This is a genomic window from Neglectibacter timonensis, assembly GCF_900048895.1.
Classification (GTDB): domain Bacteria; phylum Bacillota; class Clostridia; order Oscillospirales; family Acutalibacteraceae; genus Acutalibacter; species Acutalibacter timonensis.
This window is the reverse complement of record NZ_LT160639.1, coordinates 639,386-754,728: the sequence shown is the minus strand read 5'-3', so window position 1 is coordinate 754,728 and position 115,343 is coordinate 639,386. Positions and strand designations below refer to the sequence as shown.

Below are 115,343 nucleotides of genomic sequence, written 5' to 3'. Positions count from 1 at the left end.
TGCGCGTCCGAGCCGATCCCGGAGATAATGCCATACAGTTCCTGTTCCGGCTTGAGATCATCGTAGGGAAAATTCGGGTTCCAGTTCAGCCCCTTGTCCGGGGATTTCTCGTCAAACCAGATCATACTGAACATCCAGCGGCAGGTGAACGCGTCCACCGGATCAATGTAGACCGGGTGCTCAGTCATCAGCTTGTAAAAATTCTTGCTCCACCCGTCATACCCGTACCAGGAACCGTTCTCGTGGTTCGGAATGCAATGGAACTGGTACGTCTCCGGAGCCGGGATGCTTCCATAGTCATCCCCGTCCTGATACACCTTCATGGTGGACTTCACCCTGGTTTCCTCAAGCTTTCTTTCCTTTAAAATTTTGATCCTGTCATCGTAGCTCATGGGAGCATCCGGCTGGAATATATTGATTCTGTTGACCATACAACCTCTCCCTTTCTTCGTCAGCCTACCCTCACGGAAAGTCCGGGCGTTTGAGCGGCCACCCATTTCAGGCGTGCTGCGCCTTCCTCTCCAGTGGGGCGGGTCCCGGCAAATGTATTGTCCATCTGCAGGGCGTCATACTTGCTCTCTCCCAGGGGATTGAACAGCAGAAGCTCATAATATTGAGCGCCTCCCAGGGTTCCCACGTAGTTGGCAATGCTGCCGATCTCCTCCTCCGTGTCGTTCACTCCGGGGATCACCGGGGTACGCACCAGATAAGGCTTGCCGGAAGCCGCCACCTTCTTTGCGTTCTCCAGGATTTGACGATTGCTCACGCCGGTCCAGCGTCTGTGCGCTTCCTCATCGAAAATCTTGATGTCGAACATCACCAGATCGAGGAAGGGCAGCATTCTTTCGTAGACGCTCCATGGCGCATGCAGGTTCGTCTCGATCGCCGTGGAAATTCCCTCCTTTTTCAGGGCCTGCAGCAATTCCAGGGCAAATTCTGGCTGCGTGGAAACCTCGCCGCCGGAGAGTGTTACGCCGCCGCCGGAATTCCGGTAGTAAGCCCTGTCCTGCAGGATCTCCTCCATCACTTCCTCAACGGTCATCTCCTTTCCGGACATGACGAGAGCACCGGAGAAGCAGTTCGCGGCGCAGGCTCCGCAGTGCTTGCAGGCGGTGCGATCGTACTGCAGGGCACCGTTTTTGCCGAGGGTTCTGGCTCCCGCCCTGCAGGCCTCCACACAGGCGCCGCAGCCAATGCATTTGTCCGGATAAATCATCAGCTGTGGCCGAACCGACAGCGTTTCCGGGTTATGGCACCATTTGCACGCCATGTTGCACCCCTTGAAAAACACTGTGGTGCGGATCCCCGGTCCGTCTTTCAGCGCAAACCTCTCAATCTCCGTTATGATTCCTTTCATGGATTCCTCCCCTTCCGTTGTCGTCTCGCACACCAGAACAGGGGGCTCTCCCGCCCGGGCAGAGTCCCCCTGTTGCGTTTCGTCCCAAGGCGAAACGGCAAGTTCTTCCGTCACGCCGTGCTCTGTGCAAATATCCCTTGCAGCTTCCGCTTACCGGTCCAGTTCCTGAGCAGTGACTTCCCTGCCCAGCTGTGCAGATTTGTAAAACGCTTCGATGATCGCAACCACATTCATAACCTCGTCCTTCTGGATGGGGTATTCCTCCATGGTCATTTCCCCGTTGAGGACCTTCAGGATGTAGTTCATCTCGTGGATGTGGCCGGTGAAATCTGAGAGTTCCGTATATGGGTCGGGGAAAACCCTCGGCAAAACGTCGGCCTGGTAATTGCCCTGCGTCGTGAGCAGCTTGAGTCCATCGTCCCCAATGGTCAGACCGCCCTTGTCTCCGCAGATGCTGACAGTGTTGCTGTTGGGCAGATTCAGCGCCCAGGAGATCTTGAAAGTGACTGTCATGCCATTTTCCAGACGAATGTAGCCGTTGGCAAATTCCTCAACATCAAACTCTTTCATGTCGAACTTTCTGGGAGTGAACAGACCGGTGGGAGCTCCGCTCTCCGCATTGGAGAACTCAATATTCTTCTCCTTGTTGACGATCCTGGTCACAGCACTTCCACTGACGGAAACCATCTTCGGGTTACCGGAAATTGACATCAGGTAGTCGCACATATGAACGCCCAGGTCGCAGAAGGCGCCGCCCACATTTTCTTTCGCCATGTGGAACATGCCCCATCTCGGAACGCCGCGGCGCCGGACCAGGTTCAGATCCGCGTAGTAAATGTCTCCCAGGCAACCGCTTTTTGCCAGTCCGGCAGCCGCTTTGAAGTTACCCGTGAAACGCAGAGACTGGATGACAAACAGATGTTTCCCCGCCTTCTCCGCCGCGTTGAACATCTCCTCCGCATCCGCGCAGGTTACAGCCACAGGCTTTTCGCAGACTACATGGCAGCCCGCACGGAAACCGGCAAGGGTATACTCCTTGTGGTATGCGTTCGGTGTGCACACGGAGATGATGTCGGGTTTCTCCTCCTCCAGCATTTTATACGGATCCACATAGTACTTGGGGATCCCGTGACGCTCGGCGGTTTCTTTGGCGGCTTCCTCGCGGATATCCGCCACTGCGACAATCTTCACCTTGTCACCCATGGCTTTGTAGGCGGGAATATGTGCCGCGTTGCAAATCATACCGTTGCCGATGATGGCAACCTTATACTGCTTCATTACTCCTACTCCTCTTCCAAAAAAACATGATTTTTATCCGGCGCCGCGCCCGGATCGAGGGGGATACCCCCTGTGTGCCTCCAGACGGCAGCTCAGTATTCACCCGCAAGGCAGAGCTTGAGATGATCCATCGCCTGCTTGTTGTAGCGGCGGGGGTTGTCTGTGAACTCCAGCTCGACGGAAAGGTTTCCGTCATACCCGACATTCTTCAGCGCCTGAATCACAGCGGGATAGTCGGTGATGCCGCAGCCGGCGGGGATGTTGTTTCTGGAGACGGCATCGCTGTCTTTGCAGTGAACATTGAAAATACGTTTGCCTCCCAGCATGTAGATCGTCCATTCCGGATCGATGTGCTGCATGATCAGGTGGTTCGTGTCCAGCTGAATGCCGAAATCCGGGTCATCGACGTCCTTGAGCAGCTGCAGCATGGCGTGCGGTGTGGAGATCATGGAATAGGGGAAGCACTCCACGGACATGCGCAGCCCGTACCGCTTTGCAATGGCCAGACACTTGCGGTAACTGTCCATCAGGGTATCCCAGTCCTTCTGGTAGCAGTAGTCGGCGGGCATATGGTATCCCTGCTTGATCGCCGGTGCGGCGGGGTTGAACTTCCAGGGGGTTGCGCCGCAGGGCATCGGCACCAGCGTGGAGACAATCCGGCATCCGATCCACTTTGCGGCCTGTGCGGCCTTCTCGAAGTGCCTGACGCTGTCCTCCCTTTTTTCGCTGCAGGCGTCGTTCCACGAAGCGTCCTGGAAGACGAACACGTTGGGTTCAAGGCCGATGGAGCGGGAGTGATCCCCCAGCGCCCGGCAGGCTTCCTCCGTGAAGAATTCATCCAGTGCTTCCGGGGTTCCCAGATAGTCCACGCCCTCGAAGCCGAGTTCACGGATCTGATCCGCGATTCGGATCAGAGAGTCCCCATGCGGCATATCCTCCGGGATCGGCGTCCAACCCCAGGAAACGTTTGCAAGTTTCATGTAGCATCCTCCTCTTATATTACCCAATCGTCCAACAAGCGGTTTTTACTTCTTCCATTTTCAACGACCGGCTGGAGCGAATTCCCGCATCCAACATAGCGGCAGACCAAAGATTGTTATTGAGATCCATGGTGTAGTGTACCGGTTCTCCGGTCTCCAGGTGATGGAAGACCTCCTGAGCCAGGTTGGATCTTCCCTCAGGCAGCGGGTAGTCGTCGGAGCAATACACCTTGCTGGGCGTTGTGGAATAACGATCGAGGTAAACACAAACGTTGGCGTGGATGCCATGGTCGCCGTTTTCCACAATCAGGGCGCCCTTTTCGCCCCAGACAATGGGCCCGGAGGGATAGCCGCTGCTTATGGTGTTCCAGGTTCCCTCCAGAATGGAAACCGCCTCGGGGTACCGAACCATCAGGGAGGCGTAGTCCTCCGCGTCGCCAAACCGGTGGTTAAAGTTCGCCTTCAAGCCATACACGCCCTGAGGCTTTTCGCCCAGGTACCAGTTCGAAAGGATGGTGCCGTAGCAGCAGTAGTCCAGCAAGCTGCCGCCTCCCGCCGCTTCCTGATGCCACCATTCCTTGCCCAGCTGCCGATCCGTCATGACCTGGCCGTAAGAGAACGGACCCATGGAATCCGGGTTGCGGAACTGGAAACGGTACACCTTTCCCACAACACCTTCGCTGACAAGCTTCTGGCCCAGGCGGACGCTGGCCTGCCATGTGGTCGGCCAATTGATCATGCAGTCCGCCTTACCGATCCGGGAAGCGCGGGCAATAGCCATGGCGTGTTCAGTGGAATAGGCCAACGGCTTTTCCACCACCACGTGGATCCCGCGCATGAGGATCTCGGGGATAACGATTCCGTGAAACGCGTTCTCGCAGTTCACAAGGACAAGGTCGGGTTTGAGATCGAGAAGATCACGGTAATCCTCAAACACGCGGGTGAACCCACACTGCTCCTGACAGAGCTTCAGGTTCATGGAGCGGCTGGAGCTTTCAAAATATTCAGACTCTACCATCGGCTTGATATCCGAGGCACCGATCCATTCCACGCGCTCCGGCATGGACAGAAACGGCTTGATCTGACCCAAAACGTGCATGTGAGCGAAGCCCACCAGACCAATGCGATATTTCTTCATAACATTCACCTCATCTGTGATCAGTTCCCCTCTGCTCAGAAAGTGGTGTGCAGCGGGACAATGCTCTTTGTCTTGATCGCTTCCGGAATAGTGCACATGATGTCCACCACGTGTCTGGCGTGCTCCGGGGGCAAACCGACGGGACGGTCCTCCTCAATGGCATGGATCAGATCCTGAACCACCTTGCATTGGAAAAAGTTCATCTCAGAAGCCGGAACATCCCACTCCATAGGCTTCAGCCAGCCGCGAATACCGCGCTCCGGCGCATCAAGGTAAACTTCCAGCGAATCGAGCGGGTTCATGTTACCGTTGTTGACGAAAGTGATCGTTCCCTTTGTACCGAAAATCTCCATCTGAGGTGCGCGGCTGTCCTTCTGGCAGAAGCCGGACTCCACCACCGCCATGGTTCTCTCGCCGTAATCGAGCGTAATGATGTAGTTATCGTACAGCTGGTCGGCCTGGATCTGCATGCCGTCAAAGGTACCGGTTCTTACCGTGCGGACAGGCTCGGAGATTTTGGCCATGCAGCCCACAGCCTTCGCGGGACCAAGGATGCCCGTGGTCATGGTAAGGCCGTGGACGCCCATGTCGTACAGGGCGCCGCTGCCGGGCCGGTGGAACCAGGTGGGGTCCGCCGTGCGGTACTGGAAATATTCCGGGCCGCCGTGGCAAACGTTGGTGTGCACCTTCATAATCTCCCCGATGCAGCCGTCGGCAATCAGCTTTTTGGCAAAGCGGATGTCGTCACGCAGCATGTGGATCGGTGAAGCAGTGTATTTCACACCGGCTGCCTTGGCAGCCTCGATCTGCTCGGTCACCTCCTCCACCGTCAGGCCGACGGGCTTCTGTGAGTAAAGATGCTTTCCGGCCCGCAGCGCCTTCATGTTGATCTCGTGGTGCGCTGGGATCGATGTCGTGTTCATCAGGATCTCGAAGTCACACTTCTCCAGCAGTTCATCGATGCTGGTGTACCAGGCCGGCACATGAAATTTTTCTGCATAGTTCTTTGCTCTCTCCGGGATGATATCGCAGACTGCAACCAGATCCGCCTCCGGAATCTCGCCGATCCGGGGAAGATACGTATTGTCCGCGATCGATCCGCAGCCAATTAAGGCAACCTTCCATTTTTTCATTTCTGCATTCCTCCATTGTGTCAGTATTGTAATGCCGGGAAACCTGTTCCCGGGCCTGGGTTCAGCTCTTGATGCCGGATGTGGCGATTCCCTGCACGAAGAACTTCTGGGTAAACATGAAGAAGATGATGACAGGGAAGGACAAGAGGAACACGCCGGCCAGAGTGAGATTTTCCTGCTGGAAATGCTCGTTGTTCACCGTTTGCAGCCCCACCACCAGCACGAACTTCTCCAGGGTGGAGATGAAGGTGGAGGGAACCAGGTAAGAGTTCCAGGTGCCGGTAAAATTGAAAATCGCTATGGTGGCGATGAGCACGCCAGAAATGGGCAGCACAATGCGCACATAGGTGCCGAACCGGCCCAGGCCGTCGATGCGCGCCGCCTCCTCCAGCTCCTCAGGGATTCCGTAGAAGAACTGCCTGGCCATAAAGATAAACATGGACTGGGACAGGTAGGGGATGATAATGGCGGCAAGCGTGTCAACCAGCCCCATCTGGGCCATCATAATATACTGGGGTAATAGCACCAGCTGGCCCGGGATCATCATGGAGAGCATGAGGCAGACAAAAATTACCTTTTTGCCCGGGAACCTGAGCCTGGCCAGGCCGTAGCCCGCCATGGGCGTGAAGACAATGTTGCCCAGCACCACCGCCAGGGTGGAAATGGCCGTATTCTTATACCACCCCATGATGGGGAAATCCGCAAAGAGCTCCTTGTAGTTGTCCAGGCTCCAGACGGAGGGCGGCACAAAGGAGCCGATGTACCGCTTTGGCAGCAGCGAATTGTACATGACGTAAAACACAGGAACCAAAAAGATCAAAGCCAAAAGGGCCAGGAAGAAATAGGTGAGCACCTTTCCGACTACGCTTCCCCGCGTTCTCATTTATTCCGACCTCCTTCCTAAAATTTCCCGCACGGTGGACAAGGAAAAGATGATGAGGAAAAGGATCACCGCGGCGGCGCTGCCGTAGCCCATGTCCATGTAGCTGAAGGACTGCTGGTACAAAAAGGTGACCAGCGTGCTGGTGGCGCCCGAAGGGGAACCCAGCGGGGACTGCTTGGACATGGCCGCTATCTGGTCAAAAACCTGGAACGCGTTGATCATGCCAAAGGTCAAAACCAGGTAGGTGGTGTTTTTCAAAAGCGGCACCGTAATGCGGATGAGCCGCTGCCAGGGGCCGGCCCCGTCTACCTTGGCCGCCTCGTACAGCTCTGCCGGGATCTCCTGCAGGCCGCCGATGAAGATCACCACGTAAAAGCCCACCTACTGCCACACGTAAAGGATGATGAGGAAGGGGAGCGCGTACTTCACGTTGGCAAACCAGCTTACATTTTCAAAGCCAAAAAGGGTAAAGAATTTGGTCGCGGGCCCATCCTTGATGAAGAAGTACATGAAAAAGATGGTAACCGCCATTGACGAAATCACGTAGGGTATGTAGCAGCTGGAGCGGAAGAACCCTTTAAACCGGATTTTCCCATTGAGCAGGACCGCAATGGAAAAGGCAAAAAGGGACTGCAGCGGCACAATGACAAGCACCATGAGGAAGCTGTGCTGCATGGCCTCAAAAAATTTGGGATCCTGAAACAGGCGGATGTAGTTTTCCATCCCGATAAAGGCGTTAGTCTCCGGCGTGGCGTAGTTGTACCGGAAGAAGCTGATAGAGATAGCCTTTACCGCCGGGTACAAAAACCAAACAAGCCAGAAGATTACCGCGGGCAGCACAAAAAGCCAGCCTGCCACTGCCTCTTGCCTGCGCAGCTTACTGTGCTTTTTTCCTCCGCCGCCTGTATTCTCAGTCGTCATCCCCATAATCCCTCCTTTGATTATGCCCCCTGACAGCCGTTGGCCGCCAGGGGGCACCGACAATCTCATTCTTTCGTTTTTATTCCTCTTTGGTGCCCTTTACTCGCCATACTCCGCCTGGAGTTCTTCCACAATCTGAGCGCCGGTTACGGTGGAGTCAGGGTTGAAAAGGGCTTCCTCCATTTTGGAGATCAGCGCGTCGGCAAACATTTTGCCGGAGGGGGGGTAGCCGAAGCCGTTGGAAAGAGGGAGAGCTTCTATCTGGTCGGCCAGCGCCGGCTGCTTCTCCCGGAACTCGTCGAAGAATTTCTCATCCACTGGGATATAGCCCAGGTCAATGATGGCCTCGTAACGAGCGTCATTCATCAAATAATTGATGGCCATGGCGGTCTCTTTCTCGTGGGCGCCGCCCTTCAGGATGGCGTAGGCGGGGGCGTGGAAGGTGCCGGAAGCGTCCTCGTGGCCTTCCGCGTGGGGGATCTTGATGTAGCGGACCTCCACATCCGGCGCGTTCTTGGCAAAGTCGTTGATATACCAGGTGCCGCCGGTGGACATGGCCGCGTCGTTTGTCATGAGCACGGAGCCGTCATAGCTCACGCCCAGCTCCTTCGGGGTAACCACATAGCCCTGGTGGTAGGCGTCGATAAGGAACTGCAGGGCCGCGGCGTTCTCGGGGGTGTTGATGGTCTTGCCCAGGCCCCAGCCGCCGCCGAAGGAGAGGGCGTACTGGGTAAAGTGGAACTCCTGGGTGTTCAGGCACAGGCCGGTCATCCCCAGCTGGTCCTTGAACACCTGGCAGATCGCCAGCACATCGTCCCAGGTCTCCGGGAAGTCGTCCTCTGTCAGGCCAGCCTCGTTCCACAGGTTCATATTGATGGCGAACACCGCGGGGGACTGGTGGGTGGGGATGCCGTAAATCTCGCCGTCGATCTCCCAGATATCCTTCAGGTTCTGTGCGATGGAGTCCCAGCAGCTGATGGTGCCGTCCTCCACATAGGAGGTAAGGGGAACCACCAGGCCGTCGTTAATGTACGGAAGGTACAGCTCGTTGGTCAGGGAAATAAAGTCGGGGGCCGTCTTGGCCGCGATCTGGGCGGGGAGGTTGTTCCAGAAGTCCGCGTCGGTGGGGTATTTCTGGAATTCTATCTTAACGCCGATGGCCTCCTCCATGCCCACGGTGCCGGGCGCGTGCTCATCCTCGAAGTTGCCCCAGCCGCCCATGCGGATGGTTACCACTTCTCCGCTGGGGGCGGCGTCCCCTGCCGGGGCGCTGCCGCCTTCCGCTGGGGCGCTGCTGCCCTCTGTGCCCTGGGAGCACCCTGCCGCGGACGCTGTCAAAAGCGCCGCCAAACACAACGCAAGTAATTTCTTGTACATTCGGTTATCTTCCTTCAATTTTTTTTGAAAACCGGTTTCTCTCTTCCCTCCATTTTGTCTGTTTTCCCGAATTAGGTTACTTATATTATAGAGAATCTGTTCACTATTTTCCATAAACGCTGTTGAAGAAAATATCAGGATATTGAACAATTTTAGTACACAAAGCTTAAACCCGCGGAGGATCTTGAACTTTATTTATTCATATTGACCTTTCCCTCACTGCTTCAGGCCGTTCCTGTACTCTGCCGGAGTGCACCGCATAATCTTTTTAAAGACGATATTAAAATGGGTGGAGCTGTTGAAGCCGGTAAGCTCTGCCACCTCGTAGATTTTCAGCCGGAAGTCGTTCAGGTACTCCTTCGCCTGTTCAATCCGGGTGTGGTAGATGTACTGCTGCACGGAAATCCCCAGGTTTTTTTGGAACAGGCGGCAGAGATAAGACTTACTGATCATCAGGTGGTCGGCGATCTCATCGAGCGAGATGTCGCCGCGGCTCAAATTCTGCCGGATATAATCCGCCGCCTCGCGAATCAGGTAGTTTTTCTGGTCAAGAGCCGGCTCTCCTGTCTTCAACCCCTTTTGGAAGTCCTCAAGGAAACGCTGCGCTTCCTCCACGGTTTCGCAGGCCTGAAGCTTTTCCACCGTTTCTTCCGGCGCCTTTCCCTCCTGCAGGAGAAGGAAGCGCACCATATTGGAGAAAAAGTTCTGCACCCCCATAACGTCCAGGTTCTCCCTGTGGTGCTGCTGCAGCCACTGGATGAAAGCATAAAATCGGGAAAAGATTTGCGTGTATTGCTTCTGCAACACACAGATATTGATATCGCCAAGGCATTCCTTGACTTCCGGGCGGCTCATCGTCCGATCCGGCTTGCGCATCTCCTTGATAAGGAACCTGTCCGGCTGAAAATAGTGAAGATGCAGAGAGTAGCGCGCGTGCTCGAACGCCTCCGGCAATGCAGAGAATTTCGAGACGGCGCTGCTGACACCGTAGCAGGTGTCAGCATTCAGATAATTCTGGAACACGGTGTGGAGTTCGTGGACCAGGCTGCAGGCTTTCTCCTCCCACTGGGTGCTGCTGACACTGTTCTGACTGCTCAGCAGGATAACATACCGGTTTTCCTGCAGAAGAAAAACTTCCAGTTCCTGCGTCCACTGGTGCAGCACTTCCACTGTGAGGTTGATAACGCTTTGTTCCAGTGGGAAGGGGCGTCCCTCTCCGTAACGGGCCTGTACTTTCTGGTAATTCTGCACTGCAAACACAATGCAGCAGAGGTTTCCTTCCCGGATGTGCAATTGACTGACAGGCAACTGCCGTTCAGCAGGTTCGCTGCTGCCGGTGATCAGACGGTGCAGGCAGACATGACGCGCGTAACTGTCCCAGCCTCCCTGCCCCTCGTCCTGCTTTTTGCACAGTGAGTGCCGTACCTCCTCCAGAACCGTCAGGATGTTCGCGCTGTTGGTCTCATTTTTTCTCAGGTAATCGAACGCACCGTTCTTCATTGCCTCTTTTACAAAACAGAAATCATCGTGGCAGCTCAAGATAATAACCTTGCACTGAATCTTCAGCTTTTGCAGGGATTTCAGAACTTCGATCCCGTTCATCACCGGCATACAGACGTCGAGCAGGACGATATCCGGGTGTTTTTCCCTGATCATCTCCAGGCCGGTCTGCCCGTTGTCCGCTTCTCCTACAATCTCATAGCCATACTCTTCCCACGCCACAGAAGATTTGATTCCGAGCCGGACCAGGCTCTCGTCATCAATGATCGCGATCCCGATGTTACGCATTTGCCATCTCCTCCTTATAGATACGGGCTGGAATTTCCACAATCACCCTCGTGTACTTGCCGGGTTCGCTGTCGATTTGAATACCGTACTCCTCTCCAAAAATATACTGGATTCTCTTATTCACATTATAAAGACCGATCTTGTTAAACGAATGGGAGTTGAGGGGGTGATCTTCCTCCAGAGCCTGTCGGATCTTCTCCTTGCTCATCCCTTTGCCATTGTCGATCACCTCATACAGAATACGGTCTTCTTTTCGGGTAATGTTGATCTGCACCGTGCATTGCCGGATCATACTGCTGAAACCGTGGTAGATGGAATTCTCTACGATCGGTTGCAGAAGGAATTTCAGCGTTTCGTAGTTTTCCAAGCCCGGCTCCACATGGACATCAACAAAGATCCTGTCGAAATATTTGAGGTTGATCAGGTTGATGTAGTCCCGGATCAGATCGATCTCGTCCTGAATCCGGATGACCTCCCGGCTGTTTTTGGAGGAAAACTGCATGAGCTTGATCAGGGAATCCAACGCCGTTACCATACGCTTGGATCCTTGCATATCCGCCATCCACTTGATGGAATTGAGCGTGTTGTAGATAAAATGGGGATTGATCTGGGATTGGAGCGCCATGAGTTCTGCCCTGCGCAATTGGATCTGCGTCTCGTAGTTTTTGATGGTGAGGGCGTTGATCTCGTTGATCATGTGCTGGTAGCTGCGGGAAAGGCCTTTGATCTCCACCTGATTTTCAGGGAGCGGAATCCCGCTTTTTTCCGCTTCAAAGCTCTGGAGCTTCACATAAAGCTCCTGAAGCGGACGTGTAGAGATTTTGGAAATAAAGATTGAAACCAGAACTGCCAGAACCGTAAGGATCAGCATGAGGAGGAGCGTCATATAAGGAACAACGGCGATCTCTTGATCCAACTGGCTGCGTGGAATCATTTTGACGCTTTTCCATCCCAGGCTTTTGGAGCCCGAGACGATCGTATCGTACAATTCCCCGTCGATTCGGCAGGAAGAAATGCCGTCTTCCAGGCCGTCCTGAAAGAATTTACTGCCAATCTCCTCCGTCAGATTGCTGAACACAACGTTGTTTTCGTCATCCAGCAGGTAAAACCGCTCCTGCGAATCTTCCTTGAAAGCCGGCCAGCAGGTCTGGAGATCGTGTACGTTAATGTTGATTAGCATAGTGCCAAGCAGTTGGGAATCATATGGGGAGTAAATCGATCTTCCGACAGTTACGCAATAGGGTCTGGCTGCGTCGGAGAATGCGTACACCAGACGGTTTTGGTGCACTCCCACCAATACTTTCGCCCCCTCTTTACTGGCAATCTTTTCGTACCACTCTTCCGCATGGATATCATAGGACGGATTGACGTCTTCCTTTGTGCAGTAGTAAAACATGCTGTTGTTCCCCGGAAATATGGCGATAGTCTCTATTCTGCCATCCAGGTAATAGCCGTCCTTGTAAAGCAGCTTGTCCACCTGTGCCTTGTCGCGGTATCCTTCGAGAGGTGAACTCTGTTCCTCATAGCTTTTCTGCAGAATGTCCATGAGCTCTTCATTCATTAGCAGGGAATCGGAAATCTTGAAGATTGAATTGAAAAAGTTATCAACGCTGTAAATAATCTGGCTGTTATTCTGCAGCTCCCGCTGCTGCACGTTGCTCAAAAGGACCCCGCTGAAATACTGATAATAAAAGCCTCCCAGTACCATCACGGGGATCACCGCAATCATGAGCATAGACAATGTCAGCTTTTTTCTCAACGACATATCGTTTTCCTTTCTCGAAAGACTATCGTCCTATGGCAGCACCGCACAATTGCTGAGGCAAGCGCTGTCGAATCACCCATCAGGCAGGAAACCATAGGCTTCCCGGCGCATTTCTTCGCGAGAGCGCACAACTTCAAGCCGCCAGGCAGGGCCTGTCAGCCAGAAGCAGATTCGCCAATGCGAACATGATATTGAATTTGGCTCGCTGCTTTTCGAGCCCTCGGTATCGCGTTTTTCGAAATTGCAGCTGTTTCTTGACGACACCGAATACGTGCTCTACTTTTGCCCGAACAGAAGACTTTGCGTGTTCTGCTTTCTTTGCGGCATACTGGCCGCTCTTGCTCAGCTTTTTTAATTGAGATGGACGTCGGTTAATTTTGTATTTGATCTTGCGTCCGGATTTGTTCCGAACGATCGCGTCCTCACGGTTCCCGGCTCCAAGATAGCCACTGTCGCCGTAAACGACATCTTCCTCACCGGTCAGCAGGGATGAAGTCTGCGTCACATCATGGACATTAGCTGGTGTCGCCTCCACTGTGTGTACCAGTCCGCTGTCCTTATCCACCCCAACATGGGCTTTATAGCCAAAGTGCCATGTGTTGCCCTTCTTGACCTGATGTGCATCCGGATCCCGCTTTTTCTCCTTGTTCTTGGTGGAAGACGGCGCGGAAATAATGGTGGAATCTACGATCGTTCCCTTTTTCAGGATAAGGCCCTGTTCAGTGAGCGCGGTAACAACTTGTGCAAACAGTTTCTCCTGCAGTCCATTCTTCACCGGCAGGTTCCGAAAGCGGCCAATGGTATCTCCGTTCGGCACCTGATTGCTGGAATCAACGCCGCAGAAATCTGAAAATGCCCGGCTGTCGATTGCCTCCGCCGCTGTTGCTTCATCACTCAGGTCATACAGATTTTGCAGCAGATACAACCGCAGCATGGTCTCCAGTGGATAGGGTTTATTGCCGCGCTCTCCTTTGTAATAGCACGGCTGGATCAGCGTAAGCCATTCCTTCCACGGGACGATCCGCTCGATCTGGGCTGGAAATTCTTTCTTCTTTGTCCGTACCTGCGCCAACTCATCACTAAGCGCAGACATTGTCATCTGTTTATCCATGGTCTTATTATATCACTTCTGGCAGTATCGCGCCTACTTTTCTGTGCGGTATTGCCCTATATTTTCCTCGTTTTTTCATTCTTACAGCATAGACGAAAAGCCGCCTGATGATAATTTCATTAGGCGGCTCTCATTTGAGTTTACAAATTTAATTTTTGAGAGAAACAAGTTCTCCTGTTTCCGCGGAGCGGAATGCAGCTTCGATAGTTTTCAGCACTTTCCGCACCTGCCAGGGCTGTACGATCAACTCTGCTTTTCCGTCGATCGCATCCCGCACATTTTTGTAGTATTCCGACCAATCGGCTTCCACGTCCGGAAGCTCACTCTCAAGCTTCACGTTATCCGGCCTGGGCGCAAACGTCCTGGTTGGACCGGCCGAGGTCATAATAATCTCAGACTTTGTCTCCACTGTGCTGTCCAGCCGGATGATCCCGCCGCTTCTGGAAAAATCGTTCACATAGGCAGTTGCCTCATCGCCAAGCAGAAGCCATCTTGGAAGCTCTTTGAGTACAAATGTCCCTATCTCCACTTGAACGTGACTGCCATCCTCCAAATCAAACACGAGGAAGAAATAGTCCTCCACCTCCGTAGTTTTTACATTGCTGGTCTTGCAGAATACGCTCCTGAAATTGTCATATCCCAGCATCCACATCAACTGATCGATAAAGTGAACGCCCCAGTCGTACAACATGCCGCCGCCGTGCTTCTTTTCACCGCGCCAACCGAACATTACTCCACCGGATCCATGCAGTCTGGACTGGATGGAATACACCTTTCCCAGTTCCCCGGAATCAAGGATATCCTTAACGATCCGGAAGTCCTTGTCCCAACGGCGGTTCTGATGTACGGTGAAGAGTTTCCCGTTGCGACCAGCCGCGGCAATCATCTGATCCAGCTCGTCCACGTTCAAAGCGGCAGGCTTCTCGCAGATGACATGCTTGCCGGCATTCGACGCGGCAATGCAGATCTCCATGTGACAGTCGTTCGGCACGGCAACCAGAACAGTGTTGATGTCCTCACACGCAAGCAAATCCTCCAGGGACGAAAATCCCCTGAGCCCGCTTTCCTCCGCCACCTGTACCCGCACGGGGTCAATGTCGTAAGCGCCTACCACCTGAACCCCTTCAATTTTGGAAGCGTTTCGGTGATGAAATCCGCCCATTCCTCCGTAGCCAACAATTCCCAATTGAATCCCCATGTTCATTTTCCTCCATTCTTTGCTGCATTTTTGCGCTGCGTTTGATTTCCTGAAAACAACTTTCATCCGATCGGATGGGACAAATTCACAATCATGCCCGGCCTTTTAAAAACATTATATCTTTCGAAACACATACTTACAATTAACATGATTATTCATCCTCATATACTGTTGAACAACTGCAGCATTTTAAAAAGATGTTCCGAGAATATTTTCCTTGGAACTTGAAAATATGGTATCCGCTCAAGTCTCCTCAATCCATATCTCTTTGCCAGTCGCACAGTTCAGTGGAATATCCGGTTGGTTCTGGAAAATCAGACAGCTTGATTCCGTCACTCCGTAATTTGCTTCAAAATACTGTTCCGCATAACATTTCATAAATCATTAATTCATAAAACTTGTAGGCCTTGCAGATTTGGAAATCACTCACTTTAGAATAAAACAGATTTTCCCTCGTGTCTTGCTGAAATCAATTTTGGCCAATATCTGACAGCTTTTTAACATTTTCTGTCTGCGTCAGAACGTATATTTGCCGCCTGTGATAATCGGTTGCAAACACACCAGGACAAATCACAGCGAATCACATATTCCTCCTCATAAAAAGAAAGTGGCTCCGATAAAAATCAGATCCACAAATCTTATTTTCATTCTTTGAGCAGATTGCCGACAAGCTTCATCGGTTTTCACAAAGGGAATGCGAATCGTTTTGGTGTATCCGCTTGGATGCGAACGGCTCGGTTTCACCCAAAATGGCGTTGTTGGCTCTCAAAAAGCGTTTCTCTGAAAAACTCCTGTTTCCTCCTGAATTCTCACTTTTTCTCCGTGCCAGATGGATGCGAATGATCTGCGGGGCGAAGGCAACAGTTCTGCATTTTTCAGGAAGAAACTGGAAACGCCCAAAAACACAAAAAAGCCGTGAAATCAGCGATTTCACGGCTTTTTTGATGGTGGACCTGGAGGGATTCGAACCCTTGACCTCTCGGATGCGAACCGAACGCTCTCCCAGCTGAGCTACAGGCCCTTATGCCAATTTTGGGGTAGGGATTTGGGCCCGCGTTATGTTGCTCTCGCACTCCCAGCTGAGCTACAGGCCCAAATGTGCTGTCCGCTCTGAGACAGCACGCTTATTCTAGCACAACGGCGGCTTGTTGTAAAGTGCTTTTTACGACTTTTTCGTTTGAAACAGGTCAATGTTCAGCCAGCGGCCCCGGTATAGCCGGACCATGAAGATGAGACCGCGGACACAGAGTTCTGCCGCCATAGCCAGCCAGACACCATTAAGCCCCAGGCTGCCTGCCAGCAGGAAGGAAAGGGTGATACGCACGCCCCACATGGTTGCGAGGCTGATGAAGAAAGGCCCTTTGGAATCCCCGGCGCCTCGCAGGGCGCCGGAGGCGACGATGGATGCGCCGAACAGCGGTTCCGCAAAGGCCACGATGCGCAGGACCTGGGTGCCCAGGGCAACGACCTCGGATTCGGAGGTGAAAATCCGGATCAGCTGAGGAGCCAGGCAGAACAGCAGCAGGCCGCCAAAGGTCATTACCAGAATGCCGATCCAGGTGACCAGGCGGGCAAAGCGTTTGGCCAGATCCTTCCTTCCCGCTCCCACTGCTTGGCCCACAAGAGTGGTGGCCGCTACCGCCACGCCGTAGGCAGGCAAATAGCTGATGGATTCGGCTGTCACAGCCAGATGGTTGGCCGCTACAGCCGTTGTGCCGATCCCAGTGATCACCGCTGTGATGATGATCTGTGCCACACTGACGGTGGCGCGCTCCAACGCTACAGGCAGACCAAGCCGCCAGACTGCGGAAAGGCAGGTTCTTTCAAAGGAAAAACGTTCCTTCAGGCTGATGCGGATGGGAGAACGTTTGCGGAACAGCACCAGCACAAACAACAGGAAAACAACGGCAGTGGAAAGGCCCGAGGCAAAGGCTGCGCCTCCCACGCCCCAGCCCGCTCCCCAGACGGAACACTCGTGTCCAAACAGCGTAAGCTTTCTGGAGGGATAGATAAACAGAAAATTCAGACAAATATTGAGAAGGTTGATGAGGATGTTGAGGATCATAGGGGTACGGGTATCGCCTGCGCAGCGGATGGCGGCGCTGAGCATATTGGCGCCCAGGGTAAAGGGCATGGCGCACGCGATAATGCGGAAATAAAGAGAGGCATCCCCGCGGATGGATTCTTCCGCTCCCAGCAGGGTTGGCAGGGGAAAGGAGAGCGCAAGGGCGAGAAGCCCTATGGCGGCGCCGAAAATCCCGACGAAGCGAAGCGCCTGCCAGGTGACTTTTTTCGCTTCGGTTTCGCGGCCTGCGCCCAGATGCTGGGCCACCTGCACAGAAAAGCCCACGGAGGCAGCGTTCAGGAAGCCGTTGAAAAGCCAGGTTGTGCTGGCCGTGAGGCCGACGGCAGCGGTGGCGGCAGAGCCCAAAGAGCCTACCATGGCCGTGTCCACATACTGTACCAGTGTAATCATGATCTGTTCCACCACAGCCGGCCAGGCCAGGAACAGCACCGCCCCCAGCGTAGTATGCAGGCGGGGGATCCCCTGCTGAGAGAGCAGTTTTGCGATGCGGTTTTCTTCCATTCTCATACCCCTTCTCTAAGCCATTCACCGCCCATTATACCGAGGATATGGAAAAAAGTAAAGAATACTTCCGCAGTGCAGAAGCTGCAACGCTTTGCCCTCCGGCTGCGGCGGAGGAACGCGGTTCCGGAATGCTTAGAGCTTTTGTGGACAACTTTCGATTTTTTTCATACTATGGTTTGGAGAGACCTGTATTTATACGACGTTCCGGGTTTTTCCAAGTTCTGACAAGAAGGGAGGTTTTTTGAATCAATGGCGAGCTTACCGACAAGAGGAATCGATATCTCTGAGTTCAACGGCGACGTGAATATTGACGCGCTCAAGGGACAGATCGATTTTGTAATCATCCGCTGCGGCTACGGCAGCAATTATACCAATCAGGATGATACGCAATACGAAAACAATGTCCGCAAATGTCTGGCAGCGGGGATTCCCTATGGGGTCTATCTCTATTCCTATGCCAAAAATACGGATATGGCGAAAAGCGAAGCCGCCCATACGCTGCGGCTGCTTCAGGGAAAAACGCCTTTGTACGGCGTGTGGTATGATGTGGAGGACAGCTCCCTGCCATCGGGAGAGACAATTATCGACAACTGTATCACTTACTGCAGGGAAATCGAAAAGGCGGGCTATTACTGCGGCATTTATTCCTTCCTGAACTGGATGGAAACCCGGCTGAACAGCCCCAGGCTTGATCCATTCGATAAATGGGTCGCCCAGTGGAACGACGTGCTGGAGTATGACAAGCCCTATGGAATGTGGCAATATACGAACAACGGTATTTTAAACGGGCGGCAGTTTGACATGGACTACGCTTATAAGGATTATCCCGAGATTATCAAGGGGATGGGAGGCGATGATATGACTAAGGAAGAGGTTCTGAAGCTGGCACAGCAGGTTTACGATGAAAACGAGAAAAGGTATCCCACTATCGATTCCGTTCCCAATTGGGCGCGGGAGGGGGTAAAGCAGGTCTACGAGGAGCTGAATCTGGGAGGCAACGGCACAGACCCCGGGAAAATTGAGCTGGACGCAAGCTACAGCTATGTGCGGGCAGTCTACGTGATCTCCAAGGTGCTGGAGCGTTTCGACACGCTGCTGCGACAGGCAGATGCAGAGATTTCCGCGTTTTCCCAAGAAATGCCCGTAGATTCCGATGCTGAAAAGAAAGAAGAAGTGGAAGGACAAGAGGAAGGCCGGGCAGAATAAGAGCTGAAGAAACAAAGTGGATTTCCGGGATAGGCAGTCCGGAAATCTGAGGCGGGCCGAAACCGGAAAAGGTTTCGGCCCGCTGCCGTTTGAAAGGAAGTTTTTTCTCACCTTTGATTTACTGCGTCCGCTTGTTTCTATGCCGTATTTGGTGTAAAATTAAGCTTTGATACAGAAAGGATGATGAAACATGGGCACAGTCGACCTCAGTTTGGAAATCAGCAGGCTGCTTTGCTACGGTCTGCAGAAGGGCCTGCTTGCGCCGGAGGATGCGGCCTATTCCGCCAACAGAATCCTTGCGCTGCTGGGCATTTCGGAATTTGAATGGAAGCCGGTGGAGGAGAAGCTCCGTTTCCCTGCGGAACCTTTGGAACGCATCTGCGATTGGGCCGCGGAACAGAGTCTTATCGATCCGGACACTTTGGACGGGAGAGACTTGTTCGATACGGAAGTGATGAACTGCCTGATGCCCCGTCCTTCCGAGGTGGTTTCAAGGTTTTACGGACTGTATGAAGGGAACAAAAAGGCTGCCACCGATTACTATTATGAGCTGAGCCGTTCTTCCAACTACATCCGGGTTGACCGCGTGGAGAAGGACCGGATGTGGACCGTGCCCACGAAGTACGGCGAACTGGTTGTTACCATCAATCTCTCCAAGCCGGAGAAGGATCCTAAGGCCATTGCCGCCGCCCGGAACGCGCCCCAGTCGGGTTATCCTAAATGCGCCCTCTGCAGGGAGAACGAGGGGTACCGGGGCACGGCCAATCAGGCTGCCCGGGGCAATCACCGGCTGATTCCCCTGTCTCTCTGCGGGGAACGCTGGTTTCTGCAGTATTCCCCCTATGTCTACTATAACGAGCACTGCATTGTGTTGAGCGAAGAGCACCGGCCCATGAAGGTCAGCCGCGCTTCTTTTGAGCGCCTGTTGGATTTTGTCACAGTGCTGTCTCACTATTTTGTGGGCTCCAACGCCGATCTTCCCATTGTGGGAGGGTCCATCCTTTCCCACGACCATTTCCAGGGGGGCAATTATGAGTTCCCCATGGCAAAAGCGCCCCTTCGGGAGCAGGTTCGCTTCTCCGGCTTTGAAACCGTGAGCGCAGGTATTGTGGACTGGCCCATGTCGGTGCTGCGTCTGCGGTCTGCAGACCGGGAGTCTTTGATTGAACTGGCGGATAGGATTCTGGCGAAATGGCGCGGATATTCCGATGAGAGCGCAGAGGTGCTGGCTTTTACCGGTGAGACGCCCCACAACACCATCACCCCTATTGCCCGGCGCAGAGGGGAGGAGTACGAGCTGGACCTGGTGCTGCGCAACAACCGCACCACGGAGGAGCATCCTCTGGGATTGTTCCATCCCCATGGGGAATATCACCACATTAAGAAGGAAAACATCGGTCTGATCGAGGTGATGGGCCTGGCGATTCTGCCGCCCCGCCTGCTGCAGGAGGCGGAGTTGATGGAGCAGGCTCTTTCCTGCCCGGAAGGCGCGGAGGAGATTTTCAAGAGACCGGAGATGGAAAAGCATCTGGATTGGTATGCCGATTTGAAAGCGGCGGGAGTTACGGCGGAGAATGCCGGCCGGGCTGTGAGGGAGAGTATCGGAAAAATTTTTGAGAAGATTTTGGGAAACGCCGGCGTTTTTAAGGATACGGAAGCGGGAGAAGCGGCTTTCCTCCGCTTTTGTAAAGTCATATGAGCCGGGAGGGAAAATTTGCGCTGGGTGACAGGCTGCTTGCCCTGCTGTTTCCGGAGAGATGTCTCTTCTGCAGGAAGCCGGTGGATGCTGGACAATGCTTTTGCAGCGCCTGTGAGAAAAAGGTGCCCATAGCGCCTCTGGCGCGCAGGCTGGAAGCAGCGGTCCCGGGAGGCGCGGGGTTTTCCTGCCGGTCTCCCCTCTCCTACCGTGGCGAAGTGGTGGAAGCGATGCGCCGATTCAAATTTCAAGGGAAGAAAGGCCTGGCAAAACCCTTTGCCCGGCTGATGGCGCGGGCAGCGGATTTCCCGGAGCAGCCGGAACTGGTCACCTTTGTGCCTCTGTCGAAAAATCACAGGCGGGAGCGGGGCTATAATCAGAGCGAGGCCCTGGCGGAGGAACTGGGGAGACTGCTGAATCTCCCTGTGAAACCAGTATTGGAAAAGGTGAAAGAAAATAAAACGCAGCATCTTCTCTCTGCAAAAGAGCGCAGGCAGAATGTCAGGAATGCCTACCGGGCTTCCTCCGAAGTTCACGGGAAAAAGGTTCTGCTGGTAGACGATATTGTGACTACAGGCGCAACTCTTCGGGAATGTGCCGGACAGCTGTACCGTGCGGGGGCGGAAAAGGTATTTGCCCTGTGCGCAGCCGATGCGGAGCTTGGAGGCGGCACAGGCAGACGGGAAGAGAGACAGGAGGAAAAATAGAATGGCAGACCGTTTTGCCAGAGAGGCGCTCCTCATTGGGCAAGAGGGCGTGGAAAAGCTGAGAAGGGCCCGGGTAGCGGTGTTCGGCGCGGGCGGCGTGGGCGGTTATGCTATTGAAGCCCTGGCGCGCAGTGGCATCGGCGCTTTGGACCTGATTGACGGAGACGTGGTGAGCTTCACCAACCTCAACCGGCAGATTATCGCGCTGACGGACACCGTGGGGAAGCCCAAGGTGGAGGCGGAAAAGGAAAGAATCGCCGGGATCAACCCTGAATGCCGGGTTGAGGCGCTGCAGCTGTTCTTTACAAAAGAGACAGCTTTGGATTTTACCCAATACGACTATGTAGTGGACGCCATCGATACAGTATCCTCCAAGCTGGAGCTGATCTGCAGGGCTAAGGAGGCCGGCGTGCCGGTGATTTCCTGTATGGGAGCGGGAAATAAATTCGATCCCACGGCTTTCCGGGTGACAGATCTTTCCGAAACCAGCGTCTGCCCTCTGGCCAGAGTGATGCGCCGGGAGCTGAAAAAGCGGGGGATTGAGGGCGTGAAGGCCGTGTGGTCGGCAGAAGAGGCGAGAACGCCCTTGCCTGCGGAGGAAGAAGATAAAAAGGGCACGGCGGGCCGTCCCACCCCAGGCAGCATGGCCTTCGTCCCCGGAGCGGCCGGTTTGGCGCTGGCCGCCGAGGTGGTAAAGGATTTGCTGGGCGGCTGGCCGGAGTAGATAAAAAAACGGGGGAAAGGACGTCGGCATGGAATATCGAGAAGGAAACCGCGGGCTGCGCATGAAGTTTGACGAGGACGAAATAAACTATGACCGCTGGCGTCCCGGATATCCGGACGAGCTGTTTCAGGCCGTGGCGGAGTATGCCGGCCTGGAACGGGGAATGCGGGCTTTGGAGGTGGGGATCGGCACTGGGCAGGCCACTCGACCCTTTTTGGAGGCAGGCTGCCGGGTGACCGCCGTGGAGCTGGGCGAAAAGCTGGCAGCCTATTCCCAGGTGAAATTCCAAAATTTTTTCAATTTAGAGATCCTTCAGGGAGATTTTATGAAGTGTCCCCTGCAGGGCGATTCCTTTGACCTCCTTTATTCGGCTACGGCCTTTCACTGGATACCGGAAGAGCAGGGATATCCCAAGGCACTGCGTCTGCTGAAAAGCGGGGGAACGCTGGCAGTCTGGTGGAATCACCCCTGCCCGGCGCCGGAACAGCCGGAGCTGTTCCAGGAAATTCAGAAAGTGTATGGGAGGTTCGGCCGCGCTGTCAGGAAATCTCCAGTGGAGTTTACGGAAGAAAACTGTGCGCCGCTCGCCCAGCAGCTGAAAGAAATGGGATTTTCGGGAGTGGAATCCCGGCTTTTTCACAGCAGCCGTTCCTTGGGGCCGGAGGAATATTGCGGACTGCTGAATACCTATTCGGATCATCGGGCGATGGAGGAGAACGCCAGAGCCGGTTTGATGGAGGGGATTTCCTCGGCAATCATGCGCTTTGGCGGCAGGCTGGAGCTCCGTGATACCATGGATTTATATTTGGCCAGAAAGCCCTGAGGCGGCCGGGCCGGAAGAAAGGATGAGAGCGATATGGATATGGAGAAAATAGAACGGGCCGTGCGGGACATCCTGGAGGCGGTGGGCGAGGACCCGGACCGGGAAGGGCTGCAGGAGACTCCGGCACGGGTTGCCAGAATGTACGGAGAAATTTTTTCCGGGCTGGGCGCTGATCCCAAACAGCATTTAAAAATTTTCACAGAGGGGGGGAAGCATGACGAGCTGGTGCTGGTTAAGGATATCCCCCTCTATTCGGTGTGTGAGCACCATCTGCTGCCCTTTATCGGCAGGGCGCATATTGCCTATATCCCAAAAAACGGGAGAATTATCGGGCTTTCCAAATTTGCCCGGATTGTGGACTGTTTTGCCCGGCGTCCCCAGGTACAGGAGCGTTTGACAGGACAGATTGCCGATTTCCTCTATGAGAATATGGAGCCGCTGGGCGTGGCGGTGTTTATCGAGGCGGAGCATCTCTGCATGACCATGCGCGGGGCCAGAGCCGCCGGCGCGAAAACGCAGACCTCGGCCCTGCGAGGCTGTATGAGGTCTGATGCGAAGACCAGAGCCGAGGTGATGGCCCTTCTGGGGGGCAGGTAGGGAAAGGAGGGGCTTTTATGGAGACAGCTGCTTTTGAAGCGCGGGAAAAGCGTTTTCCCCTCACCCGCACCTACGTGATGGGTATTTTGAATGTGACGCCCGATTCGTTTTCCGACGGAGGGAAGTTTCTGAATCCGGAGCGGGCGGTAAACCGTGCGCTGGAGATGGAGCGGGACGGAGCGGATATCATCGACATCGGGGGACAGTCCACCCGTCCCGGTTATACTGCCGTCTCTCCGGAGGAGGAGTGGGCGCGGATTCAGGCGGTAGTGCCGGCGGTGGTGCGGGAAACCGGTCTGGCGGTGTCCGTAGACACCTTTTATCCCTGGGTGGCGGAAAAAGCCCTGGAGGCGGGCGTCCAGATCATCAACGACGTGTCCGGCTTTGGGGATGAAATGCTGCAGGCCGTGGCCGTCTCGGGCTGCGGCTGCATTGTGATGCATCCCCGGGGGGCGCAGCATGGGGATATCCTTCGTGAAGTGAAGAGCTTTTTTGAGGAACGGCTTCGGGCGGCGGAATGCTTTGGCGTGGGGAAAAGCAGGCTGTGCTTTGACCCTGGGGTGGGCTTCGGCAAGACCTATGAGGACAATCTGAAGCTGATCGCCCATGTGGAAAAAACCAGACTGCCGGAAACGGCTTTTCTGATGGCGGCCTCCCGGAAGCGGGTGACAGGCCAGCCCTGCGGGAATCCCCCCTTTGAAGAGCGTCTGCCCGCCACACTGGCGGCCCATACCGCCGCTATTCTGGGCGGTGCGGATTTGGTGCGCGTCCATGATGTGAAGGAGGCGGTGCAGGCGGCGCGCATGGCGGACGCACTTTGCCACCTTTCTTCAGAAGGGTGACGCCTGAGCCTTTGTTTCCGATTTCGGCTCCTCCGGCCTTTCGGCCCGCTCCACGATGCCCATACGGTATCCCAGGGCTTCGGAGCGCTTGAGGGCAGGCTGTTTCAAGCGGGAGGCTGCACGCTGAATTTAGCAGGGAGACAGGATAGAAAGGAAAAGAAAACGATGGATACAATCTATATCAAGGGGCTGGAGATTTTTGCCTATCATGGGGTAAATCCGGAGGAAAAACGGGATGGGCAGGTATTTCTGCTGGACATCGCCATGGTGGCTGACCTCACAAAGGCCCGGGAGAGCGACAGCCTGGACGACACGGTCAATTACGCTGCAGTGCGCAAGACCGTACAGAAGGCCTTTACGGAGACAAAGTACAATTTGATTGAACGGGCGGCTCAGGCCGTGTGCGAGGCGGTCCTGGCAGAGCATGAGAAGGTGGAGAAAATTACCTTGCTGCTGAAAAAGCCGGAGGCCCCCATGAACGCTATATTTGAGTATGTAGCAGTAGAAGTCACTGCCTCCAGAAAGGCTGGGGAAAAGGAGAAAACAGGAAATTGAGAGAGATGACAACCAGGCGGCTGGTGCTGCGCAGGTTTCTGAAAAGTGATGGAGAAGGGCTTTATGATTACCTCTCCGACCCGGAAGTGGTAAAATATGAACCCTATGAACCCTATACACGGGAGATGGCCGAACAGGAGGCGGCCCGTCGGGCGGAGGATCAAAACTTCTGGGCGGTCTGTCTACTGGATGGCGCCCTGCTGGGCAATGTCTATTTTGCGGAAGGTGAATTTGACACCTGGGAGCTGGGCTATGTGTTCAACCGCAAGTACTGGGGGAAAGGGTATGCAGGCGAGGCGGCCCGGGCTCTGCTGGATCTGGGCTTCACGGAATGGGGAATGCACCGGGTTACGGCAATGTGCAATCCTGAGAACGAACGGTCCTGGAGGCTGTTGGAACGGTTAGGTATGCGCAGGGAAGGCAATTTGAGAAAGAATATTTTTTTCTTTCGGAATGAGCAGGGAGAACCGCTCTGGCAGGATACTTATGAATATGGACTTCTGCGGGAGGAATGGGAGCAGATGCCGCCGGTAAGCATTGAAACCATGTACTGAGAGAGGGAGAGAGACAGAAATGCAGGCAGTTTTGGGAATTGGCTCGAATTTGGGCGATCGTGAGAATAATATAGCTTTGGCGCTGGACTTGCTGGAGCGTTTGCCGGATACGGCGGTGCAGAAGTTGTCCAGTCTCTATGAAACCGAGCCCTTTGATGTGATCTCTCGGCAGGACAGGTATCTGAATTGCTGCGTGCTGCTGGAAACGAAGCTGGCGCCGGAAGAGCTTTTGGACCGCTGTCTTGCCATTGAAGCGAAGCTGGGGAGAGTGCGGAAGGAATACCACGGTGCAAGGACTATGGATATCGACGTGCTGCTTTGCGAGGGATATACCAGCTGTACGGAAAAACTGACCGTACCCCATCCCCATATCCGAGAGCGGGCCTTTGTCATGGTGCCGCTCTCCGACCTGTTTCCCGCCCATAACGCTCTGGGGTTTTTATTTCATGACGCTTATGAGGCGGTGGAGAAAAGCGGTGTAAAGCTCTATCACTAGGGACTAGCTGAAAAAATCACGCCGGATGGCCCGGCGTCCATTCTGCGGATCGGGCTCCGGATTTTCAGTGCGCACCTTGCGTTACCGGCATAGAAGGAGGAATTCGGCAACGAAAGCCGAATTCCTCCTTTAAAGTTTTGCGTGCATTTCTCTTGGCGGACGCCGTACTTCCAGACTTCAGGCCTATATTCTGCCGAAGGACTTCCTGCCTACAGCGGCAGCAGCTTGAGACTCTCGGCGTGGGAGCAGGAAAGCAGGTCGGACTCCGCTTCCTTGAACAGCGGATGCAGTTTTTCTTCCGCATGAATCGGGAAGCAGCCCATCTCCGCACGGAGGGAAACCCCTTTTTCCGTCTTCTCCCTGCGCATGGTGGAAAGGTTTTCTTTCAGCCGTTCCCCAAACAGCAGCAGTTGTTCCTCCGGCTCCCCAGTCTGGGGCCAGCGGGTCAGGTGGAGGGAAGGCTCCGGTTCGAACTTCCGGAAAAATTCCAGGTAAATGGTTTCCGTGATGTGAGGCGCAAAAGGAGCGTACAGCTTCAAGACGGTGAAAAAGGCGTGGTACAAGGCGTACTGGGCCGCCCTCCGGGCGTCTGTTCCCTGCCGTTCTGCCGAGTAGAGCCGTTCCTTTGCCAGCTCGATATAGGTGTCGCAAAAATCGTTCCAGAAGAAGCGGTCGATTTCGTGCCGTGCCTGGCCGGCCTCATAATTGCTCAGCTGGAAGGCAGCGGAGCGCAGAGCTTCGTCGGCTCTGGCAAGAATCCACCGGTCAGCGGAAAGCAGAGGAGGGCTCGCCGGAAGAGGGGAAAAGTCTTCCAGTAAGGGAAGGGCAAACCGGGCCGCGTTCCAAAGCTTGGTGAGAAAACGCTTTTCGGGCTGAAGGTCCGCGGGAGAAAAAAAGGTGTCCGTACCCAGACGGGCATTGGCTGCCCACAGCCGCAGGGCGTCCGCCGAATGCTCCCGGATCAGGGAGGTGGGTTCCAACCCATTTCCCTTGGACTTGCTGATTTTTTCACCCCGTTTCGCCAAAACGAAACCGCTGATCATTAGATGTTTCCAGGGAAGCTTTCCCGTGTGGTACAGGCTGCGGACAATGGAATAGAAGGTCCAGGTGCGGATGATCTCGTGGGCATGGGTTCGCATGGACAGAGGATATTCCGGCAGCCCACGGCTCTTGTGCAGCAGGGGAGTGACGGAGGAGGTGGCCCAGGTGTCCAGAACAGCGCTTTCCGGGAGAAACTCTGTGCAGCCGCAGGCGCAGGTCCCCTCGTACGGCTGTTCCACAGGATTGACGGGCAGGGAATCCTGCGAGGCGAACACGGGCCTGCCACAGTTCCTGCAGTACCAGACCGGGAAGGGGACGCCGTAATACCGCTGACGGGAGATACACCAATCCCATTTCAGGTTTTCCACCCAGGAAAGATACCTGTCCTTCATCTGCGCGGGATGCCACACAATTTCGTCAGCCGCCTGACGGTACCGCTCCTTTTGAGACAGCACGTCGATATACCACTGCCGTGAGGGCAGAATCTCCACCTCGGTGCCGCAGCGTTCATGGACGGCCACTGTGTGGATCACGGGTTCTGCGGAGAGAAGAAGTCCTGCCTCCTCCAGCAGCCTGATGATTTCCTTTCGTGCCTGTTTCACCCGCAGGCCTGAAAGATAGGGCACGTCTTCTCCCATTCTGCCGTCCTTTTGGAGCACCCCGCGGGTGGGCAGGCCGTGCTCCAGCACCCACTGGGCGTCGGTGCTGTCGCCGAAGGTGGCGCACATCACGATCCCCGTGCCCTTTTCCGGGTCGGCTTTCTCATCTGCCAGGATCGGAATCTCAAAGCCGTAAAGGGGCACGGCTGCTGTCTGCCCAATAAATTCCCCGTATTGGGGATTTTCCGGATGAATAAACAGACAGACACAGCCAAAAAGCAGCTCCGGCCGTGTGGTAGCCACAGGCAGCACGGTTTCCCCGCAGGAGAAGGGCAGTGTATAAAAGACCGAGTCGGTTTCCCGGGTATCCAGCTCTGCCTGGGCGATGGAGGTACGGCATTCGGTGCACCAGAGCACGGGCGCTTCTCTGCAGTAAGCCTTTCCTTGGCGGGCCAGCTCCAAAAAGAGCTTTTGAGAGAGCCGCTGCGTCTCTGGAGAGGCAGTTTCATACTGCAGGTCCCAGTCCACTGAAAAACCCAGCGATTGAAACAATTGGCGGAAATCCGCCTCATAGCGGGATGCAGTTTCCCTGCAAAGCTCTGTGAAGTCAGCGTGCGGCAGGTCTCTGGCTCGCAGCTTTTTCTCCCGTTCCACCAGCCGTTCAGTGGGCAGGCCGTTGTCGTCAAAACCGAAGGGATAATAGACGTTTTCCCCCTGCATCCGGTGGAAGCGGGCGATCATTTCCGCCTGGGCATAGGAAAACAGATGGCCGATGTGCAGGCTGCCGCTGACAGTGGGGGGCGGCGTGTCGATGGAGTACACCCTCCCAGGCGCATCGGGAGAAAAGCGGTAAATTCCTTCCCTCTCCCAAAATTCCTGGGTCTCTTTTTCGTGCTTTTGAAAGTCATATCTCTTTTCCATTGCAGTACATCCTTTCAATCTTTGCAAAATAAAGGGGGACGATAAAACAGAACACCGCCGGGCAGTTGGCACATGCCGGACGGTCCCGCAGAAGAAAGGTGTAGGCGTTGGGGAGCGGGCAGACAGTAACCGCCGCGGAAGAAAAGTCTTTGCCAAGCTTTCTTCCGGAAAGCGGCAGAAAAGTGGATAAAAAAACGCCCTAAACAGCAATTGCTGCTTAGGGCGAATCTCATCTCCGCGGTACCACCTAAATTCGGAAGCTCTCCTTTTTAGGAGCTTCACGCACTCTTTCCGTACGGGACTACGGGCGAGAGAGCCTTGTCCGATACGTTTCCCCGCTAACGGTGGGATTCCGGTGGCGTCTACTTGCTGCTGCTTTCGGGCCACGGCTCCGGGGCTACTTCTGCGTTTCCTTCACGGAGACTTACACCGTCCGTCTCCTCTCTGCGCTTCGGGGGAACGCATACTCCTCCTCTTCCTTGCCTTTGCTTATTTTGTTTTCTCAGTTTTAGCACGGACGGAACAAAAAGTCAAGGGGAATTTTCAGGCAGGTATTCCATTAGCCAGCAATCCCGTCTTTCCCCTTCATGCATTTCATGCTTTTCCAGTAATTTAAGTTTCCGGAATCCGCAGGCCTCGTAGCACCGCAGAGCGCGTGGGTTGTCGGCGTGCGGGTCCAGAATCACAGAACGGGCGCCTTCCGTCCCGGTCAGGTACTCCAGCACCAAGGTGAGAAACGTCCGTCCAATTTTTCTGTTCCAGTATTCCGGTTCGCCGATAAACTGGTCGATGCCAAAGCTGAATCCGCCCAAATGGGAGTAATGGTACTCCCGGCAAAGTTCTTCATCCAGCCGGTAAATCTGAAGGTAGCCGATCGGTTTTTCCTCATACTCCACAATGCACCGGCGGGCGTTCCATTCCTCCTGATAAAAGTCTTTCAGAATGCGTTCCGGGGTAAAGACTGCGTCCCGGCCCTCATAGAATTCCAAAACCCGTGGCTCGGTCATCCATTTGAGCAGAAAGGGAGCGTGCTCCGGCGTCAAAGGCCGCACCGTCACCGGCCCCCGGGTCAGGTAAATGCCGTGTTTCATAGGTCAGACCTCGGTGAACTGCATGATAAAGCCATGGGGCAGCAGCTTGGACAAAAGGTGGTAAAATTTGTAGAAAAAGCCCTTGGTATAGACGGCTTTGCCGCGCTTTGCCGCCCGAAGGGAACCCGCTGCCACCGCTTTGGGATCCACCCGGGGCAGCTTGTCGATCAGCCTGGATTTCCCCTCCGGAACATTAGCCACGTTCCAGAAATCCGTATCCATGGGGCCGGGACATACCGCGGTCACATTGATGCCGCGGGGCTGCAGCTCGTCATGCAGCGCTTTGGACAGTGCCAGAACAAAGGCCTTTGTGGCAGAGTAGACCGACATTCTGGGGGTGGGGGCAAAGGCTGCGATGGAGGAAATATTCAGCACTAGGCTGTTGTCCAGCATATAAGGCAGACAAAGCCGCGTGATACCGGTGAGGGCCCTGCAATTTAAATCCACCATACCGGTTTGAAAGGCCCGGTTGGAGGAGAAAAAATCGGTGCACTTGCCGAATCCTGCGTTGTTGACCAGCACCTTGATCTCCGGGTTGTTCTCCTTGAGCAGCTGTTCGAACATGCCGATGCTCTCTTCTTTGGAGAGATCCAGGGAGATGGCGGCGATGGTCTTGTCCGGATGCTCTTCTGCGATCTCTTTCAATACTTCTTTGCGCCGCGCCACCAGCCAGAATGCGTCCACACTGGGATACTGCGCGATGATGGCGTTTATGTATTCTTTGCCGAGCCCGCTGGAGGCTCCGGTAATCACAGCCGTTACCATGGATGCTTCTCCCCTTTTCCACTTCAGGATTTTAAATCAATTTTACGCCATTGTCATTCCGCCGTCAATCGCAGACTGTCGAAAAGATGAAAAATGATGGAAGGAAAACAACGGTTTTAGAGCCGGCGTCTTCAAAATGCAATCATTTATGAATTTTTTGTGTTATGCCTTTTGTACCGGGTCCGCTTATGCTATAATAACAGAGAAATTCGGAAAAACCGGAAAAAAAGAATCAAGAGGACGGATGAAATTGAAATTCAGAAAAGCTGCTGCATTACTTCTTGTATTGGTGGTATTTGCAGCACTCCCGCTGAGCGCGGGGGCGAAAACCTGGGAGACCGAGGACTTTACCGCAGAGGTGCCGGACGACCTGTATCAATTTTCCCTTGACACGCCGGTGGGCGATCCGGCATGGGCTTTGGCCGGTATCGCCGAACCTGCCCAGAAGCTGGAAGAATATACTAAAATGAACGCAATTGCGAACTTTGTCAGCAAGGACGGCAAACTCAGCATACTGGCAATGAAAAAGGAGTCGGACTATTCCAAGCAGATCTATAATTTTGGGGAAGCTACTGCGGAGGAACAGCAGGAGGTCCTGGAAAAACTCAGCTCGACAGATTCCGACAAATTTCAGGTAGACCGCAGCATTTATGAGGGTGGGGAGCTCCCCTTCTTCCGAATCAAGATTGACGGGGAGGTGGACGACGGCACCACCCATCATGAGCTGATTTACGGTACGATGGTCAACGGGGCCGCCTACACCTTTGATATTTACGGAGGCCAGGAAGATATCCCTCAGGACCATATTGCCATACTGGAAGAGATCCTGAACACGGTGCACTTCACGAATGTTCTGCCGAAACCGGACAATACCCTGACACAGGAGGACCTGGTGAAGACGGTGGGGCTGCTTGTGCTGCTGCTGGCGGTCATTGTCACGCCTTTTATCTATTTCCCTCTTAAGAGCAAGGCGGATAAGCGTAAAAAGGCAAAGCTGGCGCAGCAGCTGGAGGAATACCGGAAAACTCATGGCAACGACGATACCCTTTCCGGAAATATGAGGTTTGCCAATTCCACCGACTGTACCCGGGAAGCCATCAAATCCTTCAGCATTTTCCATGCCTACATCAAGAATATCGGTTCGCTGATTATCGGGGCTGTTTTGAGCCTCGTCACGGTGATTATCACCTTTACGCTGGATTCAGAATGGTGGATGAAGCTGCTGGCAGTGGGAATTGTGGTCTATTACGGCTACAAAATATTTTCCACTCCTACCAATATCGAAAAGGTGCAGCGGAAGGTCTATGACAGGGGGACTTCTTCCACTGCCATCTACGCGTTTTACGACGAGGCCTTCCGGGTGTCCGGCGTGCAGTCTGCCAGTGTTTACCCCTATTTCCAGATCACGGATGTGCGCAAGCACGGCCATTATGTCTATCTCTATTACGGTCCGGACAATGCGTATATGGTAGATCAGTTCGGCTTCAAACTGGGCGAATATGAAGACTTCCTGAAGTTTATTTCTGAGAAGACGGGAAAGAAGCTCTAAAAGAAAACTGCCGCGTTTTTCGGAAACTCTTGGTACACGGCTGAAAGGAAGCTGATTGCAAAGGATGGCGGAAAAGAAAAAAATCGGCATTATCGGCGCTATGGCGATGGAGACAGAAACCTTGGCGGCCGCATTGGAGCACCGGAGGACAGAGGAGATTTCCGGTATCGCTTTCCATCAGGGGGAGCTCTGGGGCGTCCCCTGCGTGGTGGCCCAAAGCGGTGTGGGCAAGGTAAACGCAGCTGTTTGCGCCCAGACAATGATCTTGAAATATGCCCCATCGTTGGTGGTGAACACAGGCGCAGCCGGAGGTGTGGGCCCGGAAATCCGCATAGGGGATCTGGTGGTGGCTAGCGCCTGCGTGCAGCACGATATGGATACCACGGCCCTGGGAGAAAAGCGGGGAGAGATCTCCGTTCCGGGAGGGGTTCGGATTGAATTCCCCTGTGACCGGCAGGCAGCCTCCGTGTTGGCGGAAGCGGCAAAAGCGCTTTACGGCCATGTGCACAGAGGCATCGTTGCTACAGGCGACCTGTTTGTAGCGGATCCAGAGAAAAACAGGGAAATTGGCAGGCTTTTCTCCGCCAAAGCGACTGAGATGGAGGGGGGCAGCATCGCCCAGGTCTGCTACAGGAACGGGGTTCCCTGCGCGGTTCTCCGGGCAATCTCAGACAATGCCGACGACAGCGGCAAGGTGAATTTCCTGGAGTTTGCCCGTATGGCGTCCGAAAAAAGTGCGGCTCTGCTGCAGAAAGCTATACCGGCGCTTTCCTGAAGGGGCGCGCCGGTTCATCCGCCTGCCCCGGTCAAAGCCGTGGCAGGCTTTTTCTGTAAAATTTAGAAGGGGAAGGATTTGTTATGGAGTATCGGAAATTTGGCGACACCATCGTGCTGCGGCTTGAGGTTGGAGAGGAAATCGCGGAGTCTCTTGCCGCCCTGTGCGAAAAAGAAAAGCTGGAACTCTGCCAGGTCAGCGGCTTGGGCGCTGCCGGCCAGATCACGGTGGGCGTGTTTGACACGGAGAAAAAGGAGTATTTCAGCAGGGAATACCAGGGTGATTTTGAAATTGGCAGCCTTACGGGGAACATTACCAGAAAAGAAGGAAAGCCCTACCTGCACCTGCATCTGGTATTCGGAAATCCCCGGCAGAATGTCTGTGTGGCCGGGCACCTGAACCGTGCTGTCATCAGCGCCACGGCGGAACTCTTTGTGAGAGTGCTGCCCGGTTCCGTGGGCAGGCGAATGGACGATGAGGTGGGATTAAACCTGTTTCAGTTTTCTCAGGACAGCTGACAAATGGAAAAAGCAGCCGGTTTGTCTGAAGATTGTGCCGGGAAAATCTATTCCGGCCCGTTGAAAAGAGAGGAGCAAACGATGAAAATTTATGATCTGTCCCAGGAAGTATTTTCTTCCCGCGTTTTTCCGGGAGATCCCTCTCCCCGCAGAAGGCCTGTTTCCAGCATGGAAGAAGGAAAAGCCTGCAATTTGACTGAAGTGACCATGGGCACTCACAACAGCACGCATATGGACGCTCCGCGGCATTTTTACAAAGACGGACGGACCATTGACCAGCTGGACCTGCAAAAATGTGTGGGTCCCTGCAAGGTGATTGCCCACAGCGGGAAGCTGCTGCCGGAGACGGTGGAGCAAGCCCTTGCGGATGGAACCAAAAGGCTGCTCATCAAGGGAGAGATCGAAATCACCCTGGAAGCGGCCAGAAAGATGACGGAGATGGAGCTTTGGTTTTTGGGGGTGGAAGGGCTTACCGTAGGGCCCATGAAAAATCCCATGCCGGTCCATCTGGAACTTTTGGGACATGAGGTGGTTATTCTGGAATCCACCCTGATGGGCGAAGTGCTGGAGGGTTCTTATTTTCTGGTTTCCGCGCCTGTGAAATACGGCGGAATCGACGGGGCGCAGGCACGGCCTTTGCTGTTGGATTTTGAGGGCTGATTCCATGAAGGAACAGGCTGTTCTGAGGCAGGCTGCCCTGGAGTATCTGGAACGTGATCGGCCTCTCCATATGGATATGCTGGAACCCATCCGCCGGGGACAGGCGGAGATTCTGAAGGCGGGTCCCGGGGGCGTCCTGATCTATGAGACCAGAAGCCGGACTCATATGCTTTCGGCGGAGAGCCTGGAAGCGGGAAAAGCATTGTGCTGCCGGGTGGAGCAGCCCTATCTGTTTGTAGCACATGACCGGGAGAACGCAGAATACTTCCGGGGAAAATATGGCTTCCAGACCGCGCAGGAATGCTGGGCGGCAGCCTATTTGGGGAATGTAGCCCTGCCCGTCCCGAGGGATATGGAGATCCGGAGGCTGGGAGAAGAGTATTTTGAAATCATCAATGCAAACTACAGCACCTTTTCTGGCGAGGAATATATACGGGACCGCATCCGGGAAGGTGTCATGCAGGGGGCTTTTCGGAACGGTGTGCTGTTGGGGTTTGCCGGAATGCATCCCGAGGGCAGCGTGGGAATGCTGGAGGTGCTGCCTGAGTACCGCCGCCAGGGCGCGGCTACGGCACTGATGGCAGCCATGGTGAATTTCTGTCTGGAGCGGGGCTGTGTGCCCTTTTCGCAGATATTTGCGGGAAATGAAGCATCCCTGGGACTTCATCGGAAAATGGGATTTTCTATCGCGCAGCGGCCCATGTACTGGGTGATGAATAACGACTGAAAGCCTTATTCCTGGGAAGGAGAAGAGCGCTTTGGATGATAAAAAATTTATCAGGATGAATGGTTTTGCTCCGTGCAGGATCTAACCGGACACAGCTGCATGGAGCATGATGGGTATTACTGAAAAAGGAAATATTTGAAAGATATGCTTTTTTAGAATGAATGTGTCCGCTTGGGTTTTGCACTATGAGGTGAATCACACTTTATAGGGGGTAAAATCCATGAAACAACAAGTGAATTTTTTGCTTTTCTGGGGAAGTCAGTCTCTTTCCCAGCTTGGCAGCGCCATGTCCGGCTTTGCCCTGATTCTTTGGGTCTATCGGCAAACGGGCAGCGCAATGACCACCTCTCTGCTGACGTTCTTTTCCTACCTGCCCATGATCCTGGCCAGTACGGCGGCAGGACCGTTTGTGGATATGCATAAAAAGAAAACCATTATGCTGCTGTGCGACCTGATTGCTGCGTTGTGTTCCTGCAGGGTGCTGGCGGTGCTGCTTTTGGGGAGACTGGAGCTCTGGCATATCTATGTGGTAAACGGTATCGTGGGCTTGATGAACGCCTTTCAGATCCCGGCCCATGCGGTTGCTGTGGGGCTGATTGCACCGGGGCAGCAGTATGGCCGGGTGAGCGGCCTCAACTCCTTTTCCTCAAACCTATGCACTGTGGCGGCCCCTATGCTGGCGGCTGCTCTTTATTCAATTGGCGGGCTGAGCGGAGTTGTGCTGTTTGATCTGTGCACCTTTCTGGCAGCGGAGCTGCTTTTGCTCCTCCGGATCAGGATACCGGAAGATATCCCTGTAAAGGGATCTGGACGCAGGAAAATTTTTGCGGGATGTGCGGAAGGCTTCCGGTATCTTGCTGAACGCCGTGATTTGCTGTTGCTCATAGCGGGGATGGCCGTACTGAACTTTTTTTCCAGGCTCACCTATGAAAATATCCTTTCACCCATGGTTCTGGCACGCAGCGGGGGAAGCGAGACGGCGTTGGGGACGGTAAATGCCGTGTTGGGCCTTGGCGGCATTCTGGGCGGTCTTGCTGTTTCGGCAGGAAAATTGCCGGAAAGTGATCCCCATAAGTTGATTTGGTTGCCTGCGGCCTTTTCCTTTCTGTTTGGAGACCTTTTGATGGGCTTTGGCCGTGGGCAGGCGGTTTGGTGTGTAGCGGCGGCTGCCGCCAGCATTCCCATTCCTTTCCTCTCGGCAGGGCAGAATATCGTTCTCTACCGTACGATTCCAAAAGAAATGCAGGGAAGAGTGTTTGCCGTGCGTAATGCCCTTCAGTACAGCACTATCCCAGCAGGTATTTTATTGGGCGGTTGGCTGGCGGATTTTGTTTTTGAACCCTATTTGGTTTCCGGAACCGCCCTTTCCCAATTTCTGCAGCAGTTGGTAGGAGCGAAAGAAGGATCAGGCATGGCAGTGATGTTTTTATGTACGGGAACGTTGGGCGCGGCTTTCAGTCTGGTTTGGTATGGGCTGAGCAAAAAGCATGGCCCAAGATCCTGAAAAAAGGAAAGCAGGCGCCCCACGGTATCTTGACGGATCCATGGGGCGCCTGCCCTTTCTTCTATGAAAAATCGTGTCTCTCGGAAACCTTAAAATCAGCCCTCCTCCCCTTTTTGACAGAGATAACGCTGGGAGCCGGAATTGTATTTGTCTCCCAAAGAGGTGACTGTAAATCCCAGGCTGCGGTAGAACCCCACGGCCTCTTCGTCGGTCTCGGCATAGAAATCAGTAAGAGCAAGGCTTTTGATGATCCCGGAAATTAAGAACCGGCCGATTCCCTGCTTTCGATCTTTTTCTGAAACAGCAATGTCCAGCAAAGTGCCCAGGCTGCCGGTCCGCTGCACAACGGCAACTCCTTTCCAGATATCTGCCTCACGGCAGGCAAATACGGCGATAGAAGCATTCTGCCGGTAGGCGCGGACGCGCTTCGCTAGCCGCTCCGGCGTGGGATCGTAGACACTGGCGGCCAGAATTCCATTCAGCTCAGGCAGTTCCAACAATTCTTTCCTCTGTAAAAGTGTCAGCACAAGATATCCCTCCTGAAGGTCAGTATATCACAGAAGAAGGAGAAGAGAAATCCACCTTGACAAAACTAACAATTGATAGTATTATTAATAAACTATCAATTGTTAGTTTAGGGAGGAACCCATGGGAACCCGGGAAAAAATTTTGGAAGAGGCTCTGACACTCTTTTCCCAAAAGGGATACAATGGGGTGTCTGTACGGGAAATTGCCGGAGCGATAGGAATCAAAGAAAGTTCCCTTTACAACCACTTTGCAAATAAGCAGGAAATTTTCGACCAGACGGTAGAGTTCTGCTGGCAGGAGGCAGAGACCTATTTCAAAGAACAGGGATTACCTTTTACCGGAGAAGAGGATCTCAATATATTCGGTGAGGAGGACTTTTCCCTGCTGTCAGAGACGCTGCTGAGCCTTTTCAGATACTTTTTTGACGATCCTGTCAATGTGCGGTTCCGCAAGCTGTTGCTCCTCAGCCAGTTTGAGAACAGGCGTGCGCGGGAGTTGTACCGAAAGGTGTACTGTGAATACCCGTTGGAAGTACAGGCAAAAGTTTTTTCCTGGCTGATGGAAGCTGGGATTTTTCAGAAAGGAGACCCAGAAGCTGCTGCTTTGGAGTTTTACGGAGGAGTCTTCATGCTGCTGCATACCTGCAGCAGCATGGAAGAAGCCAAGCCGTCTTTTCTGGCACATTTAAAGCAGTTTGTGAAGCATCACCGTTGTGAGGGACCTAAGGCAGCCACTGGATAACGACACTTACATCGGACAGCATTTGAACTTTTCACGTTATAAATCCAGGAAAAGCAGCAATAAATTTTCGGTTTTTTCCTGGGGATGGCTTGAAATCTGGCTGCCTGTCGAAGAGAATGACGCTGATTAAGGAAGAAAAGGGGAGGAAAAGCCGATGAAAACATTGATTCTTTACCATTCCAAAACTGGATTTACAGAGCGTTATGCCAAATGGCTGGCAGAAGCCCTGCAGGGAGACTGCGTGCCTTTTCAAAACCGGAGGAAAATTGACCTTTCCCTCTATGATAGGGTGGTTTTCGGAGCGGGCTGTCATGCCGGGACAATCCGGAAACTCAAATGGCTGAAAGACAATTTACCGAAGCTTGCCGGGAAGAGGGTGGCAGTATTCTGCACGGGCGCAATGCCGCCGGGTTCACCGGAAATAGAAAGGCTGCTGAACGGAAGTTTTACCCCGGAAGAACAGAACAGATTGAGGGCCTTTTATCTCTGGGGCGGTATCAATTATGAAAGGATGGGCCTTGCAGACAGAACGCTGATGTCTATCTTCCGAAAAATGCTGAACAAAGAGCAGTGGGAAGAACAGAAGGAGATGGCAAAAGCCATTGCGAAATCTTTCGATCGGACGAACCCAGCTTATCTGGAGCCATTAAAGGAGTACTTGCGGGCAGATCCATAACGGTGGGGAGGGAGATGCATTCGGAATCTGCCGCGGTTAAAAAAGGAGTGCGCTGCAAAACTGCAGCGCACTCCTGACTCATATAGGTTCAGTTGTGAAAAGGTCTGTCCAGGAGGTCCAGATGGCTCCCGGCCAGGAACGCGGGAAATCTGTCGAAATCCCCCGGACCTGCTCAGTAATACCGCACAACGGCAATTACTTTGCCCAGAATAAATACATTTTCTGCATAGATAGGCTCGAAATCTGGATTTTCGGGCTGAAGGCGTATGCGGCTGCCTTCCCGGTAGAACCGTTTTACTGTGGCTTCCTCCTCGATCATGGCCACCACAATTTCGCCATCCGAAGAGGTAGGAGTCTTTTCCGCCACCACATAGTCGCCGTCCAAAATTCCGGCGTCCCGCATACTCAGTCCGCTTACATGCAGGGCAAAGAGCTCCTTTCCCTCTTTCTGGGGAAAGGGAATATAGCCTTCAATATCTTCCACAGCAAGAATTGGTATCCCGGCCGTGACCTTCCCTAAGATAGGAACCTGCGCCGCAGCCTCGCTGCCTTCCAGGCGGATGGAACGGTTGAGCCCTGCGTCCCTGGTAATATAACCCAGCCTTTCCAACGTTTTTAAATGGGCGTGTACGGTAGAGGTGGAGCGCAGTCCCGTGGCCGCACAGATTTCCCGTACGGTAGGAGGCACCCCCCTGGGAGCTTCCTTGCGGAGAAAATCATACACCTTTTGCTGGCTTTTCGTGAGATGATCCATGGTTTTGACTATCATCCTTTCTCCGCGTTTGCGGTCTTTTTCCAAATCAGCCTGAGCCGATAAAAGGACTCTTCTGCGGTCATTCTGCTGTACCTGCGGCGGGTAAGCCGTGCGTCCCATTTCTTCGGTTCTTTTAGCCTGCCACACGCGTCTCAAGTTTTTTTTATTATACCATGGTATTAACAGGAATGCAAACGTTTGTTTGTGTGAATGAAAGGAAAAATATTCTTTTAAAATCTATTTATAATACGGTTTAAGTGATTCAACAAGAATTCACAAAACTTCCGGAATTATTTAAATGTTTATTCACAGCAAATTAACAACTCAAAAGAGTTTTCGGCTATAATAAAAGCGTACTCAAAAGAAATGGACCGCACCTTTTCTTGAGATACATGTTCTACCCTCCTCAATTAATACCCCTCAAGCTAAAAGAAGAAGGACCGGCCTTGGGCCGGTCCTTCTTCTTTTATGCCAGCCCGTAGATACAGCAAAAAAAACGATGTCCTTCTATTTTTTGTGAAAACAGGGGATAACCTCTGTTTCTGCGCATAAATTTCAATTTTTCGGTTCAGACTACAGACACGAACGAATTTTATGGAATCTATCCGAAAGGAATGTAGTGCTGTATGAACGGACAACGTTTTTCGAAAGACAAGGCGCGGCGGAACGGATTTTATCTGGCATTGGCGGTATGCCTCGTAGCAGTTGGCATTGCTGCCTGGAGCACCTATGATGCGGTGCATGGTTATCTGGCGCCGGTAAATGAGGCGGTCAATCAATCATCGCTTTCGAAGGAGCAGGAACAGGAGGTGCTCAGCGGTCAGGGGACAGTTTCGGTAGTGCCGGACCGTGACCGGGAAGACCCGGAAGCGCCCAGACAGAGCGCGTCACCGGAACCGGCCAAGCAGACGGCGGGCACAGTAAGCCGCACGGAATCTTCTGAGGAACCGGAAAGCTCTGCCGCACCGGAGATCGAGCCGGAGGAAGGGGCAGAGAGTACGGTCCACGTCAATGCCGGAGCCCTGTATGAATTGAGCACGGAGCTGATCTCTCCGGTGGAGTCCAATGAGGCAGCCAAAGCTTACAGCGCTGGAGCGCCTGTCTATTCCGAGACCATGAAGGACTGGCGTATTCATACCGGGCTGGATCTGAAGGCTGAAAATGAAGAAGCAGTGGCGGCATGCGGCAACGGCATTGTGAGAAGCGCTTACACTGACAGCCTTCTGGGCAACGTAGTTTGGATAGAGCATGGAGATTACGATTTTTACTACTGCGGATTGGGAGAGAACTTCCAGGTCAAAGAGGGCGACGTGGTCACCAAAGGCCAGCAGATCGGGGTGGTAACTGCGGTTCCCATGGAATCTGCGGAGGGCCCTCATCTTCACCTTGAGGTAAAGCGGGACAATGTCTATCTGGATCCGCAGACTGTGTTGAACGGAAAGGAATAAATGTCTTTGACGTTGCTTTAGTTGTCTGGCAGGAAAGGCTGCAGTGGGAAGGTTTCATTGCAGCTTTTCTGTTTTTTCATGCTTTCCTGCCCCGGTGAAGTTTATTTTTTTGGAAAGCTGTGAGATGCTGAATTTTAACTGACAGTGAAGGCTGATAACACTGCAGAAATATTCTCTCCACAAGACAACAGCACCGCAATGTATCAGAACATTGCGGTGCTGCTGCCTTATTTTAAGGATTCATATTTCTTCTTGGTAGCCAGGCCCCCTCGGATATGTCGCTGCGCCTTATTGACAGCAAGTATGTTCTTTACATCTTTATAAAGGCCGGAATCAATATATTTCAGCCGCTGAGAGACGTCTTTATGTACCGTCGATTTGCTCACGCCAAACTGTTTTGCGGCGCGGCGTACGGTGGCCTTGTTTTCCACGATATACTCCCCAAGCCTTGTGGCCCGGTCGTCGATGACATTATTGGACATATGGGCACCCCTCGCTTCCAATGTGATAATACATATGAAGAGAAAGATGCCTTTTAGTACTTACCTCGCAGGTTTTTTCGGAATCGGAAAAATTTTGAACAGTCATTTTTAGAACAAAAAAGGACACGGATAGAACAGTAACGTCATAATGTACAGAAACAGCTCTGTGATATAATTAAATTGAATAAAAATATGTCGAGACGAAAAGAAAGGAACAAAAATGGGAGAGAAAAAGCGGAACAGGAAGCGGCTCTATTCCATTAAAAAACTGCAACTGGCGATGATCTTCTTGTTTATTGTGCCGATACTTACATTGCAGCTGGTTCAAAATGCCTATTCACTGCAGGAATTCCACTCTGAAATGGAACAAAACGGCGAGGGGACTATCTACCTCTATCAACGGCAGCTGGAAAGCGACATCGGCAGAATTGAAACCTCTATTTCTGGCTATTGGGCGCAAGATTACAGCCATGGGAGGCTGTTATACCGTCAAAGCGAGCTCAATGCCTACAGGTATTCCTATGATGTGATTACAGAATATAAGGCCCTGATGAGCAGCGAGCCGACCATTGCTGCCATGCTGATCCTCTCCAACGAGAACCGGATTTTAAAGGGAACGTTTGCCGAGGCCACCACAACTTATGAGGAACGGACGGCCATGTGGGAGTATGGCGCAGGACTGCTGAAACAATGGGAGGAGGACTTTCCAAAAAGCTGGTTTCCTCTCAGTATGGGAGGCCGTTGCTTTTTGGTACGTTTTTTCGGAAACCGAAGCGCCCGTACACTCTGCTTCATCGACCTGGATCAGACGGTAAAGCCACAGGATGCGCCCCATTTTCCGGAAGACTCCCTGATGCTGTATGCCGATCAGGAAGGGAACCCACTCACATCCCAGGCCCTTCTCGCAGATCACGGAATATTTCTGAAAACAGAGGCTCGAAGCTCCTACTTTTCCGGCAGGCATTTCATCGTGCAGAATTATTCAGCAGTCACCGGCATGTATATAGTTTTTCTGGAAGCCTATCCGGGAGGGCTTCATAAGATGAACCAGATTCTTATTCTGATCCTGTTTCTGTCGGCTTTTATTCTGGCTCTGGTCCCCATGTTGTTTCTGGCGCTGAAGCGCTGGTATCTGAAGCCTATGGAGCATATGACGGAAACGTTAAAAAAAATCCGTTCCGGAAAGCTGGACGCCCGTTTTAGGGAGGAACAGAAGGTGGAGGAACTCCAGCAGCTGAGCACCTCCTTCAACGAGATGATGGATGAAGTGAAGAATCTTAAAATCGAAACATATGAAAAGGAGATTCAGGTACAATACGCGGAGCTGCAGTACCTTCAGCTGCAAATCAGCCCCCATTTTTTCCTGAATATTCTGAAAACCCTGTACGGAATGGCGGAAGGAAAAAAATATGACAAAATCCAAAATGCTATATTGATGATTTCTGATCACGTCCGGTATATTTTTCATGACAACAAGGATCGGGTGTTGCTGGATACGGAGCTGAAGCATGCAGAAAACTATATCCGGATGCAACAGTATATTACCTCCCATCCTATACGGCTGAATATACGAGCCGGGGAAGAAGTGCGGGAAGCGATGATTCCGGCACTCAGCATCCAGACCTTTGTGGAGAACAGCTGCAAGCACGCATTGGTTCCCGGCAAGGAACTTGTGATCTCCTTGGACGTACAACCGCTTGACTCTGAGAGGGGGAGGCTTTTGGATATCTCCGTTTCGGATAACGGCCCCGGGATACCACCGGAACTGCTGAAGGAATACAATGGCCGGGTAACTTTTGAACACAGGGAGGAACATATCGGCATTCTGAACGTGCGCCAGAGACTCTACCTTTTGTATGGGGGACAGTTTGAATTTGCCTGTATGGAGGGGAATCCCGGAACGATTTTCGAAATGGTTTTTCCCTTGGATAAGATACACGGAGACGGGAATGCTCCAGCTGAGAATTGCGTCCAGAGGAGGAGAATATGCGATGAAAATATTAATTGTTGACGATCAGCCGGATGTGGTGAAGGGAATACTCTCCGGTGTGAACTGGGAAAGAGTGGGAGTAGACGCTGCCTTCGGAGCGCACAGTGGGGAGGAGGCAAAACAGGTTCTGCAGGAGGAACATATCGATATACTACTCTGCGATATTGAGATGCCTGGAGAGAACGGTCTGGAATTTTTTTCATGGGTACGGGAGCGGTATCAGGACGTAAAGTGCATCTTTCTGACAGCTCATGCCGATTTTACTTATGCACAGAAAGCGCTGAAACTGGAAGCGGCTGATTACCTGCTGCAGCCTGCCAGTTATGCGGGAGTTGAATCCTCCATTCTGCGGGTTTCCGAACGAATCCGGGAGGAACAGCTGGTGCGTTCTTACAGTTCTGTAGGCAAGGATGCCCTGCGGGAGGCCATTGGGTTTCGTCGGAATATTCTGCGTGAATTTTTGCAGGGAGTACAGATGAGCGCTCAGGAAGCGGCGGAAAAAGCCGGAGTATTTGGCTTTCCCTGTACGCCCGATACCCGGTGCCGTTGTTTCTGGCTTCAGATTCAGCGGTGGGAGGGGAAGCCCTGGGAATACGGCCTGCTGATTTACGGAATGCAGAATATCCTCAGTGAGCTGCTGGAAGAATGTTCTTCTCATGTGACACTGTTCCATGGGGGAAAGGACGCCTATCCTGTGGTAATGATTGCGGAAGGTTCGGACCGCCGGAAGGAAGAAGAAGCTATGGCGCAATTCTGCGAGACATGCAGGAGCTTGTTCCGGATGGAGGTATCCTGTTATGCGGGACCTTCGACGGTACTCTTCCGCGAACTGCCGGAGGAATACCTGCGTCTCCAGGAGGTCGACCGAAACAATGTGACCAGGAGCACGGGCTTTCTTCCCTTGGAGGGCACGGTGCTGCCAACGGATTATTTTCCTGATTTTCCCAAGTGGAAAAGCCTTCTGGGACAAGGCTACGGCGGTGCGGTACGGGAGGAAATCCATAGGTATTTTGAAACCCTGGCTGAGGCGGGGTCTCTCAACCGGGAGCTGCTTGCCCGGTTCCATGAGGATTTCCTGGAATTGTTTTTTGGGGTGATACAGAGTTATCAAGAGAGGGTTCATGAAATCTTTTCAGAGACCTATGATTACGACGCCATGCTTCATGCCAGCACCTCTCTGCCCCAGCTGCTGGAATTTGTAGATTTCGCCACCCGGTACGTGGAGGAAAAACAGGATACTGCTGAAGGAAACAGGGCTCAAATCGACCGAGTTTTGGATTTCATCCGGGAAAACCTTCCAAGAAATATTGGCAGGCAGGAGATTGCCAAAGCCGTGTACCTCAATCCTGAATACCTGTCCCGGCTCTTTAAAAAGGAAATGGGGATTGGTCTCAATGAATACCTGGTGCAGGAACGTATGAAAATAGCGGAGTCCCTTCTGCGCAATACCTCATTTTCTATCAGCATCATTGCTTCCAAGGTGGGGTATGTAAATTTCTCCCATTTTGCCCGAGCTTTCAAAAAAGAATTCGGCGTTTCACCGACGGAATACAGGAAGGAGTGTGAAAGGGACAAGCCTGAAAAATAGTTTTGGGAAAATGTCATATTTAGAACAACGGAAGGTCATTCCGTTGGCAGAAAATGGTATGGTTTCCTAGCTATAATAGGCTTAATCCTCCGCTGAAGTAAGCAGTGAATCAATTCGGCGTCCATCCCGCGAGGCGGATTTTGTTGCAGTTTCAGGAAAAGAATGGGAGAGTACATATCCAGGTTTCTTGGCATGGAAAGGTTCATAATCCATCTGCAGGCGGGGTCATCAGGCACAGTTTTTTTCATGCTTACAGAAAGGGTAAAATTTGGGCTGGAAGATACTCCCAGCTCAAACCGCGGAGACAAAAGGAGGAAAACAAAAATGAAGAGATTCTTGGCAGCAGCCCTGGCTACGTCGATATGCGTCACGGCGTTTGCAGGCTGCGGGAACAACAACAATGGTTCTTCAGCCGCATCGGCCTCGAAGAATGAAAGCTCGGCCGTCAGTACTTCCAGCACAGCGTCTGCCGCAACAGGGGAGACGGATTTCAGCACGCAGGATCCCTACACGGTAAAGCTGCTGATTCCCGGCGATGCCAAAACAGAGGATTGTAAAGAGGTTTCTGAAGCAGCCAGCAAAATTCTGCAGGAGAAATACAACACTACCCTGGACATCACCCGCGTAGGCTTTGGAAGCTATCCGGACCAGGTGAACCTGATGCTCTCCTCTGGTGAAAAACTGGACGTTCTCTACAACAACCGCGATATTTTCGTATCCGCAGTCAACAACGGGCAGATTGTCCCCATGGAGGAGTACCTGTCCGAATATGGACCCGACCTGCTCACTGAAATTCCTGAAGAGCGCTGGGCATGCACCTCTCTCAACGGCAAGAAATACGCTGTGCCTGCCAACAAGGAAATTGCAGTCAGCTGGGGATTTGCCTGCGTAAAAGAAATGGCGGACGCCACGGGCGTGGATTATAGCAATATTAAGACAGAGGACGACTTGCTTCCTCTTCTGGAGGCCGCGAAAGAAAAGTTTCCCGATGTATGGCCTGTGGTGGCCAGCTACGGTGGCATGAGCATTATGAACACTGCGGATGATCTGGGCGCGGACATCGGCTCCCTGGAAGACTGTACAAATCCCGACGATACTACTGTGGTGAACTTCTTCGCTACAGATACCTATAAAGATATTGTGGAGCGCCGTTATGCCTGGACACAGAAGGGACTAATTATTCCCGATGCCTCCTCTACTTCGGAGGACAGCTCTGCACAGATCGCAGCGGGCAAGGGCTTCGGTATGTTTACCAATACAAAGCCCGGCATCGAAGGCGAACTGGAGAAAAAGACCACGAAAGAGATGCTGGTATTCACCCTTACCCCTGTATATACCTCAACCACACGTCTTGATATCCTGTGGTACATTGCTCACAATAGCGAAAAGCCGGAACGCGCCGTACAGGTGCTCAATGAAATTTATACCAACCCCGAGCTGGAAAATATCTGTATCAACGGCATTGAGGGAAAACATTTTGAAATCAAGGATGAGTCCAAGGGTATTGTTGGCTACCCTGAGGGAGTGGACGGCACCAACACCGGATATCCCTCCTATCCCTGGGCCTGGCCGAACGAGATGATCTCCTATACCTGGGAGGGCGATCCGGAGGATATCTGGCAGCAGACCTCCGATTGGAACGATTCTGCAGTGATCTCTCCAGCCATGGGCTTCAGCTGGGATAACAGCAGTGTGCTCAATCAAGTGACAGCCTGCAAAAATGTGAAGAGCAAGTACGAGAACGCCCTGGGTACTGGGTCAATTGATCCTGCCACCGCACTGCCTGCTTTCCTACAGGAACTGGAGGATGCTGGCGTCAACGATATTATTCAGGAAAAGCAGAAACAGCTGGACGCCTGGCTGGCATCCAATTCCTGACCTGCCGCCGTTCTGGCGGGAACAGAAGAACAGTAGTTTGAGCGGAGCCTGGTCATTCTCCCTGACCGCTCCGCCTCTCTTTTGTCACGGATCAATTTATGGAGGTGCCCTGATGATCAAACAGAAAAAGAGCTTGGGAAGAAAGTTGAAGGCATATCTTCCCCTCTATCTGATGATGGTGCCGGGAGCGGTCTATCTCATCATCAACAACTATATCCCCATGGCCGGAATCAGCATTGCCTTTGAGCAGTTCAACTATTCCAAGGGCATGTGGGGCAGTCCGTTTATCGGGTTGAAAAACTTTGAATTTCTGTTCAAGACGAAAGACGCATGGATTATCACCCGTAATACCATTCTCTACAACGTGGCGTTTATTGTACTGGGTACGGTGTTCGCCATTGCTGTGGCTGTCCTGCTCAACGAAATCCATTCCAGCAGGGCGAAAAAGCTGTATCAAACCACCATTCTGGTACCTTTCCTCATCTCTATCGTGGTGGTCAGTTACCTGGTGTATGCCTTTCTCAGCAGTGACTCCGGTTTCATTAACAAAACATTGCTGCCCGCGCTGGGAAAAGAGCCAATCTCCTGGTACACTTCGGCCCAGTATTGGCCCTTTATTCTGATCCTGGTAAATATTTGGAAAGGATTGGGCTATAACTGTATCATCTATTATGCTACCCTTGTGGGAATTGACAGGGGATATTATGAGGCGGCGGTGATCGACGGCGCGAACCGGTGGCAGCAAATTCTGCACATCACCCTTCCTGCGCTTAAGCCCACCATCATCACCCTGACGCTGATGGCAATTGGAAAGATTTTTTATTCCGATTTCGGCCTGTTTTATCAGGTACCTATGAATTCCGGCCCCCTGTTGGATGTAACCAACACCATCGATACCTATGTTTACCGCGGACTCATGTCTCTGAACAATATCAGCATGGCTTCGGCTGCCGGCGTTTACCAGTCGCTAATTGGATTCTTGTTGGTACTGGTGGCGAATTTCGTGGTCAAAAAGCTCAGCGCAGAAAATGCACTGTTTTAAAGGAGGCACAAAAAATGGTAGATAGAGGAAAGAGTTTCCAGGTCGTAGCCAACCTCATCATGGTTCTGCTGGTGCTGTTCTGCCTGGTTCCCTTTGTACTTCTGATTGTTTCTTCCATCACCCAGGAAAACAGCCTGGTGAGGAACGGATACAGCTTCATCCCGGAAAAAATTGATTTTTCTGCGTATAAATACCTATTGGTGGATTCCGGCAGTATTGTGCGTGGGTACATCCTGTCGGCAATCGTCACTGTGGTGGGCACTGTACTAAATCTGACCCTCACCACCCTGTTTGCCTACCCGCTCTCCCGCAGGGATCTGCCAGGCCGGGGAGTTCTGGCGTTCTTTCTGTTTTTCACCATGCTCTTTAACGGAGGCTTGGTGCCGAGTTACATCATGTGGACCCAGATGTTCCATATCAAAAACACCATTGCGGCGCTTTTGTTCCCCAACCTGATGATGGGCGCTTTCTATGTGATTATGATGCGCACCTATTTCACCACCAATATCCCGGATGCTGTCATCGAAGCCGCCCGGATTGACGGCGCAGGTGAGCTGCGGATTCTTCTACGGGTTGTGATGCCCATGTCCGTTCCCATCATCGTCACCCTTGCCCTGCTGGTGGGACTGGGATACTGGAACGATTGGCTCAACGGCCTTTACTATATCAATGAGGACAGGCTTTACAGCATTCAGGTGCTGCTGAACAAGATGCTGATGGATGTTCAGTTTTTGATGAGCAATACCAGCGCGGCACAGTCCCTACAGGGCCAGGATTTCACCCTCCCTTCCACCGGGATCAAGATGGCGGTGGCCGTGATGGGCGCGCTGCCAGTACTGGTGATCTATCCTTTCTTTCAAAAGTATTTTGTGAAGGGCATCATCATCGGTGCAGTGAAAGGCTGAGAAACCGGGAATGGCCCGGATATGCTGAGAGGAGTTTGTTTTGATGGAAGAATATCGCTTTGCCCGCTGTGGCTCTATATATCCACAGCAGTTTGACGATCCCAGGGCTGTTGTACTGCAGGTTGACGGCCTGACGCCGGATGAAAACGGCATCTGTGATGTGACAGATAGGCTGCAGAGTCTGCTTGACAGTGTCAAACAGCACGACCGAAGGGGGATCGTCCTGATACCAGAGGGGGTCTACTGCATCAGCCGGACCGTGTACCTGCCCCGGGCGGTACGCATGATCGGTTTCGGCAAAAGCAGGCCCCGGTTCGTGCTGAAAAAGAATACTCCTGGTTTCCAGAAGGCGCCGGAGGGAGAGAAAGGAGAGGCTGTCTACCTGTTCTGGTTCACCGGAAATATGCCTGCGGTGGAGGGGACGATTCAGGACGCCAATCCGGGAACCTTTTACAGCGCTGTTTCCAACATTGATTTTAAAATTGAGGAGGGCAATCCTGCCGCTGTGGTCCTGCGGGCGCATTTTGCCCAGCATGGGTTTGTTTCCCACTGCGTTTTCGATATCGGAGAGGGGAAAGCGGGAATATTCGATGTGGGAAATGAGATGGAAAACCTGGTGTTTTTGGGCGGGGAATACGGAATTTATACTACCAAGTGTTCTCCGGGCTGGCCATTTGTGCTGGTAGAGAGCGCCTTTAAAGGACAGAGGACGGCGGGAGTGTTATCACGGGAATGCGGGCTTACCTTCAGCCACGTTGAGTTCAGCCATATGCCTGCGGCCTGTGTCGTGGAAGATGGCTACTGGGAAAAGCTGTTTTGGAAGGATTGCGTGTTGGAACAAATTTCTGAACCCGCCCTGCAGATTTCCCGGGAGGACAACAGCTGTACACAGATCAATCTCCGGAATGTATGGTGCAGAGATGTGCCCCGGCTTATGCGGCAGAAAGACAGCGGAAGGGAAGCCAGGGGAGCAAAGGGAGCTTACTGGGTAAGCAGTCTGCTTCATGGAGATGTATTCACGCTGGGGGAGAAGGAACCTCAACGCGAAACTGTATTGGAGGCAGAGCCTGCTGGGGAAATCGCCCCTGTTTTCGACCGGGAGATTTCTGACCTTCCTCCCCAGGAGACTTGGAGAAACGTTCGGGAGTTCGGCGCAGTAGGCAATGGGGAGGTCGACGATACGGAGGCGCTTCAAAGAGCCCTGGATCAGTGTGCGGCAGTTTATCTCCCTCAGGGAACGTACCGGGTGACTGATACCCTGCACCTTCGGGAAGGCGGTGCGCTGATCGGCCTAAACCCGATCACGACCCAATTGGTGCTCTGGGAGAATACTTCGGCCTGGGCGGGAATGGGGGCGCCCAAGGCGGTGTTGGAAAGTTGCAGAGGCGGGTATAATCTCCTCAGCGGCGTGGGAATCGATACGGCTGCCCGGAACCCTAGAGCAGTGGGATGTAAGTGGATGGCGGGAAAGGGCTCCTACTGCAACGACATCAAATTTGTGGGAGGACACGGGCAGATTACGGAACAACAGGAAAACGTGCCCACCTATAACCCCTCCCGCACGGCAGACTATGATCCGGACCGGCCCTGGGACTCCCAATATTGGAGCCTGTGGATCACAGAAAACGGCGGGGGAACCTTTAAGGATATCTGGAGCGCCAGCCCCTATGCGGAGGCGGGGATATTCCTTTCGGAGACGAGTACGCCGGGCGTCATGTATCAGGTATCGGTGGAGCATCATGTACGTCATGAAATTTTAATGCGTAATGTGGAAAACTGGAAGTTCCTGGGCATCCAGACAGAGGAAGAGGTGGCTGAGAGCAGCTGGTGCCAGCCATATGAGCTGACCAACTGCCGGAAGCTTCTTTTTGCAAACTTCTATGCCTTCCGGGTGATTTGGGTAGATAATCCCTATCCCAGTGTGGTCAGGGCGTGGAACTGTCAGGAGCTGGAGTTTCTAAACTGCCACAATTTTACTCAAATGAAGTATACCATGGAGAATCTGTATCAGGACGGGAATACCGGAGAGAAGGCCGGATTCTGGCAACTGGCAAAGCTCAGCATCCCTGCGGTGGTACCGGATGGGAGACTTCCCACAGAAAAAGGGTTACTCCGGAAACTGACAGGGGGGCTGGACTGTGTAGACGCTCTCTGTGAAGACGGGAAAGGCAACCTCTATCTCTGTGATTCCCGCCTGAAGCGGATCTATCGCTGGGATCCGGAAAGCCAGCGGCTCACCCTGTTGACCTCTCTGCATTTTCGGCCTCTCTCCCTGGCCTGTGATACGCAGGGAAGGTTGCTGGTGGTTACAGAATACAAGCCGGTGAAGGGTTCTGTAGTAAACGGCAGAGAGGAGCTTTCCACAGATGAATTTGAGGGCAGGGACGGAGGAGGCTGTTACTATCCGTTTTTCAGTATGGACCGGCGTGTCCGGGTGGCTGTTATGGATCCGGATTATCCGGAAGATTCCCTCGCCGTTCTGCCCGTAGTCCCTATTGAGGAAGTAAACCCCCAGGTCCTCTGGTATCCGGCCAACCAGTGGAGGGACAGCGGAGATATGATGTCTTCCTTCTCACAAAGGGATACCCATTGTTATCCGGCACCGGACGGAAAAACTGCAGTAGTTCACAATCCGGCGCTGGCTAGAGCGGTGGGGCTGACACCCATACTGCCGGGGAAAGAAATTTTCCTGGTGGATGAATACAGCAAATGTGTTGTGGAGGTCCACGCAGAGGAAAATTTTACCCTGACCAACCCCAGAATCAGCATTCAGCGCGGGGAATACAGCTGTGCCGTAGCAGAGGATGGGACGCTGTATGTGCCGGACTGCCTGCTCTATGAATGCCGGAAAGGGAAGAAACAGAGAGCAATTCTTATGGAAGACCGTCCTTCTGCTGTGTTGATAGCGGGCAGGGAAAAGGAGTATCTTTATATCACGGCACGCTGTGGATTTTATGCCCTGAGGCTGAAATGAGCGGTCCTTCAGCGGAAAAAAACGGAATAGGAAGCGCGTTCTGCATGAGAGCGGCGTTTGTACCAAGATAGCCAACGCTGTAAAAACAGCCGGCTTCGCGGTTTTGTTTCCGCGAAGCCGGCTGTTGCTTTCAGTGTGGAGCTGTAAGATTTTCTTTACAGATGGGAATCAAACCAAGCGGTTATCTCCTTCAGCCGCCGGATGCGGTGAAGAGGCTTGCCGCTGCGGCTGAGCTCATGGTTCTCCCCGCGGAATACGCACATCCTCGTTTCCACGCCCAGCTGCTGCAGAGCTGCGTACATCTGATACCCCTCCGACAGGGGGCAGCGGTAGTCCTCGTCGCTGTGTATAAACAGGGTAGGGGTAGTGCAGCGATCCAAATACTGCAGGGGAGAGTGAAGCCACAATTTTTCCATGCTGTTCCAGACATTACCCTTTTTGCCAAGGCCCATTTGGTCTTTTGCAAAATCGTCGCCAATGTCGGAAGTGAAACCGAAGCCGATCCAATTGGCGATGGAACGCTGGGAGGCTGCCGCCGCAAAACGGTCTGTGTGGCCGATGATCCAGTTGGTCATGAACCCGCCATAGCTGCCGCCGGTGACTGCCAGACGCTTTTTGTCCAGCTGGGGGTATTTGGTTTGTACCTCGTCGCAGAAGGCCATGATATCATCGTAGTCAATGGAGCCATATTTCCCTCTCAGGTCCGCAAATTCATTGCCGCGGCCGTCCCCGCCCCGGGGATTGCAGAAAAATACAAAATATCCTTCATTGGCCCAGAACTGCATTTCATGGTAAAATACTTCCCCATATACGGTTTTCGGGCCGCCATGGATATCCAGAATGCCGGGATAGCTTTTCTTGGGGTCAAAATCACGGGGCTTTAACACCCAGCCGTCCAAATCAACGCCGTCATTTACAAAGGAGAGCTTTTCCGGAATGGCGACATAGACGTTTTCCAATATGCCGCGGTTGAAGCCGGTGAGCGGAACAAGCTCTTTCTGCCGCAGGGAGCAGGTATAGAGTTCCTGCAGCTTCATATCCTGCATACCGACGAAATACAGCTGTCCGTTCCAGATGTCCAGACAGTCTACCGAACCCTCCCGTTCCAATACGGGGGTGAGAACGCCGGACCCATCCAAGCAGTATATGTGAGAGGCGTTGCGGATAGTGGCAATGAAATAGAGCCGTCCGTCCGCCATCTTCCAGGAAGAGCCGTCTCCCAGCCGGCAGTCGCTTCCCACGGAAGACCCCACAGCATCCTCAAAGGGGGCGAACAGGGAAACCGCTCCTGTCTCAGGATTCAGCTGGTAAAATTGTGCGTTTTCATTGCTGCCATAGCGTTTCTGGTCGGTTCCGAGAAACAGGATTTGCTCTCCCTGCCAAAAGGCATCGTAAATTTCATAGGTACGGGCGGGCAGCAGAGAGCGTGATTTCCCCGCGGCAATGTCATAAACAAAGATACCCTGCTTGTTTTTCCGTTTAGTGGCGTAGCTTTCCCCGGTGTAGAGGATCTTCTCCCGGGATTCATCCAGCCGGGCAGAACCTGCTGCAAAGGTTTCCGGAGTGATCCGGGTCAGGGAACCGGAGTTCTCATGATAGAGGAACAGGGCGGTGCGCCGCTTGTTGATGAAACCCTGACCGTTGAAATAAAAGGGAAGTTCATCCAGAACATGGTAGTCCTCTTTTTTCTCCGCCAACAGGGCTTCTTTTGCCTTTCCGCTTAACGTATAGGCCTTGGAGTAACGCATGTCCCAGTCCGCCTGCAGCAGATAAACGCCCTCACGGACCTTTTCGAGAGGGGTCACGGAAAGGGGGACGGAAAAAGCTTCCTCCGCTTCGCCGCCGTGAAGGCTGATACGGTAGAAGTCCGTCCGCTCCTCCCCGGCCTCTCTCTTCTTTTTCCCTTCTTCACTGCGGGAGGAGGTGAAAAGCAGGGTGTCTGCGCTGTCCCAGAGAAAAGCGCCGGTTTTGCCGTCCCCGGTCAGGCGCAGGGGCGCATCCCTGTCTTTCAGAACCCAGAGATCGCGGAGATACCCGTTTTCTCCGGTGTCGGCTTTGGCGCAGAGAAAAGCAGGGGTCCCGTCCTCGGGTGCGCAGGCCAGACCGGAGAGAAAAGTGTATTTTGTAAAGGCATCCAGCGATAAACGTTCCATAGAAATCCATCCCTTCTGAAATGATCGGTATTTTCTATATTATAGAGCCGGACGGCCCAGGCTGCAAGCCGGGCGGAGAATACTTCTCCCACGTCCGGCTGCAGCGTCCTTGTTGGGAGGAAAGGGGGAGTCTGACAAAAAGAGCTTCCTGGATTTGTAACTAACAGGCCTTTTCAGCATCCTTATAAAATCCTTCCTGTTATCCCCGGAACTATGTTACAATAATAATAAGGCCGCAGCGCGAGGGAGGCTGTTTGTCTCATTCGTGTGAAAGCCGTCAGGAACCATATTTTGGAAAGGATGCACAGCATGTCGGACTCCATGATTACCAAGAGGGCGTTGGCCGCCTCCCTGAAAGAACTGGTTCGGAGAAAAAGCTTCGAAAAAATCTCAGTTGCCGATATCACCGGAGGCTGCGGGCTGGGGAGGCAGGCTTTTTACTACCATTTTCAAGACAAATTTGAGCTCTTGAATTGGATTTATTATCAGGAGGCTTTTGCAGAGCTCTGCGAGGGGATCACTTTTGAAAACTGGCCCGAGCACATGTACGGCCTGTTCCGGATTATGCAGGAGGACGCCGCCTTTTACCGCAATACTGTCGGCTCCCAGCCGGAGGATTTTACGGAATATCTGGAAAGCGTGACTTCTGCGCTTTTTCTGGAAGCTATCGAAAAGCTGGACGAACAGAAGCGGATTCCCGGGAGGAAGAAGGAATTTTACGCCCGGTTCTATGCCCACGGCTGCAGTGGTACAGTGCTGGAATGGGTGAGGGGAGGCATGAAACTGTCCGCCCGGGAATTGGCTGACGACCTGTACAGCTTGGCAAAGGACAGCGAAAAGGTGGCTTTCCGCCTTTACAGTGAGGAAATTTCCAACAGGGATGAAATGAAGTGAGTGGAAAAGGCCGGCTTCACTCTTTTAAAAAAGGGGCTTGACAAAGCTCCTTTTTTTCTGTACACTTATGTTTGTTAATTACTTGACTAGTTAACCATAAAAGAAAAGGAGGCGATCCCGTGCAAATTGATTTTGACTCTGAGCGGCCGATTTTTCAACAGATTGCGGATGGCCTGGAGGATGCAATCCTATCTGGGGTATTTCCTGAGGGGTCGCAGATTCCGTCCATTACAGAGTTTTCCGTCACCTACAAGATCAACCCGGCCACCGCGCTGAAGGGGATCAACTTGCTGGTGGATGAAAATATCGTGTATAAAAAAAGGGGGCTTGGCATGTTTGTAACCGAGGGGGCGGCAGAAAAGCTTCGCCAAAAACGGAAGGAAAGCTTCTATGAAAATTTTATTAAGGCAATGGTGGAAGAAGCCAAGCGCCTTGAGATCAGCCGGGAAGAGCTGAAAGCAATGATGGAAAGGGGTTTTGAGGGATGAACGGCATTGAGATCAGGCAGGTTTTTAAGCGATATGGAGCAGTACAGGCTCTGTCAAACGTGAATATCTGTTTTGGGGAACAGAAAATTTACGGTCTGCTGGGCCGTAACGGAGCGGGAAAATCCACTTTGCTCAACGTGGCGGCAAACCGCATTTTTGCCGATGGAGGAGAAGTGCTGGTGGACGGGGAACGGGCGGCGGAAAACGACCGGGCTCTTTCCAAACTATATTTGATGAGCGAGAAAACCTATTATCCTGAAAACATGAAGGTGGGAACAGCCTTCCGCTGGGCAAAAAATTTCTATCCGGAATTTGACGAAGAGTATGCCAGAAATCTGGCGGGCAGCTTTGTGTTGAACACAAGCAGCCGTATCAGTGCCCTCTCTACCGGCTATCTGTCCATTTTCAAGCTGGTGATGGCTCTGTCGGTGAACGTGCCTTATGTGTTGTTGGATGAGCCGGTGCTAGGTCTGGACGCCAACCACAGGGAACTTTTCTACCGCATCCTCCTGGCCAAATATGGGGAAAAGCCATTTACTGTAGTGCTTTCCACCCATCTTATAGAAGAGGTGGCTTCCATCATCGAGGACGTGGTGATTCTCAAGGAGGGAAAGGTGATCCGGAACGAGTCACGGGAGGAGCTGCTCTCCAAAGGTTATACGGTATCCGGCGGCGCCCGGGCGGTAGAGGACTACCTGAGGGGGCGGGAGGTTTTAGGTGTGGACGCCATAGGTGGCCTGCGCACCGCCTATGTGCTGGGAAAACCGGACCGCTCCAACCCGGAGTTGGAGTTTTCCGGCCTGGATCTGCAGAAGCTGTTTATTCAATTGACGGGAATGTGAGGGAGAAAGCGATGAAGGTATTTGCATCGTTCCGCTATCAGCTGGCGGATCAGAAAAGAGGAATTCTGACCTACTACGGGGTGCTGCTAGGGTTTTACGTGCTGTTTGAGATTCTTTTTGTGGTGGCGGCCGTGGGTGAAGATGTGAACGGCTCCACTACAAACGGTATTACTGCGGTTACGGCGGTTTACGTGTTTGTGGCGTCACTCTGCTCTTTTAAGGACAATTTTGGGATGTCCCTGCAGAATGGAGTCTCCCGGCGCAGCACGTTTCTGGCCCGGCTTTGCACGGCGGGGGCCATGTGCGCGGTTATGGCTGTGGCGGATGAGCTGGTCACCATTCTGGCCCCTCTGCCCAGTAGGCTGATGGGCATTGAAATGGGCTCCATGAGTCTCATGGAGAATCTGTATTTCAGCGCTGCGGGGGCCTGGCAGGCGGGCGCGTTTCTGCTGCATCTCTGTTCCGCCGCCTTCGGCTTTTTTATGCTGCTGGCTGCGGCGGGTTTGGGTTATCTGATCACCACCCTCTTTTACCGGCTGAACAAGCTGGGGAAAATTCTGGTGGGAGCCGGTGTTCCGGTGCTGGTCTTCTTCGGCCTGCCGGCGCTGGAATTATTGGATCAGTTTATTAGTAACGGGGCGGTGATAAAGGCTGTGTCAGGTTTTTTTGCCGTAGTGTTTCAATTTGCCTTTGGCCAGCCGCAGAATACGGCTCTCACCTGTCTGGTTTTGTTTGCGGCCATGAGCGGGCTTTCCTGGCTGCTCATGCGCCGTGCAGTGGTCAAGTGATTTTTCATCAGGAAGGGAAACCGGAAAGCAAATGCTGCTTTCCGGTTTTTTATTGGGAACATATAAAAAAATCTTCCGTAACTTCATCGTTTTGAACAAAGTATTTCCTCTGATTTTATGATATAATGAAACGAAAATTATTTAGTGAAATGGGAATGAAACCCATTTGGGGAAAGGAAGAAAAAGATTTATGGCAGGTAAGCTTTCTGCGATGTTCGGCGCGCAGGATATGACAAAGGGGAGCCCGGCGAGCAACCTGATCAAATTTTCAGTGCCTTTGCTGATCGGCAATTTGGCTCAGCAGCTCTACAGCACGGTAGACTCTATCGTGGTGGGAAATTATGTGGGAGACGGGGCGCTGGCCGCGGTGGGGGCCAGCGGCCCGATTTTAAACCTGCTTCTGGTGCTGTTCATGGGCATCTCTGTGGGTGCAGGCATTATGGTGTCCCAATACTTTGGGGCCAAGGAAAAGCAGAAGCTTTCAGATACGGTGGGCACCACTATCACGGCTACTCTAATCTCATCCATATTCATCATGATTGTGGGGCCGCTGGTTTCCCCCCTTTTGCTCAGCGCACTGCAGACGCCAAGTGATATTTATCAGATGTCCTGTGACTATCTGGTCATCATGTTTGCGGGCATCATGGGCTCTGCGTTTTACAACATCATTTCCGGCATCCTCCGTGGATTGGGGGATTCCTTTATGCCGCTGATTTTTCTGATTGTGGCGTGCGGGCTCAATATCGGTTTGGATATTTGGTTTGTGGCCGGGTTTGGCTGGGGCGTGGCCGGTGTAGCCTGGGCCACTATCATCGCCCAGGCAATTTCCGCCGTGCTCTGCCTGATAAAGCTGTTTCGGATGCACGATATCCTGGTGATCAAATGGAAAACACTTCGCCCCAAGAAGGTGCTTCTGGGCCAGCTGGTCCGGCTTGGGCTTCCCAGCGGACTGACCCAGGCGATTTTCTCCCTGGCTATGATCATTGTGCAGTCGTTGACCAACAGCTTCGGTACAGCGGTTATCGCGGCAAATACTGTGGTGATGCGTGTGGACGGCTTTGCCATGATGCCGAACTTCACCTTCGGTACCGCCATGACTACCTTTGCCGGACAGAATATCGGCGCCGGCAGGCTGGACCGGGTGGAAAAGGGCACTAAGGACGGAATGAAGCTGGGCGTTTCCGTTTCCGTTGTGCTGGTGGGCCTGATCCTTCTGTTTGGCCGGTACTTAATGCAGCTGTTTACGAAAACCCCCGAGGTGATTGCCCTGGGTACCAGGATGTTGTTTATCCTGGCGGTGGGTTATGTGGCCATGGCGGTCACGCAGATTTTCTCCGGCGTCATGCGCGGCGCGGGGGACACTATGACACCCATGTGGATTTCCATCATCACTACGGTGATTATCCGGATGCCCATTGCCTACGGCCTTGAGGCGCTCACCCGTCCTGCGGGCGGAGCGATGGGAAGCGGCGCGCCGGACTGCCTGTTCATCTCCCTGCTGATCTCCTGGGTGCTGGGCGCGGTACTCACCGGATTTGCCTACCGGATGGGAAAGTGGAAGAAAAAGTCCATTGTGAAACGTGATTAGAATATCCTGTCCCCTGCAGGTTAAAACAATGCAGGGGACGACGAGAAGGCCGGGCTGAATCATTCAGCCCGGCCTTTCAGTCTGTCGATAAACGTAAGAGCCAACGCCTTCGGAGGGAGGAAGGGTGTGGGAGGGAACCGTCAGGGTTCCTCTCCCGCGTTGATTCAGAAACAAGTTTGCACAGGGAGAAGCCTTCTGAGAAAACTATTTCTTCCCTGCAAACTTGTTCAGCTTGGCGAAATGCTCTTTTTCGACAAGCTGAAGGCCGGGCTGAATCATTCAGCCCGGCCTTTGGCTGGAATTTGGAAAGAAGAATTGCTGAACCAGGCTGAGCGCCTCTTTTTCATTGCCCTCCCGGATAAAGCGGGCCATCCCCGATAGGAACAGGGTTTCCTCTTCCGGAACCAGGTTTCGGTGCGTGAGCACACAGGCCAGCTCTGTAACATTGCGGGCGGTCCGCTCTGGATCTCTCTTCGCTGTGCGCAGCAGATGGACCACCGCGGTTTTTACCATTGCTTCCTTGACAGGGCTGTCGGCTGCCATGAACGTTTCCCTCCTCTCATCCTATCTCAGGATACCGCTTTCCGCTGTTCCTGTGTATAGACAAAAGCCTGATATTGTCACATTTTGCGACAATGAATTTCAGCTGTATGTTTTTTGTACAGCGTGAAAAACCTGTCTAATGATTTCTAAGATTTCCCATGGTAGAATGAAGCCAGCTTCCGGGGACAGCGGCGCTGGTTCCCGGAAAAGCGTCAGAAACGAGGACGGATTGCGCATCGATTCGTGCCGAAACAAATATCAGGGAAGAAAGGGAACCGACTATGAAAAAACTTGGTAAGATTCTTGCAGTGGGCGCGGCAGGGGCCGCAGCGGCAGCGGTTGTTAACGCTGGGAGAAAAAAGGCGGAGGCTGAAACGAGACGCATAGCGGACGAAGAGGTCAAAAGCCGGGACTATGGAGAACGGAAGGTTTATCTGGTAGGCGGGGGTCTGGCTTCTCTGGCAGCTGCCGCATACCTGGTGCGCGACTGCAGTTTTCCAGGAGAAAATATCACAATTTACGAGGGGATGAAGCTCCTGGGCGGTTCCAACGACGGTGCGGGCAGCGTGGAGCAGGGCTTTGTCTGCCGTGGCGGCCGGATGCTCAATGAGGAGACCTATGAAAATTTCTGGGAGCTCTTTTCCTCTGTTCCCAGCATAGAACAGCCCGGCAGGAGTGTGACGGAGGAAATACTCAATTTTGACCATGCCCATCCCACCTGCGCTCACGCCCGGCTCATCGACCGCAATGGGGTGATCCAGGATGTGCACAGTATGGGTTTCAGCAACGGCGACCGTCTGGCTTTGGGGAAGCTGATGATCACACCCGAGGAACAGCTGGACGGCCTGACGATTGAAGATTGGTTCCAGGGTACGCCCCATTTCTTTACCACCAATTTCTGGTATATGTGGCAGACTACCTTTGCCTTCCAGAAATGGTCCAGCCTGTTTGAATTCCGACGCTATATGCGCAGGATGATCTTTGAATTCTCCCGAATCGAGACGTTGGAAGGCGTTACCCGTACCCCCTACAACCAATATGAGAGCGTGATCCTGCCGCTGAAAGCTTATCTTGACAATCACGGCGTCAGATTTGTGACGGATACCACGGTGACGGATATCGATTTCAAGCCTGACAGCACCATTACCGCCACAGCGCTGCATCTAAAGGATTCGGTGGGGGAAGAGCGGACCATAGAGCTGGGAGAGGGCGACCTGTGTATCATGACCAATGCCTGCATGACGGATTCCGCTACCCTGGGGGATTACAGCACCCCGGCTCCCGCCCCGGAGGAAAAGCCTATATCCGGCGAGCTCTGGAGCAAGGTGGCTTCGAAAAAGCCCGGCCTCGGAGACCCGCGGCCCTTCTTTGGAAACATGCACGAAACCAATTGGGAGAGCTTCACTGTGACCTTGAAGGGGAACCGGCTGCTGAAGATGATAGAAAACTATTCTGGCAACATCCCGGGCTCGGGCGCTCTGATGACGTTTAAGGATTCTTCCTGGCTGATGAGCCTCGTGGTTGCGGCGCAGCCCCATTTCCGGGCACAGGATGTAAATACCACCATTTTCTGGGGTTACGGCCTCTACACCGATCAGCTGGGCGACTATGTGAAAAAACCCATGAAGGACTGCACCGGCGAGGAACTGCTTTATGAGCTTATCTGCCATCTCCATTGGCAGGACCGCTGGGAGGAAATCAAAAAAGATGTGATCAATGTGATTCCCTGCTTCATGCCCTATGTGGACGCCCAGTTCCAGCCCCGCAAGATGACGGACCGCCCTGCTGTGGTGCCGGAGGGCAGCACAAACTTTGCCATGATCAGCCAGTTTGTGGAGATTCCGGAAGACATGGTGTTTACCGAAGAATATTCGGTACGCGCCGCCCGCATTGCAGTCTATACGCTGATGGAAATTACCAAACCCATCTGTCCAGTCACACCCTATGTCCGTGACCCCAGGGTTCTGAAAAAGGCTCTGGAAACCACCTACCGATAATTGGAACGCCCTGAGGACAGCTTGTACAGCCGTCTTCAGGGCGTATGTTTTTGCCTCCATATTCTGTGTTCTATCAGGGAGAAACGTCCTCGTTTTCCGCAGAGACGCTGTCCTGGATGAGCAGCCGGAGCTTCTCTATCTCCTGTTCCAGTGCCTCCGCTTCCTGATACAGTATACGGCGCTGCAGCTCAGCGCTGTTCAGCTCCGTTTTCAGCGTGCCCATGCGGCTTTCCTCTGCAGTTTCCAGGTCGGAAGCCAGAACCTCTATGCGCGCCTCGTAAGAACTGAACTCCGCCTGAAGTTCAGCCAGCTTTTCCTCCCGAGCCTCCAAATCTCTTTTCCATGCTTCCTGCTCTTCATCCTGCAGCCCTGTTTCCTCCATGGCAGAGCGAAAAAAGTACTGCTGCAGGCTGCCGACCTCCTCTCCCAACAGGAAGGAGGTCAGCTTGCCTTCCGACTCCTGTACGGATACGGGGATTTCAAAATCCTGCGATGCGCCTGAAGGCAGCAGCACCGCTCTCACAGTGGCGGTCCAGCTGCGGGCGTCTGTTTCCGCAGGCAGACGCTCCGCCTTAACTAGGCGCAGTTCTCCCTGCCCGGCAAATGATTGAAAGAACCATTGGGAAGCAGCCCTCTGCAGGAAACGGGCATAAGCCTCTTCTGTAAAATAGTCTGCCGGAAAACGGGCTTGATAGTATTGCTCCAAAGCCTCGTCTATTGCGGGGTTAGAAGTCATCGTGGGATAGTCTCCGTTGGGAAGCGGGGTGACGGAGGGGGCGGGAAGCGCCATGATCTCCAGGAGCTCGCTGTCCTGGCAGTCGAACAGCAGGCTGAGAAGCTCTGCGGTGTGGAAATCAGTCTCGTCCTCCGCACCCATCATTTCATAATTATGATTGGAACTTTCGGGGACTTCGGGCTGAATCGGGTTTGCGGAGCAGGCCGCAGCCGTCAGCAGACAGGCAATGACGGCCATAATGGAGACGAAAGCTCCGGTTCTGCGGTAGGTGAGCACGTTCTTGATCCGCTCCCGGAGGCCCGTCTCTCCGAAGGAAAGGGGATTGGGAGCAGGAAATCTGCGGTTTGATCCGAAGGAGAGCAGGGAGAGGCTGTATTCGCGGCGCAGATCGCCGCCCAGGGTTTCCAGCACCTTTTCGTCGCAACTCATCTCCATATCTCTGGACAAGAGGACAAAAGCCAGCCATACCAGGGGATTCAACCAATGCAGGCACAGAAGGGAGAAGGCCAGCGGCTTGATGAGATAGTCACGGCGTCTGATGTGATACTCTTCATGACAAAGCACGTATTTCTGCCGACCGGCGTCCAAACCAAAGGGCAGGTAGATTTTTGGCCGGAAAAATCCCAGCACAAACGGAGATCGGATAGCGTCGCACTCATAAACGTACGGGCGAAGCATTACGGCAGCGCGCACCCGCAGGCAGATTTTCCGGTAACTGAACACAGCTGCGGCCAGCATCAGCACAACGCCCAGCATCCATATAAGGCTGAGTATGGCAACAGAATCGGGACCCGGATCCGGAATCCCGGAAACCATGCCAGGATATGTGAGCGGCTGGGCCGGATCTCCGGCAGGGGAGACAGCCGGCAGGTAGCTCATCCTGGTGACAGGGCCTGCGCTGTGTACGGTCCCTGCGGAGGAAAAGGAAAAAATACTGAAGACCGCGGAGAAGGAAAAAGGGCAGATGAGTCGAAAGGCTGCGGCGGCCCACAGCCAGTAAGAAAACTTTTTCGGGGCCCGTTTCAGCAGGAACCGCAGGAAACAGATTACGGCGATCACAAGGGAGGAGGTCAGGCTCATGCTGAGCAGCTGCAGAAAAATCTCACGGAGGGCGGTCATGATGTCCCGCCTCCCTTCCGGGTGTGTTGGTCGATCAGTTCTTTGAGTTCCCGAGCCTCCTGCTCGGAAACGGGCCTGCCGCCCAGAAATGCGGTGAGAAAGCCAGGCAGGGATCCCTCGAAGACATGCTCGACAAAATGCCCGCTCTGGTAAACCTGTACTTTTTCTTTGGGAATGCAGGCGGATACCACAGTGTTTTCATTCCTGACAAAGCCCCGCTCACAGAGCTTGCGCAGCACTGTATAGGTGGTGGACTTCTTCCAGCCCAGCCTTTCCCGGCACAACTCCACAAGCTTTCCGGAGGGGAGGGGCTCTGCCTCCCAAACCAGCAGCATAAAACGATAGTCGCTTTCGCAGAGTTTCAGGTCTTTCATACAGACGCCCCCTACTTTAAATTTTGTCAGGTTTGTTATTATAAACCCAGTCTTTGATTTTAGTTTATAATAATAAACCAAGATTGTCAAGAGGAGAAGAAAACTCTCTGGAAAATAATTTGGAGACAGCTGGAACCCGGGGCAGAACGGGAAAGCGCGCCCAAAAACAAGGGAACAATCCTTGCTTTGGGGCGCGCTTGTAATGTCACAAAGAAGACCTTACACGGCTGTGGCTTTTTCCCGCTCTTTGCGTACCATCTCACGCCAGATGGTCAGCAGCATGGTGAGGTAGCAGGCGGCGCCGCCGATAAAGTTGGAAATGGGTTCCGCCAGGAACACGCCGTCCACGCCCAGGCCGAAGAGCCGGGGCAGCAGCAGCGTGAGGGGGATAACGATGACCGCCTTGCGCAGCAGGGAGAAGAATACGGCCTGCTTGGAACGGCCCAGCGCTACGGCAGAGGACTGCCCAGCATTCTGAAGGGACATCATAAAGAAGCCGAAGAAGTAGATGTGCATGGCGGGCACACAGGCCTCCCGCAGTGCGGCTTCCTCGGTAAAAATGGCGATGAAGGGCTGTGGGGCCACGAAGAGAATCAACCAAACCAGCGTAGTGTAAAGCACGCAGAGAATGGACATAAACTTGATTCCCTTTCGCACTCTCCGGTATTCTTCTGCGCCGTAGTTGAACCCGATGACCGGCTGGGCCGCGCTGGTCAGGCCGCTGATGGGTGTGGAGACCACCTCGCGCACCGAGTTGAGCACGGTCATCACGCCCACGTACAGATCCCCGCCGAAAAGCTGCAGGGTGGAATTGCAGACGATCTGCACGGCGCTATTGGTCACCGCCATGATAAAGCCGGAAAAACCCAGGGCGCAGATCCGGCCGACAAGCCGCCACTGCAGGCGCATGGCGGAGCGTTCCAGACGGATCACCGCTTTTCTGCCGCGGAGAAAGGAGACTGCCCACAGGGCGGAGACAAACTGGGCGATCACCGTGGCAATGGCGGCACCCTGCACTCCCAGATTCAGCACAAAGATAAACAGCGGGTCCAGCGCGATGTTGACCACGGCGCCCAGCAGCACGGTCATCATCCCCTTGCGGCCGAAGCCCTGGGCATTGATAAAGTTGTTCATTCCCAGCCCCACCATCACAAACAGGCTGCCGCAGAGATAGATGGTGATGTAGCCGTCCGCGTAAGGGAAGGTGATGTCGCTGGCGCCAAAGGCGTAAAGCAGCGGCTTTTTGAACAGCAGGATGACTGCCATAAGGGCAAGGCCCGTATAGAGGAGCATGGCAAATGTGTTCCCCATGATCCGTTTTGCCTTTTCCGCGTCCCCTTTCCCTCTCTCGATGGAGAAGAGCGGTGAGCCGCCCATTCCGAACAGGTTTGCGAAAGCGGTGATGATGGTGAGGATGGGAAAGGTGATGCCCACCCCGGTAAGGGCATCCGCCCCCACGCCGGGAATATGCCCCAGATACATCCGGTCCACCACGCTGTAAAGCACATGGATGAGCTGGGCCACTGTCATGGGCACTGCCAGCCTCAGAATGTTTTTGGCCACGCTGCCCCGGGAAAAATCACTGTTTTGCGATTGCGCTGCCGTCTCTCTCACCGTCTTTCCCTCTCCGGGAAGGGAAACGCCGTCTCCCGCCCGGAGCTGAAGTTATGTTCCATATTATACAGGATGTGGGGGGAAAATACAACGGCCGCCCGGCGGGCTTTTGGCTCGGTTTGGGAAAAGCTATAATTTTTACAGCTTTTCTGCATAATTTGTGTCTGGATTTCAGGACGGGGAATTCGTAGAATGTAGACACAAGGAGCAAGTGTCTGGTTACCGGCATTTGAAATAAAAAGAGGAGGCGCGGCTATGGCTGCCGGATTGGAACAGGGGCGCTCTGCGCACCGAAAGGGCTGGAAAAATTTTTTCTGGAAGGTACATAAGAATAAAACTTTTTTGCTGATGCTGCTTCCCGGAACGGTTTTGATGCTGATTTTTAATTATCTGCCTATGGCGGGAACCCTGATGAGCTTCAAAAAAATGCAGTTTTTCAGCGACAATATCTTTACCAACTTTATGGAGAGCGAATGGGTTGGCCTGAAGAATTTTGAGTTTTTCTTTAAGACCCCGGATGCCTTCCGTATCACCCGGAACACGGTATGCTACAACCTGGTGTTCATTTTCGTGGGGCTGGTTGCGGCCATTGCATTGGCAATCGGGCTCAACGAGCTGATCAGCAAAAGGCTGAGTAAAATTTTTCAAACCACCTTTATGCTGCCCTACTTTCTTTCCTGGGTTGTGGTCAGTTACATCGTCTATTCTTTCCTGAACCCGGAATCCGGTATTGTGAACCGGATGATCCTGCCGGCACTGGGGATCGAACCGATCAGCTGGTATACCGAGCTGGCCCCCTGGCCCTATCTTCTGGTGTTCCTGAACCTCTGGAAGTATACCGGGTACAATTCCGTGGTGTATTTGGCGGCTCTCTCCGGCATCGACCAGGAGCTCTATGAGGCTGCCAGCATCGACGGGGCCGGCAAGCTGAAACAGATCATCCACATCACCCTGCCGCATCTGGTGCCGGTGATGACGATCCTCACCATCCTCAGCATGGGTAAAATTGTGCAGGGAGATTTCGGGCTGTTTTATTTTGCCACTTCCCAGTTGGGAAACGGAGCCCTGAAGCCGGTGGCCGACGTGCTGGATACCTATGTGTATCAGACCCTGATGAACACCGGAGACCTGGGCATGTCCGCCGCCGCCAGCCTCTATCAGTCTGTGATTGGATTCATACTGGTGCTTACCACCAATTTGTTCGTCAACAAGCTCAATCCCGACAACGCATTGTTTTAGGAGGTGTAGAATCAGCATGAAAAAGAAATCCCGTTCCCGCACTTCCATATCCGCCCCGGCCAATGCGGTGCTCATCGTGCTGTTCAGCCTGATGATGGTGATGTGCATCTATCCGGTACTTCTGGTTTTGGGCATCTCATTCTCGGATGAGAGGGATGTGCTGATCAATGGCTACAGCATGATTCCGCAGCATTTTACGACTGATGCTTACCGTTTTATCTTCAAATGGTCCGGCACCATCCTCAATTCTTATGGGGTTACGCTGCTGGTCACGGTGGTGGGGACGGTGTGCAGCACCTTTCTCGTCGCGCTGTTCGCCTACCCGCTTTCGCGCCGGGAGTTCTCCTTCCGCAAGCAGTTCTCCTTTTTCGCGCTGTTCACCATGCTGTTTAACGGCGGTATGGTGCCGTGGTACATCGTCTGCGTCAAATTCCTGCATTTGAACAACACCATTTTTGCGCTGATCGTCCCCTATCTGATGAATGCCTTCTATGTGATGATCATGCGCACCTTTTACCAGACCACCATCCCGGATGCCATTGTGGAATCAGCGCGTATCGACGGCTGCGGGGATTTCCGGATTTTTCGGACCATCGTTTTGCCCCTGGCGCTGCCGGGCCTTGCCACAATCGGCCTGTTCAATACCCTGGCGTTTTGGAACGATTACTATCTGCCTCTGATGCTGGTCACCGACCAGAACCTGTATAACCTGCAGTATATGCTCTACAAGCTGCTGGTGAGCCTGAGCATTCTGGAGCAGATTCCCAGCACCAGTTTCAGCATGGAGGCCATGAAGCTGCCGGGGGAGACCGCCCGTATGGCCATGTGCATCCTGTCCATCGGCCCCATAATCATTGCCTATCCGTTCTTCCAGAAATACTTTATCAAGGGCCTGACCATCGGTTCGGTCAAGGGATGACGGTGCGGCATATGGAAAGCAGGGGCCTTTGCGCCCCAGAGAAATAAGGGAGGAAGAAAAAATGAAAAAGAGTAAGGCAAAAGGACGGATACTGCTGGCATTGATTCTGGCGCTGTGCCTGCTGGCCGCAGGCTGCGGACAGCCCTCGGGCAGCAGTGGAGCATCCAAGGGCGCAGAACCGGGGGAGACTTCGGGTTCCGGCGAACTGGAACCCTACGATCTGACCTGGTATGTACTGGGGCCCGCCCAACAGCGGGATAACCAGCGCATCGAACAGGAGATCAACAAATACCTAAAGGACAAGCTCAATGTCACAGTCAAGATGAACATGCTGGACTGGGCCTCCTACGACCAGAAGCTGAAGGCGGCTATCGCGGCCAGCGAACCTTTTGATATCTGCTTTACCGGCGTGGGGATGGTAGACTATGTGCTCAATTCCAAAAACGGCGCCTTTATGGAGATGGACGGCTATTTGGAAAACGAGATGAAGGGCGCTGCCGAAGCAGTGGGAGAGGACTTTCTCAATGCTGCGAGGGTAAACGGACATATCTACGCACTGCCCTGCAACAAGGAAAAAGCTGTCAGCTATGGCTTCGTATACAACAAGACCCTGGCAGACGAATATGGGATTGACATGAGCGATATCAAAACGTATAGTGATATCGAGCCCAAACTGCAGCAGTTTATGGAGCACAATGAAGAACTCACTCCCCTGTTTAACGACAACAGCCAGAATCTCCCCTTCGTATCCATTATGGAAATGGGTGCTAACCCCCAGGAGAAGATAGGAATGATCCTGCCGGACGGCACGGTGGTCAACCAGTATGAATCGGAGGAGTATAAGGCGGCCTATCAGCAGATGCGGGACTTCTACAACAAAGGCTATCTGCGCAAGGACGTGGCCACCATGAAGGACGGCCAATCCCAGAAATCCAACGGTCAGTTTTTCACTTTCCCTGTGAACCTGAAGCCCTGTTATGCGGATGAACTGAACATTCTGGCACAGGGGAAAGGCTTCACCCTGGCTCAGGTGGATGTTACCGACATCTATCTCACCAATGCCCTGGGTTCCATGCAGGCCATTTCCAGAACCTCGAAGAACCCTCAGCGTGCGGCCATGTTCCTGGAGCTGGTAAATACGGATAAATACCTCAATAACCTGATCAACTTCGGCGTGGAAGGTGTGGATTATGAAAAGGTATCCGACAATGTGATCAAATTGATCCCTGACAGCGGCTACGCCCCCAACATGCAGTGGATGTACGGCAACCAGTTCCTGAACTTCCTCAATGAGACAGAAGCGCCGGATAAATGGGAGCAGTTTGAAGCGTTCAATGCCAAGGCAAAACAGCTGCCGGATTTTGGTTTTATCTTCGATGAGACCCCGGTGCAGACCGAGGTGGCCGCCACCCTGAACATTGTAAAGGAGTACAACAACGTTCTGAAGGTGGGGGCTGTAGATCCTGAGAAAACTCTGCCGGAATTCCTCAATAAGCTGCGGGAGGCGGGATCCGAGACTATTGTGGCGGAGATGCAGAAGCAGTTTGACGAATTCAAAAAGGGCCAGGAATAATTTTTAGGAGACATCTTTCGCGGTCCGGCTCCTCCGGCCCGGAAGCTGCCGTCTGAAAAGGGGGATTTCAAATCCCCCTTTTCAGTATTATATTATGATTAAACATTGTAAAACGGAGAGCCCCGCCGCACGGTTTATCTGGAAGGAGAGGGCTGTGATGAAGAAGAGGAATAGCAGGAGAGAGGGGAATTTGTTATGAGAAGAGAGATTTGCGAGATCACCCGGGAAAGCTTTGCGGCCTATGGGACAGTGCTGGAATTCAGCGGCCCCCGGGGCTGGGAGATCGCCGTGCGGGAAGAGAGCCCTGGATGGCGGATCGCCCTGTTGGAATTTGGAGCGGGGCCGGCACGCCGGCTGGAATGCCACCCCTTTTCCCGGGAAAGCTTTGAGCCGGTGCAGGGGACAGGAATTCTGCTGACTGCCCGGCCTGAGGCTCCCGAAGAATTCCAGGCCTTTCTGCTGGATAAGCCTGTGTGCCTGAATAAGGGCGTGTGGCATCAGGTGCTGACTCCGGCGGGAAAAGCTTCCATTAAGATCACTGAAAACCTGGAGGTGGAATCAGAGTACTGGGAGCTGCCGCAGCCGGTTTCGGCAGCCGTGATATTGGGAGAATAAAAACTGATTTTATGTTTTGGGGAAGAAGCCTGTGATAGATCTGCTTTTCCTGCGGAACACATGGCGGTCTTCCTTGAATCGGCACTGAAAAAACGGAGAACAGCGTTTGACGCAAACACGGGGAGGAATTTTAATGGAAATATCTGTCTATCAAAAACCGTTTGCCGACGGTGAGGCGGTACAGTTCAGTCATCGGGAGGGTGATGTCACCCAGGCGCTTCAGGAGGCAATCAACAGCCTGAAGCGGGAAAAAGGGTATGGTATTATCTTTCTGGAGGAGGGCGTCTATCTTTTGTCGGACACGATCTATGTGCCCAGGGCCATCCGGCTGATCGGCTGGGGGAAAACGCGGCCAAGGCTGGTGCTGAAAGAGCGCTCGCCGGGCTTTCAGGAGGACGTGCCGGAGGATAAGGGAAAGTCCCGCTACCTGCTGTGGTTTACCGACCGGGTTCCCGATCCCGGGGAGGCGGTTGCCGACGCCAACGCAGGCACCTTCTACAGCGCCTTGTCCAATATTGATTTGGAAATCGGCGAGAGAAATCCCTGCGCTGTGGCCCTGCGCACCCACTTTGCCCAGCACAGCTTCATCTCGCACTGCAGGGTGTGTGCAGGGAGCGGGCGCGCCGGGCTGTTCGACGTGGGAAACGAATTGGAGGATGTGGCATTTGAAGGGGGAGAGTACGGCATCTATACCACCCGCACCTCGCCCAGCTGGCCCTGCCTGCTGATGAACGCCAGGTTTTCCGGTCAGCGCCGGGCAGCCATCCACACGCGGGAAGCGGGGCTTACCATTGTGAATTTGGAGGTTCGGGACTGTCCCCGGGCCATAGAGATCGAGGACGGCTTTTGTGAAAAGCTTTATCTGGAGGACGGTGTTTTTGAAAATATTTCAGACTGCCTGGTGACAGCGCCTCTGGACCGGTGCGCGGCAAACCAGCTCAGCCTCCGGAACCTTTGCGGCCGGCGGGTAAATTTTATTGCAAGACTTGAAGAGAGCGGAAGGAATGTCAAACCGGAGCAGGAGACGTTTTTCCTCAGGGAGTTTTCCCATGGCCTGGTCATGAAAGGGGTATCAGGGCAGGCGTCACTCCAAACAGTCTGTGAGACAGAGGCGCTTTCCTCCTTCCCTCTTTCCTTCCCCAAACGCATTCCGGACCTGCCTCCCCAGGACGAGTGGGTAAATGTAAGGGAGCTGGGGGCCGCAGGCGATGGTGAGACGGATGACACTGCGGTGCTGCAGCGGGCGGTGGACAGCCACGCCGTGCTCTATTTCCCCCAGGGATTCTACCGCCTGAGCGACACGCTGCGCCTGCGGGAGCATACGGCGTTGATCGGTCTCAACCCCATCTCCACGAGACTGATGGTAAAGGATAACGAGCCGGTCTTCGGAGGGTTTGGCACGCCAAAGCCGCTTTTGGAAAGCGGAAAGGGCGGCGGAAATCTGATTAACGGCATTGCCATTGATACGGCTGCCAGAAATCCGCGGATCTGCGGCTGCAAGTGGACGGCGGGTCCGGACTCCTATATGAACGACGTAAAGTTTTACGGAGGGCACGGCTCTATGAACCCCGGCGGAGAAAATGTGCCTGTCTACAATGAGAGCCGCACAGCAGATTCTGATCCTGCCCGGAAATGGGACTCCCAGTACTGGAGCCTGTGGATTACGGAAAATGGAGGCGGAGTCTTTAAAGATATCTGGAGCGCCAGTCCCTATGCCGCCGCGGGCCTTTTCCTCTCCGACACCGCAGCGGCGGGAGCCATGTATGCGGTTTCGGTGGAGCACCACGTGCGCCGCGAGGTATTGATGCAGAATGTTTCCGGATGGAGTTTCTATGCCCTGCAAACCGAAGAAGAGGTGGCGGAGAGCAGTTGGTGCCAGCCCCTAGAGCTTTCCGGCTGCGATTCCCTGACCTTTGCGGACCTCTACCTGTTCCGGGTGATCTGGGTGGACAACGCTTTCCCGCAGGCGGTTTTGGCCCGGGACTGCCGGAACACGGAATTCTGGAATCTGCACAATTTCACTCAGATGAAATATACGATGGATTTCACCCTGCGGGATGCCGACGGCGGGAAAGCTGTTCGGCCCTGGCAGCTGACCCGGCTCACCCTCAACACAGAACGGCCCGCCCCTAAGTCCGGCGGGCGTGTGGAAAGGCTGGCGGACGGCTTTGACAACGTGGACGCCATCTGCACGGACAGCCGCGGAAATGTGTATTTCTGCGATTCCCGGAAGAAAAACATCTACCAGCTCGATTGTCAGACCGGACTGATCCGCCCTGTTTGGGATACGCCCTACCGGCCCCTTTCCCTGATCTGCGACGGGGAGGATCGGCTGCTGGCGGTGTGCGAATACTTTCCGCCCAAGGGCTCCGGCGAACGGTATCCGAAGCCTGCGGATGCGGAAGGCACAGCCTACGGCGCTTGGTACAACACTGGGTCTGCTATCAAAGTATATGCAGTGGACCCGCAGGACCCGGGCAGGACCATGACGGTTTTGGAATGCAGGGACAGGGCGGAGCTGACAGGGGTGAAGACGGTGGTCTATCCCGGAAACCGCTGGCGGGACAACAACGACCACCTCTCCATCGTCTGCCGCAGCTGGGAAAAAGGCTGGCAGGCGCCGGACGGCGCAACCGTGATTGCCTGCTGCTACGATTTGGTGCGTGCTTGCTGCCTGCAAAAAGCGGTTCCCGGAAAGCCTTTTCTCTCCGCAGATGAATTTTACAAAAGGACGGTGCGCCTGCAGGTAAACGACGCCTGCGAGCTCTTCTCGCCGCAGGTGCTGGAGGAACGGGGAGAATACTGCTCTCTGGAGCTTCCCTCCGGCACGGTGTGCATCCTGGACGGAGGACTCTTTGTGTACCGGCAGGCCGGAGAGCCGGAGTATTTGGAATTTCCGGAGCGGCCCGCCTGTATGGTCCCCGTTGGGGAAAACACTCTGGTGATCACGGCGCGTACCGCGCTGTACAGGGTGAGACTGTAAAAGAAGGCGGGGAGGGAAGGGGCTGTGGGAATTTCAGGAAAACTCAACCGGATGGGGATTCAAAAAAAGCTGCTCTTTGGATACGGGTGTTTTGTCCTGCTGCCCATTTTGGTGGTCTGCGGTTTCTTCCTGCAGCGGATGGTGAGTTCCACCCTGTCCTATACGGAAGACCTGGACCGTGTCTATTTCGATCAGACCGCTGCAAATGTAGACAGTATGCTGCGGGCTAATTTCGCGTTAGCTGACAGCGCAACCTCTTCCTATGAATTAATGAAATATGTCAATACCCTCCATGAATTCCATCCGGACGAGATCGAACCCTACCTGGACTACGGGCGCATCTATGACAGCTGCCTGGTGAAATTCCCCATCACCTCAGGCAGCCTGTCAAAGCTTTCCGTCTACACGACAAATCCTACCATTCTTACCGACAACGTGTTTTTGGTCTCCCAGAAGCAGACGCCCCTGAAGAAGGAAATCCGGGAACGGGTGATGAAGGCAGCCGGAAGCAATGTGCTGTTGGATCCCATTTTGGAGGACGGAAAGGCATATCTTGCAGTGGGAAAGCTGATCGTATCCGACGGGCAGGAACGGATTCAAAATATCCTGTTGCTTCGTACCCCCGAGTCGGAGCTTTGTTCCCTGCTGGGCCGTGGGGACCAGCAGACCTATGTGGTGGGCAGCAGCGGGGTGGTGCTCTCCTCCAATGTCAGGGAAGCAGTTGGAAAGGATGCGGAAGAGTTCCCTGCGCTGCAGCGGATACTGGAGCGAATGCCGGATCAGCCCGTGCGGGAAACGGACACGGTTTCTTTCTACCGCAGCATGGAGGAAGAACCTGGGGTAAGCTGGAGGTTGGTTTCCATCATGTCACGGCGGCCGCTGATGGAGAAAGTGACGGAATCAGTATGGCTGTGTATCATGCTGTGCCTGCTCAGCATTGTGGGGGCTGTAGGCTTCCTGTTGCTGCTCTCCAAAACGCTGACGGACCGGCTGAAGCTGTTGGTGCGCTATGCCACCGATTTTCACGGGGGCGAAGCTAAACCGGAAATCAGGCTGGACGGGCATGATGAGATTACGGAACTCTATGAGGACATGGGACGGATGATGGATACCATCAACCGCCTGATCAACGGTGTGTACCGCCTGGAGCTGGAAAAGAAGGACGCGGAGATCAAGGCGCTGCAGTCCCAGATTGATCCGCATTTTGTTTTTAACACCATGGAATCTGTGCGGATGCGCCTTTGGAAAAACAGGGATTTTCAGACGGCTGAGATCATTCAGAAATTTGCCCTCCTAATGCGCAGAAGCATGGAATGGGATAAGGATACCGTCACCCTCCGGGAAGAGGTGGAGCTGGTCAAAGCATATCTGCAGATTCAGCAGTTCCGCTTTTCGGACCGGATTTGCTTTGAGCTGCAGGTGGATCCCGCACTCTCAAGCTGTAAAATTCCCAAGTTCAGCCTCCAGCCTCTGGCGGAGAACGCCATCCGTCATGGGCTTGAGCCCAAGCAGGGGCATGGAAAACTGAGGATTTCCAGCGAAATCGGCACGGGGGAATTCTTCATCTTTGTGGAAGATAACGGCGTGGGAATGGAGGCGGAAACGCTGCAAAAGCTGCAGGCAGAGCTGGATTCCCTTCCCAGGCAGGAAAATATCGGCATAAGAAATGTACACCGGCGGATCCGGCTGCTCTTCGGAGAGCCCTATGGCCTGCACTTCCGCAGTGAGCCGGGGCAGGGAACTACAGCCGAAGTCAGACTGCCGCTCTGCCAGTTTGAAGAGGGGGAAAAGGAGGAAATTTGACGTGTACAATGTGCTGATTGCGGATGACGAGAAAAACATTTGTGAGGGCATCGCAGAATTTCTGGATTGGCAGGAGCTGGGGTTTCATATCATTGGGCTTGCGGCAAATGGAGAAGAGGCTCTGAATATGCTGTCCTGGCAGCGGTGCGAACTCATCCTTACAGATATCCGCATGCCTGGAATCGACGGGCTGGCTCTGATCCGCCGAATTCAGGAGAAGGATCCCGGGATTAAGATCATCATCGTCAGCGGCTACAGTGATTTTGCCTATGCCAAGCAGGCCATTGAGATGGGGGTAAAAGCTTTCCTGCTCAAACCCATTGACCGGGAGGAACTGCTTGCCGCGGTGAAAAAAATCAAACGTGAACTCGACGGAGAGCTGGAGGAGTACCGCAGGAGCCTGGAAAACGACAGGATTGTGCGTAACCAGTTGTTCCGGGAGCTGCTCTCTCCCGGCGTTTCGCCGGAGGCAGTCAGCAAGCGGCTGGCAGACCAAGGAGTGAAGCTGCAGGGCGGGCGGTTTTTGACGGCTGTGCTGCAGCCGGACTTCGGAGGGGACAAGGATGCGGGCCTGCTGGGCTACAGTATCAAAAATATCGCCTGCGAACTGCTGGAACTCAATGATCTGGAGGGCTACGCTTTTGATTATGACGGTCGCAGGATCGGCCTGCTGTTTTGTGGGGGTAGCAGGCTCGAAAGCGCGGCGCCCGCCTATCTGGCAGAGCTTCTTTCCTGTGTGGAGACCTATCTTCACCTGAGCGTTTCTGCAGGCATGGGAAGACCGGCAGAATCCTTTGGGGAACTGCGGAATTCCTTTGAGGCGGCGCTGGAGGACTGCGGCGGGAAGGCCCTGTTGTCCCAGGCAAGGGAGCCGGAGGAACGGCCCAGCGAGGCCTTCGGGCTGAGCTGGCGTTCCGAGGGTCTGCTCAACGCCCTGCAGTTTCTGGAAGAGGAGACTGTCTGGACTGAGACAGATCGGTTGCTGCAGGAAATTGCGGAAAAGCAGATTCCGGAAAAAGTGGTGCGGGGCGTGTTGTACGGGGTGTTGTTTGAGCTGATGGGCCTCTACCAGAAATATAATATCGGTTATGAGCTGCGCTGGTACGATGAGAAGCTCCGGGTACTGGAGGAGGGATTGTTCCGGCACAGGGAAACGGTGAAGGATTTCCTTTCTGCGCTTTGCAGGGAGGCGCTGCAGCTCTTTCGGGAGACCAGTGTACACCGTCCTTCCAACCTGGTGCTGCAGGTTCAGCAGTATTGTGAGCAAAATTACTCACACGCCTTGAATTTGCAGATCATCGCCAGGAGGTTCTACATGAACCCAGCCTATCTTGGACGATTGTTCAAGGCGGAGACCGGGTGCAGTTTCAGTGATTATTTGAACCGGCTGCGAATTACTGCTGCCAAACGGCAGCTTGCAGCCGGAACCGGCAGAGTCTCTGAGCTGATTGAAACGCTGGGATACAGGAATGAGGAGTATTTCTATCGTCAGTTCCGAAAGCAGGAAGGCCGGTCTTTTGCCGAATACCGCCGTCAGCTGACAGAGCGGCGCAAAGAGGCTTAAGAGCGGAGAGGGGAATCCCTCTCCGCTCTTTTTGCGGTTTTTTGTGCTGCAGCTGAAAATTTTGGATATGGAATTGCCGGAGAGCCGGAGCGGGCTCCAAAGGAAATCACTTTCGCCAGCTGCGGCGGAATAACAGGGAGAAATTTAAAAAATGGCGGCGGTTCCTCACTTTTTTCTTTTCAAAACTGCCGAACAGTGGTATAATAATTCGGTTCATGAGAAGTGATAAGAAAAAGGACTTTTTGGTGCATCCCGGCGCGGCGTGCGCGCCTTCAGGAAAGGAAGTTTATCGAATGGGTACAAGAGAAAATCTGCGGAATGTGGCGATTATCGCCCACGTCGACCATGGCAAGACCACTCTGGTGGATCAGCTGCTGCGGCAGAGCGGCATATTCCGGGCGAATGAAAACGTGGCGGAGCGCGTGATGGATTCCAACGATTTGGAACGGGAGAGAGGAATCACCATTCTCTCTAAGAATACGGCGGTCATGTACGAAAATACAAAAATTAATATTGTGGATACTCCCGGCCACGCGGATTTCGGCGGAGAAGTAGAGCGTATCCTGATGATGGTAGACGGCGTGCTGCTGCTGGTGGACGCCTTTGAAGGCTGCATGCCCCAAACCAGATTTGTGTTGAAAAAAGCTTTGGGCCTTGGAAAAAAGCCTGTGGTAGTAGTCAATAAAATCGACCGTCCCGGCGCCCGCCCGGCGGAGGTTGTGGACGAAGTTTTGGACCTGTTCATTGAACTGGGTGCAGACGATGAACAGCTTGAATTTCCCGTGGTATACGCCTCTGCCAGAGGCGGGTATGCCTCTTTGGATCCCAACGTGCCCGGCACGGACATGAAGCCTCTTTTTGAGATGATTCTCAACGAGGTCCCGGCGCCTCAAGGCGATCTGGAAGGGCCCACACAGGTGCTGTTCTCCAACATCGACTACGACGATTATGTGGGACGCATCGGCATCGGCCGTGTGGAGCGCGGCAGAATCCAAACCGGCCAGATGGTCACCATCTGCGGGGAGGAGGAGACGCCCCGCAATGCCAGAGTGACAAAGCTCTACCAGTTTGAGGGGCTCAAACGGGTAGAGGCGGAATCCGCGGAGCTGGGTGATATTGTGGCGGTCTCCGGTATCGCAGACCTGAATATCGGGCAGACAGCCTGCGCTATGGACTGTGTGGAGCCCCTGCCCTTTGTGCAGATCGACGAGCCTACGGTTTCCATGATGTTTATGGTAAACAATTCTCCTTTTGCCGGAAAAGAGGGAAAGTTCGTCACCTCCCGGAACCTGAGGGACCGGCTTTTTAAAGAGGTGGAGACAAATGTGGCTATGCGGGTGGAGGAGACGGATTCCGCCGATACCTTCAAGGTTTCCGGCCGTGGAGAGCTGCATCTTTCCATCCTCATTGAGCAGATGCGGCGTCAGGGCTATGAGTTCCAGGTTTCCCCTCCCAGCGTGATCTACAGGGAAAAGGACGGAAAGAAGCTGGAACCCATCGAGCTGCTGATGATTGAGGTGCCGGACGGCTATGTGGGCGCTGTCATGGAGAAGCTGGGGCCGCGCAAGGCGGAGCTGCTCAACATGGGCACCAGGGATTCCGGCACTACCCACCTGGAGTTTAAGATCCCGGCCCGGGGCCTGATGGGCTACCGCTCCGAGTTCTTAACCGACACCAACGGAAACGGCATCATGAACCACGTGTTTGACGGCTACGAAGCCTTTAAGGGAGACATTCAGCACAGGACGCAGGGTTCCATCATTGCTCACGAGGCGGGGGAATCCACGGCATACGGCCTGTTTTACGCACAGGAGCGGGGACGCATGTTCATCGGACCCGGCGTAGAGGTGTACGAGGGCATGATTGTGGGTTCCAACCCCAAGAATGAGGATATCGTGGTGAATGTCTGCAAGAAAAAGCATGCCACCAACACCCGTTCCTCAGGCGCCGACGAGGCGCTGAAGCTCACGCCTCATTCCGTACTGAGCCTGGAACAGTGCCTGGAGTTCATCGCGGAAGATGAGCTGGTGGAGATTACGCCGGAGAGTATCCGTATGCGCAAATGCGTGCTTTCCAAGGAATTGCGGATGAAGCAGGCCAGTAAACGCAAATAACCGGGGACCAAAGTTCCCGCGTCATCTGATCGGATGGGAAGAGAGGAGGCGTCTTTTGGACATCGTGATTCTGGACCTTGAGTGGAACGGTACCTACAGCCGCCGTCTCAAGGGCTATATCAATGAAATTATTGAATTCGGCGCCGTGAAGTGCGGCGCCGATCTTCAGGAAAAGGAGAGCTTTTCCTGTTTTGTGAAACCCCAGGTGGGAAAGCGTATCAGCACCACCATTTCCAACCTTACCAGTATTACGGATGAAAACCTGACCGACGGGATTCCCTTCATGCAGGCGGTCAGCAGGTTTCGCAAGTGGGCGGGAGAATGTCTTGTGATGACCTGGGGCACCTCCGATATCCTGACACTGGTGGAAAACTGCCGTTATTTCAGCGAGAGCGGGAAAATTCCGTTTTTGACCCGGTACTGCGATCTTCAGCGTTACGCAGAGGAGAAGATGGGCCTGGGAACTAAGGAGCAGGTGGGACTTGCCAAGGCGGCGGATCTGTTGGGCCTGGACCTTTCCGGCATGGAGCACCACAGGGCGTTGGACGACAGCAGGATGACGCTCAAAATTCTCAGGGAGATTTATGATATATCGGCGGTCGAGCCGTTTGTGGAACTGTGCGACGAGGAATTTTACCGTCGGATCACCTTCAAAACCACCTATATCTGCGACCTGAAAAGCCCGTTGGTGCAGCGCAGCCATCTCCGTTTTGTCTGTCCTAAATGCGGCGGCTCCAGTGAGCGGAAGACCAAATGGATGCTGAAAAACAAGAGTTTCCGAGCAGAATTCCAATGCAGGGCCTGCGGGCATCCCTTTGCGGGCCGTCTGCTGATCAAACAGAAATATGAGGGCCTTACGGTGAACAAAAAAACCTATCCCATTGCACAGATTGAAAAACCACGTCAGGCTGTTCCCGGTCCGTTGGGGGAGATGCGGCTGGAGGTGCGGGAAGGCGTGGGGATACTGCGTTTCCCGCAGCTTGCCGCCCTCGGCGGCGTTAACCATGCCTTTACCACCCGTGTGGGCGGCGTCAGCGAAAGAGAATACGCCGCCATGAACCTGGGCTTCGGCCGGGGGGATACAGAGGAGAAAGTGGCGGAAAACTACCGGATTTTCTGCCGGGCCGCCGGATTTGACAGCGATTCCCTGGCGGCGGGCGCGCAGGACCACCACTGCAATATCCGCCGGGTCACCCGGGAACAACGGGGTGTTGGGATCTGGAAGCCACGGGACAGGGAGAGCATCGACGGCCTGTGCACAGATGACCCTGAGGTCACGTTGGTGATCTACTGTGCGGACTGTGTCCCTCTCTATTTTGTGGATCCTGAGCATCACGCCATCGGGCTGGCTCATGCCGGCTGGCGCGGCACGGTGATGGGTATGGCCAGGGCCATGGTAGAACGGATGAAGGAGGAGTTCGGTACGGATCCTGCCCTCCTCCAGGCGGCAGTCGGCCCCTCCATTTGCCGGGATTGCTTTGAGGTGGATGAGCCTGTGGCAGCGGAGTTTTTGAAGCTGCCGGACAGCGGGCATTTTGTCACGGGGCCGGTCGGAGAAAAATACCATGTAGACCTTTGGGAGTGCAACCGCCGTTTCCTTCTGGAAGCGGGGGTTCCGGCGGAACAGATCACAGTGGGAAAAGTGTGTACCATGTGTGAGAGCGACCTGCTGTTTTCCCACCGGAAGACCCAGGGACGCCGCGGCAGCAACTGCGCTTTCCTGGCGCTGAAGCCGGCGGAAGCGGATCAGGCTCGCTGAAGGGCGGAGAGAATGGAACTGGAAAAGATAACCGCCTGCTGTGTCTGCCCCCGCTGCTGCGGGGCGGCCAGAGGGAAAACGGGAGACGGCATATGCAGAAGCGGCGCGGAAATCCGGGTGGCGAGAGCTGCTCTGCACTTTTGGGAGGAGCCGCCCATCAGCGGGGAGCGGGGCTCCGGCGCTGTCTTTTTCACAGGCTGTCCGTTGCGCTGCCTGTTTTGTCAGAATGGGGAGATCAGCGCTGGGGAAAACCTGGGAAAGGCCTTTTCTCCGGAAGAGCTGAACGGGCTGTTTCTCTCTTTGGAGGAGCAGGGGGCCCACAACATCAATCTGGTTACGCCCACCCATTTTGCGCCGGGTATCCGCAAAGCGCTGTTGCTGCGCAGGCCGGAAGTTCCAGTGGTGTACAACACCTCCGGCTATGAGCGGGTGGAGACGCTGCGGACATTGGAGGGCTTGGTGCAGATTTACCTGCCCGATTTTAAATATGCAGAAAGCGGGCTGGCCGGAGAGCTGTCCACGGCTCCGGACTACCCGGAAACCGCTCTGGCCGCAATCGGGGAGATGGTGCGGCAGACGGGAGCCCCTGTCTATGATGAAAACGGCATGATGCGCAGCGGCGTGCTGATCCGGCATCTGATTCTGCCGGGGCATACCAGGAATTCCATTGCTGTGCTCCGGCTGATCCGGGAAAATTTCCCCGGGATCCCTGTCAGCCTGATGGCGCAGTATACTCCGATTAAGGGGAGGCTGTTGGATGCTTCCTGCGTCATCGGAGCGGAGCTGCCTGAGCTTTTCCGGCCCATTACGGCGCGGGAACTTCGGAAGGTTCAGGAAGAGCTGTTCTCTCTGGGCCTGGACGGCTTTGTGCAGTCCCGCAGCGCTAAGGGAACAGAATATGTGCCCGATTTTCATCAATTTGAAGCGTGACTTCCGGTCTCAGTGCCGCCCGCACAGGCGGGCGGCATTTTTGACTGCAGCTTATTAAAGAAAGGAAATCTGTCATGGAAGAACTCACATTGCTTCAGCAGTCATCGTTGGAAAAGGTGTTTTTAGATGCCGGTGAATTCAAGCCTCCCTATCTGAAGGCCAGCGTCCTGCAAGGGGAAGAGTTTGCCTATCAGCTGGTCTTGAAGAAGACTGAATGGGGACGGGCTGATTTTTCCTTTTTCCTGGATTCTCCCCTGAAAGAGCATATTCAGCTTTTTGAGGTGGAATCTTCCCCCTGTGCGCTGGCGGCATATACCAGGGAGGGAAGACACGACGGCGACTATCTCTCCCTGCATGCCGGACTGTTTCCCGACCTTCTCCGTCCGCTGGAGGGAAATACGCTGACCGTCAGCCCTTATCAGAACGTGACGCTATGGGTCAATGTGGCGGTGCCGGAGAACTGTCCTGCCGGGGAATACCCCATCATGTTCCGTGTGGAGGGACACGGCGCCAGGACGGAAAGCACCTTTACTCTGGAGGTGATTCCTGCCCGGCTTCCAAGGCAGAGACTGCTCTATACCCAGTGGTTCTATGCGGATTGCCTGGCGGATTACTACCAGGTCCCGCTGTATTCCGAGGAACATTGGAAGCTGATGGAAGCTTATTTTTCCACGGCGGCCCGGGAGGGCGTGAACACCTTGCTTACGCCTGTTCTCACGCCTCCGCTGAATACTGAGGTGGGGATGGAACGGCCCTGCACGCAACTGACAGAGATTGAAAAGGACGGAGATACCTACCGGTTCGATTTTTCCAGACTTCGCAGATATATTGATACAGCGCTGAAATGCGGGATAGAAAATTTTGAAATCTGCCATCTGTTTACCCAGTGGGGCGCAGAGTTTGCACCCAGTGTCTATGCTGTGGAAAACGGGGAGCGCAGACGTGTTTTTGGCTGGGATACCAAGGCGGCGTCTGAGGAATATATGTCTTTTCTACGCCAGTTTCTGCCTGCGCTGGTGGTGTTTTTGAAGGGGATGGGCCTGGAGAAACATGTGCTGTTTCACATTTCCGACGAGCCGGAGGAGAAGGATCTGGAAACTTACCAGCAGAATAAGGAGTTGATATCCGATTTAATCGGCGGTCTGCCCGTGATCGACGCCCTGTCAGACCCGAGTTTTTATGACCGGGGCCTGGTCAAGCATCCTGTGGCGGCCACCGACCATATCGAGCCTTTTCTGGAGCGGAAGGTTCCCGGCCTTTGGGCCTATAACTGCTGCGCCCAAAATGTGGATGTGGGCAACCGGTTTATGAGTATGCCTTCCTACCGCAACCGTATCCTGGGGCTGCAGCTGTATAAATATGGGATTTCCGGTTTCCTGCACTGGGGATATAATTTCTGGTATTCCTGGGATTCCAGGAAGCAGATAGACCCCTTCCTTACCACCGACGCCCAAGGCGCGTTCCCCGGAGGGGATTCCTTCTCCGTCTATCCCGGAGCGGACGGGACGCCTCTGGAATCCATCCGCCTGAAGGTGTTCCACCATGCGCTGCAGGATCATCGGGCCCTCAACCTGTTGGAGGAATTGGGGGGCAGGGAACTGGTGGAACAGACGGTGGAGCGCTTCCATGAGCTCACCTTCTCCCAATATCCCCGCAGCGCAGAATATCTGCTTGCTGCAAGGGAAGCGGTGAACCGCAAAATCCGGGAACTGTCCAAAGCCTGATAGATGGGAAAGGGAAGACATGTGGTTTTTACTTGCGCTGATTACGGCGCTTTTCTGGGGCGGCTCCGATCTGTTTTCCAAGATGGGTACTGATCCCCGCGATAAGTACAGCCATCTCCGCATGCTCATCATGGTGGGAACCGTGATGGGAATCCATGCCACGGCGATGCTCCTCCTGAACCATGAGACGTTCGATCCCAGAAGCATGGTGCGCTATCTGCCGGTGTCGGCCTTTTATATCGTGTCCATGGCCATTGGCTATATCGGCCTGCGGTATCTGGAACTTTCCGTCTCCTCGCCGGTCTGTAATTCTTCGGGGGCGCTGGCTGCCCTGCTTTGCTTTCTGTTTTTGGGGCAGACTATGACCTGGGTGCAGTTTGCAGCGGTAGCGCTGGTGATGCTGGGTGTTGTGCTGCTCTCTGTATTCGACCTGAAGGATGAGAATAAGGCCCGGAGATTCCGGGGAGAAGTCATTGAGGAAAAGTACCGGGTCAGCGCGCTGGCAGTGGCCATTCCTGTTTTTTACTGTATCCTGGATGCGCTGGGCACTTTCGGCGACGCCCTGGTGATGGACACCCTGGAACTGGTGAGCGAAGAAGAAGCGGAGATCGCCTATGAGTATACATTCCTGCTCTGTGCCGTTGCGGCGTTTTGCTTTTTGGTGGTGGTCAAAAAGCAAAAGTTCCGCCTGTGGGACGAACGGGAAAAGGGCTTGGGCGCCCTGTGCGAGACTGCCGGCCAGTTTTTCTATGTCTACGCCATCTCGGAAAACGCCATCATGGCAGCTCCGCTGATCTCCAGCTACTGCCTGTTTTCCGTGGTGCTCTCCCGGGTTTTCCTTCGGGAAAAACTGACCTGGAGGCAGTACGGGGCCATTGCCGTCTCTGTCTGCGGCATTGTGATCCTGGGTTTTTTTGACGCTGGATAAACTGAGGACAGGCAGAAAACTTCATGTCCATACCGGCTGGTCCGGAGAAAGAAGGTAGGTTCACATTGTCTTATACTGAAAAACTATTTGATTTTATCGAGAGCAGTCCAACTGCCTGCCACACAGTGGAAACCTTGCGGGAAATACTGCTGGGGGCGGGCTTTACCGAACTCTATGAACAGCAGTCTTGGGAGCTCGAACCGGGAAACGGGTATTTTACCGCCCGCAGTATGACCTCCCTCATTGCCTTTCGGTATCCCAAGAAGGGATTTCACGCATTTTCCATTGTCGCGCCTCACGGAGATGCCCCCTGCTTTAAAATCAAGGAGAGTCCGGAAATCCGCGTGGACGGCCGTTACACCAAACTCAATACCGAGGTATACGGCGGCATGCAGCTGGGGCTGTGGACCGACCGTCCCCTCTCAGCAGCCGGCCGGCTGTTGGTGCGTACGGAGCGCGGGGTCAGAGCAGTACTCTGCGATTTGAAGAGGGACCTTTTCCTGATTCCCGGGCTGGCTATCCATATGAACAGGGAGGTAAACTCCGGCGTGAAGCTGGATCCCCAGAAGGACACTCTTCCCCTGCTGGGCGGAGAAGAAGCGGATTTCCTCCGGCTGGCCGCCGAAAGTGCGGGCGTCAGGAAGGAGGACGTTCTCTCCTATGACCTTTACGCCTACAATCGGGCCAGAGGAACCGTATTCGGAGAGAAGGAGGAATTTATCGCGGCACCCAAACTGGATGACTTGGAATGCGCCTTTTCAGCCGTCACAGCCTTCCTGAAGGCGGAAAACCCGGAAAACGTGACGGTCTGCGCGGTGTTCGACAATGAGGAAATCGGCAGCATGACGAGGCAGGGCGCGGACTCTTCCTTCCTATCCGATGTGCTAGCACGTGTCTGCCATGCTTCCGGACTGTCGGAGGAAGAGAAGCTGCGTGCAGTTGCAGGGAGCTTTCTGCTTTCGGCAGACAATGCCCACGCGGTGCATCCCAATTATGCGGACAAGTCCGATCCCACAAACCGCTGCTATCTCAACGGTGGCGTGGCGGTAAAGCACAGCACCCGCTATGCCACTGACGCAGTCACCGCGGCAGTTTTCCAGCGCATCTGTGAAAAGGCGGAAGTACCCACGCAGACCTATTTTAACCGCTCCGATCTGCCGGGCGGCTCTACGTTGGGCAATCTCTCCAACACCCATGTCTCCCTGCCCACAGTGGATATCGGCCTGCCCCAGCTATCTATGCACTCCCCCTATGAAACCGCTGGCAGGTTGGACGTGGAATACATGGTGCGCGCCATGAGCGCTTTTTACAGCAGCGTCATAAGCTGTGATAGGAACAATTTCTTTGAAATTTGCTAAGCGAGAGGAAAAAATTATGTGTGAAACAGGCTCCTGTACGGATAAAAATACTCCAGTGGGAATCGGCCCCCGTATTCCCGGATGGGCCAATGAGACCGTTTTTTATCAAATTTATCCCATGGGGTTCTGCGGCGCCCCCTTTGAAAACGACGGGGTGGAAAGAAACCGGATCAGTAAAGTGAAGGAATGGATCCCTCATCTGCAAAAATTGAATGTAGGCGCTGTTTACTTTTCCCCGGTGTTCGAATCCGATACCCACGGGTATGATACCAGAGATTACCGGAAACTCGACTGCCGCCTTGGTACCAACGAAGCATTCCGGGAGGTCTGCACCGCGCTGCATGAGGCGGGAATCCGCGTGGTGCTGGACGGCGTCTTCAATCATGTGGGAAGAGGTTTCTGGGCTTTTCAGGATGTGCTGAAAAACCGGGAGGCCTCCCCTTATCGGGACTGGTTCCACATCAATTTCGGCGGGAACAGCAATTATAACGACGGGCTTTGGTACGAGGGCTGGGAAGGCCATTTCGAGCTGGTCAAGCTGAACCTTCAGAATCCCGCGGTTGTGGATCACCTGCTCTCCTGTGTGGAATTCTGGATGCAGGAGTTTGGGATCGACGGCCTGCGGCTGGATGTGGCCTACAGCCTGGACGAGAATTTCCTGCGCCGTCTCCGCGGCTTCTGCCGGGAGCGGGATCCCGGCTTCTTTCTGCTGGGGGAGATGATCCATGGGGACTATAAGCGGATCATGAATCCGGAAATGCTGCATAGTGTGACGAATTACGAATGCTATAAGGGGCTCTATTCTGCCTTTAATTCCCTGAACCTGTTTGAAATTGCCCATTCCCTGGCAAGGCAGTTCGGGCCGGAAAACTGGACGCTCTACCGGGGAGAACATCTGCTGAACTTTGCCGACAACCACGACGTAACCAGGATTCACAGCATTCTCGGCGACAAAAACCAGCTGATACCTTTGTACGCAGTGCTGTTTTGCATGCCGGGCATTCCCTGTCTCTATTACGGCAGCGAATGGGGCGCGGATGGGGAGAAGAGCCAGGGAGACCCTGCGCTGCGCCCCTGCTTTGAGGCCCCAGTGGAAAACGAACTCACCGCGTTCCTCTCCAAGCTGGCGATGGTCAAACGGGAAAGCAAGGCCTTGTGCTACGGGGCGTTTCAAAACGAAACGCTGCTCAATAAGCAGTGGGTGATGCGCCGGGAATGCCCGGAGGAAACTGTCCTGATGGCGGTGAATGCCGAGGGTGCAGGCTTTGCCGTCAACTGCAATCATCATGGCCCCGCCACGGAACTGCTAAGCGGGGAAGAAGTGAACCTGGATGGAAGGATTGAATTACCCCCTTATGGAGTGAAAATATTCAAACTCCACTAAAAAAAGGGACTCGCCGCGGCGAGTCCCTTTTTTCATTCTGAATTTTCATCTTTTTTGGAACTGCTCAAAATCTGACCTGCAGGCTATCCATCGAACGGAAGCTGCATTAGCTTGCGCCAGGCTGACGGAGCACTGACTCCAAAAACTTGTTATCGGGAACCATACTGCTTCGGGGTCACGCCTTGGAAGCGCTTGAACACGCGGATAAAGTAGCTCAGGTCGTTAAAGCCGCAGGCAAAGGCTGTCTCCGTGACGGAACTTTTGCCGGCGGACAGCAGCTCGCAGGCATGCTCTACCCGGCAGCGGTTCAGGTAGTCGATAGGTGTGTGCTGGGTCATGGAGCGGAAAAACCGGCAGAAGTATTTCGGCGACATGCCAGCTTCCCTGGCAAGCTGTGCCAGGGTGAGAGGTTCTGCGTAGTGTTCTTCCAAGTAGGCGAAAAGGCGTTTGAGCAGGCGGATATTTCTTCTCTGAGCTTCGTTTTCCGGAAGCTCCGCAGAGTACCAACCCATCTCAATCAGGAGCCCCAGAAGCCCGCAGAGCGCCCCGAAAGCACGCAGGCGGCTTCCTTTTTTTTGCTGCCTCACCGCAAGAAACAACTCGTCGGCCTGCCGCAGGACGGAACTGTCCCGGGGAAGCAGAGGCTTGAGAAACAGGCTGTGCTCGGAAAGATCCGTCAGGTGTTTGGACCAGCCGCCGCAGGCTTTCAGCAGGAAGTCCAGGTCAAATACCAGGCATTCATAAATGCAGCCCTCTCCCGGAATCCCAGTGTGCAGAACGCCTCCTTCCACCCAGAGCAGGTCGCCGGCAGAGAGCTCATAGAGCGCGCCGTTGAGCCAGATGGAGAGCCCGCCGGAGAGAACCCTCACCAGTTCGTATTCCATGTGCCAGTGGTAGGGCATCACATACCGGATATGCCCGGGATCCAGATGATAGAGTTCCATGGGAAAACCGGGTTCTCCCCGAGGCAGCAGTTCGTTGTATGCGTGGCCCTGCATAGAAGCGCCTCCTCTAAAAGTGAATATTGTCCTGTTTTTTGCCATGATAACACAAGCTGGGGAAAAAAGATAGGGATATAATGAAAATATCTATACTGACAGATTCGTGCGGAGAGGCTTCGCATGAAAATAACAAGCCGCCGCCCAATGGGGCGGTGCGGAAAGGATGGGAAATATGGCAGAAAACAGATATAGGGGAGAATATCCCGTCATCGGCATCCGTCCCACTATCGACGCCCGCAGGGGCGCCCTGAAGGTGCGGGAATCCATGGAGGAGCAGACCAGAAGCATGGCGGAGGCGGCGGCAAAGCTGTTCCGGGAAAATCTCCGCTATTCCAATGGGGAACCGGTTCGCGTGGTGATCTCCGATTGTACCATCGGCCGGGTGGGAGAGACAGCTGAATGCGCCGCCCAGTTCCGGCGGGAAGGGGTGGACATCACGCTGACGGTGACCCCTTGCTGGTGCTACGGGGCGGAGACCATGGACATGGATCCCATGACCATCAAAGGCGTCTGGGGATTTAACGGTACGGAGCGTCCCGGCGCGGTGTATCTGGCCTCTGTTTTGGCTGCCCATGCGCAGAAGGGACTGCCTGCTTTCGGCATTTACGGCAGGGACGTACAGGATGCGGACGACAGGGAAATTCCGGAGGATGTGAAGGAAAAGCTTCTGCGGTTCGGCCGGGCAGCGGTGGCGGCGGCCTCCATGCGGGGGAAGTCCTACCTGCAGATCGGCTCTATCTGCATGGGCATCGCAGGTTCCATTGTCGATCCCTCTTTCTTTGAGGAATATCTGGGCATGCGCGTGGAATCGGTGGACGAAGTGGAGCTGGTTCGCCGGATGACGGAAAACATCTACGATGAGGAGGAATTCCAAAAGGCATTGGCCTGGACAAAGGCCCACTGTCCGGAGGGGCTGGATAAGAATCCGGAAGAACTGCGCAGGACGCCGGAACAGAAGGAGCAGGACTGGGAGTGGAGCGTCAAGCTGATGTGCATTGTCAAGGACCTGTGCTGCGGAAATCCGAAGCTGCCCAAGGGCTTCGAGGAAGAGGGTGTGGGGCACAATGCCATAGCCGCCGGTTTCCAGGGACAGCGCCAATGGACGGATTTTTATCCCAACGGGGATTTTGCAGAGGCTCTGCTCAACTCCAGCTTCGACTGGAACGGGCCCAGGGAGTCCTACATTCTGGCTACGGAGAACGACACCTTAAACGGGGTATCCATGCTGTTCGGAAAATTGCTGACCAACCGTCCGCAGATCTTTGCGGATGTGCGCACTTACTGGAGCCCGGAAGCGGTGAAGCGGGCCACCGGCTATACCCTGGAAGGCAGGGCGGCCGAATCCAAGGGGTTCCTGCATCTGATCAACTCCGGTGCCGCCTGTCTGGATGCCTGCGGCGAGGTGAAGGACGAAAACGGAAACGCGGTGATGAAGCCCTTCTGGGAGATGACGGAGCAGGATGTGGAGGCCTGTCTGCGCGCCACGGAATGGTGTGAGGCGGATTTGGGATATTTCCGCGGCGGCGGCTATTCTTCCCGGTTCTGCACCAGATCGGAGATGCCCGTCACCATGCTGCGGCTGAACCTGGTTAAGGGGATCGGCCCAGTGCTGCAGCTGGCGGAGGGATGGACGGTGGCCCTGCCCGAGGAGGTTTCCGACAAGTTGTGGAAGCGTACGGATTACACCTGGCCATGCACCTGGTTTGCGCCGCGCCTCACCGGCCAGGGCGCCTTCGCCACCGCCTACGATGTGATGAACCATTGGGGCGCCAACCACGGCGCCATCAGCTACGGGCATATCGGAGCAGACCTGATTACCCTCTGCTCCATGCTGAGAATCCCCGTGTGCATGCACAATGTGCCGGAGGAAAGAATTTTCCGTCCCGCCAGCTGGAACGCCTTCGGCATGGATCCGGAGGCCCAGGATTATCGTGCCTGTGGAGCTTACGGCCCGCTGTACCGCTGAAAGTTTTTCAGGAAAGAACCGGTCTGGAACTTCGGGTGAACGGGCTGAGGGAAAACTGTTGGCTCGCAGCCGGATGAAAAGTCTTTGGCTTCGTTTCTGCGGAAAGAACCGGTCTGGAGCTTCGTGGAACGGGCTGAGGGAAAACTGTTGGTTCGCAGCCGGATGAAAAGTCTTTGGCTCCACCTTTCTTCTGAAAGGTGGAGGGAAGGGAGAAAAAATGTTTGATGGACTGCAGATGAATTTGGGGAACCTGTTCCGAACGTCGGAGGCAAAGACGCGATCGCTTTCCCCGGAAAATATCACAGGAGAAAAGGGCCGGGGCGGCATGTGTGAGCTGGAGGACGGCTCCGCCCGCCACGCGGCCCGGGATCTGGGAAAAAAGTGGAAGGTGAATCCATTCCTGGTCATCCAGCCCGGCGAGACGCTGAACATCGCCGACGTGGCCGGGCCCGGCTGTATTCAGCATATCTGGATGACACCCACGGGAAAATGGCGGAATACCATTCTGCGCATGTACTGGGACGGAGAGCAGCAGCCCTCGGTGGAGTGCCCGGTAGGGGATTTCTTCGCCAGCGGCTGGGGGGAATATGCGCCCCTCTCCTCTTTGGCGGTATGCGTCAACCCGGGCAGCGCTTTTAACTGCTATTGGCCCATGCCTTTCCGGTGCTCCTGCCGGATGACCATGGAAAACCGGGACGAGGAGCCCATGACCATTTACTACCAGATCGACTATACCCTGACGGAGCTGCCGGAGGACACGGCCTATTTCCACGCCCAGTTCCGGCGGGTGAACCCCTTGCCGTACAAGCAGGATTATACCATCCTGGATCATGTGCGGGGCAAGGGGCAGTATGTGGGCACGTATCTTGCCTGGGGCGTCAACAACACCGGCTGGTGGGGAGAGGGAGAAATCAAGTTTTTCCTGGACGGAGACGGGGAGTATCCCACTGTCTGCGGCACCGGAACAGAAGATTATTTCTGCGGCTCCTACAATTTTGAGAACCAGAAGAGCCACCGGTACGAAACTTTTTCCACGCCTTATTCCGGCCTGCACTATGTTTCTCAGCCGGATGGCGTGTACCAGAGCCAGCAGCGTTTCGGTATGTATCGCTGGCACATCATGGACCCTGTGCGTTTTGATACAAAGCTCAAGGTGACTATTCAGGCGCTTGGCTGGCGGGAAGGGGGAAGGTATCTGCCCCTGCAGGACGATATCGCCTCCGTGGCCTATTGGTACCAGACAGAGGAACACAGCGTATTCCCGGAACTGCCGGACCGGGATACCCTGGAAGTGATCTAAATTTCCATAAAACCGAGCAGCCCTCCTGAACGATTTGTTCGGGAGGGCTGCTTGATTCTGGAAACGAAAATAAGTAAAGGAAGAGCAGCACTACCGGCAAAAATATTACGCCACTTCCCACTACACAGCCACCTAAAAGACAACCGTATAGTATACACTGTGCGACGCGGTCTTGCAAGGTGTTGTGTGAGAGCAAAATTGTAAAAAGAAATATACAATAAGCTTGACTTTCTGCTGCCACATAAAGTATACTTTATGTGGCAGCAGAAAGTGAGGTGAAATGATGCCGCCTAAAAAAATGGGGCGTCCGCCTGCTGATAATCCTAAAAGTAAAACACTTCGCATTAGAGTTGATGACAAAACAATAGAAACGCTGGAAGACTGTAGTAAGGCGTTGGAGATTAGTAAGTCGGAAGTAGTGCGAAAGGGTATTGGCATGGTAAAGGACAGCCTCAAAAAATAACAGGAAGTGGCACCCCTCCACACAAGAGAAAATACCACTTCCCCTACACAACCACCCAAAAGGCAGCTGCATAAATAGTATACACTGTGCGGCGGGGTCTTTCAAGGTGTTGTGTAAAAACAATACTGAAAGGACATGAAATACATGGGAAACATACTCAGGGCATTTGCGTTCAATGAGCTGGAACTGGAGCCAGCCACGGAATATGACAGCGAGGAAACCAAGGCGGCCCGGGAAAAGGCCGACAGGCTGGAGGATCTCTTTCTGGAGACGCTTCAGGCAGAACAGCGCGGGGCCTATGAACAGTTTAGGGACGCACAGCTTGAGGAAGAATACCTCTACAATATTGACCGGCTGATCCTCGGGTATCGTCTGGGCGTGCTTATGACGATGGAGGTATTTACGGACAGGGAAAGGCTGACCATCCGCGGGGAGGGGCATTGAATGGATACGGTGATGGAACTGCTGTACCGGGCCACCCGGACGGACAATCCTCTGGAAGCTCACGGGCCGGATTCCGCATATGCCAGAGAACACGCGATCAGGCGGGAGATCATAAGATCGCTTCTGGAGAGCATGACAATGGAGCAGAAGGTAAAATTCGATGAATACGGCCTTGCGGATAATAGGGCCAGGGAAATCCTGAACTTAGAAAGCTTCTGCCAGGCTTTTCACCTGGGTGCACAGCTCACGGCGGAATTGCTGCAGGGCGGGAATGGTTTTCTTCGGTAAACTGCATAACGATGAAAAAGCAGGTGCAGGTCTCTTGCCCTCCGGCGGAATGAAAGCGTCTCCTTCCGAACAAATCGTTCGGAAGGAGACGCTTTGGTTCAGACGGTTTTTTCAATCAACACTGCGGAATGGGGGAGCAGCAGGCTTTCGCCGGCGGGAAGCTGGAACTCCTTTTTCCCGGGAAGGCCGCTGCAGTCCCAGGGATAAGAGGTGTGGTTCACCACCACATAGCAATCTTCAAATTCCGCGGTTTCAATGCCTCTCTGGACTGGGACCCGGGCGGGCAGAAAGGCGGACACTGCTTCCTGCATGGGGTCATGCTCCGCCACACAGAGCGGGTATAGATCTCGATTGCCGTAGGGTACCGGGACTGCTCCGGTTTCCTGCATCAGGTATTCCGCGCCGTACTCCATGCCCAGTGCCAGTACTGCGCCCTTGCCAACGGGAAAACGGCAGACAGCAGGTTTTCCGGAATCTTCGTAAACCGCCAGGGCCTCGCCGCCAGTGTAGCATTCGAAAACCTCGCCGCCGGGAATAATGCCCTCTCCCCGGTACCGGATGCACTGGGCGGGATGAGATTCTGAAGCGATGCCGAATGCCCGCCGGAGCAGCGGATGACCGGCGCTTACCAGCAGCAGCCCGCCCTCTTCCACAAAGCGCACTGCCTGCGCTTCGAACTGCGGATTGATTTCCTCTTCATAGCAGGAATCGGCGGGTACCGCCAGTATACGGTATTGGTCCAAAATACCCTGCGCGGCCTGGTCGGGGTGGAGGACGTCCACATTCAGTCCCAAATCACAGAGAGATTGGTAATAGCCCAGGAGGTCCTGACGGCGGCGGGGATTTCCCTCCACAAAGTAGGGCTCCGTCAGCGCCATTTGAGCAGGGTAGAGTACCGCGGCCTGGGTCAGGCGCCTGCCGTTGATTTTGGGAAGGATCCGCTTGAGCCACTGGTTTCCGGTGCGCACAGAGGAGACAAAGGGATCGTGCAGCTTGTGCATCACACCGCCGTCATCCAACCCGCCGTAGCCGTAACTCTGATAACCGGAGGCTCCTGAGGCGGCCGCCATGCCGATCATCTCGCAGGGAGTGATCACATTGTAAATATCGTAATAGAGATAACGGCCCAGGTAGAAACCCACGGTGAACTCACGGTCCGGATTCATGGCGCGCATCATGCTGTTCTGGCAGGAGGAGGCATAGGCGCTGGGGGAGGAGTCCTCCAGAATGGGAACTGTGAGAAAGGTACAGTTGTCCACATGGGGGGCAATACGGTAGGGGTCAATGCCTCTCTGGCAGGTATCCCACAGCCCGCCGGGCTCCCTGCGGAAACGGGGCTGGGAGGAGACGTTGAAGAACATGCCCCATTGGGAGAGTACAGGGCTGGTATAGAGTGCGGGGTCCAGAGCGTGCAGTTTTTCCTGCATGGAGCGGAAATACCGGGTCAACTCTTCTGCCTTCCAGCGCAGATTGTCCGTGTAGCGGCGGAAGAGAGGCGTGTGCTCCTGAAAATCCCAAGCGGTGGGCTTTGCGCCGTTCTCGTCGTACCAATATTCCTCCGGGGTGATTGCAGAGAAGCTTTCGGCAGAAAGCCCGTAAGCCTGGTTAAAGGCCTCAATGGAGCCGTAGCGCTCCTCCAGCCATGTCTGGTAGCGGGAAATTCCTTCCTTGTCGAAACTGAAAGCTACGATAGGGTCCCACATGCTGCACAGGGGAAGCCGGTCCTCCGTGCCGTTTACAGAGACGCGGGTGGCGTTTTTTCCGTAAAGTGCATAGAGTTCCTTTACGTGCTCCGTCATGGAAGCCTGGGCGCGTTCCGACCAGTACTTGTACCATTTTCCGGGCTCGCCACTGGGAGCAGTGGTCTCCTCGCCGAAAACCGGCGGGCTGTAGCGGATGTTGGGATACAGGTTATCCCCATTGAGGTAGATGGCCAGAAAGCAGTGGGAAAGGCCGCTTTTCTGAATTTCAGAGATCATGTGTTCCTGGGCCGCCACATACTGGGTGGCCTCCTGTCCCGCGTAGCGGTCGAAGAAATCCTGCCAGGCCTTGGAATCCAGCAGGATGCTGTTAAAGCCCATGTCCCTGATCCTGTCAATTCCCTCGGTGCGGAATTCCTCTGAACTGAACGCCGGCTCGAAGAAATTCCCGAACCAGAGGTTGATATAGGGATTTCCGCTGTTTTTTTCTCTCATAATGATACACACCTTTCCAGGTTATTTGAACCAACCTGCCCCTGCGCGGACTGCGCCGTACGGCAGGATCTTTATATCCCTCACCGGTTTGCCGGAATGGTTCCTTTGGCTCTCAGCATACACGATGAACCGTCAAAATGCAAGGCTGGAATAAGGAGCAGCAAAAAAAGAAAGCCGGCCCTATTCAGGGCCGGCAGGGGAGACGGTCAGGCAATACAGAAGTTCAGGGCGGCATCCGCGGCGGAGGCCGCATCGGAAGTATAGCAGTCCGCGCCGATCTTCTGGCAGTAGGCTTCTGTGACGGGCGCGCCGCCTACCATCACCTTTACCTTGCCAGAAATTTCGGGATCCGCTTTCACCAGATCCACCACGTTCTTCATCTCACCCATGGTGGTGGTGAGCAGGGCAGAGCAGGAAATGATATTGGCATGGTGTTCCTTGGCGGCTGCCACGAAGGCTTCGGGGGATACGTCGACGCCCAGGTCCACCACTTCCAGGCCCTTGCCCTCCATCATCATCTTTACCAGATTCTTTCCGATGTCGTGGAGGTCGCCCTTCACCGTGCCAATGACCACAACGCCCTTGGTCTCAACCCCAGCCTCTACCAGGTAGGGCTTCAGTATCTCCACTCCGCCGTTCATGGCTCTGGCGGCAATAAGCACCTCCGGGACAAATACTTCGTTGTTTTTAAATTTTTCCCCGATCACGCTCATGCCGGACAGCAGTCCCTCTTCCAGGATTTCCTTGGGCGATACCCCGGCCTCCAACGCCTGCTTGACCAGCTCTTTTACCTTGGGCATGCGGCCCTTCTGCAGCAGTGCGCTGATCTCGTTCAAATACTCCTGACGTTCCATAAATGTGTGTCCTCCTTGTCATCTTTTTCGGCTTTCCCGATATTTTTTCGGGGACTGGCCTGTTATGGCTTTAAAAACCTTGGTAAAGTAGCTCTGATCTTCAAATCCCGTGAGGGCGGCCACATCCACCAAGGAAATATTCTGGTCGGCAAGCAGCAGCTTTGCCCGGTCGATACGTACCTTGTTGATGTAGGAGGAGATGTTTTCCCCCGTCTCCTCTTTGAAGATGCGGCTCAGATAGGTCTTGCTGAAATTGACGTGCCTGGCAATGCCGTCCAAAGTGATTTTCCGAAAATAGTTTCGGCGGATGTAATCAATTACCTTGTACACGGTGTCGGAATGCTTCACTGCGGAAAAATCGAAGGAATAGCTGAGAAACCGCCGCATGGCCCCGGTGATCCAGACGCTCAGCTCCTCAATGGCGGTGCATTTCTGCATTTCCCGGATGCAGGCGGCGTTGAACCACATGATCTCCTCTGTCTCCGCACCGGCGTCAATGGCGGCGCGGGACAGTACCGAAAGCAGCTCGATGATACGGATTTTGATGAGGTCCACGTCGAAGTCGGAGAGAAGATAGATGTTTCCCAACAGGTCGTTGAGCAGGCGCTGAGCGCCGCTCTTATCTCCGCCCCGGATGACGGACTGCAGCTCCTTTTCTGTCTCAATCGGATAGACCTCCGCCAGAGCAGGGTCCGCAATTTCCTTCTTTTCATAGAGAGACTGCAAAAAATTCTCCTGCTTGAAGGCGATGCCGCCCATCAGACTGTGGGAAACTCCGGAAATGCCCTCCGTGACACCTGCAAGGATCTCTGCAATGTGATTCACCATTTCAGTGGAGAGATTGACGATGGACATGACGTTTTCCTGAACGTCCGAATTTTGGTACAGTTCTACGGTGTCGTCCATCTCTCCCATAATGATGGGGCCCAGCACCATGCCGCCGGCCAGACTGCCGTTTTCATCGGATACGGAAGAAGCGATGAAGATGAAACTTTCCGGACAGTAAAAAATATACTTTCCGCCCCAGCGATAGGCCTCGTTGACGCCATAGAGACAGGTGTTCAACAGTTCACACTCCTCATTGCGGCAGTAGGGGCTGAAATCGGGATGATCCCGGCAGAGCTCCGCCAGAAAACGGCGCTCCTGTGTGTCTACAATCCGGCAGCACAGATTCAAAAGATCAGAGAAATGCCGTCCGTAGAAGATTAATTTTTTCAGAGTGGTCTCTTCCATTTCAGTCACCTTACCCTTCTATTTTAGCGGGGCGGGAATTTTTATTATAGTAAAAACTTATGGTTTTTGGTAATATCTTTTGGGATGCATCTATCAGAGAAAGGTAAGCTTTTTTGCATCGTAGCTTGGCGTCACCGTCTTTCCGGGGGGACAGAGCAGGACCTCTTCTTCGCGAAAATCACCGTCCAGCAGCCGGGCGAGAAAGGTGATATCACCGGGGATTTCCCGGAAATTCCAATGGTTCCGCTGCGCTACGTCTTTGGCTTCCTCCCGATAGGGAGCCAGGTCGCAAACCTGGGAGGTGATGTATCCGCAGGCGGAGTACTGTCTGACCCAGGCAGTCTGCTGTTCCAGGAGGAAGTCGGCGTTTTCCTCGCCATACTGCTCCGCGTAGGCCTGACGCTGCTGCTCCGGATTTTGGCTGCCTGGCAAAGAGGCGGCCTCAAGCCAGCCGTTATTGAGCCAGTAGGTGCCGGGATATCTGGAAAATTCTCTCAGATACCGCGCTTGCGATCCCAGAAAGATTCCGATGCAGTCATCTGTACGGGGGATAACCAGGGGATAGTGCCGGGAGGAAAGCCCGGCCACCCCGTTGGAACAGAGACCGTAGCACAGCAAAAGATAATCGGGCCTGTGCCGCAGGGTTCCATTTTCCAGAGCCAGGTCGAGACGGTCGATTTCGGACTGCAGGTTTTTGCGGAGCAGATCCGGGGTATCGTGCATGCCCTGGGGCATCCAGGAAACTGAGGTGATCTGTTTGCTCTGGGAAGCAAGATAGCTCACCTCCCGGTAAAAGACTTGGCAGGCAATCAAATGGAGTATCATAAAGAACTTTCCTTTCCATGGGATCATGTGAATTTCCCAAAAGTTCGTAAAAAAATGCTAGAAATAAAAGATGGATCCGGCTATACTGAGAAAAACAGAGTTGGAATAACGGAGGCATCCCCATGTTTCAGATCACCATACACAGCGGTACGAATGATTTGACCTTACAATATCAGAAACCGACCCTCCTGGCAAGCGTTTTGCAGGAGGCCGGGATGGATTTTTCCATGCCCTGCGGAGGGAAAGGCACTTGCGGAAAATGCCGTGTGACGGCGCGGGGCGCGCTGTCTGAGCCTGGGGAGCAGGAGAAAAGAATACTGGGAGAAGCGCTGCAGGCAGGGGTGCGTTTGGCCTGTATGACAACGGCGCTGGGGGATACCGAGCTGTTTTTAGCCTCCCGGGACAGCGTGGTGCTCTCCGAGGGAGAGCTTCCTGATTTTGTTTTGGAGCCCGAGGGAAAAGGTCTGGGTGTGGCTGTCGACGTGGGGACCACGACGGTGGCGGTTTATCTTTATGATCTGGGAATAGGAAGGCTTCTGGGAGAGGATTCTTTCCCCAACCCCCAGGCCCTTTATGGGGCGGATGTGATTTCACGCATTCAGAAGGCGTTGGAAGGGGAGGCTGAGGCGCTGAGAAGCTGTCTGCTTATCCGGCTGCGGGAAAGTTTTCTGCGGCTCTGTGCCGGCCAGGACCAGGACTCCGGAATGGTGGAAAATGTTGTCGTGACAGGCAATACCACCATGCTGTACCTGCTTTTTGGGGAGAGCACGGAGCCTCTCTCTCACGCTCCCTTTGAGGTGAGAGAGTTCTATGGAAGAACGCTGAAACCCTCCGCGCTGGGGATTCCGGAATTTGGCCGGGCGCGGGTGACGGTGCCGCCCCTGGTATCCGCCTTCGTGGGCAGTGATATTATGAGCGCTGTGCTTTCCAGCGGGATGACCCGTAGGAGGGGACTGTCCCTTCTCATCGACGTGGGGACGAACGGCGAGATGGCCCTGTGGGACGGTGAAAAGCTGTTTTGCTGCTCCACTGCGGCGGGTCCGGCCTTTGAGGGGGCAGGCATCTCTATGGGCATGAATGCTGCGCCCGGCGCGGTGAGCGGTGTGAGGCTCCGGGAGGGCCGGCTGGAGTACACGGTGATCGGAGGGGGAGAAGCGGCGGGAATCTGTGGTTCCGGCTTGATTGACGCCATGGCTGCCCTCCTGAGGGCCGGACTGGTTGATGAGACCGGCTGTGTTGACGAGGAGAACGAGCCCTATTCCCTTCTCCTGACGGAGCAGGACGGCGAACCTGCGGTACGCATCGGGGACAGCGGGATTCTTCTGACACAGAAGGATATCCGGGAAATTCAGCTGGCCAAGGCCGCCATCTGCGCGGGGGTCCGATCTCTGGCCCACGAAGCAGGACGGAAGGTTGACGAGGTAGAGGAACTGCTGCTGGCCGGAGGTTTCGGCAGCTTCATCAATTGTGAAAGTGCCGGCAGAATCGGCCTGATTCCACCGGAACTGGCGCAGAAAGCCCGCGCCGTGGGAAACGCGGCGGGCATGGGCGCTGTGCTGGAACTGTTGAGCCTGCCCTGCCGGGAGGAGAGCAGAGGAATTGCCGCCCGGGCAGAGCTTTTGGAGCTGTCCTCCTCCCCTTACTTTATGGAACAATATGTGGATTCTATGCTCTTTTGAGGCGCCGCCGCACAGGGGATGACTTATGAACCGGAAGCAGCCCGGTCCGGGCCTTTTGGATTCCAAGGGCTGGGCCGGGCTGTATGAGAGCATAGGCGGAAGGGAAGGGGGGCGCCAAATTATTTTATCTGATTAAAGATAGGTCATCACAAAATTTATGACGGCCGCAAACCTATTGACAATTTGAGGAAGGGTTATATAATGATATAGTAAATTCAGGCGGATCGGGTTTGATGCGTTTAATTAATTAGATTAATTAAATTGAAATCGTCTTCGACATTCTTTCACAGAAAGGGGGAACCGGGTTTGGATGAAATATTGAAAAGGCTGCGTTCTACGGCAGCTGTTCCCGCCGTGATGGTGGGATTCGACGGGTATGTCGACAGTATTTTCCGGGTGTGCAGACAGACAGGGGAAGCGGGGACGTCCTTTTTTGAGACTATGGCAGAGTTCGGTGGTTACATAGCGGAAAAGGCAAAAAAGAGCTGTTCTTTGGAACTGCAGCTGCAGACAATAAAGCTTGGCGGGAATATGCCGATCTTCTCCCAAGCCATAGCAGGATTGGGTGCTTCCGTCAACTGTATCGGGGCGTTGGGAAGCCCGGAAATCCTTCCCCTGTTTCAACAGATGCATCCGAACTGTGTGCTGACCGGCGTCAGCAACCCTGGTCTGTGTCAAGCGCTGGAATTCGACGACGGCAAGGTGATGCTGGCCAGGAATGAGGGGATAGGATCTCTGGATTATGAACGTCTTACGGCGCGGCTTTCTGCCGGGCGGCTACGTGAGATGGCGGAGCAATCCTCTGTGATTGCCTTCCTGAACTGGAGTGAGCTGCAGGGAAGCAGTTCCATCTGGAAGGGCTTTCTGCGGGAGATCCTGCCGGGAATATCCCGAAGAAAGTTGCTCTTTCTGGACCTCTCAGATTGTTCTCAGCGCCCGGTGGAAGAGGTGCGGGAGGCAGCCGGGCTGATTTCTGAATTCGCCGCGTTTATACAACCCGTACTCAGCCTGAATCAAAACGAGGCAGAAGTTTTGACCCGAAGCATTGGGCTGCCAGTGTCAGATAGTGAGGCTATGGCCCTGCGGTTGAGAGAAGCGCTTTCCTGCAGCCTGGTAGTAATCCACCATCTGGACGGGGCTTGCTGTGCTGGTGCGGAAGGATGCTTCCGCTGTGCAAACAAGCGGATTGAGAAGCCCAGACTGTCTACTGGGGGCGGTGACAATTTCAATGCGGGGTTTGTTTTGGCGCTGCTGCTGGGCCTTACGCCGGGACAAGCGCTTTTTACAGCCAATGCGGTTTCGGGGTACTATGTTTCACAGGGAAAAAGTCCGGACCGTGAAGAATTGATCGGCTGGATGGAAGCCTATGGTACAGAAATCATACCGGGGGAGTTTTATCGCCCGGAACAGAAGAAAGGATGAATTGATGTATGAGAACGCCTAAAATTGTCTTTATCGGAGCAGGCAGCATGTCGTTTGGCACACCGACGTTCCGGGACATTTTTACGTCCCCGAAGATGAAGGGAGCCACTCTTTCCTTGGTGGATATTGATCCGGAGAACCTGGAAAGAATGTATGGCCTGGCGGTCAAGCTGAACGAGCACACCGGCTGGGGGCTGACCATCGAAAAGACTGGGGACCGCAGGGAAGTACTGCCAGGCGCCGACTTTGTCATCAACAGTCTGGCGATTGAGCGCTGCGAGCTGTGGAAGCAGGATTTCAATGTGCCGAAAAAATATGGTGTGCGCCATTGCCTGGGAGAAAATGGCGGTCCCGGCGCCTTGTTTTTTACCATGCGCACTTTTCCCGTCATTATGGATATTGTCCGTGATATGGAAGAATTGTGCCCTAACGCATGGTTCCTGAATTTTTCCAATCCGGAAACCCGCATCATTCTGGGCGTCAACATGTATTCCAGCATCAAATGTATCGGTCTGTGCCACGGCATTTTTATGGCGCAGCACGACATTGAGAAGATTCTGGGAAGAGAGCCGGAATCTATCGACGTCTTTGGAGCGGGTATGAACCACTTCCAGTGGATTCTGTCCATTCGTGATAAGGAAACCGGAGAGGACCTGTATCCGGAATTCCGGGAGAAGGAAAAAGCCTTTGACCCCTCCTTCATGCCCTACTCCAGAAAGCTGTTCCGCTTTTTCGGACTTTATCCCACGTGCTCTGACGATCATCTGGGAGAATACCAGGCTTATGGGTATGAGGCTGGAGAGCATGGCTATGATTTTGATTGGGATGCACAGGACCGTGTACGTATGAAAAGAGAAATTGCCGCGCTGGTTTCCGGAGAAAAAGAGATCGATGAATGGCTGGTGCCTTCGGGGGAACAGGCAATTGAAGTGGTGACGGGAATCTTTTTCAACGACAGAAAAAACATTCCCTCTGCCATTGTCTATAACGATGGCGCGCTTTCCCAGCTGCCGGACGATGTAGCGGTGGAACTGCCCATCACTGTAGATGGCGACGGCGTCCATAAAAGGGTGGTGCGCAGTATGCCGGATGGTGTGATTGGATTGATGAACCAGCAGGTCTCCGCCCAGAGGCTTTCGATCCGGGCAGCGGCCCAGGGTTCCAAGGAATTGGCTCTTCAGGCTCTGTTGTGCGATCCCGTCATTCAGAGTACAGATGCGGCGGTAAAGATCGTAGAGGAGCTATTTGAGAGAAACAGGCAGTATATCAGAAAATGTGTGTGATCTGAATCGGAAAGGGGGACCGGTACAGACCAGAAGAATTTCCCCTTTCCGATACGCTGTTTTTTCATGTGTCCTCCGCGAGGGCCGAAAAACAGTTTCGCGGTATCCTCCTTCAGAATAGGAATAGTTAGGGAGAAAGGTTCCCCAATGCCAAACCCTCTGAACAACAAAAAGGCTGCCCACAGATGGGCAGCCTTTTCCCTTTCTTATCCTGCCGGGCAAAGGGACGCGGCGGCACGGTCACACCAAAGAGCGGCATTGGGGAGGTCTTTCAGTCCGGTAGCAGGCAGCAGGTTTGTTACAGGGCTCTCCATAACCTTTTGGAGAATTTGGCTTTTTCGTTCCCCGTTTACCACCAGCAGAATGTTTTTGGCTGCGGCGATATCAGCGAAGCCAATGGTAAGGCCGCCTGTGAGTTCTGGGGCGCTGTCAAAATATTTCTGCCCCACCTTCTTTGTAGTGCCGTCAAGCTGTGTAAGATGCACGGAAAGGGTGAAATCCACACCCGGCTCATTGAGCGCCAGATGGCCGTTCATACCCATCCCCAGCAGGATAAAATCCAGGCCTCCAGCCTCTGCTATGCTGCAGCGGACCGCTTTGCATTCGGCCTGTAGGTCGGACGCCTTTCCATCTATCAAGCGGACCCTTTCAGGCGGGAAATTCACCTGTGACAGAAAATTTTGAATCAGAAAATCACTGCAGCTTCCCGGGGTGCTCCTGTTCATTCCCAACCATTCATCCATAGCGAGGAAGCCGGCCTGAGAAAAATCCACCTCGTTTTGCCGGTAACGGCGGACCAGCTCTTGGAAGACGCCCAGGGAGGAATGGCCCGCCGCAAGGCAGAGCAGGCTGCGGGGATTCTGCCTCAGCTGCCCGCAGATGGCATCCGCTACTGCTGAGGACAGGAGAGTATCGTCAGGGAATACTTTAAATTGCACAAGGCACACCGCCAATTCTAAAGATTGAGGAGAATTTTTAATTTATTAATAAAGCTAATTAAAGAATAGAATATTCTTAAAAAAAAGTCAAGGGAATCTGCAGTGTTTACAGTAATAGCTGTCATTTTTGAAGCACTTGACAGTGTGTTAAAACACCTTATAATATATTTTAAGAGGATTAACGATTGGAGGGGATTCCGTGAAATCCCATGTTTCATCTCATCTGAAGGATATGAACCGCAGGAACGTATACAAACTGCTCTGCGGGATGGAGGAGACTTCCAAATCAGAACTTGCCCACATCACCGGAATCAGCCCTCCCACGGTGATGAAGATTGTGCAGTTTTTGGCTGAGAGGGAGCTGGTTCTGGAGGTAGGAGAGGGGGAATCTCCTCTGGGAAGGAAGCCTCAGATGCTGCGCCTCAACAAAAACCGGTATTATTCCATCGGTGTGATACATGAGGGAGATTATCTCAAGGTGGGGATCAGCAACCTGAAAAACGAGGTGCTGACGCTTAAAAAGGTAAGAGTTCAGGCAGATTTTGACCAGGTGATGGGGGAGACCCTCTTCCAGGTAATCAATGAACTGCTCGTGGGAAGCGATATCCAGCTTTCCAATGTGCTGGGCATTGGCCTGGGAATTCCCGGGACATACGATGTGAAACGGGAAAAAGTGATCATGGCGCCTCTGATTGGTCTTACGCAGGAAACCGGCATTTCGGATGTGATCCGGAAGGTGGAAAGCTACTATGGAAAGCCGGTGTATGTGGATAACGATCTGAACATGGAGGTGATGGGAGAATTCCTGTCCCTGGGGCTGACTGAGGAGAACGATTTGATCTATCTCTCCTTCGGCACAGGCATCGGCAGCGGCGTCATCCTCAATGGAAAACTGCGAAGAGGGAAGAATTACATGTGCGGCGAAGTGGGTTATATGGCTTTTCTGGACGACTATGTGGCTGACGCGCATCATGCCGGATGGCTGGAGAGCAGGATCAATCTAAACGCGCTGCGGGAAAAATTCGGATTTGCCCAGGATGGGAGTATTCCAGAGGAAAGCCGGGAGGCTATCATTGAATATGTCGCCGTCTCCGGCGCACTCTGCATCAACAACATGATGATGTGTTATGACTGCGACAATATTTCCCTGGGCGGAGAATTGTTCGACCTCTTGGGAGATGGGCTGTTTCATTCCATGGAAGAAAAATTGAACCGCCTCTCTGTGAGCGGTGCGCGCCTGCGCAGACGGTCCTGCATGGATCCTGGAGTTTTGGGGGCCGCAGCGGTGGCAAAAGAAGAAATGATCCGGCAGCTGCTGAGAGAACAGGAGTAAGACCGGCAGAAGGAAGAGGGCTTTGCTTGCAGCTGCAGATGGAAAACGGATTGTCTTCCGGAGGATAACAGGATTAAAATATAGTTCTGTTTTGAGACGGCGGGGAGATGTTTTCCTTCCTCCGCTCGCTTTTTTCATACCCGGCGCGAGCGGATGTGCGTGTTTTCTGAGAAAATGCGGAACTGCGGTATGGAAGAAATAGACCGTAAAAAAGGACAGCGGAAATTACAAATACCACTGTCCTTTTTATATCTGGAATTATTTTTGGTAATATTCCTCTACAGCCCGGAAAAATGCGTCAATGTTTTCCCAGCTGCTGGCGGGTGGGATATCACAGCCGGAGGAAATGACAAAATTGGAATGGCCGGGGCAGCACTCGGACATGATACGCAGGGTTTCCTCCCGGATGGATTCCGGCGTGCCGTTTTTAAACTGTCCGGCGGGATCCACGTTGCCCATCACCACCACATCGTCAGGTATGTGGGGAAGCATTTCTTTCATGGAAATGGCGTTGCCGAAATGATAAGCCGCAGCCCCTGTGCGGAGGATGGAGTCGATCATCTGGATGGTGTTATTGCCGCAATTGTGATAGATGACCAGGAATTCGTCGGTCTGCACGGCATCAACGATCTCTTTTACATAAGGTTCGGAAAATTCCTCGGCCAGATCGGGGGAGAGCAGACCGGTCAGTGGTTCCGCCAGTACAACGCCGGCGGCGCCGGTATCCCGATAGGCAAGAAGGTAGTTGATGAGGAAAGCGGTAACCTTTTTCATCGCTGCGTGGACAAAATCCGGGTCGGCATAGCAATTGACCATAATTTCGGTCACATCCATCAGCCGTCCGGCAAGAGAGTAAGGGCCTATCACCCCTGCAAAAACAGGTCTGTCCTGAATCAGCCCGCAGGCCTGGCGGATGGCTTCGATATACTGACCCGTACGTCCTGCGCCCACGGGGGGAATGGAGAGGGCGTCGGCGTCCTCTTGGGAGATAAGGATGGAACCGATTACAGTGGGAACTTCATCATCGGCAAAACGGATTTCTGAGCCAAAGGCTTCCGCTTCCACAGACAGGTCCATCATGCTCACGGCGGCGGCGGAGTCTAACCGGTCAGCAATGAGCTTCATGCCCTTCGCTTGCAGTTCGCTGCTGTTCACCAGATCCCGCACAGTAACTCCCATCAGGCTGATAGAGGGGAAGGACAGTACAGGAAGGGCTTTCTTTTGAGGCGATTCTTTCAGTTGTTCAAGCCAAAGCTTTGCGTTCATGACGCTTCACACCCTTTTATAATTGCTGCTGCCAGTATAGCGGAAACAGAAAAAGGCAGCTATCACTTTCTTTTGATTTTTAGGAAAATCTTATTTATCTGCCAATTTATTTGAATCCGCTGAAAAATTCATCTCAGCAGCTGGTCTTATCTCCTCATCGGGCAGGAGGATTTCCACGCAAGCCCCTTTGTCGGAATTGTAAAAATGCAGGGAAAACCGGTTTCCGTAGATCAGGGAAAGGCGTTTATGGATATTCCGGATCCCCACGCCCCTGCCGCCGTGGCTTCCGCCGTCCAGATAATAAGCGGGATCATTCAATAGTTCCAGATACTCATCCGGGAATTTGGAACCATTGTTTTTCACGATGAATCGGAGCTTTTGCTGTTCCTCCAGCCGGGAAACAAGGATGCATACCGTGAGGTTCCAGGCGTTCAATTCCGCATGCTTCACCGCGTTTTCCACGAAGGTGAGCAGCAGCAACGGCGGGATTTCCCGAGAGAGAAGGGCTTCTTCGATGGAATCCTGCATCTGGTTTTCCGTCCGGTGGCGGATATTCTGGATGTCCAGATATTCCCGGATCACGGAAAGTTCTTCCCGCAGAGTGACCATTGTAAACCCGTCCCGGAACAGGAAGCGCACGTAATTGGAAAGCTTCAGACAGAACTCCTGGATGCGGGAGAAATCTTTTTTCTGAGCCATCCCAAAGATGATACTGAAGCAGTTGACGAAAAAGTGAGGTTTGATTTGCAGCTGAAAATATTCCAGTTCTGTTCTTGCCAGGGCCAATTTTTCCTCATAGACGTCTATTTTCAGTTCCTGAAGCTGCATTTGCAGGGAGTCAAAGGCCTCCACAGCTTCATCCAATTCAGCAAAGCCCCGTTTTTTTACATGCCTGCGCACGGAGGCATAATCGTTTACATGCTGCTGGAACTCCTGGAATGGGGTTTCGATGTACCGATGGAAATAGGTGAGGGTATACAGGGAAAAGGCGAGGATGATGAGGAGCGTCACGCAGAAGAAGGTGATCAAAAAAAGCAGGTTTTCCTGGTCTATATAAGGGTCGTCATTGACCAGCAGGCGGATGTCCGCCCGGTGCATTTCGTAAACCTCGCAGAACTCCCCCCAGCGGGAACAGGTGGCGGTGCCGCCGTCCAGTTCAATACCACGATCTACAAGCGTGCCTTTTCCCAGAACAGGTTCATAGCTGCTGTCCAGCACAACATAAAGACCGTTGGGGCTCAGGACAGCGCCCTGCAGGACGGAAAAGGCGTCGCTGCAGGAGAGCCAGCAGGCCACATAGTTTCCCTGGTAGGTATATATCTGCAGCAAGTAGGCGCTTCCGTTCACTGCTAGGGGCTTCCAGAGCAGATGGCTTTCCCCAAACAGAGCTTTTCCGGCGGATTCCTTAATCATGGTGCGGATGGCGTCGTTGTCGGAATAATTGCTGCCGGAATCAAAACGGGAGACAGACAGGCTCCGGGAGGGGCAGTAGTAAAAAAGATTGAAATTTCCAGCCCACAGGCTGTTCTGCCGGTCGAATTCCTCCCACAGGCTTCGGGCCGCAACCAGCCTGTCGTGAGTATCCTCCTCTGTATTTATTTTTTTGGTCAGAGAATTGTTCATAAGGGTTTCCGTGAGATAAAGGTTTACCATGGAAAGAGAACTGTCCAGGTCTTCCAGCTGTGTAGAGACGGCTGTGTCAATCCGTTCCCGCCCGCTCTCTCTGGCATTGATGATAGAATAGACCAGAAAACCGGCGCCGGCCAGGAAAATAGGGATGAGCAGCAGTACCAGCAGGAGCAGGATTTTTCGCAGAAACGGGGACATTCGCCTGCGGGGCACAATGGTCTTTTTTTCTTCCATAGACAGCCACCCTTTCTGATCGAAAAGCGCAGGAATCGCATCCTACAGGAGATGCATTTTGTTCATCATACCGAATTTTAAAGAAAAAAGCAAGGATGGTTTTTTAAACTGACTATCAAAATATCCCAAATTTGATATTTGATATCCCGTTTTATTATATACTTTTTTTCTCCAATTGGGTATGATGGGCTTGCTGATTTCGAAGCGGCTGCCGGCGGGCGGCCCACCAATTTTATGGAGGTATGTATGATGGCGAAAAAAATCCTGAGCACCCTTCTCGCACTTGCGATTGTCGCGGCGACCTTTGCCGGCTGCGGCGGAGGGGACAGCGGCTCCAAGACGAGTTCGGCGGCGTCTAAGGAGTCCAAGGCGTCCACATCTTCTGCGGGCGAGGACAGTTCGGCTGCGTCCACAGACATCAATTTTGACGAAGCTCCCTATGAGATCAATTACCTGTACCTGGTAGCCCAGGAGGGGGCAAACCAGAGCAAAGTTGCTCAGGCGGTGAGCGACCTTGCAAAAAAAGAGATCAACATGACTGTGAAGCTCATTCCCATGACCTTCGGCACCTACAATACGCAGATTTCCATGATGCTGGCAGCCAATGAGCCTTTGGATATCTTCCCTGCCATGTCCAACCAGTTTTCTACTTATATTGATTCTCAGTATTTGATTAACTGTGCGGATTATCTCGATTATATGCAGGATGCGGTGAAGGTCTTGGGCGATGACGCCTTTGCCGGATACATCGGCGATTTCCTGGTGGGCTTCTCCAACATGAAGGAACGCGCTTATCCCGCAGGCCTGGTGGTCCGCAAGGACATTTTTGAAGAGCTGGGCTACAAGGCGGAGGACTTCAGCGTAACAGTGGATGATTATTCCACCTTTGATCAGATCACCGAATTGTTTGCCAAGGTGAAGGAAGCTTATCCCGACATGACTATGCTGGATGGCACCTCCATTATGGGCCTGCAGACCGGCTCCTATTTCGATAATATGGGCAGCAACTTCGGCGTATTGGAAAATTACGGCCAAACCACTACAGTAACCAACTGGTACGAATCCGATCAGTACAAGAAATTCTGCGAGATCGGCAGAGACTGGTTTACCAAGGGCTATTCCTCCCAGGACATCGCAGTGAACCAGGATTCCGGTGAAATCAAGATGAAGGCCGGAAACACCTTCTCCTATATCACCAATGTTAAGCCCAACACCAACGTGGAAAAGCTGGCGCAGACAGGCTACGAGGTAGAGGTTGTCTATCTCAGCGATATCATGAAGAACACCAATGCTGTGAACGCCGACCTGCTGTGCATTGCCAACGCCTCCAAGGATCCCAAGAAGGCTGCCCAGTTTATGAACTGGAGCTATGTCAGCGGCGATTTCAACGACCTGATCAACTGGGGTATTGAGGGCGAAGACTGGGTTCTCACCGACGACGGCATGGCGGCTTATCCGGAAGGCGTAGACGCTCAGAGCGTAGGGTACCACAACGACTTCGGTTTTGTGTATCCCAACCAGTTTGCGGGCCATCCCTGGACAGGAAACCCTGCGGACATTTGGGATCAGTATGCGGAATACAATTCCAGCCTGATGGTTTCCAAGGCCTATGGCTTCACCTTTGACTCCCGGCCGGTAGCCACGGAAGAGGCGCAGCTCAACTCCGTAGAGGAGCAGTACAAGAAGGACCTGGCTTTCGGCGCTGTGGAGATCGAAAGCAAGCTGAAGGAGTTTAACGATGCGCTGTATGCTGCGGGCCTGCAGACTGTGATTGATGAAAAGCAAAAGCAGCTGGACGCATGGCTGGCAGAACAGGGCTGAGTTCCCGGTTCCCAAAAACAGAGAAATAGAAAAGGGCCGCTGCTGCTTTTGTGGCAGCGGCTTCTCTGTTCACAGCACGGCTTTCCGGCAGTGCAGGGAGTCCGGCGCCAGGAAAGACAGTGTCTATTAAATATCCAAAATTTGATATTTGGTATCCGGTTTTATTATATACATTTTTTTGCCAATTCGATATGATAGGTTTACGGAATTACGAAAGGGCTGCCTGCCGGGCAGCCAACCACAAACTTGATGGAAGGGGGAGCTTGCCTTTCCGGCCAAAGGGAGCCGGGGAAGAAAAGCGTGTTGTTTCGGACCGGAACAGATTGAGAGACGTGGGGCCTGCCTTGCGGCGCAGCCGGGGCGGCTGGGGATCGGCCAAGATTCCCGGCGAACGGCGGAGAATGGACGCTGCGTCTGGAGAAAGGAAGAGAATTCATAAGTTATGAAGACAAAGAAAATGACCGCGGCGCGGTTCAGGCAATATATCCCGCTGTATATCATGATGATTCCGGGCGTGGTATATCTGTTCATCAATAACTACATCCCCATGGCAGGCATCGTGGTAGCGTTCAAAAAGTACAATGTTAACGACGGCATGTTTGGGAGCCCCTGGAATGGACTGAAAAACTTTGAATACCTTTTCAGCACCAAGGATGCGGCTGTCATCATCCGCAACACATTGCTGTACAATATTGCCTTTATTGCTGTGAACACCATAGTGGGCATTATGCTGGCCATCTTTATCTCAGACGTGGTGAGCAAACGGATGAAGAAGCTGTATCAGAGCTCCATCCTGCTGCCTTTCCTGATTTCTATCGTGGTGGTGAGCTACATTGTATTCGCCCTGTTGAGCCATGAAAACGGCATGTTCAACAAGAGCATCCTGCCAGCCCTGGGTCAGGCGCCTATGCAGTGGTACAACGACACTACCTACTGGCCGGTAATCCTGATTATCACCAATTGCTGGAAGGGCGTGGGCTACGGAACGCTGATCTATATCGCGGGTATCGCGGGTATCGACCAAAGCTACTACGAGGCGGCAGAGCTGGACGGAGCCAATAAATGGCAGCAGATTACCAGTATCACGCTGCCCTGTCTGATTCCTTCCATCATTACCCTGCTGCTGATGCAGATCGGAAAAATCTTCTATTCCGATTTTGGCCTGTTCTACCAGGTGCCGCAGAACTCAGGTTCCCTGTACGCGGTGACCAATACCATCGACACCTATGTTTACCGTGCCCTGATGACCTCGGGCGGGATCGGCCGCTCCTCTGCGGCAGGCGTGTTCCAATCTGTTGTGGGCTTCACGCTGGTGATGATTTCGAACCTGGTAGTCAAAAAGGTCAGTGCGGAAAACGCCATATTCTAATAGGAGGAGGTACAAGGGTTATGATTATGTCAAAAGGCAGGAAAGCCTATCAGATCGTCATCAACATCATCCTCGTCCTGGTGGCGCTTCTTATGGTGTTGCCGCTGGTGCTGCTGTTTATGTCGTCCATCACGGATGAAAATACATTGGTGGTCAACGGCTATTCCTTTTTCCCGGCAAAGTTCAGCCTGGGTGCTTATCAATACATTATGCAGAATTCGGCCACAATTTTCCGCGCCTATGGAATCACGATTATTGTGACGGTTGTAGGTACGGCTGGAAGCCTGATTTTGGCCTCGCTGATGGCGTTTCCGCTGTCGCTGCGGGATCTGCCAGGCAGGAGCATCCTGAGCTTCTACGTGTTCTTCACCATGCTGTTCTCCGGTGGTCTGGTACCCTCTTACATCATGTGGACTACCACCTTTCACATCAAAAATACCATCTGGGCCTACATCCTGCCCAACTTCCTGCTGGGCGCGTTCAACATCATCCTGGTGCGTACGTTCTTCAGCACCAGCATTCCCAACGACATATATGAAGCGGCAAAGATAGACGGCGCAGGCTATCCGACGATTTACTGGAAGATTGTACTGCCCTTGGGCAAGCCCATCCTAGTGACCATCGGCCTGTTCGCGGGCCTGTCCTACTGGAACGACTGGACCAACGGCCTCTACTACGTCAACCAGTCGGATATGCTGAGCATTCAGGCGCTTTTGAACCGGATGATACAGGACATTCAGGCTCTGGCCGCCCATTCCACGGCAGATTCAGGCGCGTTGATGCAGATACCGCAGGTATCCATACGAATGGCCATAGCCTTTGTGGCGATTCTGCCCATTCTTCTGGTCTATCCTTTCCTGCAGAAATATTTTGCCAGCGGTATCATGCTGGGCGCAGTCAAGGGCTAAGCGGCGGCAGCGTGGCGCTGCACCCATGTCGCGTGGATTGCGACCTGCCGTCGCTGCGTTGGGCGAAGGAGTTCAGCCCGGATCACGCGTTCTGGAAGAGGCTTCCGGATTGTGTTGGGCGAAAACAGGTGCGAGAACGCCTGGCCGCCCTGCGTAATAAAAAATAATAGCCTTGCCTTTCTTGAGAAAGGCGGAGAAAAGGAGTTGTATTAAAATGGCAAAGTTTACCTGCAATTTTATCTCTTATACGCTGAAGCGCACGGTGGACATCACGGTTGTGATTCCCAGTCCGACCATCCCGGAATCTATGGGGATGACAAAAGAGGGCGCCTGCAGTCATACGCCGGCGGAAAAATATCCGGTGGTTTACCTGCTTCACGGAATGGGCAACAACCATGCCACCTGGACGGGTTACACCAATGTGGAAATGTACGCAGAAGAACGCCAGATCGCCATTGTAAACCTTTCGGCGGAAAACAAAAGCTACGTCAAGGTGGGCGGGGATGATTTCTTCACCTTTGTCTCCAAAGAGCTGCCGGATTTCGTCTGCGGTATGTTCCCCATCTCCCGGAAGCCGGAGGACACCTACATTGCAGGCCTTTCCATGGGTGGGTTCGGCACGCTGGTACATGCCCTGAACTTCCCGGAGCGCTTTGCCGCGTTCGGTGCTTTTTCAGCGGCGGTTAAGCTGAATCCCGCCCAGTTGGCTGGAGGAGATACCAATGCGGCGCAGGAGACGGCGCCGGAGCCTCAGTACGACCCTGCAACCCTGGCTGATCAGATTGTTCAGGACGGGAAGAAGTTCCCCAAGGCCTATCTGGCCTGCGGCGCAAAGGATTTTCTGTTTGAAGCAAATCGGGAATTCCGAGACAAGCTGCTCTCCCTGGGCGCCGACGTGACTTGGGATGAGCACCCGGATTACGGCCATGAGTGGCGTTTCTGGGATCTGGAAGTGGAGAAATTCCTGGATTGGCTTCCCCGTACGGATGCCTACGGCGTAGCGGGAAAACGTCAGATCTGAAGTTGGAACAAAACCTGCTGGGACTGTGAATTTACTCTGGTACTGGATTAAAAATAGGAAGGAGCAGCAGCGTTTATCGCTACTGCTCCTTCCTATTTTGTTGCCGTCCAATTAAAGACAATTCTTGTTTTTGCGGTACTCATTGGGCGTTACGCCGGTCTTTTCACGGAAGGTATGTGAGAAATAGGAAAAATTGTCATACCCCACCCGCTGGGCGATTTCGTTTACCTGAATGTTGGTCTGTACCAGCAATTTTTTGGCTTCATGGATGCGGCGGTCCTGAAGATAAGCGCCCAGAGACTGCCCTGTTTCCTTTTTAAACAGGCGAGCCAGGTAGTCGGAATTCAGGTAGACAATTTTTGCCATGCTGTTGCGGGTAATCTCCTCGCTTAAATGGCTGTTGATATACTCCTTGACCCTTCCCACCACAGATTGTGATTCCGAGGTAAAGTTCATGTAATCTGAGGCGGTGCGCACGATGTACTCCAGATACCGTTTCATATCCAGCAGGGAGAGCAGCGAGCGTTCCCGCAGCCGGTCGAACCTTTCGTCGGAGAAAAGGTCGTAGGCGCTGATTTGCCTTTGCTTTAAAACCGTATGTATCATCTGCATCATATCAATGCGCATGGCTTTGATATAAGGCATGTTTAGTTCTCCGCGGGCAGCCTGCCGATCCAGATGCGCGTGGGTTTCTGCCACCAGATCATCCGCTTTTCCTGAGAGCAGGAGCAGTTCCCACTCCCTGATTTGAGGCAGAAAATAAGGGATATCCTTTTTTTGGTAGTCTTTCAGGGTATAAATTTTATTGAAACTGGTCACGTCGTCACTGGAAATATCTTCCACATCCAAAAAAGAACCTCTGATTTCGGTGAGCGGGCAGTCTGCCTGGTAGTAGCAGTTGATCCAGGAGGAAAGGCATTTCGTCACCTGAGAGCTGAATTCCATAAATAGGGAACGGAATACTTCTTCAGAAAAATCAAGATGCTGCTGGAAAATCAGACACCATCGGTTCCCTTCTACGGGAACCGATGCTTCCGGCAACAGGTTGCCGGAAGCAAAGATCTCTTCCCGGATGTTTTTTGAAGCATAGCGTTTCCAAGCAGCGGTGTCTTCCTCCTCGTGAAGGGGAACGAACAGGCAGAGCAGAAAGCGGTCCTCACTCGAATAGGATAGTCCCCGCTTTTCTTCCTCCCTTAGTATATCCTTTTCTGACCGTACTTCCCCGGTGATCAGGGAGGCCCAAAAAAGCTTTTTGTTATCCGGCAGGCCATTCTGCCAATAACGGCTGTGTGATTTGAGGCTGTGAATCCGCTCCGCCTCTTTTACTGCTGCAGCCAGGCGTTCCTGCAGAGCGGAATAGGCGATGGGCTTCAAAAAATAATCGAAACTGTGCATCTCCAAAGCCTTTTGGGCATAGTTAAAATTGGCGTAGCTGGTGCAGAACAGGGTAACGGTGTCCAGTCCACTGTCGCGAACCCACTGCAGAAGGTCCAATCCGCTTTCTCCGGGCATTTCAATATCTGTCACCATGATGTCCACATTACGGCTCAACAAAATTTCTCTGGCATGAGCGGCGCTTTGCGCCAGATAGACGGATTCTATACCAAGCGAATCAAAATCGAGAGCGTCTGTAATACCCTCGAGGACATCCATTTCATCATCGACCAGCAGAACGTTCATAACATGCCACCTTTCGGACTTTATCGGGAGATTTCTACCAAAATTACTACTTATTATAACGCGGTGTTGGCATACCTGTCAAATTGGAATACTGTTTTTTAGTAATTAAAGTCTGTTTTTTGACTGTTCTTTTTGTGGAATTTTTGGTATAGTTGAAAACGAACAGAAATGAAAAAGCCTGAAAGGCCTAAGGGAGGAAATGAAAACAATGGATTACCGCAATGCAAACATCAATGAGCGCGGCCTGATTTACGGGAAGTGGATGAGGTCTCCCGGCGACTGGACCATCAGCTACGGAAACGTCTATTGCTATCTGCTGGTAGGCAGCGAAAGGGCTCTCCTGTTTGATACCGCTTATGGCGAAGGAAATCTAAGGGAGTTTGTGGAGGAGATTACGGATAAGCCTGTGATGGTGGTAAACTCTCACGGTCACTTTGACCACACCGGAGGCAATGCCTGGTGGGAGGAGGTCTGGGCCGGTCCGGGAGCGGAAAAAGTGGCGAAGCAGGCCTTCGATCCTGCAATGCAGGCGGCCTTTGAACAGAAGCCCCATCCGGATTATGCCATACACACCGTGCGTGAAGGCCATGTTTTTGATTTGGGCGACCGCCAAATTGAGGTCTTTGAAATTCCCGCCCACCACGAGAGCAGTATCGCCCTGCTGGACCGGAATGCCCGGGCGCTCTATACCGGCGATGAGATGGAAGCCGGACAGGTTCTGCTGTTTGTGCGGGACAATCAGCTGCCCATCCGGGAGGTGATTTCCAGCCATCTTGCCAACATGAAGAAGCTCAAGCTTTATGAGGACGAATTCGATACCATCTACCCCGCCCATAACGGGCCGCAGCTCTGCAAGAGCTACCTGGACGATTACATCACGCTTTCCGAACAGATCCTTGCCGGCACGGCAAAGATTATGCCGGACCTGGCTGGCTACGGTTTCCCGCCTGTATCGGGCGGAATGTTCGGCGGAGCCGGCGTCCTGGAACGCGCCCAGTACGGCGGCGCCTCGTTCGTCTATACAAAGTAAAAACAGCGGAAAAGGAAGGAGTAACACCATGAGAGAATATGAGTTAAGCGAAGTGGAATTCCTGCAGGCACAGGAAGAAGTTATCGACGTACACGGCGCAAAAGTGCTGGTGAAAAAGAGCCCTAAAGAATCCAGGCCGGGCTGTCTTGACCCTCATGAGCTGGAAATTATGAAAAGCCATTGGGTGGCAAGGGAAGAAACGGACGAGGAAAAAGAGAAAAAAGCTGCCATGACGCCGGCGGAAAACCTGCAGATGATGCGGGATAATATGGGCTTCCCAAATCACAATCTGTGTATGGAAGAGATACATACCCGGTTTGAAACTATTCAGGTGGGCGGCAACGAAGTGGGACTTTGGCGCTATTATACCCGGAAATCCCAACGGAAGCCCGGCAAGCCCTGCTTTGTGTTCCTGCACGGCGGCGGCTGGGTGGGCGGAACTCCCTACACGGTGGAAAACCCTTGCCGTCTACTGGCGGAACTGGCGGACGCCGTGGTCTTTAATGTGGATTATTCCCTGGCGCCTGAGAAAAAGTTTCCCAATGGCTTTGATGACTGCTTTGGCGCAGTGCAGCATATTTACGAGCATGCAGAGGAGTACGGGATCGACAGGAATAAGATCGCTGTGGGCGGCGACAGCGCTGGCGGCAATCTGACGGCTGCCATCGCCCTGAAGGACCGGGATCTGGGCACCCACATGGTGGCGCTTCAGGTGTTGATCTATCCCTGCGTCACCTTCCTGTATACCGGGAACCCTGGATACCGGTTTGATATCAACGAATATGAGATGTGTGAGGAACAGAAAGATATTGTCGATCAGCTGATCAGCATCGGCAGGCCGGCATCTGAGGACGACAACCGTGTACAAATGGAGGGCATGTATCTGACAAACCGGGAGGCGGCCTACCATCCCTATGTCAGTCCCCTTCTGGCGTTGAGCCATAAAGGCGTGGCGAGGGCACTGTGTGTTTCCGCCGAATTTGACGGCCTGCGGCTGCAGACGGAACATTATGGCAAGGTTCTGGCAGAGGACGGCGTGCCGGTGAAGACAATTCGCTACTGTGGCGTAGCCCATGCGTTCATCGATAAGCTGGGTTTTGTCCCTCAGGCGGAGGATCTCTGCATCGAAATAGCCAAAGCTATGAAGGAAATGTGATTTTCTCTTTGAAAGAAAAAGACTGCCGGGGGCATGCGCCCTCCGGCAGTCAAGTTTTGACAGGAGCAAAAGGAGGAGCAGCCGTTGGCGGAAAGAGTACAGAAAATCAGAAATAGTTATGAGCATTCCGGAGTGCCGGTTTGTTTTGACAAGACTGAACAGGGGGAGGAGAAGACAGCTTGCAGAGACGGAGTACGGCTGAGGGTGTTCTGGTACCGGCCGGCAGGCGCCGGGCCATTTCCCACCATTGTACAGCGCAGCTGCTATCCCGGCGCAGAGCCGGATTACCGCGTTCACGGGGAGGAGCTGGCAAAACGGGGCTACGCCTACCTCTGCCAGTTCTGCCGGGGAACAGGCGGCTCGGAAGGGGAATGGGAGCCCAATGTCCGCGAGCCTGAGGATGGGGCGGATTTCATCCGCTGGGCGGCTGAGCTTCCCTGGGTAAAATCCATCGGTTACTGGGGCTGCTCCTATCTGGCCTCCACCGGCTGGGCCATTACAGGGGTACTTCCGGACAAGGTAAAGTCCATGCTGCTGTCTCATTACGGGACGGAACGGTTTACCTCTGCCTACCAGAACGGCCTTTTCCGGCACGACATCCTTACGGCCTGGGCCATGGGAAATGCCGGGAGGAAAATTGAGGCTGACTATTTGGAATCCTGCCGTTTCCGCCCCCACAAAGAGGTGGATGAAGCCCTTTGGGGCGGAAGGCTGCCCTGGTACCGGGATTGGGTGACCAATACCCACCGTCAGGATCCCTATTGGAACGAAGGATTCTGGAAATTCATGGCCGACGCTCCCCGGAAGCTGCAGATTCCCGTATGCATTGTGGAAGGGTGGTATGACCATCATCTGGGCAGCGCGATGCAGTCCTTCCAAAATCTGTCTCCCAAAGCGGCGGCTCACAGTAAATTACTGGTCGGTTGCTGGAACCATGGCTTTGGTCCCTGTGCGGAAGGGAAGGAACAGAATCATCTGGAAAACAACGAGGTGATTCAAATGCTCGCTTGGTTCGAGGAGACGCTGAGGCAGGAAAGACTGCCGGAGCGCAGTGTGGAGTGGTATGTGATCGGAGAGGACCGCTGGCGCAGCTGGAAGGAT

Annotated in this window: 96 protein-coding genes, 1 tRNA gene and 1 other annotated feature (2 of these 98 running past the window's edge); of the genes, 61 read left to right on the top strand and 36 right to left on the bottom strand. The window is 53.7% G+C overall.

From position 1 onward, the window contains the following. The 16 genes from BN3911_RS08385 to BN3911_RS08315 all read right to left on the bottom strand — a co-directional run. Positions 1-431, bottom strand: partial view of a pyruvate formate lyase family protein gene (locus tag BN3911_RS08385; RefSeq protein WP_066863970.1) — the 5' portion only. Its footprint begins 1,771 nt before the window's first position; the window shows 431 of its 2,202 coding nt (coding positions 1-431); the start codon lies at positions 429-431; its stop codon lies off the left edge, out of view. Between the two features lie 20 nt (positions 432-451). Continuing rightward, complete coding sequence (locus BN3911_RS08380) at positions 452-1,357, bottom strand: glycyl-radical enzyme activating protein (protein WP_055658128.1); 906 nt, start codon at positions 1,355-1,357, stop codon at positions 452-454. A 150-nt stretch (positions 1,358-1,507) separates the two neighbouring features. Then, a complete protein-coding gene (locus BN3911_RS08375) occupies positions 1,508-2,635 on the bottom strand; it encodes a Gfo/Idh/MocA family protein (protein ID WP_066863967.1) in 1,128 nt (375 codons plus the stop codon). A gap of 92 nt (positions 2,636-2,727) precedes the next feature. Further along, positions 2,728-3,615: a sugar phosphate isomerase/epimerase family protein gene (locus tag BN3911_RS08370; RefSeq protein ID WP_055658125.1), complete on the bottom strand. Its 888-nt coding sequence runs from the start codon at positions 3,613-3,615 to the stop codon at positions 2,728-2,730. 19 nt (positions 3,616-3,634) lie between these two features. Further along, positions 3,635-4,753, bottom strand: a complete 1,119-nt coding sequence (locus BN3911_RS08365) for a Gfo/Idh/MocA family protein (protein WP_066863964.1) — start codon at positions 4,751-4,753, stop codon at positions 3,635-3,637. Positions 4,754-4,788: 35 nt separating this feature from the next. Then, positions 4,789-5,886, bottom strand: a complete 1,098-nt coding sequence (locus BN3911_RS08360) for a Gfo/Idh/MocA family protein (protein ID WP_055658121.1) — start codon at positions 5,884-5,886, stop codon at positions 4,789-4,791. 61 nt (positions 5,887-5,947) lie between these two features. After that, entirely contained in the window at positions 5,948-6,769 is an 822-nt protein-coding gene (locus BN3911_RS08355; protein ID WP_066863961.1) for a carbohydrate ABC transporter permease, read from the bottom strand. Continuing rightward, the gene (locus BN3911_RS17570) at positions 6,770-7,138 is read right to left on the bottom strand and encodes a carbohydrate ABC transporter permease (protein ID WP_242871095.1); all 369 of its coding nucleotides are present in this window, start codon (positions 7,136-7,138) and stop codon (positions 6,770-6,772) included. It abuts the gene before it with no gap. A 12-nt stretch (positions 7,139-7,150) separates the two neighbouring features. Continuing rightward, positions 7,151-7,690 carry a carbohydrate ABC transporter permease gene (locus BN3911_RS17565; protein ID WP_242871094.1) on the bottom strand — a complete coding sequence of 180 codons (540 nt, stop codon included), beginning with the start codon at positions 7,688-7,690 and terminating at the stop codon, positions 7,151-7,153. 99 nt (positions 7,691-7,789) lie between these two features. After that, positions 7,790-9,067 (bottom strand): ABC transporter substrate-binding protein, encoded by a 1,278-nt coding sequence (locus BN3911_RS08345; protein ID WP_066863957.1) that lies wholly within the window; start codon positions 9,065-9,067, stop codon positions 7,790-7,792. A 216-nt stretch (positions 9,068-9,283) separates the two neighbouring features. Continuing rightward, positions 9,284-10,855: a response regulator gene (locus tag BN3911_RS08340; RefSeq protein ID WP_066863954.1), complete on the bottom strand. Its 1,572-nt coding sequence runs from the start codon at positions 10,853-10,855 to the stop codon at positions 9,284-9,286. Then, positions 10,848-12,620, bottom strand: a complete 1,773-nt coding sequence (locus BN3911_RS08335) for a cache domain-containing sensor histidine kinase (RefSeq protein ID WP_066863951.1) — start codon at positions 12,618-12,620, stop codon at positions 10,848-10,850. The genes BN3911_RS08340 and BN3911_RS08335 overlap by 8 nt, the downstream gene beginning before the upstream one ends. 133 nt (positions 12,621-12,753) lie before the next feature. Next, complete coding sequence (locus tag BN3911_RS08330) at positions 12,754-13,719, bottom strand: IS5 family transposase (RefSeq protein ID WP_082942206.1); 966 nt, start codon at positions 13,717-13,719, stop codon at positions 12,754-12,756. Between the two features lie 160 nt (positions 13,720-13,879). Further along, positions 13,880-14,929, bottom strand: a complete 1,050-nt coding sequence (locus BN3911_RS08325) for a Gfo/Idh/MocA family protein (protein ID WP_066863945.1) — start codon at positions 14,927-14,929, stop codon at positions 13,880-13,882. 945 nt (positions 14,930-15,874) lie between these two features. Continuing rightward, positions 15,875-15,950, bottom strand: a tRNA-Ala gene (locus BN3911_RS08320). A 141-nt stretch (positions 15,951-16,091) separates the two neighbouring features. Continuing rightward, a complete protein-coding gene (locus BN3911_RS08315) occupies positions 16,092-17,516 on the bottom strand; it encodes an MATE family efflux transporter (protein WP_187127710.1) in 1,425 nt (474 codons plus the stop codon). 252 nt (positions 17,517-17,768) lie between these two features. On the opposite strand from BN3911_RS08315, the gene BN3911_RS08310 reads away from it, so the two are divergent. The 10 genes from BN3911_RS08310 (at position 17,769) to folK (ending at position 25,719) form a co-directional block, all read left to right on the top strand. Further along, on the top strand, positions 17,769-18,725 hold the full coding sequence (locus BN3911_RS08310) for a glycoside hydrolase family 25 protein (RefSeq protein WP_066863939.1): 957 nt from the start codon (positions 17,769-17,771) through the stop codon (positions 18,723-18,725). 190 nt (positions 18,726-18,915) lie between these two features. Then, positions 18,916-20,424 (top strand): UDP-glucose--hexose-1-phosphate uridylyltransferase, encoded by a 1,509-nt coding sequence (locus BN3911_RS08305; protein ID WP_066863936.1) that lies wholly within the window; start codon positions 18,916-18,918, stop codon positions 20,422-20,424. Next, positions 20,421-21,128: a ComF family protein gene (locus BN3911_RS08300; RefSeq protein ID WP_066863934.1), complete on the top strand. Its 708-nt coding sequence runs from the start codon at positions 20,421-20,423 to the stop codon at positions 21,126-21,128. Before BN3911_RS08305 ends, BN3911_RS08300 begins: the two co-directional genes overlap by 4 nt. Position 21,129: 1 nt before the next feature. Next, positions 21,130-21,852 carry a tRNA threonylcarbamoyladenosine dehydratase gene (locus tag BN3911_RS08295; protein WP_066863930.1) on the top strand — a complete coding sequence of 241 codons (723 nt, stop codon included), beginning with the start codon at positions 21,130-21,132 and terminating at the stop codon, positions 21,850-21,852. A 28-nt stretch (positions 21,853-21,880) separates the two neighbouring features. Then, a complete protein-coding gene (locus tag BN3911_RS08290; RefSeq protein ID WP_066863927.1) occupies positions 21,881-22,675 on the top strand; it encodes a class I SAM-dependent methyltransferase in 795 nt (264 codons plus the stop codon). A 33-nt stretch (positions 22,676-22,708) separates the two neighbouring features. Next, positions 22,709-23,272 (top strand): GTP cyclohydrolase I FolE, encoded by a 564-nt coding sequence (gene folE / locus BN3911_RS08285; RefSeq protein ID WP_066863924.1) that lies wholly within the window; start codon positions 22,709-22,711, stop codon positions 23,270-23,272. Between the two features lie 17 nt (positions 23,273-23,289). Beyond that, a complete protein-coding gene (gene folP, locus BN3911_RS08280; protein ID WP_066863921.1) occupies positions 23,290-24,114 on the top strand; it encodes a dihydropteroate synthase in 825 nt (274 codons plus the stop codon). 165 nt (positions 24,115-24,279) lie between these two features. Beyond that, entirely contained in the window at positions 24,280-24,669 is a 390-nt protein-coding gene (gene folB, locus BN3911_RS08275; protein WP_066863918.1) for a dihydroneopterin aldolase, read from the top strand. 5 nt (positions 24,670-24,674) lie between these two features. After that, the gene (locus tag BN3911_RS08270; protein WP_066864357.1) at positions 24,675-25,223 is read left to right on the top strand and encodes a GNAT family N-acetyltransferase; all 549 of its coding nucleotides are present in this window, start codon (positions 24,675-24,677) and stop codon (positions 25,221-25,223) included. Positions 25,224-25,242: 19 nt separating this feature from the next. After that, complete coding sequence (folK, locus tag BN3911_RS08265) at positions 25,243-25,719, top strand: 2-amino-4-hydroxy-6-hydroxymethyldihydropteridine diphosphokinase (RefSeq protein WP_066863915.1); 477 nt, start codon at positions 25,243-25,245, stop codon at positions 25,717-25,719. A 209-nt stretch (positions 25,720-25,928) separates the two neighbouring features. Here folK and BN3911_RS08260 read toward each other — a convergent pair whose 3' ends face one another. The 3 genes from BN3911_RS08260 to BN3911_RS08250 form a co-directional block, all read right to left on the bottom strand. Continuing rightward, positions 25,929-28,280 carry a valine--tRNA ligase gene (locus tag BN3911_RS08260; protein ID WP_066863912.1) on the bottom strand — a complete coding sequence of 784 codons (2,352 nt, stop codon included), beginning with the start codon at positions 28,278-28,280 and terminating at the stop codon, positions 25,929-25,931. 215 nt (positions 28,281-28,495) lie between these two features. After that, positions 28,496-28,769: a binding site (T-box leader), on the bottom strand. 41 nt (positions 28,770-28,810) lie between these two features. Next, complete coding sequence (locus tag BN3911_RS08255) at positions 28,811-29,371, bottom strand: GNAT family N-acetyltransferase (RefSeq protein WP_066863909.1); 561 nt, start codon at positions 29,369-29,371, stop codon at positions 28,811-28,813. 3 nt (positions 29,372-29,374) lie between these two features. Further along, complete coding sequence (locus BN3911_RS08250; protein WP_066863906.1) at positions 29,375-30,136, bottom strand: SDR family NAD(P)-dependent oxidoreductase; 762 nt, start codon at positions 30,134-30,136, stop codon at positions 29,375-29,377. A gap of 250 nt (positions 30,137-30,386) precedes the next feature. Here BN3911_RS08250 and BN3911_RS08245 point away from each other — a divergent pair, with 250 nt between their 5' ends. The 6 genes from BN3911_RS08245 (at position 30,387) to BN3911_RS08220 (ending at position 35,869) form a co-directional block, all read left to right on the top strand. Then, positions 30,387-31,685: a YcxB family protein gene (locus BN3911_RS08245; protein ID WP_147578553.1), complete on the top strand. Its 1,299-nt coding sequence runs from the start codon at positions 30,387-30,389 to the stop codon at positions 31,683-31,685. A gap of 64 nt (positions 31,686-31,749) precedes the next feature. Next, a complete protein-coding gene (locus BN3911_RS08240; protein ID WP_066863899.1) occupies positions 31,750-32,460 on the top strand; it encodes a 5'-methylthioadenosine/adenosylhomocysteine nucleosidase in 711 nt (236 codons plus the stop codon). 83 nt (positions 32,461-32,543) lie between these two features. Further along, a complete protein-coding gene (locus tag BN3911_RS08235; RefSeq protein ID WP_066863896.1) occupies positions 32,544-32,978 on the top strand; it encodes a PPC domain-containing DNA-binding protein in 435 nt (144 codons plus the stop codon). An 81-nt stretch (positions 32,979-33,059) separates the two neighbouring features. Beyond that, on the top strand, positions 33,060-33,638 hold the full coding sequence (locus BN3911_RS08230) for a cyclase family protein (protein ID WP_066864354.1): 579 nt from the start codon (positions 33,060-33,062) through the stop codon (positions 33,636-33,638). Between the two features lie 4 nt (positions 33,639-33,642). Then, entirely contained in the window at positions 33,643-34,365 is a 723-nt protein-coding gene (locus tag BN3911_RS08225) for a GNAT family N-acetyltransferase (protein WP_082942177.1), read from the top strand. A 220-nt stretch (positions 34,366-34,585) separates the two neighbouring features. Further along, a complete protein-coding gene (locus BN3911_RS08220) occupies positions 34,586-35,869 on the top strand; it encodes an MFS transporter (protein WP_066863893.1) in 1,284 nt (427 codons plus the stop codon). Positions 35,870-35,964: 95 nt separating this feature from the next. Here BN3911_RS08220 and BN3911_RS08215 read toward each other — a convergent pair whose 3' ends face one another. Continuing rightward, positions 35,965-36,396, bottom strand: a complete 432-nt coding sequence (locus BN3911_RS08215) for a GNAT family N-acetyltransferase (RefSeq protein ID WP_066863890.1) — start codon at positions 36,394-36,396, stop codon at positions 35,965-35,967. A gap of 121 nt (positions 36,397-36,517) precedes the next feature. Between BN3911_RS08215 and BN3911_RS08210 the strand changes: the two genes are divergently transcribed. Both BN3911_RS08210 and BN3911_RS08205 read left to right on the top strand, forming a co-directional pair. Further along, the gene (locus BN3911_RS08210; RefSeq protein WP_066863887.1) at positions 36,518-37,138 is read left to right on the top strand and encodes a TetR/AcrR family transcriptional regulator; all 621 of its coding nucleotides are present in this window, start codon (positions 36,518-36,520) and stop codon (positions 37,136-37,138) included. A 154-nt stretch (positions 37,139-37,292) separates the two neighbouring features. Further along, complete coding sequence (locus tag BN3911_RS08205) at positions 37,293-37,814, top strand: flavodoxin domain-containing protein (RefSeq protein ID WP_066863885.1); 522 nt, start codon at positions 37,293-37,295, stop codon at positions 37,812-37,814. A 172-nt stretch (positions 37,815-37,986) separates the two neighbouring features. On the opposite strand, the gene lexA is transcribed toward BN3911_RS08205, so the two are convergent. Then, positions 37,987-38,568, bottom strand: a complete 582-nt coding sequence (gene lexA / locus BN3911_RS08200; RefSeq protein WP_066864348.1) for a transcriptional repressor LexA — start codon at positions 38,566-38,568, stop codon at positions 37,987-37,989. 626 nt (positions 38,569-39,194) lie between these two features. Between lexA and BN3911_RS08195 the strand changes: the two genes are divergently transcribed. Further along, positions 39,195-40,016 carry a M23 family metallopeptidase gene (locus BN3911_RS08195; protein WP_066863881.1) on the top strand — a complete coding sequence of 274 codons (822 nt, stop codon included), beginning with the start codon at positions 39,195-39,197 and terminating at the stop codon, positions 40,014-40,016. A 227-nt stretch (positions 40,017-40,243) separates the two neighbouring features. Here the strand turns inward: BN3911_RS08195 and BN3911_RS08190 are convergent, their stop codons facing one another. Then, the gene (locus BN3911_RS08190) at positions 40,244-40,498 is read right to left on the bottom strand and encodes a sporulation transcriptional regulator SpoIIID (RefSeq protein ID WP_066863878.1); all 255 of its coding nucleotides are present in this window, start codon (positions 40,496-40,498) and stop codon (positions 40,244-40,246) included. Positions 40,499-40,718: 220 nt separating this feature from the next. Between BN3911_RS08190 and BN3911_RS08185 the strand changes: the two genes are divergently transcribed. The 6 genes from BN3911_RS08185 to BN3911_RS08160 all read left to right on the top strand — a co-directional run bounded on the left by BN3911_RS08185 (position 40,719) and on the right by BN3911_RS08160 (position 50,875). After that, positions 40,719-42,509 carry a sensor histidine kinase gene (locus BN3911_RS08185; RefSeq protein WP_066863876.1) on the top strand — a complete coding sequence of 597 codons (1,791 nt, stop codon included), beginning with the start codon at positions 40,719-40,721 and terminating at the stop codon, positions 42,507-42,509. Continuing rightward, positions 42,490-44,076 carry a response regulator transcription factor gene (locus tag BN3911_RS08180; RefSeq protein ID WP_066863874.1) on the top strand — a complete coding sequence of 529 codons (1,587 nt, stop codon included), beginning with the start codon at positions 42,490-42,492 and terminating at the stop codon, positions 44,074-44,076. Before BN3911_RS08185 ends, BN3911_RS08180 begins: the two co-directional genes overlap by 20 nt. A 324-nt stretch (positions 44,077-44,400) precedes the next feature. After that, a complete protein-coding gene (locus BN3911_RS08175; RefSeq protein WP_187127709.1) occupies positions 44,401-45,954 on the top strand; it encodes an ABC transporter substrate-binding protein in 1,554 nt (517 codons plus the stop codon). Between the two features lie 112 nt (positions 45,955-46,066). Beyond that, positions 46,067-46,996 carry an ABC transporter permease gene (locus BN3911_RS08170; RefSeq protein WP_066863866.1) on the top strand — a complete coding sequence of 310 codons (930 nt, stop codon included), beginning with the start codon at positions 46,067-46,069 and terminating at the stop codon, positions 46,994-46,996. A gap of 14 nt (positions 46,997-47,010) precedes the next feature. Further along, positions 47,011-47,901, top strand: coding sequence for a carbohydrate ABC transporter permease (locus BN3911_RS08165; RefSeq protein WP_066863858.1), 891 nt, complete (start codon positions 47,011-47,013; stop codon positions 47,899-47,901). A 43-nt stretch (positions 47,902-47,944) separates the two neighbouring features. Continuing rightward, a complete protein-coding gene (locus BN3911_RS08160) occupies positions 47,945-50,875 on the top strand; it encodes a glycosyl hydrolase family 28-related protein (protein ID WP_066863855.1) in 2,931 nt (976 codons plus the stop codon). A 155-nt stretch (positions 50,876-51,030) separates the two neighbouring features. Here BN3911_RS08160 and BN3911_RS08155 read toward each other — a convergent pair whose 3' ends face one another. Next, positions 51,031-53,028: an alpha/beta hydrolase family protein gene (locus tag BN3911_RS08155; protein WP_066863844.1), complete on the bottom strand. Its 1,998-nt coding sequence runs from the start codon at positions 53,026-53,028 to the stop codon at positions 51,031-51,033. A gap of 309 nt (positions 53,029-53,337) precedes the next feature. Here BN3911_RS08155 and BN3911_RS08150 point away from each other — a divergent pair, with 309 nt between their 5' ends. The 5 genes from BN3911_RS08150 to BN3911_RS08130 all read left to right on the top strand — a co-directional run bounded on the left by BN3911_RS08150 (position 53,338) and on the right by BN3911_RS08130 (position 57,628). Beyond that, entirely contained in the window at positions 53,338-53,922 is a 585-nt protein-coding gene (locus tag BN3911_RS08150) for a TetR/AcrR family transcriptional regulator C-terminal domain-containing protein (RefSeq protein ID WP_066863841.1), read from the top strand. A 119-nt stretch (positions 53,923-54,041) separates the two neighbouring features. Then, positions 54,042-54,410, top strand: coding sequence for a GntR family transcriptional regulator (locus BN3911_RS08145; protein WP_066863838.1), 369 nt, complete (start codon positions 54,042-54,044; stop codon positions 54,408-54,410). Beyond that, positions 54,407-55,252: an ATP-binding cassette domain-containing protein gene (locus BN3911_RS08140; RefSeq protein WP_066863835.1), complete on the top strand. Its 846-nt coding sequence runs from the start codon at positions 54,407-54,409 to the stop codon at positions 55,250-55,252. The genes BN3911_RS08145 and BN3911_RS08140 overlap by 4 nt, the downstream gene beginning before the upstream one ends. Before the next feature lie 11 nt (positions 55,253-55,263). Then, positions 55,264-56,040, top strand: a complete 777-nt coding sequence (locus tag BN3911_RS08135) for a hypothetical protein (protein WP_066863832.1) — start codon at positions 55,264-55,266, stop codon at positions 56,038-56,040. A 190-nt stretch (positions 56,041-56,230) separates the two neighbouring features. Then, positions 56,231-57,628, top strand: a complete 1,398-nt coding sequence (locus BN3911_RS08130; RefSeq protein WP_066863829.1) for an MATE family efflux transporter — start codon at positions 56,231-56,233, stop codon at positions 57,626-57,628. Between the two features lie 279 nt (positions 57,629-57,907). Here BN3911_RS08130 and BN3911_RS08125 read toward each other — a convergent pair whose 3' ends face one another. Further along, a complete protein-coding gene (locus tag BN3911_RS08125) occupies positions 57,908-58,171 on the bottom strand; it encodes a hypothetical protein (RefSeq protein WP_066863826.1) in 264 nt (87 codons plus the stop codon). A 281-nt stretch (positions 58,172-58,452) separates the two neighbouring features. Here BN3911_RS08125 and BN3911_RS08120 point away from each other — a divergent pair, with 281 nt between their 5' ends. Then, positions 58,453-60,168 (top strand): oleate hydratase, encoded by a 1,716-nt coding sequence (locus tag BN3911_RS08120; protein ID WP_066863822.1) that lies wholly within the window; start codon positions 58,453-58,455, stop codon positions 60,166-60,168. Between the two features lie 73 nt (positions 60,169-60,241). Here BN3911_RS08120 and BN3911_RS08115 read toward each other — a convergent pair whose 3' ends face one another. The 3 genes from BN3911_RS08115 to BN3911_RS08105 all read right to left on the bottom strand — a co-directional run bounded on the left by BN3911_RS08115 (position 60,242) and on the right by BN3911_RS08105 (position 64,011). Beyond that, on the bottom strand, positions 60,242-62,023 hold the full coding sequence (locus BN3911_RS08115; protein ID WP_066863820.1) for a M56 family metallopeptidase: 1,782 nt from the start codon (positions 62,021-62,023) through the stop codon (positions 60,242-60,244). Then, a complete protein-coding gene (locus BN3911_RS08110) occupies positions 62,020-62,397 on the bottom strand; it encodes a BlaI/MecI/CopY family transcriptional regulator (RefSeq protein WP_066863816.1) in 378 nt (125 codons plus the stop codon). The genes BN3911_RS08115 and BN3911_RS08110 overlap by 4 nt, the downstream gene beginning before the upstream one ends. A gap of 219 nt (positions 62,398-62,616) precedes the next feature. Continuing rightward, on the bottom strand, positions 62,617-64,011 hold the full coding sequence (locus tag BN3911_RS08105) for an MATE family efflux transporter (protein WP_066863813.1): 1,395 nt from the start codon (positions 64,009-64,011) through the stop codon (positions 62,617-62,619). A 255-nt stretch (positions 64,012-64,266) separates the two neighbouring features. Here BN3911_RS08105 and BN3911_RS08100 point away from each other — a divergent pair, with 255 nt between their 5' ends. The 14 genes from BN3911_RS08100 to BN3911_RS08035 all read left to right on the top strand — a co-directional run bounded on the left by BN3911_RS08100 (position 64,267) and on the right by BN3911_RS08035 (position 84,904). Beyond that, positions 64,267-65,250 (top strand): ABC transporter permease, encoded by a 984-nt coding sequence (locus tag BN3911_RS08100; protein WP_066863810.1) that lies wholly within the window; start codon positions 64,267-64,269, stop codon positions 65,248-65,250. 16 nt (positions 65,251-65,266) lie between these two features. After that, positions 65,267-66,169, top strand: a complete 903-nt coding sequence (locus tag BN3911_RS08095; protein ID WP_066863808.1) for a carbohydrate ABC transporter permease — start codon at positions 65,267-65,269, stop codon at positions 66,167-66,169. Positions 66,170-66,230: 61 nt separating this feature from the next. Further along, entirely contained in the window at positions 66,231-67,742 is a 1,512-nt protein-coding gene (locus BN3911_RS08090) for an ABC transporter substrate-binding protein (protein WP_147578552.1), read from the top strand. Between the two features lie 195 nt (positions 67,743-67,937). Next, the gene (locus BN3911_RS08085) at positions 67,938-68,357 is read left to right on the top strand and encodes an ureidoglycolate lyase (protein ID WP_066863803.1); all 420 of its coding nucleotides are present in this window, start codon (positions 67,938-67,940) and stop codon (positions 68,355-68,357) included. A gap of 133 nt (positions 68,358-68,490) precedes the next feature. Next, positions 68,491-71,340 carry a glycosyl hydrolase family 28-related protein gene (locus tag BN3911_RS08080; protein WP_066863800.1) on the top strand — a complete coding sequence of 950 codons (2,850 nt, stop codon included), beginning with the start codon at positions 68,491-68,493 and terminating at the stop codon, positions 71,338-71,340. A 24-nt stretch (positions 71,341-71,364) separates the two neighbouring features. After that, positions 71,365-73,143: a sensor histidine kinase gene (locus BN3911_RS08075; RefSeq protein WP_066863797.1), complete on the top strand. Its 1,779-nt coding sequence runs from the start codon at positions 71,365-71,367 to the stop codon at positions 73,141-73,143. Between the two features lies 1 nt (position 73,144). Then, a complete protein-coding gene (locus BN3911_RS08070; RefSeq protein WP_066863791.1) occupies positions 73,145-74,707 on the top strand; it encodes a response regulator transcription factor in 1,563 nt (520 codons plus the stop codon). Positions 74,708-75,000: 293 nt separating this feature from the next. Beyond that, positions 75,001-76,821 carry a translational GTPase TypA gene (typA, locus tag BN3911_RS08065; protein ID WP_066863789.1) on the top strand — a complete coding sequence of 607 codons (1,821 nt, stop codon included), beginning with the start codon at positions 75,001-75,003 and terminating at the stop codon, positions 76,819-76,821. Positions 76,822-76,885: 64 nt separating this feature from the next. Continuing rightward, positions 76,886-78,580, top strand: a complete 1,695-nt coding sequence (pgeF, locus tag BN3911_RS16995) for a peptidoglycan editing factor PgeF (protein ID WP_242871104.1) — start codon at positions 76,886-76,888, stop codon at positions 78,578-78,580. 12 nt (positions 78,581-78,592) lie between these two features. Next, positions 78,593-79,510, top strand: coding sequence for a radical SAM protein (locus tag BN3911_RS08055; protein WP_066863786.1), 918 nt, complete (start codon positions 78,593-78,595; stop codon positions 79,508-79,510). Positions 79,511-79,584: 74 nt separating this feature from the next. Continuing rightward, the gene (locus tag BN3911_RS08050; protein WP_066863783.1) at positions 79,585-81,234 is read left to right on the top strand and encodes a DUF4091 domain-containing protein; all 1,650 of its coding nucleotides are present in this window, start codon (positions 79,585-79,587) and stop codon (positions 81,232-81,234) included. 19 nt (positions 81,235-81,253) lie between these two features. Continuing rightward, the gene (locus tag BN3911_RS08045; protein ID WP_066863780.1) at positions 81,254-82,162 is read left to right on the top strand and encodes a DMT family transporter; all 909 of its coding nucleotides are present in this window, start codon (positions 81,254-81,256) and stop codon (positions 82,160-82,162) included. Positions 82,163-82,227: 65 nt separating this feature from the next. Next, positions 82,228-83,520, top strand: a complete 1,293-nt coding sequence (locus BN3911_RS08040; RefSeq protein WP_242871093.1) for a M18 family aminopeptidase — start codon at positions 82,228-82,230, stop codon at positions 83,518-83,520. A gap of 118 nt (positions 83,521-83,638) precedes the next feature. Beyond that, positions 83,639-84,904: an alpha-amylase family glycosyl hydrolase gene (locus BN3911_RS08035; protein ID WP_066864343.1), complete on the top strand. Its 1,266-nt coding sequence runs from the start codon at positions 83,639-83,641 to the stop codon at positions 84,902-84,904. A gap of 149 nt (positions 84,905-85,053) precedes the next feature. Here the strand turns inward: BN3911_RS08035 and BN3911_RS08030 are convergent, their stop codons facing one another. Then, a complete protein-coding gene (locus BN3911_RS08030; protein ID WP_066863769.1) occupies positions 85,054-85,902 on the bottom strand; it encodes a helix-turn-helix transcriptional regulator in 849 nt (282 codons plus the stop codon). A gap of 175 nt (positions 85,903-86,077) precedes the next feature. Here BN3911_RS08030 and BN3911_RS08025 point away from each other — a divergent pair, with 175 nt between their 5' ends. The 5 genes from BN3911_RS08025 (at position 86,078) to BN3911_RS08005 (ending at position 90,366) form a co-directional block, all read left to right on the top strand. Continuing rightward, positions 86,078-87,871, top strand: coding sequence for an L-fucose isomerase (locus tag BN3911_RS08025; protein WP_066863766.1), 1,794 nt, complete (start codon positions 86,078-86,080; stop codon positions 87,869-87,871). Between the two features lie 217 nt (positions 87,872-88,088). Further along, complete coding sequence (locus tag BN3911_RS08020; RefSeq protein ID WP_082942171.1) at positions 88,089-89,171, top strand: glycoside hydrolase family 172 protein; 1,083 nt, start codon at positions 88,089-88,091, stop codon at positions 89,169-89,171. A gap of 280 nt (positions 89,172-89,451) precedes the next feature. Then, entirely contained in the window at positions 89,452-89,634 is a 183-nt protein-coding gene (locus BN3911_RS08015) for a ribbon-helix-helix domain-containing protein (RefSeq protein WP_242871092.1), read from the top strand. A gap of 144 nt (positions 89,635-89,778) precedes the next feature. Further along, the gene (locus tag BN3911_RS08010; protein ID WP_066863760.1) at positions 89,779-90,078 is read left to right on the top strand and encodes a DUF6809 family protein; all 300 of its coding nucleotides are present in this window, start codon (positions 89,779-89,781) and stop codon (positions 90,076-90,078) included. Continuing rightward, complete coding sequence (locus tag BN3911_RS08005; RefSeq protein ID WP_066863758.1) at positions 90,079-90,366, top strand: DUF6809 family protein; 288 nt, start codon at positions 90,079-90,081, stop codon at positions 90,364-90,366. It abuts the gene before it with no gap. Positions 90,367-90,464: 98 nt separating this feature from the next. Here BN3911_RS08005 and BN3911_RS08000 read toward each other — a convergent pair whose 3' ends face one another. The 4 genes from BN3911_RS08000 to BN3911_RS07985 all read right to left on the bottom strand — a co-directional run bounded on the left by BN3911_RS08000 (position 90,465) and on the right by BN3911_RS07985 (position 95,473). Further along, complete coding sequence (locus tag BN3911_RS08000; RefSeq protein WP_066863757.1) at positions 90,465-92,561, bottom strand: type 1 glutamine amidotransferase family protein; 2,097 nt, start codon at positions 92,559-92,561, stop codon at positions 90,465-90,467. Positions 92,562-92,767: 206 nt separating this feature from the next. Continuing rightward, positions 92,768-93,415 (bottom strand): corrinoid protein, encoded by a 648-nt coding sequence (locus tag BN3911_RS07995; protein WP_066863754.1) that lies wholly within the window; start codon positions 93,413-93,415, stop codon positions 92,768-92,770. Between the two features lie 18 nt (positions 93,416-93,433). Next, on the bottom strand, positions 93,434-94,648 hold the full coding sequence (locus BN3911_RS07990) for a helix-turn-helix domain-containing protein (protein ID WP_066863751.1): 1,215 nt from the start codon (positions 94,646-94,648) through the stop codon (positions 93,434-93,436). 93 nt (positions 94,649-94,741) lie between these two features. Beyond that, a complete protein-coding gene (locus BN3911_RS07985; RefSeq protein WP_066863748.1) occupies positions 94,742-95,473 on the bottom strand; it encodes a DUF1638 domain-containing protein in 732 nt (243 codons plus the stop codon). 122 nt (positions 95,474-95,595) lie between these two features. Between BN3911_RS07985 and BN3911_RS07980 the strand changes: the two genes are divergently transcribed. The 3 genes from BN3911_RS07980 to BN3911_RS07970 all read left to right on the top strand — a co-directional run bounded on the left by BN3911_RS07980 (position 95,596) and on the right by BN3911_RS07970 (position 99,857). Further along, positions 95,596-97,152, top strand: coding sequence for an ASKHA domain-containing protein (locus BN3911_RS07980; RefSeq protein ID WP_066863745.1), 1,557 nt, complete (start codon positions 95,596-95,598; stop codon positions 97,150-97,152). Between the two features lie 306 nt (positions 97,153-97,458). After that, positions 97,459-98,574 (top strand): PfkB family carbohydrate kinase, encoded by a 1,116-nt coding sequence (locus tag BN3911_RS07975; protein WP_066863742.1) that lies wholly within the window; start codon positions 97,459-97,461, stop codon positions 98,572-98,574. An 8-nt stretch (positions 98,575-98,582) separates the two neighbouring features. Next, positions 98,583-99,857 carry a family 4 glycosyl hydrolase gene (locus BN3911_RS07970; protein ID WP_066863740.1) on the top strand — a complete coding sequence of 425 codons (1,275 nt, stop codon included), beginning with the start codon at positions 98,583-98,585 and terminating at the stop codon, positions 99,855-99,857. 206 nt (positions 99,858-100,063) lie between these two features. Here the strand turns inward: BN3911_RS07970 and BN3911_RS07965 are convergent, their stop codons facing one another. Next, entirely contained in the window at positions 100,064-100,795 is a 732-nt protein-coding gene (locus BN3911_RS07965; RefSeq protein ID WP_066864337.1) for a 6-phosphogluconolactonase, read from the bottom strand. Positions 100,796-100,994: 199 nt separating this feature from the next. On the opposite strand from BN3911_RS07965, the gene BN3911_RS07960 reads away from it, so the two are divergent. Next, positions 100,995-102,128, top strand: coding sequence for an ROK family transcriptional regulator (locus BN3911_RS07960; protein WP_147578550.1), 1,134 nt, complete (start codon positions 100,995-100,997; stop codon positions 102,126-102,128). 258 nt (positions 102,129-102,386) lie between these two features. Here the strand turns inward: BN3911_RS07960 and BN3911_RS07955 are convergent, their stop codons facing one another. Further along, positions 102,387-103,394, bottom strand: a complete 1,008-nt coding sequence (locus tag BN3911_RS07955; protein WP_066863737.1) for a uroporphyrinogen decarboxylase family protein — start codon at positions 103,392-103,394, stop codon at positions 102,387-102,389. Between the two features lie 90 nt (positions 103,395-103,484). Then, positions 103,485-105,257: a sensor histidine kinase gene (locus BN3911_RS07950; protein ID WP_066863735.1), complete on the bottom strand. Its 1,773-nt coding sequence runs from the start codon at positions 105,255-105,257 to the stop codon at positions 103,485-103,487. Positions 105,258-105,503: 246 nt separating this feature from the next. On the opposite strand from BN3911_RS07950, the gene BN3911_RS07945 reads away from it, so the two are divergent. The 4 genes from BN3911_RS07945 to BN3911_RS07925 all read left to right on the top strand — a co-directional run bounded on the left by BN3911_RS07945 (position 105,504) and on the right by BN3911_RS07925 (position 110,376). After that, a complete protein-coding gene (locus tag BN3911_RS07945) occupies positions 105,504-107,078 on the top strand; it encodes an ABC transporter substrate-binding protein (protein WP_187127708.1) in 1,575 nt (524 codons plus the stop codon). A gap of 442 nt (positions 107,079-107,520) precedes the next feature. Further along, positions 107,521-108,447 carry an ABC transporter permease gene (locus BN3911_RS07935; protein WP_066863728.1) on the top strand — a complete coding sequence of 309 codons (927 nt, stop codon included), beginning with the start codon at positions 107,521-107,523 and terminating at the stop codon, positions 108,445-108,447. Between the two features lie 20 nt (positions 108,448-108,467). Then, positions 108,468-109,355 carry a carbohydrate ABC transporter permease gene (locus BN3911_RS07930; RefSeq protein WP_066863725.1) on the top strand — a complete coding sequence of 296 codons (888 nt, stop codon included), beginning with the start codon at positions 108,468-108,470 and terminating at the stop codon, positions 109,353-109,355. Between the two features lie 214 nt (positions 109,356-109,569). Continuing rightward, positions 109,570-110,376: an alpha/beta hydrolase gene (locus BN3911_RS07925; protein ID WP_066863722.1), complete on the top strand. Its 807-nt coding sequence runs from the start codon at positions 109,570-109,572 to the stop codon at positions 110,374-110,376. A 111-nt stretch (positions 110,377-110,487) separates the two neighbouring features. On the opposite strand, the gene BN3911_RS07920 is transcribed toward BN3911_RS07925, so the two are convergent. Beyond that, positions 110,488-112,056: a response regulator transcription factor gene (locus BN3911_RS07920; protein WP_066863719.1), complete on the bottom strand. Its 1,569-nt coding sequence runs from the start codon at positions 112,054-112,056 to the stop codon at positions 110,488-110,490. 199 nt (positions 112,057-112,255) lie between these two features. Between BN3911_RS07920 and BN3911_RS07915 the strand changes: the two genes are divergently transcribed. The 3 genes from BN3911_RS07915 to BN3911_RS07905 form a co-directional block, all read left to right on the top strand. Next, positions 112,256-113,086, top strand: a complete 831-nt coding sequence (locus BN3911_RS07915; RefSeq protein WP_066863716.1) for an MBL fold metallo-hydrolase — start codon at positions 112,256-112,258, stop codon at positions 113,084-113,086. Between the two features lie 28 nt (positions 113,087-113,114). Continuing rightward, on the top strand, positions 113,115-114,242 hold the full coding sequence (locus tag BN3911_RS07910) for an alpha/beta hydrolase (protein WP_066863713.1): 1,128 nt from the start codon (positions 113,115-113,117) through the stop codon (positions 114,240-114,242). A gap of 84 nt (positions 114,243-114,326) precedes the next feature. Further along, positions 114,327-115,343, top strand: partial view of a CocE/NonD family hydrolase gene (locus BN3911_RS07905; protein ID WP_066863710.1) — the 5' portion only. 630 nt of this gene lie beyond the right edge of the window; 1,017 of the gene's 1,647 nt are visible here — the first part of the coding sequence; its start codon is at positions 114,327-114,329; its stop codon lies off the right edge, out of view.

Coding starts and splice junctions, on each gene's coding strand:
- BN3911_RS08080 (WP_066863800.1), top strand. CDS start 68,491: ATGGAAATATCTGTCTATCAAAAACCGTTTGCCGACGGTGAGGCGGTA.
- BN3911_RS08375 (WP_066863967.1), bottom strand. CDS start 2,635: ATGAAGCAGTATAAGGTTGCCATCATCGGCAACGGTATGATTTGCAAC.
- BN3911_RS08340 (WP_066863954.1), bottom strand. CDS start 10,855: ATGCGTAACATCGGGATCGCGATCATTGATGACGAGAGCCTGGTCCGG.
- BN3911_RS08305 (WP_066863936.1), top strand. CDS start 18,916: ATGGGCACAGTCGACCTCAGTTTGGAAATCAGCAGGCTGCTTTGCTAC.
- BN3911_RS08140 (WP_066863835.1), top strand. CDS start 54,407: ATGAACGGCATTGAGATCAGGCAGGTTTTTAAGCGATATGGAGCAGTA.
- BN3911_RS08370 (WP_055658125.1), bottom strand. CDS start 3,615: ATGAAACTTGCAAACGTTTCCTGGGGTTGGACGCCGATCCCGGAGGAT.
- BN3911_RS07915 (WP_066863716.1), top strand. CDS start 112,256: ATGAAAACAATGGATTACCGCAATGCAAACATCAATGAGCGCGGCCTG.
- BN3911_RS08005 (WP_066863758.1), top strand. CDS start 90,079: ATGGATACGGTGATGGAACTGCTGTACCGGGCCACCCGGACGGACAAT.
- BN3911_RS08240 (WP_066863899.1), top strand. CDS start 31,750: ATGGCGGAAAAGAAAAAAATCGGCATTATCGGCGCTATGGCGATGGAG.
- BN3911_RS08260 (WP_066863912.1), bottom strand. CDS start 28,280: ATGGAAAAGAGATATGACTTTCAAAAGCACGAAAAAGAGACCCAGGAA.
- BN3911_RS07945 (WP_187127708.1), top strand. CDS start 105,504: ATGATGGCGAAAAAAATCCTGAGCACCCTTCTCGCACTTGCGATTGTC.
- BN3911_RS17565 (WP_242871094.1), bottom strand. CDS start 7,690: ATGACGACTGAGAATACAGGCGGCGGAGGAAAAAAGCACAGTAAGCTG.
- BN3911_RS08085 (WP_066863803.1), top strand. CDS start 67,938: ATGAGAAGAGAGATTTGCGAGATCACCCGGGAAAGCTTTGCGGCCTAT.
- BN3911_RS08315 (WP_187127710.1), bottom strand. CDS start 17,516: ATGGAAGAAAACCGCATCGCAAAACTGCTCTCTCAGCAGGGGATCCCC.
- BN3911_RS08195 (WP_066863881.1), top strand. CDS start 39,195: ATGAACGGACAACGTTTTTCGAAAGACAAGGCGCGGCGGAACGGATTT.
- BN3911_RS08155 (WP_066863844.1), bottom strand. CDS start 53,028: ATGGAACGTTTATCGCTGGATGCCTTTACAAAATACACTTTTCTCTCC.
- BN3911_RS07920 (WP_066863719.1), bottom strand. CDS start 112,056: ATGAACGTTCTGCTGGTCGATGATGAAATGGATGTCCTCGAGGGTATT.
- BN3911_RS08055 (WP_066863786.1), top strand. CDS start 78,593: ATGGAACTGGAAAAGATAACCGCCTGCTGTGTCTGCCCCCGCTGCTGC.
- folE (WP_066863924.1), top strand. CDS start 22,709: ATGGATATGGAGAAAATAGAACGGGCCGTGCGGGACATCCTGGAGGCG.
- folP (WP_066863921.1), top strand. CDS start 23,290: ATGGAGACAGCTGCTTTTGAAGCGCGGGAAAAGCGTTTTCCCCTCACC.
- BN3911_RS07955 (WP_066863737.1), bottom strand. CDS start 103,394: ATGAACGCAAAGCTTTGGCTTGAACAACTGAAAGAATCGCCTCAAAAG.
- BN3911_RS08355 (WP_066863961.1), bottom strand. CDS start 6,769: ATGAGAACGCGGGGAAGCGTAGTCGGAAAGGTGCTCACCTATTTCTTC.
- BN3911_RS07970 (WP_066863740.1), top strand. CDS start 98,583: ATGAGAACGCCTAAAATTGTCTTTATCGGAGCAGGCAGCATGTCGTTT.
- BN3911_RS08170 (WP_066863866.1), top strand. CDS start 46,067: ATGATCAAACAGAAAAAGAGCTTGGGAAGAAAGTTGAAGGCATATCTT.
- BN3911_RS08000 (WP_066863757.1), bottom strand. CDS start 92,561: ATGAGAGAAAAAAACAGCGGAAATCCCTATATCAACCTCTGGTTCGGG.
- BN3911_RS08115 (WP_066863820.1), bottom strand. CDS start 62,023: ATGACCGCCCTCCGTGAGATTTTTCTGCAGCTGCTCAGCATGAGCCTG.
- BN3911_RS07985 (WP_066863748.1), bottom strand. CDS start 95,473: ATGATACTCCATTTGATTGCCTGCCAAGTCTTTTACCGGGAGGTGAGC.
- BN3911_RS08135 (WP_066863832.1), top strand. CDS start 55,264: ATGAAGGTATTTGCATCGTTCCGCTATCAGCTGGCGGATCAGAAAAGA.
- BN3911_RS08190 (WP_066863878.1), bottom strand. CDS start 40,498: ATGTCCAATAATGTCATCGACGACCGGGCCACAAGGCTTGGGGAGTAT.
- BN3911_RS07925 (WP_066863722.1), top strand. CDS start 109,570: ATGGCAAAGTTTACCTGCAATTTTATCTCTTATACGCTGAAGCGCACG.
- BN3911_RS08300 (WP_066863934.1), top strand. CDS start 20,421: ATGAGCCGGGAGGGAAAATTTGCGCTGGGTGACAGGCTGCTTGCCCTG.
- folK (WP_066863915.1), top strand. CDS start 25,243: ATGCAGGCAGTTTTGGGAATTGGCTCGAATTTGGGCGATCGTGAGAAT.
- BN3911_RS07910 (WP_066863713.1), top strand. CDS start 113,115: ATGAGAGAATATGAGTTAAGCGAAGTGGAATTCCTGCAGGCACAGGAA.
- BN3911_RS08180 (WP_066863874.1), top strand. CDS start 42,490: ATGAAAATATTAATTGTTGACGATCAGCCGGATGTGGTGAAGGGAATA.
- BN3911_RS08160 (WP_066863855.1), top strand. CDS start 47,945: ATGGAAGAATATCGCTTTGCCCGCTGTGGCTCTATATATCCACAGCAG.
- typA (WP_066863789.1), top strand. CDS start 75,001: ATGGGTACAAGAGAAAATCTGCGGAATGTGGCGATTATCGCCCACGTC.
- BN3911_RS08095 (WP_066863808.1), top strand. CDS start 65,267: ATGAAAAAGAAATCCCGTTCCCGCACTTCCATATCCGCCCCGGCCAAT.
- BN3911_RS08225 (WP_082942177.1), top strand. CDS start 33,643: ATGAAGGAACAGGCTGTTCTGAGGCAGGCTGCCCTGGAGTATCTGGAA.
- BN3911_RS07950 (WP_066863735.1), bottom strand. CDS start 105,257: ATGGAAGAAAAAAAGACCATTGTGCCCCGCAGGCGAATGTCCCCGTTT.
- BN3911_RS08295 (WP_066863930.1), top strand. CDS start 21,130: ATGGCAGACCGTTTTGCCAGAGAGGCGCTCCTCATTGGGCAAGAGGGC.
- BN3911_RS08010 (WP_066863760.1), top strand. CDS start 89,779: ATGGGAAACATACTCAGGGCATTTGCGTTCAATGAGCTGGAACTGGAG.
- BN3911_RS08290 (WP_066863927.1), top strand. CDS start 21,881: ATGGAATATCGAGAAGGAAACCGCGGGCTGCGCATGAAGTTTGACGAG.
- lexA (WP_066864348.1), bottom strand. CDS start 38,568: ATGGATCATCTCACGAAAAGCCAGCAAAAGGTGTATGATTTTCTCCGC.
- BN3911_RS08120 (WP_066863822.1), top strand. CDS start 58,453: ATGAAAAAACTTGGTAAGATTCTTGCAGTGGGCGCGGCAGGGGCCGCA.
- BN3911_RS08210 (WP_066863887.1), top strand. CDS start 36,518: ATGGGAACCCGGGAAAAAATTTTGGAAGAGGCTCTGACACTCTTTTCC.
- BN3911_RS08025 (WP_066863766.1), top strand. CDS start 86,078: ATGGCAGAAAACAGATATAGGGGAGAATATCCCGTCATCGGCATCCGT.
- BN3911_RS08165 (WP_066863858.1), top strand. CDS start 47,011: ATGGTAGATAGAGGAAAGAGTTTCCAGGTCGTAGCCAACCTCATCATG.
- folB (WP_066863918.1), top strand. CDS start 24,280: ATGGATACAATCTATATCAAGGGGCTGGAGATTTTTGCCTATCATGGG.
- BN3911_RS08020 (WP_082942171.1), top strand. CDS start 88,089: ATGTTTGATGGACTGCAGATGAATTTGGGGAACCTGTTCCGAACGTCG.
- BN3911_RS08310 (WP_066863939.1), top strand. CDS start 17,769: ATGGCGAGCTTACCGACAAGAGGAATCGATATCTCTGAGTTCAACGGC.
- BN3911_RS08365 (WP_066863964.1), bottom strand. CDS start 4,753: ATGAAGAAATATCGCATTGGTCTGGTGGGCTTCGCTCACATGCACGTT.
- BN3911_RS08090 (WP_147578552.1), top strand. CDS start 66,231: ATGAAAAAGAGTAAGGCAAAAGGACGGATACTGCTGGCATTGATTCTG.
- BN3911_RS08230 (WP_066864354.1), top strand. CDS start 33,060: ATGAAAATTTATGATCTGTCCCAGGAAGTATTTTCTTCCCGCGTTTTT.
- BN3911_RS08325 (WP_066863945.1), bottom strand. CDS start 14,929: ATGGGGATTCAATTGGGAATTGTTGGCTACGGAGGAATGGGCGGATTT.
- BN3911_RS08175 (WP_187127709.1), top strand. CDS start 44,401: ATGAAGAGATTCTTGGCAGCAGCCCTGGCTACGTCGATATGCGTCACG.
- BN3911_RS08205 (WP_066863885.1), top strand. CDS start 37,293: ATGAAAACATTGATTCTTTACCATTCCAAAACTGGATTTACAGAGCGT.
- BN3911_RS08035 (WP_066864343.1), top strand. CDS start 83,639: ATGGGGTTCTGCGGCGCCCCCTTTGAAAACGACGGGGTGGAAAGAAAC.
- BN3911_RS07980 (WP_066863745.1), top strand. CDS start 95,596: ATGTTTCAGATCACCATACACAGCGGTACGAATGATTTGACCTTACAA.
- BN3911_RS08345 (WP_066863957.1), bottom strand. CDS start 9,067: ATGTACAAGAAATTACTTGCGTTGTGTTTGGCGGCGCTTTTGACAGCG.
- BN3911_RS08100 (WP_066863810.1), top strand. CDS start 64,267: ATGGCTGCCGGATTGGAACAGGGGCGCTCTGCGCACCGAAAGGGCTGG.
- BN3911_RS08330 (WP_082942206.1), bottom strand. CDS start 13,719: ATGACAATGTCTGCGCTTAGTGATGAGTTGGCGCAGGTACGGACAAAG.
- BN3911_RS08360 (WP_055658121.1), bottom strand. CDS start 5,886: ATGAAAAAATGGAAGGTTGCCTTAATTGGCTGCGGATCGATCGCGGAC.
- BN3911_RS08015 (WP_242871092.1), top strand. CDS start 89,452: ATGATGCCGCCTAAAAAAATGGGGCGTCCGCCTGCTGATAATCCTAAA.
- BN3911_RS07935 (WP_066863728.1), top strand. CDS start 107,521: ATGAAGACAAAGAAAATGACCGCGGCGCGGTTCAGGCAATATATCCCG.
- BN3911_RS08045 (WP_066863780.1), top strand. CDS start 81,254: ATGTGGTTTTTACTTGCGCTGATTACGGCGCTTTTCTGGGGCGGCTCC.
- BN3911_RS08270 (WP_066864357.1), top strand. CDS start 24,675: ATGACAACCAGGCGGCTGGTGCTGCGCAGGTTTCTGAAAAGTGATGGA.
- BN3911_RS08130 (WP_066863829.1), top strand. CDS start 56,231: ATGGCAGGTAAGCTTTCTGCGATGTTCGGCGCGCAGGATATGACAAAG.
- BN3911_RS08335 (WP_066863951.1), bottom strand. CDS start 12,620: ATGTCGTTGAGAAAAAAGCTGACATTGTCTATGCTCATGATTGCGGTG.
- BN3911_RS07930 (WP_066863725.1), top strand. CDS start 108,468: ATGATTATGTCAAAAGGCAGGAAAGCCTATCAGATCGTCATCAACATC.
- BN3911_RS08185 (WP_066863876.1), top strand. CDS start 40,719: ATGGGAGAGAAAAAGCGGAACAGGAAGCGGCTCTATTCCATTAAAAAA.
- BN3911_RS08110 (WP_066863816.1), bottom strand. CDS start 62,397: ATGAAAGACCTGAAACTCTGCGAAAGCGACTATCGTTTTATGCTGCTG.
- BN3911_RS07990 (WP_066863751.1), bottom strand. CDS start 94,648: ATGGAAGAGACCACTCTGAAAAAATTAATCTTCTACGGACGGCATTTC.
- BN3911_RS08220 (WP_066863893.1), top strand. CDS start 34,586: ATGAAACAACAAGTGAATTTTTTGCTTTTCTGGGGAAGTCAGTCTCTT.
- BN3911_RS08250 (WP_066863906.1), bottom strand. CDS start 30,136: ATGGTAACGGCTGTGATTACCGGAGCCTCCAGCGGGCTCGGCAAAGAA.
- BN3911_RS08050 (WP_066863783.1), top strand. CDS start 79,585: ATGGAAGAACTCACATTGCTTCAGCAGTCATCGTTGGAAAAGGTGTTT.
- BN3911_RS07995 (WP_066863754.1), bottom strand. CDS start 93,415: ATGGAACGTCAGGAGTATTTGAACGAGATCAGCGCACTGCTGCAGAAG.
- BN3911_RS08255 (WP_066863909.1), bottom strand. CDS start 29,371: ATGAAACACGGCATTTACCTGACCCGGGGGCCGGTGACGGTGCGGCCT.
- BN3911_RS08150 (WP_066863841.1), top strand. CDS start 53,338: ATGTCGGACTCCATGATTACCAAGAGGGCGTTGGCCGCCTCCCTGAAA.
- BN3911_RS08380 (WP_055658128.1), bottom strand. CDS start 1,357: ATGAAAGGAATCATAACGGAGATTGAGAGGTTTGCGCTGAAAGACGGA.
- BN3911_RS08125 (WP_066863826.1), bottom strand. CDS start 58,171: ATGGCAGCCGACAGCCCTGTCAAGGAAGCAATGGTAAAAACCGCGGTG.
- BN3911_RS08235 (WP_066863896.1), top strand. CDS start 32,544: ATGGAGTATCGGAAATTTGGCGACACCATCGTGCTGCGGCTTGAGGTT.
- BN3911_RS08030 (WP_066863769.1), bottom strand. CDS start 85,902: ATGCAGGGCCACGCATACAACGAACTGCTGCCTCGGGGAGAACCCGGT.